The following is a 115,343-nucleotide window of genomic DNA, read 5'->3' on the forward strand; positions in this document are numbered from 1 at the left end:
GCGGCGATCCTGCTGGCCGCTGCCGGGATGCAACAGGGCTGGGGCATCAAGTGGCGTCGCCCAGCCCTGTCGTGACCGGCAAGCGTTGTCAGAAGATGTAGTCGGTGGTCAGGAAGTTCGAATCCCGCTCCCGGATGATGTCGCTGATCAGCGCTTTGTTGTTCTCCTGGAACTTGGTCGCCACCAGCGTGCGGATCGAAAAGGTGCGCAGCGCATCGTGGACCGACAGCGTGCCTTCGGCGGAGTTTTTCCGGCCATTGAAAGGGAAGGTGTCGGGGCCGCGTTGGCATTGGGCATTGATGTTGATGCGTCCGACCTGGTTGGCAAAGGTGTCCACCAGCTTGCCGACCTCGGAAGGGTTGGTGCCGAAGATGCTCAACTGCTGGCCGAAGTCGGATTCCAGCACATAGTCGACCACGGTATTGAGGTCGCGGTACGGCACGATAGGCACCACCGGACCGAATTGTTCTTCATGGTAGACCCGCATGGCGGTATTCACCGGGTAGAGCACCGCCGGATAGAAGAACGACGCGCGGGATTCCCCGCCGTGCTGGTTCATGACACCAGCGCCCTTGGCGATGGCATCGGCCACCAGGGAATGCAAGTAATCGACCTTGCCGGCTTCAGGCAACGGCGTCAGCGCCACGCCGTCTTGCCAAGGCATGCCGGGTTTAAGGGCGGCGAGCTTGGCGTTGAACTTCTCGATGAACGCCGGCGCGACGTCTTCATGGACAAACAGGATCTTCAACGCGGTGCACCGTTGTCCATTGAACGACAGCGAACCGGTCAGTGCTTCGCTGACGGCATTATCCAGATCGACCTCTCGCAGTACCAGGCCGGGGTTCTTGGCATCCAGACCGAGGGCGGCACGCAGGCGATGCGGACGCGGATGGAGTTTCTTCAGGTCGCTGGCGGCCTTGTTGGTGCCAATGAAGGCGAATATGTCGATCTTGCCGCTGGCCATCAGTGCGCTGACCGTTTCCCGGCCGCTGCCGTAGATCACATTGATGACGCCCGCCGGGAAGCTGTCGCGAAAGGCTTCCAGCAACGGCCGTATCAGCAGCACGCCGAGCTTGGCGGGCTTGAAGACCACGGTGTTGCCCATGATCAGCGCGGGGATCAGGGTGGTGAAGGTTTCGTTCAGCGGATAGTTGTAGGGGCCCATGCAGAGGGCGACGCCAAGGGGCACGCGGCGGATCTGGCCCAGGGTGTCCTGTTCCAGCTCGAAGCGGCTGGACCGGCGGTCCAGTTCCTTGAGGGCATTGATGGTGTCGACGATGTAGTCGCAGGTACGGTCGAATTCCTTCTGGGAGTCCTTGAGGTTCTTGCCGATTTCCCACATCAGCAGCTTGACCACTGCTTCGCGCTGTTCGCGCATGCGCGCCAGGAAGGCTTCGACGTGGCGGATGCGTTCGGCGACGCGCATCGTCGGCCAGGTGCCCTGACCGCGATCGTAGGCGCGGACGGCAGCGTCGAGCGCGGTCAGCGCCGTCTCCGCGTCCAGCAGCGGCGTGCTGCCGAGAATCACCTGTTCATCACCATTCGGGCCCGCCAGGTAAACCGGGCTGCGCACGGTGGCCAGTGGGCCTTGCCAGGTTCTCAGGACGCCATCGACCAGGTATTCCCGTTGTTCGACGGGGTCACCGAGACGGTAGGCTTCCGGGATATCAGCGGCGCTGGGGAATAAATCGGAAAACAGGTTGGCTGTGGTCATATCGTTACTCCATCAATGAAATGAGCCATGGGCTGACAGTCTGCAGCGCTCTTAGCGTTATACGCCTTAATGGAGGTGATTTCGAAGTGGCAAGGGCTGTGCGGCTGTCCTGCCTGCGCCCTTGCCACGGCGGTTTGTGATGCCGGCGTTTACCAACGCATCCGTACGCCCAGGCTGGCGATGACGCCGTTGAGGTCGTTATCGTCGACGTCACTGCTGTAGTCGGCGCTGACGTACAGGCTGACCACCGGGGTTACCCGGGCAACCAGGCCCAGGCCCACCTCAACGGTCGACGATTTACGGCTGCTGCTGATCTTGTCGACTTTGTCCAGCGTGAGGGTGTCGGCACTCTGGACCGTGTGCCACAGGTTCGTGCGCACGTAGGGTTCGACGCCCAGGCCATTGACCTGGTAGGTCCCCTTGAGCCGGGCGCCGACTCGACCGCTCCAGGTACTCAGCTCGCTGCTGTCGCCATTTTCCCCGTTCGGCGTATCAAGGGTGATGCGTTGGTTGATCAATTGCGCCTGGGGTTCGACCACCCAGTTTTCGCTGATGCCGATGGGAAAGCCGCCTTCGACCGACAGGGTGACGGCGCTGCCCTCGGTGGCATGGCGCTGGCCCTGTTCGTCCAGGCTGAAACCGTTGACCCGACCGCCGCTCGCACTCAGGTCGACGTGCCAGCCCGCTGGGCCGGTCAGGCTCCAGTAGGCCCCCAGGTTGGGACCCTGCAGATTCAACGCTTCCTGGCCGGGCTCGGCGAGGGCCGGCGTTATCAACATCCCGCTGCCGTTGGCGATGATCTGGTTCTGGCCGCCGACCAATCCGACGCGTTGGGTGTGGCCGCTGGTATTTCGCAGGGTAAACAGCGCGGGGCTTTTGCCAGAAGTGGGGTCGTTGCCCGTTTGGTTATCGGTAGGTGTCCGGTCATACCAGGGCGCGGCGAGGGGATCGTCCAGCTCTGCCAGCGCCGGCATCGATGAACACAGCAACAGGGAAGTGGAGACGGTGCAGAAGGTGGTTCTGAGTTCCTGGGAGCGGGAGGAAGTTTTCATGGGGGTCTGCCTTGCAATCGCATGCATTTCTCGCTTGGGGCGTCTCTCCTACCCCGAATGAGGGGCGACCGAATGGGATGAGGCAAACCTCTGGCGGCCCGCGACGGCGGGTTCCAGAGGCCTGCCCCTGACTGTGTTCCGGGGGGTAGTACGGTGTAGTCAAGAAGACCGGAGCGGTCACGTCAAGAAATTGGCCGACAAATGGCAGAGTGAAATCATCCAGCTCTAACTCGATGATTTAACGTAAATAAAAACGACCCATTTTGGACGTCAAATCCTCGGCGTTTCGCCTCACCACTGAATCCGCACACCCATATTCCCCTTCATGCTGCGTTGCTGGCTGCTGTCCAGGTTATTGCTGTAGTCGACGCCCGCATAGGCACTGACCGTAGACGCCAGGCTCACGATGACGCCCACACCCAGGTCCGCTGTTGAGGCGCGTTGCTCGGTCTCGATCCGTTGGGTGTCGTCGAATGTCACCGCATCGGTGCCGGAAAAGGTGTGCCAGATATTGGCCCGCAGATAGGGCTCCAACGGCAAGCCACTGACCTGGTAGCTGCCCTTGAGCCGCGCGCCGAGGCGGCCGGTCCAGGCGCTGTCGGAATCGAAATCGACCTTGGAAATTCCGTCGTCCTGGCTGTCCAGGCTGATCTTCTGATGGATGATCTGGACCTGGGGCTCGAGGACCCAGTCGCGAGCCACGGCAAACGGATAGCCGGCCTCCGCCGACAGGGTCAAGGCATGCCCGCGGTTGTCGATCTTGACCCCGCGCTCGGAGCGGCTATCGCCATTCAAGCGGGTGCCCATGACCACCGCATCGACGTAGCCACCGGAGGGATCGATCAGGGTCCAGTACAAACCGTAGCTGTCGCCGTCGAGTTCGATCTTGCCGGCGCGTCGGCCTTTGAAGCCGAGGTTGAAGCCGTCGACGTCGCCGTTCAGTTCCGTATGGCCGACAAAAAAACCGACTCGCTGGGTCTGCTCGCCCGACGTCGGCGCGGCATAGAGGTCATGGCCGACCTGAAAGCCCTTGATGGAGCCATCGAACCGTGGCGTCACCGTGCCGGCCCAGGTCTGGTCGAGGTCCTTGCCGTAGGCCCGGCCCCACCCAGCGCCGAAGGCACCGGTTCCCGAGAGCAGGCGCTGGTCGCCCTGGCGGTCGTGAAACGTACCCAAGGCCATCAAGGTCAGTTGTGCGGCGGCCGGGGGCAATACCGACCAGGTAGGCACTTCGGGGCGATACAGAGGAATGGGCGCCGCCCCGGGCACCGCAGTCGGCAAGGGCGGTAGCGTCGGGACGGGCGGTGCACCTGGCACCGGAGGCAGCGTCGGGATGGGCGCCGGTACTGGGCCGGCTACCACGGTGGAGCGCAGGTACCAGTTGTCGGCGTTGCCGGCCACGCCGCCCTTGAACAGGCGATAGTCGAACGCGCCGGCCGAAACCGATTGCGCCAGAGAGAAGGCGCTGCTGTCGCTGATGGCGCCGCCCTGGGCCCGGACCAGCTCGATCCCGTCCTGGGTGGTCAGGCCGCCTGCGCCGCCCAGGTTCGTGACGGTTATCGTGGTATTGCCAGTGAGTGTTCCGCCATCGACCACGAGCTTGTCACTGGCGGAGCCGTCTGCGCCCACTGCGGTTTGCAGGCGCAACTGCCCACCGTTACCGACATAGTTGCCCTGTATGGTGAGCGTGTCATCGGTGCGGGCGTTGCCATCGGAGAGGTCAATCACCCCAGCGTTGTTGAGGGTGGTCATCTGGCCTGCGGTAAACGGTGCGATAACGCCTTGAGTCGCCGTGAGTACGCTGCTGCTGTCGATATCAAGCAACCCCGTGCCGGTAGTGCTGTCGCCTAGAACCAGGGTGTCGCCCAGATCCAGGCGCGAGCCCTGCGCGAGCTTGACCGTTTCCCATAAATTGTAACGGGCGCCGGTGCCCGACATGCTGCCCTGGAATGTCAGAACGTCCTGGCCCAGGCCGCCCTCGACACGGGGCGTGGGGGCAAGCCCCGTTTCGGTGAGATTGCTCAGCACTGCGGTGTCGTTGCCATCGCCCATCAGGATGGCCGAGCGAATGATGCCGCCGCTCCATACAAACCTGTCATTGCCGGTACTCGTACGGACTTCACCGCCAATGGTGCCGCCGCTGACGGTAATGCTGTCGTCGCCACCGCTGACGCTGACATTCCCGCCGATGCTCCCGGCAGACAGGATAATCGTGTCCTGGCCAAATCCGGTGACCAGGTTGCCAACGATTTGCCCTCCCGACATGTCGAAGACATTGTCGTCGAGCTTCATGTCGACCCGGCCGATACTGCCGCCGCTCATCCGGGCGATGTCGCCATCTTCGAACGCGTCGACGATGGTGCCGCCGGTCATCAGGAAGTTATCGAGGCCGTCGCCTTGGGAGATGGACAGGATCCGACCACCGTTCATTTCAAACTCGTCGGCTTCCGAACCTTGCTCGACGTCACCGTCAACCACACCGTCGGAGTTGATCTCGATGCGGTCGTTACCGGCATCGAAGACGACGTCGCCCTGGATGAGGCCGTTGCCGGAGACCGTCAGTCCGTTGTTGCCCGACAGATCGGTCAGCCCGGTTGCGCTGGTTCCGCTGTCGCACACGTAAGTATCGTCGCCTGCCGTGGGTGACAACACGCAGGCCGCCATCGTTGATGGGACAGGAAGCAGGAACGGAGCCGTTACCCACAAGACATTGAACAGCTGATTGAAACGCCGATCGCGCCGAATCACGTGCTATCCCTCTGCATGGGCATCCATGGCATGCCGGTTTCAGCATGGGTTGCACGACAGATGGCACACAGGACCCGGCAACGTTCGCTGTATGGGGAAGCACGCTAACAACGAATGAACGGCGTCGCTACTGTCAGATCTTACAGGTCGGCCCGGCCAGGCCAGGGGTCAGAGATGCACTTCCACCGCCAGCGGCAAGTGATCGCTCAAATGTGTCCAGGGCTTGTTGCCGAGGATCTGCGGGGCATGGCTGGTGGCGTTGCGCAGGTAAATCCGGTCCAGGCGCAGCAGCGGGAAGCGGGCAGGGTAGGTCCGGGCAGGACGCCCGTGATGGTGTTCGAAGGCTTCGTGCAGGTACTGGCGACGGGCAAGCGTGACGTTTCCGCGCAATTGCCAGTCGTTGAAGTCTCCCGCGATGATCACGGGCGCGTCTTCGGGAAGCGAGTCGAGCAACTTGCAGAGCAGCTTGAGTTGCAATTGGCGATGGCTCTCCAACAGGCTCAGGTGGACGCAGATCCCATGGACTTCGGCATGGCCCGGTACGTCCAGCACGCAATGCAGCAGTCCGCGCCGTTCAGGGCCTGTAATCGACACGTCGAGGTTGCGAAACTGGCGGATCGGGTATTTGGAAAGCAGCGCGTTGCCATGATGCCCGTCGGGGTACACGGCATTCCGGCCGTAGGCGAAGTCGCTCCACATGCTGTCGGCGAGGAACTCATATTGTGAGGTCTGGGGCCAGTTGTCGTAGCGCATGGCATGTCGATCATGTTCGCCAAGCACTTCCTGGAGGAAAACCAGGTCGGCACCCGTGGCGCGTACCGCTTCGCGCAGCTCCGGCAAGATGAAACGACGGTTGAGGGCGGTGAAGCCCTTATGAGTATTGACCGTGAGGACACGCAGTCGATGAATCGCCGCGGGTGTGTCCTGCGGCACGGGTTCTTCGGCCTGCCAGTGAGAATCGCGAGTCACGTTCACTCCTGAATCAGACGTCTCTGTTCATGCGACTGACGACGGCCGAGGCAGTTCCGAAATTGTTGGTTCATAAGACGCTTCAAGGCCGCATGAAACGATGTGGGAGCGAGCTCCCACAGGAACTGGCGATCAGATAAACACGATTTCGTACGGCATGCCCATGCGATCAAGGATCACCCGCGGCACCAGCGGTGAGATGCCGGTGGTCGGTTCGCTGCTGAGCTGGCTGGCATAGGCGTGCATGGCGTGGCGCTTACGGGCCGTGGTCCAGACGTCCAGGCGCAATTTACGCGCCCGATGCCAGGGGATCCGGTTTTGTTCACGAACCGGCCAATGCCAGGCCCACACCGGCAATTCATTGAACGCCGCGCCGACGGTTTCGGCGGCCAGGGCCCCGGCCCGGCCGACTGTGTCGTGGTCGCTGTCGCCGTCCAGGCGCCAGGTGCTGAACACCACGTCGCCAGGCTTGAGGTAATGGCCTATGAAGGCGGTCAGTTGGGCTTCATGTTCGGCAAGGCCCTTTTCCGGAAAACCCCCGCGTACCCATTGCAGGCCATGGGAAGGCACGCCCAGGCGATGCAAGGCGTCGACGCTTTCCTGGGGATGCGGGCGGAACGTGCGCAGTCGCTCATCGGACCACAACGGCGAGCCCGGGTGGCTGAGGCTACCGTCGGTAACCGAGATCAATAACATCGGTTGGTCCAGGTTGCTCAAGAGCTGGAGCAACCCGCCACAAGCGCCCACCTCGTCGCCAGGGTGCGGGGCAAGGATGACCGCGCGGGCGCCTGCGGGAATGAGTGTCTGGGTGCTGATGATCGGAATGTCGGCCAGTTGCGGAGCGCTGTTCCAGATTTGCGAATGATGTCGGCCTTGCAAGCGAGAGGCGGGTTTCATGAGCTACGTCCTTGTCTTGTCCAATCGTTCAGTCACGCATCGGGCCAACCGCCCAATGCCGCCCCCTTGGGGCCTGACTGTGATTCGCGATGTTCCGAGTCCTGGAATCGACCGCAGGCGAAGTATTGACCATGCCGGCGGATTCGTCGCGGCAGAATGTGTATCTGAACCGGTTTTTTTTGTTCGAGTTGATGCGGGCAGGGCGCGCGTCCTTGCGCTACCCGGTCCTGGACGTGCCTTATTCCTCTTCTTCGCGTTGAAGCTCGAACAGCAGCAGCGAGCGCCCGGTTACGGAGTATTCGGAATCGAAGTCGAAACGCTCCTGGCCGCGCACAGCCGGCTGGTTGGTGTCGACCATGCACGTCCAGAAGCTGCCTTCGGGCACTTCCGGCAAGCTGAAGTTGACGATGTCGTGGTGGGCGTTGACCACCAACAGCAGCGTTGCGTCGCCACCCTTGCGACGGATGCCGGTCTCCTGGGCGCGGCCGTCCATCAGCATGCCCAGGCAACGACCGTGGCTGTCCTGCCATTGCTCGACGGTCATCTCGCTGCCGTCCGGGGCCAGCCAGGTGACGTCCTTGACGCCGATGTCCTCGTTGTAATTGCCCACCAGGAACCGTCCGCGTCGCAGGATCGGATAGGACATGCGCAGCTTTATCAGGCGCCTGACGAATTTGAGCAACGCCTCGCCATCCGCGCTCAGGTCCCAATTGACCCAGCCGATCTCGCTGTCCTGGCAATAGGCATTGTTGTTGCCGTGCTGGGTACGCGCGAACTCATCGCCAGCGACGATCATGGGTGTGCCTTGGGCCAGCAACAGCGTGGCGAAGAAATTGCGCATCTGCCGGTGGCGCAGCGCGTTGATCTCGGGATCATCCGTCGGGCCTTCGACGCCGTGGTTCCAGGACAGGTTGTTGTTGCTGCCGTCCTGGTTGTTCTCGTCGTTGGCTTCGTTGTGCTTGTCGTTGTAAGACACCAAGTCGTGCAAGGTGAAGCCGTCGTGGGCAGTGACGAAGTTCACCGAGGCGTACGGACGTCGGCCACGTTGGTTGAACATCTCGCCCGACGCGGTCATGCGGCTGGCGAAGTCGGCCAGTTGGCCATCGTCGCCTTTCCAGAAGGCGCGCACGGTGTCGCGAAACTTGTCGTTCCATTCGACCCAGCCAGGTGGAAAGCGTCCGACCTGATAGCCACCAGGACCGCAGTCCCAGGGTTCGGCGATCATTTTTACCTGGCGCAGCACCGGATCCTGGCGACAGGCAACGAGGAAACTGTGGCGCTCATCGAAGCCGTCGTGATAGCGGCCCAGAATGGTCGCCAGGTCGAAACGGAAACCGTCCACGTGCATTTCGGTGGCCCAGTAGCGCAAGGAATCGGTGACCATTTGCAAGACGCAGGGGTGACTCAGGTCCAAGGTGTTGCCGGTGCCCGAATCGTTGATGTAGTAGCGTTTGTCGTCGGGCATCAGCCGGTAATACGAGGCGTTGTCGATGCCACGCATGGACAGGGTCGGGCCTTGTTCGTTGCCCTCGGCGGTGTGGTTGTAGACCACGTCGAGGATGACTTCCAGGTTGGCCTCGTGCATATGCGCGACCATTTCCTTGAATTCGGCGATCTTGCCGCTGGCCAGGTAGCGCGGGTCCGGGGCAAAGAAGGCGATGCTGTTGTAGCCCCAGTAGTTGGTCATGCCTTTGTGCAGCAGGTGCTGGTCGTTGACGAATGCGTGGATGGGCAACAATTCCACCGACGACACGCCCAGCTTGCGGATGTGTTCCAGGACATCATCGACCATCAGGCCGGCGAACGTGCCCCGCAGGTTCTCGGGCACCGAGGGATGACGCATGGAGATGCCGCGCACGTGGGTTTCATACAGAATGGTCTTGTCCCATGGCACGCTGACCCGATGATCACGGCCCCAGGTGTGAGCCGGGTCGATGACCTTGGACTTGGGCACGAACGGCGCGCTGTCGCGCTCATCGAAGCTGAGGTCGCCATCGGGATGGCCAATGGTGTAGCCGAACAAGGCCTCCGACCATTTCAACTCACCCACCAACTGCTTGGCGTAGGGATCGATCAGTAATTTGTTGGGGTTGAAACGGTGGCCGTTTTCCGGGTCGTACGGGCCGTAGACGCGGTAGCCGTAGATCAGCCCTGGATGGGCGTCCGGCAGATAGCCGTGGTAGATCTCATCAGTGTATTCGGGCAGTTCGATGCGCTCGAGTTCGACTTCGCCGGTGTCGTCGAAGATACACAGTTCGACCTTGGTGGCGTTGGCTGAGAACAACGCGAAATTGACCCCCAGGCCATCCCAGGTCGCGCCGAGCGGAAACGGCAGCCCTTCACGAATCCGCGATGCCTCGATAACGGGCGGCGGCGTGGTTTTTTTCGGACGGGTCATAGTTGCTCCTGCAAAAGACAGATACGGTGGTGCGCTGCACGCAAGGCTGCGTGCCTTGCGCTTGTGGCGAGAGGAAAAATCCCCACGCCACAAGCAGGCCTCTTCGCTAAAAGAAGCACTCGCTTGAGAACGATGAGTCCGCGGGGTCAGACGGCCGGAGGCTTGCGCGGCGCGCGTGGCTTTTTGGCGCTGGCCTTGTCGGCGGGCGGGACCACTGCGGCGGTGGCCGCCGAAGGCTTGGCCGCGGGCTTGGCCTTGGGCGTGGTGCTCTTGGTGGCAGGCTTGGCCGCAGTGCTCTTGGCGGTCGCCGGCTTGGTGCCGTCGGTCTTGCTGGCCGCGGACTTGCTTGCCGCTTTAGGCGGTTTGCTCGGCGCCAAGGCTTCGGCCTCGGCCAGTTTGCGCGCCATTTCCCAGTGGCGTTTTTCCTGCCCGGCAGGCTTACCCTCCGATTCCCAGATCTGATAGGCAAATTCGCGTATGCGTTTATCGTCGGTACTCATCGCAGTGCTCCTGACTTGACTCAAGGTTCAATAAAGACATTGACCGGGAAATCCCCCAGCGCGGCGCTGACCATCAGCTCCCTTTGGGGTGTGACTGTTGCGCTTGCAAAAAGTCCCTTCAGTTTTACTCCTTCGGCGGCAAACGGTAGCGAGATGCGCGTGTCGCCCCAGTCCGATGCAGCGACCTGGGGCAGGGCACTGTTTTCCAGCAAGCGCGCCGCGTGAATCGGCACCACGACGATTGCGCGCTGTTGCTGGTGCTCGCGCATGAAAGCCAATACGCGCTCGGCGTGCTGCCCCTGTACCGTCAACGGCTGGTAGCTGCCCTGGCGGAACAATTGCGGGTATTCGGACCGCAAGGCCAGCGTCCGCGCGATCAGTGCCTGCTTGACGCGCCCGTCGCGCCAATCGTTGATCAGCGTTGAGGGCAAGCTCTCGGCGTGCATCGCCTCGCGGCGGGCAGCGAAATCCACCGGGCGGCGGTTGTCCGGATCCACCAGGCTGAAGTCCCAGAACTCGTTGCCTTGGTACAGGTCCGGTACCCCCGGCACGGTCATGCGCAGCAAAGTTTGCGCCAGGCTGTTGAGAGCGCCTGCCGGAGCGATGGCCTGGACCGCTTCGGCGATGGCGCTGCGTAACGGCAAGCCCTCGTCGCACAGCAGCAGCCGCTCCAGGAACATTTGTGTCGCATGTTCATAGGCTTCGTTGACGGCGGCCCAACTGCTTTGCAGCTTGGCTTCGCGCAGGGCCTTGCGTTGCCATTGCCACAGGCGTTCAGCGTAGTCGCTCAGGGCCTTCTGGTCCTGCAAGTCGAGGTCCAGGGGCCAACTGCCGAGCAGGGCCTGGTAGAGGATCAACTCATCACCCGTCGATGGCGACGCGGGGTCGCTGTGCAGCGATGGCGATAGGATCCGCCATTGCTCCACACACGTGGTGTACCAGTCCGGGCGTTCGCTGATCACCGCCAGCCGGGCACGGGTGTCTTCGCCGCGCTTGTGGTCGTGGGTGGCGGTGGTGATCAGGTTGTCGGGAAAATGCTTGAGCCGCTCGCTGCATGCATCGTGGAACTCTTGTGCCGGCGCGCTGAACCGTTCGGTGTTGTAGCCCACGTCGTTGCGTGAAAGCAGCACCGCCGAACGATAGAGCGCGGTGTCCTCGACCGCTTTGGCGGCGGCCGGCGAGGTCAGTTGCTGGAAGCGTACGCAGGCATGCCGCAAGCGTTTACGCTGGCTTCCCCTCGGACGTTGGCGCCAAGGCATGCCGCCCAGCCAGTCCGCCAGGCAATCGAGCACCGGCCAGTCGGCCTCGCTGAGGGTTTGCCGGGCGCCTTCAAGGGCTTTGTGGAAAAACACCTCGTCCTCAGCGGAGCGACCCAAAGGGCTGATGTAGGTGCGATACACCGGGAAGTGCACGATCAATTCCTGCAAGGCCCGCCGAATCGCGCCCAGGGTCAAGTCGCGGGTCATCACGTCGTCCCGGGCGACCTGCAGCAGCGCCTGGGCGACGCTCTCGAAATCCCCGGCCAGGGAACCGTTGAGAATCTGCTGGCGGGCCAGGCGAGCCTCTTCGATGAAATGCGCAGGCCGCTCGCTGTTTCTGCTCCAGAATTCGGCGAGACGCTCGGCACCGGCCGGGTCATGCTGCAGCAGCGAAATCTGGTTCATGAACTCGTAACCGGTGCTGCCATCGACGTTCCAGTCGCGGCGCAAGGTTTCGTCATCGCCAAGAATTTTTTCGACGAAAATCGGCAGGTGCCGCGATGGCGAAAGCGAGTCGACGCGACGGCGCAGTTTGCGACAGTAACCGCGAGGATCGGCCAGGCCATCGATGTGATCGATCCGCAGGCCGTCGACCAAGCCTTCGGTGATCAGCTCGAATATTTTCGCGTGGGTTGCCTCGAACACCGCCGGGCGTTCAACCCGCAGGCCACCCAATTCGTTGACATCGAAAAAGCGCCGCCAATTGATGTCGTCCGCCGCCGTGCGCCAGCTGGCAAGGCGATAGCTCTGGCGTTCCAGTAGCTGATGCAGGCGTTCGAAACCTTCGGGTTCCAGCGAATCGTAGCTGCGCAAATTGCTTTCGATCACGCCAAGCATACCTGGCTGGGAAGCCAGCTCCCGCAACGCCTGTTGCAGTGGCCGGGACAGGGAGTGGGCGTCGGTCTGGTAGTTCAGGGTGGTGAAACGCTCGGCCAGCGCCCTGAGCGCGTCGACCTGTTCCTGCGGCAGGTTGTCCGAGGGTTTGAGCAGCTCACCGTACTGCATCGGGCAAATGGGGAAATGGTGTTCATAGTGCTCGACATAGAAGCTGCCTTGATCGGCGTCGAAGCGCAGTTTCAGCGTGCCTTCCTGCAAGGCCACGCCGTAGTCGCTCCCCAGGAAGGGCAACAGCAATTGGCCTTCCATCAGCGGGTCGGGTGAGTGCCACTGGATGTCGAAGAATTCCCCATAGGGGCTCAGGCGTCCCCATTCCAGCAGGTCGAGCCACCAGGGATTGTCGTTGCCGCCAACGGCCATGTGGTTGGACACGATGTCGAGGATCAGGCCCATCCGGTGCTCGCGCAGAGTCGCTACCAGGCGCCTGAGCGCGGCCTCACCACCCAGTTCCGGGTTGACCTGGGTTGGATCGACCACGTCGTAGCCGTGCATGGACCCGGCCCGGGCCTTGAGCAGCGGGGACGCGTAGAGATGGCTGATACCCAGGGAAGCGAAGTACGGCACCTGTGCGATGGCATCGTCCAGGGTAAAGCCTTTGTGAAATTGCAGGCGCAAGGTCGCCCGCAGCGGTTGAATCAATGTCTGGTTCATCGGTCACGCTCGTTCGCCTGAAGTCTCGCGCAGGCGAGTATTTCCAGACGCCGCGCGGCGTCCGGGTCGTCCAGCAGCGCACGGCTCTCAAGCGCCAGGCGCCGCCGCCAGTTGGGGTGGGTGTCGGTGGTGCCAGGGAGGTTGGCCTGCTCATCGATGCCCAGGGCATCTTCCAGCGGCAGCAACACCAGTGGCGCTCGGGTATGGCCCAGGAAACGCACGCTGGCGTCCAGCACCTGGTCGGTTTCGCGGTGCTCCTCGCGGAAATTCTGCGGGTCCTGGTTCAGCGCGTTGCGCAACCCGTCGCGTTCACGCTGGCGATGTCTGCGCCAATCCATTTCGGTGTGGGAGTCGATCAGTTCCAGCCGGGCGTTCCAATCGATGTCATGGCCGTGCCACCAGCCATTGAGCGTTGGCAGATCATGGGTGCTGGTGGTCGCCAGGGCGTTGTCCGGCCAATCGAGGATGGGCTTGAAGTGGGTGTTGTCCTGTTCGAACAGCAGCACGCGCATGCCCAGGATGGAACGGGCAATGAGCTTGTCCCGCAGGCCATCCGGCACCGTGCCGAGGTCCTCGCCCAGTACGATGGCCTGATGACGATGGGACTCCAGGGCCAATAGCCGCAACAAGTCATCGATCGGGTAATAGAGGTAGGCACCATCGGTAGGCGGGGCGTCGTTGGGGATCACCCACAACCGTTGCAAGCCCATGATGTGATCGATGCGCAAGCCGCCCGCGTGAGCGAAGTTGGCCCGCAACATCTCGATGAACGCACGGAAACCGTTGCGAACCAGCCCCTCCGGGGAAAACGCCGAGATGCCCCAGCCTTGGCCCGAGCGATTGAGGATGTCGGGTGGTGCGCCAACCGTCAGGGACGCGAGCAATTCATCCTGCCGACTCCAGGCCTGGCTGCCGCCGCCATCGGCACCCACCGCAAGATCGGCGATCAGGCCGATGCCCATGCCGCTGGATTTGGCCGCGCTCTGGGCGCGCTCCAGGCAACGGGCGATCAACCATTGGCAGAAAGCGTAGAAGGCGATTTCGTCAGCGTTTTCCTCGGCGAAACGGGCAATGGCCGCACTGCGCGGATCGCGCCATTCTTCAGGCCAATGGCGCCAGTCGAGGCTTTCGCCGCGCGCCGTGCGTTCGGCCTGGAGGGCTTCGAAGCGGCAGTGATTCTCCAAGGCCTCGCCGCTGCTGTGGCGAAAGCTGCTGAAGTCTTCGTGCAACGGATGCTCGCCCTGGCTGAAACCGTCATACAGGGCCCGAAGCACCCGTTGCTTGGCTTCGGCGGCGACCGGCCAGTCAATGAGCGGCTGCTCTTCGAGGCTGCGCAATTGGTTGGTCAAGCCGGTGGCATCGATCGCCGTGCGCAGCGCACGTTCGCCGAGGATGGAGCCCGGCGCCGCGTACAAGCTGTTGAGAAACAACCGGCTGGAGGGCGAGTATGGGCTGTAGCGGCCGGTGTCGCTGCTGAACATCGCGTGCATCGGGCTGATCGCCAAGGCATCGGCGCCCCGTTCGCCGGCGACCCGCGCCAGCTCTTCGAGGGCCTGGGTGTCGCCGAACCCGCCATCGCCCGGGCGGCGCAGCGAATACAATTGTGCGCTCAAGCCCCAGGCTCGAGGCGTTGGGTCGTCCACGGCATCCGCCACGCTGTAGCAGCGGGCCGGTGCCACCGCCAGGGTGAAATGCTGGCCCTGGATGCTCACGTGCTGATACCCCACCGGAACAATCCCTGGCAGGGACGCGTCGGCATCGAGTTTCGAGTTCATCGTGGCGCCGTCCTCGAGCTGGATCTCGCAAGGCGTGCCGGGTTCGAAATAACGGCTCAGGTCGACATTGACTCCGACGTCCGCCGTGATCAGCGGCGGCAGGCGGTGGTTCTGTTGATCTTCTTGCAACTGCAGCAGGCTGGCGTCGATTTCCTGGGCGGTACCGGCCGGATGACCCAGGCCGGTGAGGACCGAACGCAGGACCGCCGGCGATACTTTCTGGGCGCGACCGTTGGCGTCGATCCAGTCCACTGCCAGGCCTGCGCGGCCGGCGAGGATTTCCAATTGCGCATCGCTCATAGGCGCTCTCCAGTAAGGGTGGGCAAGGATGCCGCTTGCGTCAGACTGACCAGCGCGCTGTAGGGCGTGAGAACCCCTTGTTGCAACAGACCCATGGCCTGCGGTGGATGTTCGAAAAGAATCTGCGCGTCTTGCGGGGCGCTGTGTTCGACCGGCTGGTCACTGAGGTTCAGGTCAATGCGCAACACACTGCCATCCCCCATTTGCCAGCGTGCGCTGACGGCCCCATGACCCAGCACCTCGGCGCCCAAGGCATGAGCAGCGGGCAGGCGCGGGACGATTTCCTCCCGGCGGATTTTCAGTAACTGGCGATAAAGCGCTTCGCTGGCCAGTTGCTCCGGCTGGTGTGCCTCCAGGCTTGGCCGTGAGGCTTCGAAAGTGCTGGCCGCATTTGGATCAGGGATCCGCTTGCGCTTTTCGGGATCGGCAAAGGCGCTGAACGCCTTGAATTCGTTGCGTCGACCTTCGCGAACCAGCTCTGCGAGCTCGCCGTGGTGGCTGGTGAAGAACAGGAACGGTTGTTCGGCGAGCACTTCATCGCCCATGAACATCAGCGGAATCATCGGCGACAACAGCAAAAGGGCCGTCGCCGCTTGCAAAGCCTGTGGCGGCGCCAGTTGATGGAGGCGTTCACCGAGGGCGCGGTTGCCGATCTGGTCGTGATTCTGCAGGAACAGCAGCACGAACGCGCTCGGCGGAAGGTGGCCGCTGGGCTCGCCACGGGACTCGCCATGGCGGTTGGTATGGCCCTGGAACACGAAGCCCTGGCTCAGGCAGCGGGCGAGTTTTTCCGTCGTTTGCTCGGCATAGTCGGCGTAGTAGGCGTCGGTTTCGCCGGTCAGCAACACGTGCAGGGCATTGTGTCCATCGTCGTTCCACTGGGCGTCGTAGCCTTGCTCCAGGAGGCTGGCCTGGTTGTGTTCGTTCTCGACGGTCAACCAGACATACCGCGTCGGGTCCACCTGTTGACGCACCCTGGCGGCCAACTCCTGGAGGAAGTCCGGATCCTCGATGGCGTGCACGGCATCCAGGCGCAGGCCGTCGAAACGGTATTCCAACAGCCACATCAGGGCATTATCGATGAAGAAGTCGCGGACCTCGCGGCGACGGAAATCTATCGCCGCGCCCCAGGGCGTGTGCTTGTCCTCGCGAAAGAAGCTTTTGGCGTAGCGGTGCAGGTAATTGCCATCGGGACCGAAATGGTTGTAGACCACGTCCACGATGACCGCGAGGCCGTGGCCGTGGGCGCTGTCGATCAAATGCTTGAGCTGGTCCGGCGTGCCATAGGAAGCCTGGGGAGCGTAGGGCAGTACGCCGTCGTAACCCCAGTTGCGATCTCCCGGAAACTGCGACAGTGGCATCAGTTCAATGGCGGTGACGCCAAGCCCGGCCAGGCGCGCCAGTTGCTGTTCGACACCTTCGAAACCGCCGAGGGCGCCGACGTGCAGTTCATAGATGACCGCATCGTACCAGGGGCGCCCGCACCAACTGGTGTGGCGCCATTGATAAGCGTGGGGGTCGACCACCACGCTGTGGCGGTCAATATCACCGTCCTGGGAGCGGGAGGCCGGATCAGGCACTTCCAGTTCGCCGTCGATGTTGTAGCGGTAGCGAGTGCCGGCGGGGCAACGGGCCTGGATCATGAACCAGCCATTGGCCTGGGGCAGCATCGGTATGGATTCTCCAGTGTCGAGTTCGACACTGACGTAAAAGGCATCAGGGGCCCACAGGGCGAAACGGGTGTGCTCGGGATCAAGCAGGACCGCGCCGTGGGTCCGGTTTTCAGGCGTCCTTGACGGCATCGGTTACCTCATTGTCTGGCCGATTTTCCCAACGATTTAGCTACCAGTTGTTCGTAGAGTTCGGCGTAGGGCTCCACAGCCTTGCTCCAATTGAAGGGCGCCGACATTGCCCGGCAACGCATGGCATTGAGCAGTTCGGGGAATTCGAAGACCTTGAACGCGCGGCTCAGGGCCTCCTTGTAACTTTCGACGGTGGATTCGTTGAACAAGAATCCGGTAATGCCGTCTTCGATCGTGTCCGCAAGCCCGCCGGTGTTGCGGGCAACGGGCAGCGAGCCAAAGCGTTGCGCATACATCTGGCTCAAGCCACACGGCTCGTAGCGCGAAGGCATCAGCAGGAAATCGCTGCCGGCGAACATCCGCCGGGCGTCGGTTTCGTTGAAGCCGATGCGCACACCGATGCGTCCGGGAAAGCGCAGCGCCAGTTCGCGCATGGCTTGCTCTTCTTCCGGCTCGCCACGACCGATGATTGCGATTTGTCCGCCGGACTCGACGATGAACTCGGCAACGGCTTCGGTCAGGTCCAGGCCTTTCTGGTAGACCAGGCGCGACACTACGGCGAATAGCGGGCCGGTTGAATCATCCAGGCCGAACAGGTCGCGTACATGCGCGGCGTTGGCGGCCTTGCCGTCCCAATCGCCTATGGAAAACTGGCGCTGCAGGTGGGTGTCGGTGGCCGAGTCCCAGCTTTCGTCGATGCCGTTGGGGATGCCGCTGAGCAGCCCTTGCTGGGTCTTGGCGGCAAGGAACCCATCGAGGCCGCAACCGAACGCCGGCGTGGTGATTTCCTGGGCGTAGGTGGCGCTCACGGTGGTGATGTGGCTGGAATAGGCCATGCCAGCCTTCAGGAACGACAGCTTGCCGTAGAACTCCATGCCTTCCTGTTGCAGCGCATGCTCTGGAATACCCAGCTCAGGGCAGGACGCCAGGCTGACCACGCCCTGGTACGCCAGGTTGTGGATGGTGAACAGCGTGGGGGTGCGTTGGCCGCGCCAGTGCATATAGGCCGGCGCCAGCCCGGCTGGCCAGTCGTGTGCATGGACCAGGTCGGGGCACCAGTGAATCTGCGCCAGGTTGGCAGCGATGTCCGCAGCGGCGAGGCCCAGGCGGGCAAAGCGGATGTGGTTGTCGGGCCAGTCGCGGCCGTTGTTGGCGCCGTAGGGGGAACCTTCACGAGCGTAGAGTTCGGGACAGATCAGTACGTAGATCACCAAGCCGTCGGCCATGTCCATGCGACCGATCTTGCAAGGAGGAAGCGCCGCATGGCCACCCAGTTCGCCGATGATGTGGATAGGATTGCCGCTGTTCATGACTTGCGGGTAGCCGGGGATCAGTATCCGGACATCATGTAGCCCGGCCATGGCCCGAGGCAGCGCGGAAGAAACGTCGCCCAGGCCGCCGGTCTTCACCAGGTCGGCGATTTCCGATGTCACGAACAGGACTTTCTTGCGATTGGGGTTCTGTCGAACGACAGGGAGCAGTGCCTTGCCTCCGGTGGCCAACACCGGTGCCGTCGGCGATTCGGCCGCCGGCGGTAGTTGAGAACGGACTTGCTGTGGTTCCAAGGCAGCACTGATCATATATAACTCCTATTTCTCGATCTGTTTCCGGCAAGCGCCAGAGCTGTTGTTTCATTGGCCGAATCCTGCGGCCAGGCGCACAAGCGCTACGCAAGGAGAGCAAAGCGCTGCCCAATGCGGCGAAGCGAATCAGGTGAGGGGACCGTTGCAAGGAATGCTCCAGTCGTTGTTGCCCTTCCTCTAACCTGACCTGTCGCCGTTGCGAAAAGTTTCGACTTTTTTTCGTCCTGATGACCGGTCGGTTTCCCCCCCGGATCGGCAGTCTAGGTCAGAAGCTAGAGCGGTGCGGTTCGCTTCGTCGAATTGTCGGACAATCACGCTTTCTGTCGGCAATGTCTTACACGACGTGGGGGAATACGAGCCGACGAACTGCAGCTTGTTTGAAATGTTCAGGGTGTAAGGGAAGGGCGTCGGTTCATTCGCGTGCGCGGTTCAACAGCGGGGCGCACCATTACGGGGCGGGAAAATGGAGGCGTTTTGATGGCTCGTTTCGGAAGCATCCGTTGCCCAATGTGGGAGCAAGCTTGCTCCCACAGGGCACCAGGGGATTTTCAAACGGTCGGGGTCAACAACCGAATCGGCCTGCCAGCCGCCCAGGCGAGCAAGTCTTCGATCATCTGGCCATAGAACTGCTGGTAGTTCTGTCGGCTGACATAACCCACGTGGGGTGTCGCCAGGACGTTATGCAGGGTCCGAAACGGATGGGCGGCTGGCAGCGGCTCCTCGGCGAAGACATCCAGGGCGGCACCGGCCAGGCGCTTGTGCTCCAGGGCATCGATCAGCGCGGCTTCATCGACAATCGGCCCGCGAGCGGTGTTGATCAGCAGCGCGCCCGGTTTCATCCAGTCCAACGCCGGCGCGTCCACCAGGCCGCGGGTGCGGTCGCTGAGCACCAGGTGAACGGACAGAATGTCGGCCTGCTTGAACAACGCTTGTTTGTCGACGTAGGTCACGCCGGCCGCGGCGGCTCGTTCGACGGTCAGGTTCTCGCTCCAGGCGATGACTCGCATACCGAACACCTGGCCGAACTGCGCCACTCGCGTGCCAATGCTGCCGAGACCGAGGATCGCCAGCGTCTTGCCATGCAAGTCACCGCCCAGGCCCTGCTGCCACAGTCCGGCGCGCAACGCGTTGGCTTCCGGGACCAGGTTGCGCGTCAGCGCCATGATCAGCGCCCAAGTCAGTTCTGGCGCGGCGTGCTTGTAACTGTCGGTGCCACAGACCTGAATACCCAGCGCCGCGGCGGCCTTTAGATCGAGCGCAGCATTGCGCATGCCACCGGTCAGCAGAAGCTTGAGGTTGGGCAGGCGACGCAGCAGCGCTTCATCGAAGCGGGTCCGCTCGCGCATCACACAGATGACATCGAAGCCTTGCAGGCGCGAGACGAGGGTGTCTTGATCAGCGGGGTAGTCGTGGAGAAAGGTCACCTGGCCGACGCTGTCCAGCGGCGCCCAATCCACCACATCTTGCGCCACGCCTTGCCAATCATCGATGACTGCTATTTGCACCGCCATGGAACACCTCGTCAGGGAATAGGTTTGTCCAGCCAGCCGAGCAAGGCCTTGTGGAACCGATCCGGCTCTTCCATCTGGGGCGCATGCCCCAAGTTGGGGAACTCCACCAGCGTCGATCGGGGGATCAGTTGCGCGACCTGCTTGCCCAGCACGTCATAGCGGCCAAGTTTGGCTTTCACGGCGGGCGGGGCAATGTCGCTGCCGATGGCCGTGGTATCGGACGTGCCGATCAGCAGCAACGTTGGCGCCTTGAGGTCCTTGAACTCGTAATAGACCGGTTGGGTGAAGATCATGTCGTAGATCAGCGCCGAGTTCCATGCGACCTGTTGGTGACCCGGGCCCTTGTTCAATCCGGCCAGCATGTCCACCCAACGCTCGAACTCCGGTTTCCAGCGCCCGCCATAGTAGGTATTGCGTTCGTAGGTGCGGATGCCGTCGGCGCTGAGTTTCAGCTCGCGTTCATACCATTGGTCCACGCTGCGGTAGGGAACACCGAGGGCCTTCCAGTCTTCAAGGCCAATGGGATTGACCATCGCCAGGCGCTCGACTTGATCGGGAAACTGCAGCGCATAGCGGGTGGCAAGCATGCCGCCGGTGGAATGACCCAGCACGACGGCTTTCTGTACACCGAGGGCTTTGAGCAAGGCATTGGTGTTGTTCGCCAGTTGCTGGAAGCTGTACTGGTAGTGATCCGGCTTGCTTGAGGTGCAAAAACCGATCTGATCCGGGGCGATGACACGGTAGCCGGCCTCGCTGAGGGTCTTTATCGAGTCGCCCCAGGTCGCGGCACAGAAGTTCTTGCCGTGCATCAGCACGACGCTGCGACCGTTGGCCTTGCCTTGGGCGGGCACGTCCATATAGCCCATCTGCAATGCTTTGCCCTGGGACTGCAAGGAGAAGTGCTTGAGGGTGTAGGGATATTTGAAACCTTCGAGCTGAGGGCCATAGGCCGGGCCTTCGGGCGGGTTCTCGGCCTGGGCGAACAGCGGCAGGGCAGCGAGCAAGAACAGGCTGGTCTTCCAGCGGGTAGTCAAACACGGCATTGTCGAACTCCTTGAGGCAACTGGCCGATCCTGGAACGGCTGGATTATGGCGACATTAATCACAGGCAACCGAACCGTCGGAACGTTCAACCCATCCAGCCCAGGGTCGCGAGCACGAGCACGCCATAACGCAGACCCTTGGCGAGGGTGACGATCAGCAGGAAGCGTCGCCACGGTTCACCCATCACGCCCGCCACCAGCGTCAGGGGATCACCGATGATGGGCACCCAGCTCAGCAACAGCGACCAATAGCCATAGCGCTGGTAATGCTGGCGGGCCTTGTCCAGGTGGGACGGGCTGACGGGGAACCAGCGGCGGTCCTTGAACTGTTCCACGCGGGTCCCCAGCCACCAATTCACCAGTGAACCCAGCACGTTGCCAGAGGTGGCGACCCCCAGCAGAGCCCAGACCGCGTTGCGCTCGCTGAGCACCAGGCCGACCAGCAGCGCTTCCGATTGCAGCGGCAACAGGGTCGCTGCGCCAAACGCCGCCAGGAACAACCCGATGTAAGCCTCGGTCATCAGTGGGCTGGATAGTCCGCCACGACGGTTTGCGTGCCGTCCTTCTTCTGGCCGATCACTTGATAAGCGTCACTCATGCCGTCCATTTCCATGCCCGGCGAGCCCATTGGCATGCCTGGCGCCGCGATGCCAAGCAGGTCGTCGCGCTTGCTCAACGCCAGCACCTGGTCGGCCGGAACGTGGCCCTCGACGAACTTGCCGTTGAGCTCGGCGGTGTGGCAGGAACGCAGGTTCGGCGCCACGCCCAGGCGCTGCTTGACCGAACTCATGTCGGCTTCGACATGGTCGTTCACTTTGAAACCGTTGTCTTGCAGATGGGAGATCCATTTCTTGCAGCAGCCGCAGTTGGCATCGCGGTGCACATCAATGGTGACCGGCTCGGCGGCCTGGGCCAGGGCGGAGATGAAAACAGCGCTCAGGGCGAGCAGGTGCAGGGGATTGGCCATGGGAATCGGTCTCTTGGCGAACAGGATTGGAAGGGAGGATACCAGAGTATCTGCGGGGGCCTGACGGGAGGCTGAGGGGCGGATTACAGAATTGTCAGGTTGGCGAAGCAGCATCTGTGGGGGCGAGCTCACTCGCGATGGCGGCGGGTCAATCAATAGCGATACTGACTGACACACTACCGTCGCGAGCAAGGAGGGGGGCCAAGTCCTTCAACGAACCTTGAATCGCCCCATGATCGCGTTCACCCGACTGTTGGCTTCCAACAACTGCCGGGTGTTGTTCTCACTCGCCAAGCCGCTTTCCACCAGTTCTTCCACCATGTGGCGAATCTGCACCATGCTGCGGTTGATTTCCTCGGTCACCGCACTTTGCTGTTCGGCGGCGGTGGCGATCTGCGTGCTGAGGCTGTTGATCTGGCTGACGGAACCGGCCATTTCATCCAGGCCCGAATTCACCCGGGAGGTGGCGTCAGCGGCGGATTGGCAGCTGGCCTGGGTGTTTTCCATGGCCGCCACCGATGAGCTTACCCCTTGGGTCAGGCGGGTCAGCATTTCGTTGATTTCTGAGGTGCTGGCCTGGGTGCGGGCGGCGAGGGCACGGACTTCGTCGGCCACCACTGCAAAGCCACGGCCCTGTTCGCCGGCACGGGCGGCTTCGATGGCGGCGTTGAGGGCCAACAAATTGGTTTGCCCGGCAATGGCGCCAATGACGCCGAGGATCTCGGTGATGCGTTGCGCGTCCTGCTGCATGTTTTCCACTTTGCGCGTCGCGCTGGCGACTTCATCGATCAGCGCTACGACGCTGTTGGAAGCCTCACCGACCACGACTCGGGAACGATCGGCATGCTCGTTGGCTCGCTGGGTGAAGGCTGCCGTCTCCGCCGCGTTTTGCGCGACGCTTTCAGCCGTGGAACTCATCTCGGTGATGGCCGTCACGGTCTGGTCGGTTTCCGAGGCGTGACGCATGAGGATTTCGCTGGTATGGGCCGAAGTGCGCTGCAGGTTGTCCAGGCTCGAAGCCATGGCGCCGGTGGCCTGGGTGACGTCGCCAATCATGTCTTGCAGATAGGCGATGAACCGGTTGACCGAATGTCCGATGGCGCCCAGTTCGTCTTCGGCGCGGATGGTGATGCGTCGGGTCAGGTCGGCGTCGCCGGTGGACAGCGCATCGATGTTGCCCTTTAGAACTTTCATGCGGTGGGTCAGTTGGCGGATCGCATAAAGCTGCATCAGCACCAGCAGGATCACCATGGGAATCTGCAGCAGGCTCAGCGTGTTCAAAACGTCATCACGCTGGGCAGTGATCAGGCGGGTCGGCAGCGCAGTGGCGAGGAACCAGGGCGAGCCTTCGATGGGCCGCATGAAGAAGGTGCTGGCTTCACCGTTGTTGTCGAATTCGACGCGCTGCGGTTGGTCGCGGAGGGCCAGGCCGGCCTTGACCTGGGCGGCGAACGGCGAGCTTGCCGCCAGTTCACTGATGTTCTTGAGCACAATCGGGCCGCTGATCCGCGAGCTGTTGCTGATGATCTTGCCGTCGCCCTCGACGATCAGCATCTCGGCGCTCAGGTCGGCCTCCTTGCGTGCGATCAGGTCATTGAAAAAACCCAGGGTCACGTCAATGGTGGAGACGCCATAAGGCGCGCCGTTTTTCTGGATCGCCATGGCGCAGTTGGTGCGTGGCTCGGCGCTGGCGTCATCTTTGTAGGCTGCGGCCCAGGCGCATTTGCCGGGTGGCGTGGCCATGCCGCCCTTGTGCCAGGGCTGCTCGAAGTAGTTTGGTGCGGCATCGCTGTTCCAGAACGTGTTGACGATCAGCTTGCCAGAGGCATCGCGGTGCCAGAACGTACTGAACTTGCTGCGGCCTTCTGCGCGCTGGTTGGGCAACGGCCAGATCCCGCCGCCAAACACTTTCAGTTCGCCGTATTGATCGACCAGGCCCGGCAATACCTTGTCGATGGCATCGCTGTCGAGCAATGGAATGGTCTGGGTGATGCTGCGTTGCTGGGCCTGGACCTTGTTCAGTTCGCCTTGGATCTGCTCGGCGACCTCGGCAATTCGGTTCAACGCCACTTGTTCTTCGGTGTGGCGCAGCTTGGGCGCGACCAGGTAACTGATTCCGACCACAGTCAGGATGGACAACACCAGGATGAACAGAACCAGAAACAGCGTGTAGCGGGCCTGAATGGTGCGCAATGAGGGCATGGGGGTGTTCCTTGCTCGGAGGCGTCTTTCGGAAACAAATGGAATGAGCGTTCCAATTTGTGTCGGCTTCCTTGCCGGGAGCTTGAGCTCGGTGGGCCCCTTTCGTCAGGCGGCCGAGCTGGCCTGCGTGGCTTTCCAGGCTTGCGCGCTGGCCTGCCATTCATCATGAAGTCGTTGCATTGAGGTTGACTGCAGATCGAGTTCCTGCGGTTGTGAGACCCGGTGGAACAGCGCCTGCCAGCCTTGCGCGGTGTCGATTGGCATTATCCCTGTAAAGAAAAACCCGGCGCTCATCAGCAAACGGTGGTCTGTGGCAGTGTGTCGACCGAGGCCGAGCCGCACGGACAGCGGCCAATGCACCGGCAAGCTTTGCAGCTGCCGGACCAGGCAGGCGTCCATGCGCTCCGCCACGATGTCGATTCGTCCGGGTAGATGACTGATTCGTAGCGGTTGCAGTGCGGCAGGGTTGTCGTTGAGGCAGGTCCCGAACTTCAACGCCAGCGGGGCGATCAGCCATTGGTGGGAAGCAGGCCAATGGAGCTGCGGCAGCGGTCGAAGGTCGCCACCGACCACCTGGCAGCCGATCACAATGGTTTCGGCCTGGTCCGTTGCGAACGGCGAGGGCACGAAGTCGGGCAGCAAGCCGACGTCATGAAAACCCAACCGTTGCGCCAGCCTTTGGCTGTAGGGATGGCTCGTGACCTGCTTGATCGATAGCCGGCCGAGCCCGAGCGCAGCACTGCCGTCCACCAAGTGCTGGCCCAGTCGGGTAGCGATCTGTCTGCCCTGCAGGGCCGGATCCACTGCAACCAACGCCAGCTCAGCGTCTTGATTGGCGTGTCCCTGGCGGCACAGTGCGGCGTGACCGACCACGCGGTCGTCCATGACGGCGACCAACGAATGCCACTGCCCCAGCAAGTTGTGCTGGCAGATCATCTGCGGCATATAGACGTCAGGCGAGACGTAGTGATCGCCGTATACCCGGCGGAACAGCTCGCAGGTGCTGATGCTGTCCGTAGGCCTGAACGGCCTGATGACCAAATTGCTCATTCAGCGGCTCCGGTCGTGATCGGGCCATAGACCCGGCGATCGATCAGTTGCAGGTGCTTGCCGGATCGGGGATGGCGTTCCAGCGCCTGCGCGTGGCAGGCCTGCACGTCGATATGAAGCTGCTCAAGGCCGGGGTATTGCTCGATCAAAGCGGCTTTCAGCGCACGTGATCGTTCCTGGTCTGCGTTCCCCTGGGCATCGGGTACCCACTTGAGTAGCAAACGGTCATCGCCTTGCGCGTGCTCGATGATCAGTTGCCATTGCAGCCCACCGCCCACGCGCCGCGTAATATCACCAATTTCTTCGGGAAACAGCGACAACACGCCAACTCGCACGCGACGACTTTCCGAGCTGCGTCCCTGAAGGGCGAACTTGCGTTGCGGGGTGCCGGCAGGTTCGCACCAGCTGGCGCGGTCTCCCACTGGGTATCTGATGATTGGCATCAGGGTTCGGGTGAAGTTCGTCACCACCAGGTTCCCCGGTTGGCCGCATGCCTCGATCACCTGGCCGCTCAGCTCATCGATGATTTCAACCCGCGTCTGTTCATCGAACACCCGGTGCTCACCCAAGCCGCAGTCCGGCGTGCTGGCGCCCACCAGGCCAGCGTCGACGCTGGCGTATCCGATGGAAGCGAAGCGCGCGTTCGGGAAAACACGCTTGAGTGTCGGTAGCTGGCTTTCGAACAGGTTCTCGCCGCCAAACAGGACGCTGGTGATCTGCGGCAGCGTTCGCCCTCGGCTATCGACATGGCTGGCAAATGCCAACAGATGGGCAGGCACTCCTACCAGTACGTTGATATGGTGTTGGGTGGCGGCGTCGGCCAATACATCGAAGTCCACCGATCCGGTGAAGGGGAATTCGGTAATTGGGACATCTACGCGGCAAAGCGCTCCATGGATAAACAGGAAGCTCGCATACAAGTCCCCGGAAAAAAACAGATTGGCGATTCGATCCCCTGCGTATAGCTGTTCGGACAGGCTGCGACCAAAGCAATCAAGCATCGATTGCCATTCCGCATGCGTGTACACCGACAGTTTGCCTTGGCTGGTCGTCCCTCCGGTTTTCAGGATCAGGGCATCCTTTACTTCAGCGGTCAGTACGTGCCAGTTGTCCAGGTCGTGACTGCCCTTCCAGTATTCATTGACGTCGACGATCGGTAATTGGGCGAAGTCCGACCCCTGGGTGGGTAAGTGGCTGAATCGCTCATTATAGAAAATGGAATACGTGCGGATATGGCCAAGCCATTGCTCGTAAGAGAAAGAAATGCTCATCAGGGATTATCTCAAGGCTTAAAGGTCTGCGTATCGGAAAGCAACCGTGAACGACTAGCTGGTCATTCTGCGGTCAATAACCAGCGGGACTTTGCCGCTGTGTTTATTGCGGTCAAAACGTTCGGCCGGACAGTGCTGGACCTCCAGGACCAGCATCGCCGCATTCACGGACGTGCGTAGGGGGACGATTTCCAGCACGTTGCGTCGTACCGTTTCGGCGTCGCCGCCGGTACGAATCAGCAACCGCTCGCAACCGCCGTCTTCATGGTCGAGCACGATCTGGACGGCCGCTTGTGCCCGCTCGGCCAGCTCGCCGGTATTGATGAACTCCGTGGCAATGCGTATCAGCCGGCCGTGGCGTTCGCGCAGCTCGAACCTGGGCGATTCCAGGCCGCACGCGCAGGGGCCGGAAAGCCAGCGTCCAAGGTCGCCGACTTCATATCGTTGGAGGGGGCGCGCCTGGCGTATGCGGGAGGTGAACAGCAGGCGTCCGGTTTCCCCAGGGCCGACGGGCGCGTCCTGTTCGCCATGGACGATTTCCAAGTGCTGGATGCTCTCCATGAGGTGGAACACGCCGTCGTCGCTGGCGACGCAGGCATGGCCGAGCGGGCCTGCATCTACGGTGCCGTAGATGGCTGAGCGGATGCAGGTGACGCCGCATTCCTGGAACAACGTCCGGCTGTCTTGCCCCAGGTGTTCGCCACCCAGCATGATTTTCCGTACACCAGCGTAGGCTTGCAGTGTTGCGCGCTCGGAGGAAAAAAGTCGCTGCAAGGTACTGGGCATGCCGACCAGCGTGTTGATCCGGTGAGCAACGATCAACTGCGCGATTTCCTCGAAGTCATCGTCTGTCGGCGCGCTCATGGGGTAATGCACGACATTCATCTGTTCCAGGATCTTGCTGAAACTTAAAAAACCGCCGTACAGGCTGCCACCATAGAACAGGTTCATGACCCTATCCTGCGAAGGATCCAGGCCTGCCGCGCGCAGCCCGTCGGCGGCGGCGCGCATATGGCGATCGAAATCGCGATAACTGTAGGGAGACAGCGCCGGCACGCCGCTGCTGCCGCCTGAGCGGAAGAACAATTGCGCTTGAGGGGCCGCAGGCAACGCGAGGAATGCGGCTTTGTCCAGGATCGGCGTGGAGGCAGGGCAGGACAAGGCAGGCGCGGGTGCATCCAGCGTGACACGGTATCTCGCTGCGTCGGCATCAAGGCCGACCGATACCCGGCGACTCAATCGTTGCAATCCATATACTCCGTCATGGGGTTCGCCGTCATAGCCCTGCTGTATTTCGGCGGTGGAGGTGACCCGCGACACGCCGGCACTGATCAGGCGACGTGCTAACGCAGGGGTCCGCTCCGGCTCACAGACGAGGGCGCAGCTCTGCAGCACATTGCGCCATGGCAACAGGGTTTCAGCGAGCATCCCTTCGCGCACCGGCCGGAGCAGCACGGTGCGAAACAGCGGTGAGGGTTGCAGTTCGCGATGGTGTTCCCAGAGGACGCGCCAGCCATTACCGGCCCATACCTGGCCGGTTGCGCCCGCGAAACTGTGCTCCAGGCGGGCCAACGCCGTTCGGGTGGTAATTTCACAGGCTTCGGCTGTGGTGGTTTCCAGGGTGGGCCAGCGCCCGGTCCGGCGCTCGAACGCCGCAGCCAATGCGCTGCCTACTGTTTGCAGATGCGCGGGGTCATCGCTCTCCACCAGCAGCCATTGCGGGCTGGAACAGGCTTGTTGATCGAGCCGGCAAACTTCATCCACCAAGGCATCCAGTGCCTGCGCGGTTGCAGCGCACGGCGTGATATAGGCGAAGCTGATCCGATGGCCCCAATCAATCCAGCGGCAACCGCTTGGAATTTGCTCGCGCAGTGTCTTCAGTGCGGTTTCGCCACCCCAGGCGCTGACGCCCTGGGCCAATGCAAAGAGGCGGCCGGTCTCTTGCGTGGCGACCGGCAGTACCGCTAGATAGTCGCGCAATCGGCCACTCGGATCGCAATTCAAGAATGCCGCCAGCAGGCGCGCCGAAAGGTCGCCGTCGCGGCGGCTGGGACGCAACCAGTTCACGTTACCCGCCAGCAGGCCTTCCAGCACCGCGCAAAAGCCCAGCAGCGGTGAGTTGCCCGGCGTCACGTGCACCACCAGGCCCAGGGGCTGCCAGCTTTCGAAAGGGCCGTTGCAGTAGTCGATTCGCCGAAGCGAGCGCGGGTCGTCGCCGAGTTCCCGCTCCAGCTTGAGGCTCAAAGGTTGGCGTGCGCAAAACGCAATCAGGGCCTGGCGTTGTTCTTCGTCCAGCAGGGGGCACGCGTCAGCCGTGTGCAGCCACTGCACGAACGCCTCTGCGCAGTCCAGCACTTCCTCGCTGCGAGGCGGGGCATCCAGCAGGTCGGGGAGTTGTGCTTGCAGATGCTCGAGCGCGACGTCGAGCTTGAGCTCTGCGTTCAGTTGTCCGTTGATGAGGTACATATCAATTTTCCTTGATCAGTTCGGCGGCGGCCATGGCGCAGCTTCGGCTGGCACTGGTGCCGGCTCGGCCATGAAGCTCGAACCATTGGGTTTTCAAGCCGCAACCACAATTGGCCGGGTGCAGGGTCGCCAGGTCGCTCATCACCACTGCGTGGGCCGGGCTTGACGAGATGTATGGCGAGACGAATGACAGCAAGCCTGGCTCGCCGAACGGCTGCACGCTGAAGTCGCGAGGGTGCCGAATGAAGACTTTCGAATAGACCGGCACGTGGAATCGATGATGGGCGCATTCGATATAAGGCACCGCGTGCTCGACCGCACCGTAGCCGTCGCGGCAGCGATGGGCCCCGATGCCCAATTGCCGGGTAATGCGTTCGTAGACTTGGTGACGGGGGATTTCCTGGGCGGCCTGTTTTTTCCAGCCACCCCCCAGGAAGACCAGCGACCCAGGGGCGAGCGTCAGGTCTGGTACATCGGTTTCGCGCATCCGTTCAAGGACGTGCCACAGCAGCGCGGGGAAGCCGAAGATCCGCACAGGCAACCCTTCTTCGGCGAACGATTGCAAAGTGCTGATGGCGCCAAACACGTCGAACTCGTGGCCTTTTCCGCTGCGTCGCAGGGCATAGGCGACGCGATTGGCAGGCGCGAAGCGACACAAGAACTGATCGGTATAGGCGGTGCCGAGCCGATTGGCCGCTTCGGGTTCATGACTGAACAGAAGGTAGTTGCATGGCGTATCAGGCGTCGACCAGCCGTAGTGCTCGAAAATGTTCGCGACCATGCCTTGGGCCGCCGCCATGCTGCGGTCGTCATAGCGCATGCGACTTTTCTGGCCGCCGGTACCTGATGAGGTGAGTTCCAGCGCGTCCTCGGCACAGGGGCTCAGCAACATTCTCTGTTTGAAATAGCTGGCGTAGATGGGGGGGAGGCGCGACCAGTCGGTCAGGTGCTCCAAGTCATCGATCGAGAGCCCATTGGCATTGAGCCAGTGTTCGTAGCCGGGCGTATGGTGGCTATGGAACAGGCTTAGCTCAGCCATGGCCTTGTCGAAGAGCCCGGTGGGCACTGCGTCGCCGTCATACGGGTGTGGCAGCGCGCACAGGGCATCAGCGTGTGGAAAATGAATCATCAGGTATTCCTTTGGAACGGCGAATTCAAACGTTGGCCGAAGGCCGGGAGGTGAACAGGCGCAAGGCAACAAGACAGCCAAGGCCGGCGATGCCGACCATCAGCGCGAAGGATTCCAGGCTTGCTCCGGCACCCAGCAGCGCCAGCAGCGAGCCCGCAGCGCTCATGACCGCGATGGAAATCATCCCGACCATGGCCGACACCAGGCCTTTGCTGTCATCGCTGGCGAACAGGGCCAGTCGATACAGCGCGGCATTGCCCATGCCGAGCCCGATGGCGTACAGCGACAGGCCACTGACCAGAACCGGGAGGGAAAGCGTGAACCGACTGGCCGCGACCAGGGCGATCAGGCCGGCGCAGAACGGCCACAGGCTGTAATAGACCACCCGGCGCACACCGACCCGTTCCACCAGGGCATTGAGAATCAGATTGCCGAGGATGACCGCCGCGAAAACCGGAACCTGCCAAACCCCGTACGCCAATGGCGACAGGCCCTGCCCTTGGATCAATAGCAAGGGGGACAGCCCGATCCAGGCAATCAGCGGCAGGCTCATCAAGCCCAGCGCGACGCTGGCCGACATGAATCCGCCATGGCCCAGCAACGCGCCGTATCGCCTGATGAGCGAGCGCAGGTCCAACGCCTCGGCCCCAGGCGTTTCAGCAGCTGTGCGTGCCGCAGCGGCGGTTCGCGGCATGAACCCCCACAAGGCCAACCAGCTGAGCATTCCGAGAGCTGCCAGCAACATGAACAGCTCGCGCCACGACAGCCATTGCAGCAGCAGCCCGCCGGCCAAGGGGCCTAGCAGCGGCGAGAGCAGGGCGAGATTGCCCAGCATGGCCATGACCTTTACGGCGGCGGCTTCGGGGAATATTTCCTGGATGGCGGGATAGCTGACCGCGATCACGAAGCCGAGCCCCATCCCTTGGACTAGGCGCAATCCATTGAAGCCTTGCATGCTGCTGACTTGGGTTATTGCCACGCAAGCCAGCACGAATCCGGCGCACCCGACGAGCATGAAGGGGCGTCGGCCATGACGATCCGACAAGGGGCCGATCAGCCACGGCAACAGGACGCCGCCCAGCAGATAGAGATTGAACGCATAGGGGATCTGATCTGCGGACGCCTCGAGGTCCTGGGTCACCGTGAGCATGGCGGGCATGATCAGGTCGCTGGCCATGTAAGTGAGGAATTCGAAAAGGGCGATTGCCAGGCAGAAACCGGCCACGCGGACGGGGGAAAGAAGAGGGAGCTGATTTTGCATGGGTACCCAACGTTGGTTTTCAAAGAAGAAATCACTTCTTTTTCGAGAGTACGTTGGCGCTATCCAGGGTCGAAAGGCGTCTTCCCCTGTAATGGAGTGGGAAAACACGTTTGGGTTTGTAGGATGCTTTCTTCAGAGGAAGATTACGCAGGGAGAGGGTGAAAAATCTTGCAATGGGCAACGCCTTTTTTATTGATGACCTGCGGCCCAGTCGCGCGCGATGTTCGGGCGGTTGTAACATGGGCGCTGTCCACATCGCGCAGTGGCCCTGGCAAGACAGTGTCCGCAAAGCAGGTGAAAGGCAGAACGAATCCCTTCAGGAAGCTGGCAAATGACTCATTCGCAACGTTTGAAATACTCGATTCTGGTGGTTGTCGTGGTCTTGGCGATCATGCTCGGACTGTCTTGGATGCAAGGCAAGGGGATGATCAGCGAGCAGCTGTTTCAATACATCGCCATTGCCGTGGCGGTCATCGTCGTGGTGATCAACGGTGTGATGCGACGCAAGGTCAAGTCTTGAGCGCCGCTCACTCCTCGCTATTGAGCAGGGTCACGGCCTGGTGGTGCAAACTGTAGCTTTTATCCGGATTGAGCGTGACCACGCCTTCGCTGCACAGGCGCTTGAGGACCTCGCGCACGCTCAGGAAGGACAAGGGAATGTCCAGTCCCAGCAATTGGCTATGGACGCCGCGCACGCCCAGTCGACGGTTCTCATCGGCGGCCTTGAGCAAGGCGTCGATGACCTTCAGGCGAATCAGGCTCGTGCGCAGCCCATAACTCTTGAGCAGACGCTTGATCTGGTCATTGCCCCCGCGTTCAGCGGCCCCCTGGAATGCACGGTGGTTGGCTGTCATCGTGACACGGGCCGATCCTGGCTTGCCCTCCATGGGCGTTTGCGCGTTATGCATGTAAAGACTCCTTACCAGCCTGACAGAAAAGATCATCACAGTTCTCCTGTATAGGACGAACGAGAGCGGAAAATCATGAGGGGTTATGTGTGAAAAAAATGCCTGGCCGTCGTCAAACCCCGGTATCAGCGGCTCGCTGGGCGATTAATTTTTTTTCATCCGGTTCGTTCTCAAGGTAGGCACATCCGCGGTGAAGGGCGCCGCATGTGAATTTCCAGGCTGCGCCGGGTAGTCTCCAAGGGCGTACCGGCGACCGTCCTGGTTTTCAAAAGCTATCGATCAGGAGTGAGTGTGAGAATGTCCGGGCAGTTATCGAGGTTTTGCCTCGCCGGTGCCTTGCTGGGGGTGACCCTGGGCTTGAGTACCGTTGTCAGCGCACGAGGCGAGGCCGGGCAGGCCACTGCCGAAATTCGTCGCACCAGTTTTGGCGTGCCGCATATTCGCGCCCAGGATGAGCGGGGGTTGGGGTATGGCATTGGCTATGCGTACGCACAGGACAACCTGTGCCTGCTGGCCAACGAGATCGTGACGGTCAATGGCCAACGCTCGCGCTATTTCGGGCCGCAGCAGGTCACGGTCGAGCAGCGGGAGAACCGTGCCAGCGACCTGTTCTTTGCATGGCTCAATACGCCCCAGGCGGTCTCCGGTTTCTGGCAGGCGCAAACGCCCCAGGTCCAGCAACTGGTGGAAGGTTATGTGGCCGGTTACAACCGTGCGGTGGCTGAGCTCAAGGACAAAGGCCTGCCCGAACAATGCGCGGGTGAGTGGGTACGCCCGATCACCGCGCTGGACCTCGTCAAGCTGACCCGGCGCCTGCTGGTGGAGGGTGGCGTCGGTCAATTCGCCGAGGCCTTGGCCGGCGCGCAACCGCCCAAGGCGACAGCGCGTGCCGCTGGCTCGGAGTCCAGCTTCGCCATCGCGGCGGCCCGGCAGCAGCGCTTTGCCCTGGAGCGCGGAAGCAATGCACTGGCTATTGGCAGCGAGCGGTCTTTCAATGGACGCGGCATGCTGCTGGCGAATCCGCATTTCCCCTGGGTGGGCGGCATGCGTTTTTATCAAATGCACCTGACGATTCCCGGCAAGCTGGACGTGATGGGCGCGGCGTTGCCGGGCTTGCCGATGATCAACATCGGATTCAGCCAACATCTGGCCTGGACCCATACCGTTGATACGTCCAAGCACTTCACGCTGTATCGGATGCAACTGGACCCCAAGGATCCGACCCGCTATTTGGTCGATGGCAAGTCGGTTGCCATGACCCAACAAACGGTCACGGTGGACGTCAAGCAGGCGGATGGGCAGGTCAGGCCGGTTTCCCGGGTGGTCTACGGTTCGCAGTTCGGGCCGATCGTGCAATGGCCGGGAAAGTTGGACTGGGACAGTCGGTTCGCCTATAGCTTGCGCGATGCCAACCTGGAAAACGACCGGGTGCTGGCGCAGTGGTATGCAATGAATCGCGCCGTCACGCTCAAGGATCTGCAGGACGCCGTGCACCGCATCCAAGGAATCCCCTGGGTCAATACCTTGGCGGTGGATGACCAAGGGCAAAGCCTTTACATGAATGTGTCGGTGGTCCCCAACGTCGATGCCGGAAAGCTTGCCCGCTGCAGTGATCCGAAGGCTGGCCAGCGAATGATCGTGCTGGATGGATCGCGCAGTGAGTGTGAATGGAACCTGGACCCCAAGGCGGTGCAAAACGGCATCTATGCGGCGGATAAGCTCCCTCAGTTGTTGCGCCGCGATTATGTGCAGAACTCCAATGATTCGGCGTGGATGGTCAACCCGTCGCAGCCCTTGTCCGGCTATTCGCCAGTGATCAGCCAGCAGGATTTGCCACTGGGCTTGCGCGCGCGTTTTGCCTTGGATCGACTGGGCCAGCTTGCCAAGTCCGGGCCGGTGACCGTGACCGATTTGCAGAGCATGGTGATGGACGACCGGGTCTATCTGGCGGACCAGGTCATGCCGGACCTGCTGGCCTTTTGTTCTGGTCAGAAGGGCTCCGATGCATCGGACCTGATCGAGATATGCAGCCGCCTCAAGCGCTGGGATCGCACCGCAAGCCTGGACAGTGGGGTGGGGTTCGTCCATTTCCAGCACATCATGCAGGCGCTGCAGACCGTGCCCGGTGTCTGGCGCGTCGCGTTCGACCCGAAGGATCCGCAACATACCCCTCGCGGCCTGGCGACTGAAAATCCTCCGGTGGCCGAGGCGCTGCGCCAGGCGATGCGTGTTTCCCTGGAAAAGGTGATGGCTGCCGGATTACCGGCGAGCAGCCAATGGCGGGACGTGCAGGTCGCGAGTAGCGGCGACCATCGGATACCCATCCATGGAGGCCCCGCTGAGTTGGGCATCTATAACGCAATCCAGAGTGTGCCAGCCAAAAACGGCCAGCGCGAAGTGGTCAGCGGCACCAGTTACCTGCAAGTGGTGACGTTTGACGGCAACGGACCCAAGGCACAAGGGCTACTGGCGTTCTCCCTTTCCAGCGATCCCGCATCGCCTTATTCGGTGGATCAGACCCAGGCGTTCTCGAAGCGGCAGTGGAGCGTGCTGCCGTTCACCGAGCAGCAAATCAAGGCGGATCCACATTACCAGGCGATGACGATTCGTGAGGGGCAGCAGGCGGGAAGGGTGGCGACGCAATAATTGCAGGCGTCAAAAAGGCCACGTTCCCTGGGGAGCGTGGCCTCTTCAGTTTCGGGGCGCACGAGCGATGGCGTTCAATACCAGGTTGCCATCGCTGTTCTGCGTCAGATAAACCGGTAGTACCTTGGGCAGCGAAGGCACCAGGTTCTTTACTTCGTTGAGGTTGTAGATACCGCCGATGCGCAGCGTGCCGGTGGTATTGTCGGCCAGCATGACAGGGCGGTCGAGGTAGCGATTGATCAGTGGCAGCGCCTCGGACAGGGCCAGGTTGTCCAACACCAGTTTGCCGCTGCGCCATGCCAATGAACTGTCATCGAACGCGACATCACGAACCTGTGGCTGAAAATCGCCAGGCTTGTAGCTCGCTTGCATGCCGGGTGACAACTGCAAGCCACCTGCGTTGGAGGCCTGATGACTGGTCACCCACACGGAGCCCTCCAGCAACGTAACCCGCACCTGATCCTGGTACATCCAGACGTTGAAACGGGTCCCGGTGACGCGCACCTGGCCCTGGCCCGCCCGAACGACGAATGGGTGACTGCTGTCATGGCTGACGTCAAAAAACGCTTCGCCTTTTTTCAGCGTGACCCTGCGTTCGTTTTTGTAGTTGGCGAATACCAGTTCGCTGCCCAGGTTGAGCTCTACCTGGCTGCCGTCCTTCAAGGTGATGTGACGCACGCTCGTACCAGCCTCGAATCGCTGGTAGTCGTTGGCCAGCCATCCCATGTTCCAGCCGGTGAACGCGGCCAGGGGCAGGCCCAGCGCGAGCACCGTCGCCGCCACGGCCACCCGGCTCCAGCGGGACCGAGGGCGCAGGGCGGGGGCGGCAGGCATGGGCTCGACACGCGGCAAATGTTCGGCAACGCCCCAGATTTCCAGCATGGCTTCGTATTCAAACGCGTGCAGGGGATCGGCGTCGTGCCATTCTTTGAAAGCGAGCCGCTCGGTATCCGTGCAGTCATCGGCGTGCAGACGCATGCACCAATGCGCGGCCGCATCGGTGATGGTGTCGTATTCGGCTTCCGAGAGGGTACGTTCGGTCATTGGCGCTTCCTGATTTGCCACATTCTAACCTTTGGCAGCCATTGCCGAGAACAGCGATGATGGCATTTGTCCGGCAAAGGACCCGGTTTCCTCGACTGGAAAACGTTCGGACCGTGCTGCCGTGCCGTACCGTCGCATAACCGTCGTGAAAAAAAGATCAACGGGACGGTGGTGCTTCCAACTGCCTCCCCATTTCACAAATCAACAACGTAATGGAATCAGCGTTGCGGAGTATGACCTCGATGCGTTTGTCCGGCGAAATCGGATCCAGAAATGCATCTCGTGCTGCGTTCATGCTCTGTGCACCGGTTATCTTCAGGATTTCCCTGCAGGTCGCCTTCTCTACAGGTATGAATTCCAGGCTCTTGGAAGTGTTGTCCGCGCTGTCCCACTGGGTGAAGAGTTTTGCCTTCGGAGTCGTGAGCGACAGCCCGTGGGATTGCAGTTTCTCAAGTCTGTCGTATTCCTGTTTTCCTAAATGAGTCACCGTTGAAATCATGTCCAGGAACGGAAATGCCGCGTCCAGGTAGATGATGTCGAGCGTATTGAAATGTTGATGGGACAGCTCATGGATGAATGTCGCTCCCTGGGCATGAGCATCGACATTGAAGGAATTCGGTACGACGGTTTTAAACCAGTCCAAGCCTGGATCGAAGAAGAATTGCGTGAGATAGATCCTTCCCCGGGCGTTAGGGTCGATTACAAAAGCGGTTGCCCTGTCTTCCATATATCTCAGATCGCCCACGGCGACACGGTCGGCATTCTTCAATATCCACGACGGGTCGGCCAGTTCGGTGCATATCGGTGAAATGGCGGCCTCGATCTTGGCGAGCAGTCGACTGTCGACTTGGTTGACACCAAAAAATAGTCTGAGGAACCTGTCCAGCCGAGACCCTCGTATGACGCTTTGTTTAAGTTGACCGAGATTATGCAGCGCGTTGAACGAATAGAACCTCGCCGTCTCCAGCGCCTGGACGATGATGTTGGCGCGGTGGGGATATTTTCTGCGTATTTCAGTCATGCCCCGTGCTTCGATATTCAGCGACCCTCGCGCCTTGAGGTCGGTATAGGCAATGGCCAGTTTCGACGCTGACTTGCCAAAGCGAATGGTATGGCGCTTGGGATCAATTTCCCAAGCCTGACCATCGGACGAGCGTCGCAGCAGGGGGCCTTGATTGACCCCGTGAATGATGCGCCACGTGTCCGCGTACTTCGCAACCTCATAAACTTTTCCGGCCAGGGGCGCATAGAACCTGTTGCTTCCCAATGCTTGAAAAGTCCCGTCAGGCAGCTTCTTCAGGTTCGAAAGACTGACGTCCATGGTTTCGAAGATTTGCATATCGGTACGGGGCGCGGAGGTGCTGGCGATATTTTTCCATGCGGGCGCTGGCGCGACGCCGGGGGCAGTCGGTTCAATGGGGTCGAGCAGGCCGAATGTATCGTCGCGGTTCAGAAAACCGAGCGACACCATTTCCGCTGCGCCAGCAATGAAGTTGTGCAAACCCGCTTTCCAATCATGCGCCTGCAAGGCTTCGCTGGAGGCCTTGAAATCCTCGTAGCTTTCCCAAAGTGTTTCTACGAAGGTCACTTTCGCCGGCAACTCTTTGCCGATGAACCGGGCGCCGGTCTTGAGCACATGCACAACGGTCGACCAGTCGAAATGAGCACCTGCCTGGGTTCGGCTGTCGAGCATATTCGCCAGTAACGTTGCGTTGTCCTCGTACAGCGTGTCGAACGCGTTGGTGTTGATAGGATTGGATGCCAACCTCACTTCCGACAATTGTCCAAGTGTCGAAGCAAACAGGTTTTTGAAGGTGGCTTGCTGGTTATTCGGAAGTCGACGAATCAACATGTCTTGAAGCGTGCCGGGCGTGTTGAACGCGGCAACAATGCTTGCTTCATCCTTGAACTCGATCAATTGAGGACCGTCATGGTAGGGCGCATACAGGACATGAGTGCTTGCGTAAGTGCCGCTTGAACTGAAGAGGTAAAGTCCCAGCGCTTTGACCGCCGCGGCAGCGTCGGTTTTGATCAGCTCCAACGGGCGGATGATAGCCTTGGCATTCTTGACCAGTTGACGGGCAACGGCGTCTGGCATATCCAGCACTTGGCGGAGCAGGTCGAATGCAGGCGAGGAAAGATGCTGTTGCAGATACCGTGCATGGGCATATTGCAGCAGTTGCCAAGGCAGTTGTTGGCGAAAACGCCGTCTTCGCGCCTGGACAGCCTCGGTCGTCCCCATCAGGGCTTGCGTCAGGTTTTGTTTGTAGAGCGTGGTGATGTCCAGTGACGACAACATCTGCCTGACAGCCGTCTCGTCCAAGCCGTCCGGCAGCGGCTGTGTGGACGTTGAGGAAACCTTGAAGCTTTTGCTGGTGACATCAACGTGACGCAAGACAAAGTCGGTCAGCGAAAGCGTCGGGCCGACGACTGCCAGCGTTGGCGTAATCTGAACGGTCTCCGGATTGACTTTGCTTTGTGCAAAACGCTTATCCAGCAAGGTCTGCAGTTTATTGAGTACATGGGTCCGCAAAGGCTCGATCCCATCAAGATAGTCCTCGCCATTGCCCACGCTGTTTTTATATTGCTCAAGCAATTCGAGATGAAGGCGTTGTTCTTCAAGGGCGGCGGTGCCGAGCCAGGCGGGAAGTTTCTGTCGTAGTCTGTCGGACTGAGCGATTCTCGTGGCGTGACCAAGGTTGGTGGGCGCGCCTTTCTCAAGCAACGCGACAAGACTCTGCATCAATGCCTTTTCAGTCGGTTGCCAAATGCCTGCCTTCAACGTGTTTAGATAGCCATGCTCAGCCTCGTAGAGGTCCACGAATGAATTCATACGGTTCAAAAGCACGTTCTCCTCGATCAGTTCAAAGCCTTGGAGTTGATAACGGCCGTGGGGCTTGCGTTGAACGGAAGGAAGATTGGCGAGAATGCCAAAACGACTCCGGGAGTCGAGCAGGTATCCATTGAGTTGCCGGATGGCTACTTCGACGGACGCAAACGCCTGCAGACCCTGGGCGGGCGTCCAGAGGACAGCCATGCCGGAATAGGGCGTGTCCAGTCCGCCGCGCTCTGTCAGGAGAAAACAGTTGGCAAGGGGCATTTGAATCGTCGCGGTTTCATCGCTGTATTCGAGCCTTAACGCGTAGACGTCTGGCTGAAAACCTCTGACGCCTGGGCGTTGTGACCGGTCTGGGTATTCCACGTCATAGGTGAACACTGTCTTGATCAACTCATTGACGAGCGATGGCAGCGTCCCGTTGAGCTCCTTGAGCTCGGCCTCCGCACGTATGCCCAGCGAAAAGATATTGGTCAGTTCCTTCAGCAGTTGTCTCGGTCTGTTCCGCAGCGATGCTTTACCCGGGGTCGGCAGTTGGGTTAATAGCGTATCGAAGGTCTTCTCGATATCGGTGTAGCTCTTGCCTTTTCTTTCCAGCTGATCAGCCTTCAAGTTTGATGGGCGAAGCAAGCCATAGAAGGCGGGATGCGTCCCCCAATGCCCATCGGTGGGCTGATTCAATAGTTCTTTGCCAATGAAAGCGCGTATATCCAAGGCTTTATCGACGAGTGCATGGATGTCGACATCGCCCTGGCGTGACATATCAAGGGCGAAACGTAGATTGTTTTTTTGTTTCTGGATGATTGCATCAGCCAGGCACTCGGGAACAGGAAAGTCCACCGCTTTTCCGGAGAGCTGCGGATCGTCAAAGCGCAGGAAACGATTGCGCTCATCCAGATCAAGGAGGCTGTAGATCGCTTCTTTTCCAATGACTTGGCTGGATTTGTCCAAGATTGCATATTTGAAATCCCGGAATCCGTCGAGCTTTTGCAAGCCGTGCTCGGGCGTGTACAGATAGTGGCCTTTGCCGCTGATCATCAAGGAACCCGCCAGCTCGACGAAGCTTGGTTCATATTCCCAGAAGCGAATCGTTTCAATGTACAGCGGCGTGTTGTGTTGGCTGGAGGGGCTGAGTACTCGAAAAAGTTCATGACTTTCCGGGACAGTGAGCTGCTCTTTTTCTCTTTTGATCACGATGCTGGCCTGTAGCCCATCGTGAATGATTCGGGAAAGAAGTTCTCGTCGCGTCAGGTATAAGGAAGTTGCCGTTTGCGCCCAGAAATCTTCGATGCAACCCGTGATCGCAGGGACAAGCTTTGCGGCGGTACCGCGGATCAGGTCCTGCCATTGCTGCACTGAATAGGGTGAGTCGGGTGTACCGGGGAACGTAATGTAGCTGTAATGCCCAGCCGGCCAGCCCTGATTGTGAAAATAGATCAGAATCGCCTCTATAAGCGGGATGCTTTCGGTTACGCCGATGTCTTCTGCACCTTGCGAACGTGTCCCTTTGCCCAGTGCGACGCGGGCTTGCCTATAGTCGATGGTTGGATGCGTTTCCTTCAAAATGCGATCAAGCATGATCTTTAAGGAGGGCAATTGAATCAGCTCCTTCACCATGGTCAGGGCATTGAGATCCTGCGCAGATTCGATGGAGGCGTGTTGGGCCTGGATAATATCGCCATCGATTATCTGCCTGGTTTGGGCGATGTCAGCGGTGCTTTTCAGTTCGCTGCGCTGGGAAATCGACAGGAAGCTGTACAGGTCGTTGTGTTCGTTGTCTTGCCACATCCGTTCGATTTCGGCCTCGAGAGAGGCCCGGTTGTCGAACTTCCTGATACCCCCCATCGGTGTATAAATAAACGCCGGCTGGGTGTCCGACTCGCTGTTTTCCACGCGAGCGCTGAGGGCGAAGCAGCCGGCCAGCGCAATGGGCGTTTTTTTACCGGCTTGCAACATAATCGTTTCGGCAAACATCGTTGGTGTTTTCGCCGCGCGTTGCGCGTGGCTGGGGAGGGAGACGTGGCGCAACCAGTCGAGATCCGGCTGTGTCAGTCCATGGCCGGCGGTCAGTTGATCCAGGCGTTTTGCGGCTAATACCTGCGAGAACAGCAGAGGAGCGGGTTTGGTGGTCATGGTCGTTTCTCATTTGAGAGCGCCGCTTGAGGGCGCGAACTTCGAAAAACGGCAGGTTATGGCGCGGTGGGGCAGCGAGGGTGGTACATAGTTACCGCACCCTCAAGGCTCCATAAGTTGCCAGGAACGACCGCGCAACGTTGGCGACAATTGACAGAGCGCGTCTCAAACGGTGTTTAATCACCCTGTGGGTCCCTTACGCTGTTGCTACCTCCAAAATAATCATCCTGGAGCTTCAGATGTCCGCGCTATCCGATCACGCCGCTTCCTGCACCCTGTCCTTCACCGCTCTGACAAATTTGCTGGAACAGGTTTTCCTGCGCCACGGTACGTCACCCGATGTCGCCCGGACCCTGGCTGAAAACTGTGCCTGCGCCGAGCGTGATGGAGCCCACAGTCATGGGGTGTTCCGTATACCCGGCTATGTCTCGACGCTGGACAGCGGTTGGGTGGATGGCCGAGCGGTGCCAGTGGTCGAGGACGTCGCCTCCGGCTTCGTCCGGGTGGACGCCTGCAACGGTTTTGCCCAACCCGCCCTGGAGGCTGCCCGGCCATTGCTGGTGCAAAAGGCTCGCAGCGCCGGGATTGCGGTGCTGGCGATACGCAACTCTCATCACTTCGCGGCGCTTTGGCCGGATGTCGAACCGTTTGCCTATGAGGGCCTCGTAGCGCTGAGCGTGGTCAACAGCATGACGTGCGTGGTGCCCCATGGCGCGGACCGTCCGCTGTTCGGTACCAATCCCATCGCGTTCGCCGCGCCGCGGGCCGGAGGCGAGCCGATCGTTTTCGACCTGGCCACCAGCGCCATTGCCCATGGTGATGTGCAGATTGCCGCGCGCAAAGGCGAGCGCTTGCCACCCGGTATGGGCGTCGATAGCCTCGGCCAGCCGACCTGTGATCCGAAGGCGATCCTGGAAGGAGGCGCGCTTTTGCCGTTTGGCGGGCACAAGGGCTCTGCGCTGTCGATGATGGTCGAGTTGCTGGCGGCGGCGTTGACCGGCGGGAATTTTTCCTTCGAGTTCGATTGGCACGATCACCCAGGCGCCAAGACGCCTTGGACTGGGCAATTGCTGATTGTGATCGACCCGAGTAAAGCTGCCGGGCAAGGTTTTGCCGAGCGCAGCCAGGAACTGGTCAGGCAGATGCATGGGGTGGGATTGCGCCGGTTGCCGGGTGATCGTCGACACCGTGAGCGCAGCAAGTCCAATGAACAGGGGATTACGCTGGACGAGCAGACCCTGGCGCAGTTGCGCGAACTGGCTGGGCTGTAGGTCGAAAAACGACTGTATGCGTGGCGAGAGAGCACGCTCCCTCGCCACGGACCGGCGCTTAGCGTCGCCCGAGCAACAACCCCACCACCAACCCGAAGCCGGCGGAAATGGCTACGGTCTGCCAGGGATGCCCGCCGATGTAAACTTCCGTGGCATCCACCATTGGCCGTGTGCGTTCCCGAGCGCTGGCAACTGCATCCAACGCCTGTTGCAGTTTCTGGGCGATCTGGCCACGAAGATTTTCAGCGTCCTCGCCAACCAGGGTCGCGCTGCTCTTGAGCAGCTTTTCCGATTCTTCGATCAAGGCTTTCAGTTCGCTGAAGGCTTGATCCTTGATTTGCTCTCCGTTCGGTTGCGTGGCGCTTTTACGGGCCATTGAAATGCTCCTTGAGGATGGATGGCAGTGAACAGTGGAGTGTCACCCCTCGGTAAAAGTTGCAGTGCCAAGGGTGCGTCCATAAAGCGCAGCCTAATTCAGTCTTAAGCCGTTTCCCCGCACGGTGTAAGATGGCACCTATTTTACGCAACAGGAAATTCCCGATGAGTTTCAATCTGGCTGACAGGCCCTTGGCCGAGCGCGCCGCGCTGGAAGATGAGAAATCCCGGCTCTTCGAACTTTGGCAAAACAACCTGGGCAAGGCCAAGGGCGACGCCGCCCGGTTGTTCGGCGAGCGTTCCAAGCGCAAGGGCAAATGGGCCGAATGGGTTCGCGCCGAACTGGATGGCATGTCGCCTCCGGAGTACGCGAACATGGTCCGCAGCGAGGTCAATCGCCTGATGGCGGCCAATAAATAAACATTCAAGCGAACGTGACGACGATCGCTTCGCGCACTTTGCTTGTCGCCGGATCCACTGGCGTGTGGGTTCGCCATCCCAGCTCGATGGGGTAGCGGGGCAAGGGGAGCGGGCAGGGCAGCAATGCCAGGCCGCTGAGGGCCGCAATGGCCTTGGCGGCATGGTCTGGGATAGTTGCTACAGCCTGGCTGCCCTTGAGCAGGAACGGAAGCGCCGCGAAGTGAGTGGTCGAGGCACACACTCGCCGACGCAGACCCAGCCCGGCCAGCCCCTCGTCGGTAATGCCAATGAAGCCGCCGGACGACACCAACAGGTGTTCCCGGGCCACGAAGGCTTCCAGGCTCAGGCTCTGCTCACCTTCGGCGAGGCTGGCCCGGTCCACCAGGCAGGCATAGCCGCCTTCACCCAGTACCTGGCGACTCAGCAGCCGTTCGGTGAATCCCCCAGCGGTGATCGCCAGGTCCAGGCTGCGTTCCATCAAGGCGCGGCCGACGATCTGGCTATGGGTCTGCCGAAAAATCAACCGCAAGCCCGGCGCTCGCCGTGCCACTTCCTCAATCAGGCGCCGCCCATGGGCGATCTCGAAATCATCGGATAACCCCACGATGACCGAACGGCCCTCATAGTGGCTGGCGCCCGGGTCGACCATCGCCAGGCTTTGCCGGCATCTGTCCAGTGCTTCACTGATCACAGGTTTCAGCTGATTGGCCCGTAGTGTCGGCGCCAGGCCGCGCCCGGTGCGCACGAACAACTGATCGCCATATAGCCCTCGCAGCCTGCGCAGCGCTGCGCTGATGGCGGACTGGGTCACGCCCAGGCGCAAGGCGGCGCGGCTGGCGCTGGATTCGTCATGCAGGGCTTCGAAGGTTTTCAGCAGGTTCAGGTCAACGTCGGTGATATTCATCTGGTTCATATCTATTAGCAGCGTACTGGGCTTTATTCATGATCGGTCGGCACCGGAGAATCAGCAACACCTGAAATCACGGAGTTCAAGACCATGCCCAAATCCATTGTTGCCGCCTTACAGATCGGCTCGCTTGCGGGTGGCAAAGCCGACACCCTGGCGCAGATCCTGTCTTATGAAGAAGAGATTCGCGAGGCGGGTGCTCGTTTGGTGGTGATGCCCGAAGCGCTGCTGGGGGGTTATCCCAAGGGCGAGGCCTTTGGCACCCAGTTGGGCTATCGGTTACCGGAAGGACGCGAGGTGTTCGCGCGCTATTTCGCCAACGCCATCGATGTGCCGGGCGTGGAGACGCAGGCGTTGGCCGGCCTGTCGGCGCGCACCGGGGCCAGCCTGGTGCTGGGCGTGATCGAGCGTGCCGGCCACACCTTGTATTGCACGGCGCTGTACTTCGAGCCGGACGCCGGCTTGGTGGCCAAGCATCGCAAGCTGATGCCCACCGGTACCGAGCGGCTGATCTGGGGCAAGGGCGACGGTTCGACCCTGCCGGTGATCGACAGTCAGGTCGGTCGCGTGGGCGCGGCGGTGTGCTGGGAAAACATGATGCCGTTGCTGCGTACAGCCATGTACGCCAAAGGCGTGGATGTCTGGTGTGCGCCAACGGTGGATGAGCGGGAGATGTGGCAGGTGACCATGCGACATATCGCTCATGAAGGGCGGTGCTTCGTGGTGAGCGCCTGCCAGGTCCAGGCATCGCCCCAGGCGTTGGGTATCGACGTGGCGAACTGGCCGGCGCAGCGACCGTTGATTTCGGGCGGCAGCGTGATCGTCGGGCCAATGGGCGACGTGCTGGCAGGGCCGTTGAAAGACATCGTCGGGTTGTTGACCGCCGAAATCGATACCGACGAGCTGGTGCGGGCACGCTATGACTATGACGTGGTCGGCCACTACGCCAGGCCGGATGTATTCGAACTGGTTGTGGATGAGCGGGCCAAGCCGGGCGTGCGCTTCACAGCGTGAGTCACCAGGTGCCCGAGGTCCCTGGCAAATCCAGCGTCCCGCGGTCGACGAAGCGCATCGTGCCGAATACACCGCCGGCGAGCTTGCCCTTGAGCACATAGGGCAGGTTGTCCAGGCGCTGGGTCTGGCTCAGGCCCAGGGTCTGGCGCAACACCGAAAATGCCGAGATGCTCACCGGCACGCTCAACACGCCTTCGGAGAAACGCGGTATCGAGCCGCTCTGGTCACTGACGCCCGTCGCCAGGGTGTGGCCATTGACTTCCAGATCCAGCGCCACGCCGTTGTAGTCGATGGTGGTTTCGTTGGGGTTCTGCAAGCGCAGTTTTACGGCAAAGCGCAGTTCCATGCCCTGGCTGGGCAACGGCTCGATGCCGACCACGTTGATGTTCAGCGGGTCTCGCTGCGGAAAGAGGGCGCAGGCGCTCAGGCTCAGCAGCATCAGGATGAAGGGCACGCCGAGGATTCTGCGCATGGATAGGTTCTCCCGTCGGGGCTAATGAGCAGGACAATAACATTCCTGCTGACAGTTTCTGACACCAGCCTCTGCTAATCTGCTGCGAATTTCCCCTGGGCCTTTTCATTGTGTCGCGAACCTCTCGGCTGCTCACTTTGCTGCAAGTCTTGCGGGGCAAGCGATGCCCGGTCACGGCCTCGACATTGGCTGCCGAGTTGCAGGTCTCCGAGCGCACGCTTTATCGTGACATCGCCGAACTCACGGCGCTCGGGGCGCCGATCCAGGGCGAGGCGGGCATTGGTTATGTGTTGCGCAGCGGCTTGTTTCTACCGCCCTTGATGTTCACCGCCGACGAAATCGAAGCGATCGTGCTGGGCTTGCGCTACGTCGATCAGCGCGGCGATGAGGTACTGGGCAAGGCCGCCGCCGACGCCTTGGCCAAGGTCGAGGCGGTGCTGGCGCCTGGTTTGCGCGATGCGCTGCACAACCCCACGGTACTGCCCGGTCCGGCGGGCTATGGCTATCCGCAGAACATCGTCGACCTGAACGTCTATCGCCAGGCCATTCGCACCCAGGCCAAGCTGCATATCGACTACGCCGACGTGAACAAGACCCCGAGCCAGCGCTTGATCTGGCCGCTGGCCCTGGGCTTTTTCAATGAGGCTCGGGTGGTGGTGGCCTGGTGCGAGTTGCGTGGCGCCTATCGAACTTTTCGCACGGACCGGATTGCCTCGGCCGCTGTCCAGGGTGAGCGCTATCCAGGCAGGCGCAGCGATTTGCTGCGCGCCTGGTTTGTGCTGATGAACCTCGACGAGGCAGGGCGTTTCACTCCTGACAAAAACTGACACAACGCTGTTTTAGCATGGCTTCGGATCGATACAACAAGGAGCCCTGACATGTCCAATCCCGTCTCTTCCCTGGCGCCGGCCATTGCCGGCTACATTGCGGCCGCCAACGCCCGCGACAGCTCGGCGGTGACGCGTTTCTTTGCCGAAGATGCCAATGTGTTCGATGAAGGCAATCACCGGGTCGGCACCCAGGCCATCGCCCAATGGATGGAAGACACCGCGCGGCGTTTCCAGCCTCGCGTGGAAGTACTCAACGTGCAGCAGCGCACCGGAAAGGTATTGGTGCATAACCTGATCTCGGGCACCTTTCCCGGCAGCCCGCTGGAGTTGCGCTACACCTTCCGGCTCGATGAGCAGGGGAAGATCAGTCGGTTGGATATCTCTGTCTAGAGGGTGTGGGATTAACGAGGCGAGGTGGAAATCCGATCGCGGTGAAACGCATGCGATTGCGCTGCATGGCATACTCCCCACCTTCGCCTTCCGGACCCGGGCCGTATGACTTTCAAATCCCCCTTGAGCGCTTGGCAGCATGCCATCGAGCACCATGGTTTTGTCCAGGACGAAGCCCAGGAACTGGCAATCATGGCGCTGGAGCAATGCCACAAGGCACTGCAGGAGGGGCGCAAGTCGATCAAGGGTGTCTATCTCTGGGGCCCGGTTGGGCGCGGCAAGACCTGGCTCATGGATCGCTTCTACGAAAGCCTCGAGGTTCCGGCTCGTCGCCAACACTTCCACCACTTCATGGCCTGGGTGCACCAGCGCTCGTTCCAGCTCACCGGTACACCGGACCCGTTGCAGGCGCTGGCCCGGGAATTGAGTCGAGAAGTCCGGGTGCTGTGTTTCGACGAGCTGTTCGTCACCGACATTGGTGATGCGATCATCCTTGGCCGTCTTTTCCAGGTGATGTTCGAGTTGGGCATGGTCGTGGTCAGCACCTCCAACCTGCCGCCGGATGAGCTCTATGCCAACGGCCATAACCGAGAGCGATTCGTGCCGACCATCGCGGCCATCAAGCAGTACATGCAGGTCGTACCCGTCAATGGCTGGCAGGATCACCGCCAGCACCCGGGAGCGGTGGAGCAGCGCTATTGGGTGCGCGACCCGGCCGAGCCGGATCCATTGGCGCAAGTATTCGAGCGACTGAGTGCCGGGCAGACGCCCAACAGTCAACCGATCGGAATCGGCCATCGCCAGGTCGTTCCGCTCAAGGCTTGCGACAAGGTGCTCTGGAGCCGTTACCCGGACCTTTGCGAGCAACCGTTCTCGGCTGTGGATTTCATGGCGTTGTGTGACCGTTTCAACGCCATCCTCCTCAGCGATGTCCCGTGCCTGAGCGCCGAGCAACGGGAAGGGCGCATTGCCCGTGGCACTGAAGACGGGGTTGAGCGGGTCGAGGCCGGTGACCGAGAGTTGCCGCAGCTGTCGATACACGACGACGGCGTTCGCCGGTTCATTGCGCTGGTGGATGAATGTTATGACCGCAAGGTGCCGTTGTACCTGTCGGCCCAAGTGCCAATGGACCAGTTGTACACGGAGGGCTATCTGCAGTTCCCGTTTCGCCGTACTCTCAGTCGTCTCCAGGAAATGCAGTTGCAACGTTTCGGCCAGATCGCCTGACCGGACCCTGCCGGCGGCCAAGCCGCTGGTTTTATTGAAACGAGATGGAAAATCATGGAAGAAGCCAAGGAAATCCTTGTACTGCAAGCCAGCTACAGCAACCCGATCCATGCCGAAGCGATCTGCCATGTGCTCAATGGCTATGCCGAGGATCCAATGGGCGGCGGTCATTCGCTACCGGCCGAGGTGCTTGCGCATCTGCCCGAAGAGCTGGCCAAGCGTGCGCATGCCTTCAGTGTGTTGGCGTTCGTCAATGGCGAACCGGCAGGTTTGATCAATTGCTTCGAGGGTTTTTCGACCTTTGCCTGCCGCCCGTTGGTAAACGTCCATGACGTTGCGGTGATGCCGGCGTTTCGCGGTCTGGGCTTGAGCCAGAAAATGCTGCAGAAGGTCGAAGACATTGCCCGCCAGCGCGGGTGCTGCAAGATCACCCTGGAAGTGCTGGAAGGCAATGCCGTGGCCCAGGCCAGTTATGCCAAGTTCGGTTTTGCCGCCGGCATGTTCGACCCGGCCCACGGCCGTATGTTGTTCTGGATCAAGCCCCTGTAGCAGCGAGCGAGGTCCTTTCGGCTACTTTTGTACGACCTGGCGCGCCGGGCCCTTGGGCTTCATGAGGCTGAAGTCGATCAACGCGTTACGTTGGATTTGATAGGGGTTGCCGATCAACAGTGGTCGCACCGTGAACGAGTCGCTGACCAGGCTTTTGCTCCGGTCCAGTTCGTCGAAGCTCAAGCCCGCCATGTCCGCCCAGGTATGGATCAGGTGGGAACTGCTGTAGGGCCGTGAAAGGTCGCCGGTGAAGTTCCAATCATGGGTTTCGCGCCATTTGGGCGAGGCCCAGGCCATGAACGGGATGGTGTACATCGGTGCGGTCGGTTTGGCCTCGTTGCGGCCCAAGGTTGCATGACCCGGTGAGTCGAATACGTCTTCGCCGTGGTCCGACAGGTACAGCAGGAAACCGTTGGGGTCGGTGCGTGCGTAGTCCTTGATCAGGCTGGACACCACGAAGTCGTTGTACAGCACCGCATTGTCGTAGCTGTTGTAGGTGGGTACCTGATCGTCGCGCACTCCGGCGGGCACGCCCTGACGGTCGGTGAATTTATTGAAGGTCGCCGGATAGCGGTACTGATAACTCATGTGCGTACCGAGCAGGTGCACCACGATCAGCTTGCGCGGTGCGGTATCGGCCAAGGCCTTGTTGAACGGCTCGATCACGTCGCCATCGTACTGCTTGGCATTCTGGTTGCGGTTGTTGTTCAGGTAGACCTGCTCGTCGGCCTGTTGGGAGAAGGTCGTGAGCATGGTGTTGCGCTTGGTCATGGTCTGCTGGTTGGTGATCCAGAACGTCTTGTAGCCGGCCTGTTTCATCATGCTCACGAGCGATGGTGTGCTGAGATAAAGGTCAGGACTTTCCTCGTCCGCGAAGGTCAGCACCTGCTGCAATGCTTCGATGGTATAGGGGCGCGGCGTGATGACGTTGTCAAAAACCGAGAGCTGGCCCTTGAGTTTGTCCAGTTCCGGCGTGGTCTCCCTTGGGTAGCCGTACAGGCTCATGCGCTGGCGGTTGGTGGATTCTCCGATAACCAGCACCAGTGTCGCGGGCTGGTTGGCCGCGCTGTCCTGTAGGTTGCGCAGCGGAGCGATATTGCTGGTGCTGTGGAGCATGCCTTGCATGTTCGCCAGCTGTTCGGTGTAGCGACGATACGCTACGAGCATTTGCCAGGGGACCGCGGGCTCGATGCGACTTTCAAACTTTTCGATGCCTTTGGCCAGGCTGCCGGCGCGCAGGGTATGTTTCGTCAACGGATAGCCGACTACGGCGACTACGATGGCCAACGCTGCCACCCAGGCCTGGCTGCGTGGCAGGGACACCGGTCGCAGGCGCGTCCAGAGGAAATAACCGAACAGGGTATGAGCCAGGAACGCCGGCACCATCCACCAGGCAAAATACTGGGTCATGTATTCGCCGGCTTCGGACACGTTCGATTCGAACATGATGAAGATGACGCTTTGGGAAAATTCCTGCTGATAGATGAAGAAATAGCCCAGGCTGGCCATGGAGCAGGCCCAGAGCACGACCCCGAGTATCGCCGCGATCAGGCGGGTGCGAGCGGGAAACAATAGCACCGGCGCCAGCCATAGGGCGCTCATCACGAAGGCTTGGCGAAACCCGGCGAAACCGGCGGTACCGCTCGACAGGATGAGCAGCTGGGTAATGCCGGAAAAATACCAGAAGAACAGGAACAACCAGCCGAGCCCGGCCCAATCGAAACTTTTCGCAGCCGTTTTGCTGCGTTTGAACACACTCATCAAGCGCTCCAGCATTCCACGACGAAGCCGCTGGCACCGGATTGATGCTCACGGGGCGTCGACGTAACTATTTGTGATTGCAGGATTATTACGGAGGGAGTGTGAAAACTTTGTAAGTTTTTCGGTTGCGAAACGTCTTCGGGAAGAGCGACGTCAAGGGCGGTATCTGAAGTGACACCGGTTTGCCCGGTGTCACTTCAACGGCCTTGCCTTTGGGGCAGGATCAGCGAGCCAAGGCCTGGCTCTGGTAAGGAAGCTGTGCATGTTGCAACTGCAAGCGCAACTGCGTCACTTCATCAAGCAGCAGATCACGCTCTTCCTTCAGAAGGCGTAATTCGTCGCGACGAATGGTCACGTAAAGGGTTTGGGGAGGACGTGCGGTAACGACTGGGCCCATTGCTCACCTCGCAAATGGCTACATCAACTAAGAGATGTCGCCAGTTTTTTTGGTCGACACCTCTTTATCGGCGCCGATTCTGAATACTTTTGCTCGTGAATGGAACTTTTTTATTTTTGATGGTCGCCGTGTCTTCGGCTGGTTTTTGAACGTTATCCTTTGTGATCGGGCGATTTACCCGGAAACTATGCAGCAATGCTCTGGACTAACCTCCACAAGTCACCTGAGCTAAACCTTTGACACACCTTTATTTGTAGTAGGGAGCATCAGCACATGCAACTCGGGATCATTGGACTGGGCCGCATGGGCGGCAACATTGCGCGGCGCCTGATGCTCAATGGGCACACCACCGTCGTTTATGACCGCAATGCCGCTTTTGTCGAAAACCTGAGCCAGGAAGGCGCAACGGGCGTCGCCGACTTGCCGGCGCTGGTCGCAGGGCTGCAGAAGCCTCGGGCGGTCTGGGTCATGCTGCCCGCCGGCGCACCCACGGAAGACACGATCAATGTGCTCGGCGAATTGCTCGAGCCAGGGGACGTCATCATCGATGGCGGCAACACGTACTACAAGGACGACATCCGACGCGCCCAGGCGCTGTCGGAAAAAGGCCTGAGCTACATCGACGTCGGCACCTCCGGCGGCGTCTGGGGGCTCGAGCGCGGCTACTGCATGATGATCGGTGGCGAGGCCGATGTTGTCCGACGCCTGGACCCACTGTTCGAAAGCCTGGCGCCGGGCATGGGCGATATCCCACGCACCCGTGATCGCAAGTCCGACGACGATCGCGCCGAACGTGGCTACATCCATGCGGGCCCGGCCGGCTCCGGCCATTTCGTCAAGATGATCCACAACGGCATCGAATACGGAATGATGCAGGCCTTCGCCGAGGGCTTCGACATCCTGAAGACCAAATCCAGCGAAAGCCTGCCGCCTGAACAGCGATTCGACCTGAACCTGGCCGACATCGCAGAAGTCTGGCGCCGTGGCAGCGTGGTTTCGTCCTGGCTGCTGGATTTGACCGCCGATGCGTTGGCCAGCGATCCGAAGCTGGATGGTTTCTCCGGCGAAGTGGCCGATAGCGGGGAAGGGCGCTGGACCATCGAAGCGGCGATCGAGCAAGCGGTGCCGGTACCGGTGTTGTCCAGTTCGCTGTTCGCCCGCTTCCGCTCCCGGCAGCAGGCCACCTACGGCGACAAGATGCTCTCGGCCATGCGCTTCGGCTTTGGCGGCCACGTGGAGACACCGAAAAAATGACCTCGATCGGCAGGAAATCCAAGGCAGAACCTGCGCCACCGACCACGCTGTTCCTGTTCGGTGCACATGGAGACCTGGTCAAGCGCTTGCTCATGCCGGCGCTTTACCACCTCAGTCGTGACGGGTTGTTGGGGGATGGCCTGCAGATCATCGGAGTCGACCACAACGCCATCAGCGATGTGGATTTTGCCAAGAAGCTCGAGGATTTCATTCGTAACGAAGCGGCGAGCAAGGGCGGCGATCCCGAACGGGCGCTCGACCAGGCGCTATGGGCCAGGCTGGCCCAAGGCATCAGTTACGTCCAGGGTGACTTCCTCGACGACAGCACCTACGAAGCGCTCGCGGCGAAAATCGCCGCCAGCGGCACTGGCAACGCGGTCTTCTACCTGGCGACCGCGCCACGTTTTTTCAGTGAAGTGGTCCGCCGCCTTGGCGCGGCCGGGCTGCTTCACGAACAGGACGATGCTTTCCGGCGCGTGGTGATCGAGAAGCCCTTCGGCTCCGACCTGCAAACCGCCGAGGCACTCAACGCTTGCCTGCTCAAGGTAATGAGCGAGAAACAGATCTATCGGATCGACCATTACCTGGGCAAGGAGACGGTCCAGAACATTCTCGTCAGTCGTTTCTCCAACAGCCTGTTCGAGGCGTTCTGGAACAATCACTACATCGACCACGTGCAGATCACCGCCGCCGAGACCGTAGGCGTCGAAACCCGTGGCAGTTTTTATGAACATACCGGCGCCCTGCGGGACATGGTGCCCAACCACCTTTTCCAATTACTGGCGATGGTTGCCATGGAGCCGCCCGCCGCCTTCGGTGCTGACGCGGTGCGTGGCGAGAAGGCCAAGGTGGTGGGGGCGATCCGCCCCTGGTCGGTTGAGCAGGCCCGCGCCAATTCGGTCCGTGGTCAATACACGGCCGGGGAAGTGGGTGGCAACGCGGTGAAGGGTTACCGCGAAGAGACCAACGTCACGGCCGACAGTAGCACTGAAACCTACGTCGCCCTGAAGGTCATGATCGATAACTGGCGCTGGGTCGGCGTGCCATTCTATCTGCGCACCGGCAAGCGCATGAGCGTGCGCGACACGGAAATCGTCATCTGCTTCAAGCCGGCGCCTTACGCGCAGTTTCGCGACACTGAGGTCGACGAATTGCAACCTACGTACCTGAGAATCCAGATTCAGCCCAACGAAGGCATGTGGTTCGACCTGCTGGCCAAGCGTCCCGGCCCGGCCCTCGACATGGCGAATATCGAACTGGGTTTTGCCTATAAGGACTTCTTCGAAATGCAGCCGTCTACGGGTTACGAGACCCTGATCTACGATTGCCTGACGGGCGACCAGACGTTGTTCCAGCGCGCTGACAATATAGAGAACGGCTGGCGCGCGGTGCAGCCATTTCTTGACGCGTGGCGAGAGGACGCAACGGTGCAGCCGTACGAGGCCGGTGAGGATGGCCCCGCGGCCGCTGACGATTTACTGACTCGCGACGGTCGCGTCTGGCATGGCCTCGGATGAGTAATCAACTGAAACGTCCCATTCGCTTCTTGCTCAGTGACATGGACGGCACTTTGTTGCTGCCTGATCACAGCCTCAACCAGCGCACCGTCGCCGCCGTCCGCTCGTTGCGTGAGGCCGGCGTGTTGTTCAGCCTCGCTACTGGCCGTCCGCCACGGGCGATGTTGCAGCAGATCGAGGCGCTGGGCGTCGACCTGCCGACCGCCGCGTTCAATGGCGGTACGCTGGTGCATCCGGACGGCAGTTTCCTGGCCGTGCACTACCTGCCACCCGAGGCCGCGCTGACGACGCTGGCGTTGTACGCCGATCAGCCCGGCATCGAGGTCTGGGTATTTGCCGACGGCGATTGGCTGGTACGCGACGCCAATGGGCCGATGGTGCCAGTGGAAACCCGCGGCCTGGGTTATCCACCTGTCGAAGTGGACAGTTTTGAACCCTATCTGGAGCGCATCGACAAAATCGTTGCGACCAGCGCCAACACCGATCTGCTGGTCGAGCTGGAGGCGCGTCTGCACCCGCTGCTCAAGGGCCAGGCCCAGGTATCGCGGTCGCAGCCGATCTACCTGGACGTGACGGCAATGAAGGCCAACAAAGGGGAGGCGCTGTCGACTTTGGCTGAATTCCTCGGCGTGCCGCTGGAGCAGACCGCCGCCATTGGGGATGGAGGCAACGATCCTGCGATGTTTCACCGCGCCGGGCTGTCGATTGCGATGGGACAGGCCGAAGAAGCGATCAAGCGCCAGGCCGATGTTGTCACCGCAGCGAGCACCGAGGATGGCGCGGCATTGGCGATCGAGCGGTACATCCTGCCGCGATGAATCTCGTCGGCTCCTCTCGGGGCTGGTATTGCGCAACGGCATTGGATGCGCCCTTGGCAGGGCGCATCAAGGTCCTCTTGCGCTTCAGGTCCGCGACTTTCGAGCGTTGGCTGCCATCAGAACGATGATCCCCAGGATCGCTGCCAGAGTGGAGCCCAAGAGCACTCCAACTTTAACTTCGTCTACCAAGTGGGGGGCGCCTGGGAAAGCAAGGGCACCGATGAACAGGCTCATGGTAAATCCGATCCCGCATAGCAGTGCGACACCATAAAGCTGAAGCCAGTTGGCTCCCTCAGGAAGCCTGGCCAGGCCGCAACGAATGACCAGCGTTGCCAGGCCGAACACTCCCAGTTGTTTGCCGAGCAGCAGCCCCAGTGCAACGCCTAGGGGAACGGGGTCGATCAGGTTGTGCGGCGTGATTCCGGCGAGCGAGACGCCGGCATTGGCGAAACCAAAGATGGGCACAATTGCGAAAGCTACCCAGCGGTGCATTTTCTCTTCGAGATAGAGCAGCGGTGACTTGCGTTCCTCCACGGGGTTACCCAGCGGAATGAAAAAGGCAAGAATGACGCCGGCCAGCGTCGCATGGATGCCGGATTTAAGCATGAAGAACCACAGCAGGGCGCCGACAAGCAAATAGGGGAACAGTCTCCTGACGCCGCACCGATTGAGCACTACCAGCAAGACAGTTGCCCCCAGCGAAGCCAGTAACATAGTGATGGATAAATCGCTGGTATAAAACAGCGCGATTATAAGGACGGCGCCAAGGTCATCGAGGATCGCGAGCGCCGAAAGAAACACCTTCAATGAAACAGGGGCGCGCTTGCCCAGTAGCGATAACACGCCCAAAGCAAACGCGATGTCGGTGGCTGCCGGAATGGCCCATCCACTCGTCGTTTCTGCACTGCCCCAATTAACCATGAGGTAGATCAGGGCAGGAAACAGCATCCCGCCAAGCGCGGCGAATCCGGGAAGTGAACGCTGACCCCAACTTGATAGCTGACCCATCAGCATTTCACGCTTGATTTCTAGGCCAACCAGCAGGAAAAACACCGCCATGAGGCCGTCATTGATCCAGTGCTCGACTGAAAGCCCCAGGAGATGAATTTTCAGCAATGAAAAATAGTCGGCTGACAATGGCGAGTTCGCAACCACGAGGGCGGCCAAAGCAGCGCCCATCAACACCAGGCCTCCTGCTGACTCTGCGGCGAAAAATCTGGACAGAAAAGCCCGGGCGGACGCTGACTCACGATTCTTATCGGTTTTATTCAGGCGCGACGGTTCTGCACTCATAGGCACGACTACTCCGCGCTGGCGGCCCGACCTTCGCTTGATTAAACCTGTCCTGCCGCGTTTTGCGGTGACACCCTCGCCGCCATTCTACACAACCTGTGTATCGCAAGGTCCAGCGCAATCGTGCATTCATTTCCATGCGTGAAGAAACTGTTCGTCGTTTGGGTGACTCAGACGCTACAGGAGGGCAGTCATGTGCACGCCACCGTCGGGGAAATGGATTTTATGGATTATCGTGCCGTGGTAGAGAACTTCGGAGGAGTGGATGGGAAATGGGTTAACGCGTAATGTCAATCTGCGCACACCTGCGCTGCTGATTCGCTTTATCAGTTGGGAGCCTGCGGGTGGCATTGTGCTGATGCTCTCGGCATTAGCAGCATTGATCGTTGCCAATAGTCCGCTCTATTCAAGTTATGAGAGGGGGCTGAGGGCTTCTTTCCTTGGAATGTCACTGGAACACTGGGTAAACGATGCGCTGATGTCCGTTTTCTTTCTGATGGTGGGCCTGGGAATCAAGCGCGAAGCCTTGATAGGGCAGCTTGCTGGATGGAGCCAGAGGGCGCTCCCTGGCCTCGCGGCCCTTGGGGGAATGATCGTACCGGCGATGTTATTCGTCTGCATCAATCGAGGTTCTTCCGAGACGTTGGTAGGGTGGGCGATTCCGACCGCCACGGACATTGCATTTGCGCTGGGTGTGCTGTCCCTGTTGAGCGGCAGAGTGCCGATCTCGCTGAAGGTATTTTTATCTGCCTTGGCCATCATCGATGATCTTGGAGCGGTAGCCATTATTGCGCTCTTCTATACCGCCGGCTTGGATGTTCCGATGCTGCTTGCTGCGGCCGCCGTGATCGTCTTGTTGGTGCTCATGAATAAGGCCGGAGTGACGCGGTTGCTGCCTTATCTGATACTCGGAACATTGTTATGGGGGTTGGTCTTCAAGTCCGGCATCCATGCGACGCTCGCCGCGGTAGTGGTTGCATTCTGCATTCCCTTGAACAAGGACGCAGAGGGGGACGACTCCCCGCTGCAAAGACTTGAACGCAGCTTGTCCCCTTGGGTCGCCTTTATCATCTTGCCGATTTTCGGTTTCGCCAACTCAGGCGTATCCCTGAGCGATGTGACGGTCGATCACCTGTTGGGGCCGGTACCGTTGGGAATCGCCTTGGGATTATTGTTTGGGAAGCAGGCCGGCGTTTTCACTTTCGCACTGATAGCGATCAAGACAGGCCTGACTCAAGCCCCGGCCGGAACTACGTGGCGTCAGATCTATGGAGTGTCGTTATTGTGCGGCGTCGGCTTCACGATGAGTCTGTTCATTGGAAATCTGGCATTCCCCGAATCACAGCGACTCATGGATGAAGTCAAGGTCGGTGTCTTGTCAGGCTCCGTTCTGTCGGCCCTGATGGGCATGGCAGTACTGCGATTTGGCGTGATTCAGCGGCGCAGATAGATCGATACAATCAAAAGGCCAATATTCAACGCTTAGACCGACAATGAATTGTTGTCAGCTTTCAGTACGTTGAAATTGGCCTCTTGCTTCGATCGCAACCGAACAATTCAAATATCGTGTTTGTCGGGTTTTATTCTGGCATCGACCAGGATTGAAGTTTGTAGCCTTCCTCGCTCAGTTCGGCACGGGCCTGTTTCAACAGATTGGCCAGTTGAGCGGGATCGGTGTAGGCACTGCTCGGAATCTGGGTGCGACCGATATGGGTATTGGTGCGGTCGATGACGGTCAGGCTCAGTTCACCGTTACCGTCTTGTGGGGCCCAGGCCACGCATTGGAAAGGACGGAATGCGCGGTCGGCAATCAAAAGAGCTTCGTTGATACGGAGCGGGGCGTTCATGGCGTTATCTCTCAAGGGTGCCCAATCAAATGATGTGCCGTCGGTTGGGCATACCGTGCGGCTGGTTACTTGTACTGATGTCCCGAACCCGGGGCCGGGTCACACAATATTTGAATAAATTTCGATTTTCTTTCAGACCAGCCTTTTCGGCTTTTGTTTGAAAGGGTGGTGAAAGATTCGACAAGCGCCAACTAACGAAACGTCCCTCTTATAACCAGTTCCTGATCGCGCCGATAACTAATCGATACAAGCAGGTGTCAACTTCTTGCTACTGTTACATGCAGGTTCGCCAAACGCCTGTTTCTAATCATATTTCCTTATTTTGGCGCCAAGGATCAGTCATGATCGAAGCCAGTGCGTTGCGTCGCCTTCTCGTGGTTGACCCTTGCGATGATTGCCATCGCCTCATGCCAGGCCTGCGCGCCATTGGCTGGGATGTCGACAGTTGTTCCCTTGAACATGCCGGGGATCGGAGCTGCGATGTCGGTCTCCTGCGCCTGCAGCCGTTCCATCTGGAGCGGCCGGAAGCGGTCAAGGAGCTGATCAGCCGCAGCGGTACTGAATGGATCGCCGTGCTCAGCCCGGAAGTGCTGCGCCTGCAGAACGTCGGCGATTTTGTCTGCGAATGGTTCTTTGATTTTCATACCTTGCCGTTCGATGTTTCCCGGGTCCAGGTGACGCTGGGCCGCGCGTTCGGCATGGCGCGGTTGAGGGGGCAGGGTTCGGTCCATATCAATCAGCCGGAACATGAATTGCTGGGCGACAGCAAGCCGATTCGCGAGCTGCGCAAGTTATTGAGCAAACTGGCGCCTGCCGAGTCACCCGTGCTGATTCGTGGCGAGAGCGGTACGGGCAAGGAGTTGGTGGCGCGCACCCTGCATTGCCAGTCCCATCGGCGCAACAAGCCGTTCATTGCGATCAATTGCGGTGCTATCCCGGAGCATCTGATCCAGTCCGAATTGTTTGGCCATGAGAAGGGTGCGTTTACCGGCGCCCATCAACGCAAGATCGGACGGATCGAAGCCGCCCACGGCGGTACGTTGTTTCTCGATGAAATTGGCGATTTGCCGCTGGAGTTGCAAGCCAACCTGCTGCGTTTCCTCCAGGAAAAGCACATCGAGCGGGTCGGCGGGAGCCAACCGATTGCCGTTGATGTGAGGATTTTGGCGGCGACTCATGTGGATCTGGAAGCGGCTATCGAGCAACGGCGTTTCCGAGAAGATCTCTACTATCGCTTGAACGTCCTGCAGGTCGTGATGGCGCCGTTGCGCGAACGCCACGGCGATTTGTCGATGCTGGCGAGCCATTTTTCCCACTTCTACAGCCACGAAACCGGTCGCCGGCCGCGCAGTTTCAGCGAGGACGCCCTGGTCGCGATGGGCATGCACGACTGGCCCGGCAATGTCCGCGAGCTGGCCAACCGTGTGCGTCGCGGCCTGGTGTTGGCGGAGGGGCGGCAGATCGAGGCCCGGGACCTGGGCCTGGCGAGCCATCAGGGCGTCGCCGCACCGATGGGCACCCTGGAAGAGTACAAAACCCGCGCCGAGCGCCAGGCATTGAGCGATGTGCTCAATCGCCACAGCGACAACCTGAGCGTGGCGGCTCGTGTGCTGGGCGTGTCGCGGCCTACCTTCTATCGGTTGCTGCACAAGCATCAGATTCGCTGAATCAATCCGCCTGAAACCTGTGGGAGCGAGCTTGCTCGCGATAGCGGTTTCCCAGTCGATTCAATGTTGACTGGAAAGGCCCCATCGCGAGCAAGCTCGCTCCCACAGAGGTTCTTCAGGGCCTGGGATCCTTGGCGGACTAGAAGTAGTAAGGGAATTTCAAGCTGAAGGTGAAATCCGGCGCATCGTCGGTCAGTCCGATGGACAGGTTGGGCACGATAGTGAGGTTGTCGCTGGCGGCAACTGTCATGCCGATGTTGAAATAGCCGGCGTTGGCGTCGCTGGACGTCACCGATTCCCAATCCCCGCCGTCCTGCTTGAGCCTGCTTTTCTTCTGGACAAGGTCAGAGACTGAGAACGACATGCTCATTTTCTCGTTCAGGGCAAAGGCGATGCCCGCGCCGATCTGGAAGCTGTCGCCGATCCGCACCTTGCCAGGCACTTCCTGATTGACGGTGGAACTGATGTCGTCGAAGGACTCTTCGAAGTTGTGGGTGTAGGACAGGCTGCCGAACAGCACCGCAGGATCGAACGTCTTGACCAGGGAGATTCCGGGCGTGATCGACCAGACACCGTTGCCGGTTGGCAGGTCCTCAGGCACGAAGAGGTTGGTGTTGGCCTGGGACTGCCGCAGCTTGATGCCGAACGGATCCTTGCCGGTGGGTGCCTTGACGCGCAGGGTCACCACCGCATCCGGGCTGCTGACCGATTCATCCATGAACTTGTAGGCGATGCCGAAGTTGACGTCGCCGATGGTCGGGTCGCGGGTGACGGTTTCTTCGCTGGTCACCCCGGCAGCCCCATCATTGGCGCCGCCGGACTGATAGGTGGACTCGCGGTAGATCACCGGCACGTTGAGGTCGAACTGCCAGCGATTGTCGAAGTTGTAGCGGCCCGTCAGGTCCAGCGTCCAGGTGTCGGCCTTGATCCGGTCCAGGTTGATGTTGCCGAGGAAAATCGAATCCAGGGCCAGGAAACCGTTGAGGATCAATTGCCGCGAGTCGTAGCGCGAGTAGGTCACGCCGGTTTCGAAGCTGAACTTACCGCCGCCGAAAAAGCCGCTGGCTTCGTCGTAAAGGTTTGAGACGCTCTGGGCCGGTTGCGATTCGTCGGCCAGGGATTGCCCGTAGCCGCTGCCACCTGCGGCGCTGCCCGCCGCGCCTTGGTTGCCTTTCATGTCGGCCGGGGATTTGGCCAGGCGCTTGGGCGGTGGGACGGCGGGCTGGTCCTCCACCTGGCGGACACGCTGTTCGAGTACCGCCAGGGCTTTTTGCTGGACCTCGTACCGTTGTTTGAGCTCAAGCAGTTCTTGTTTCAGGGCCTCGATGTCCGAGTCCGGTGCAGCGTGCAGCAGGGTTGCCGGGAACATCGTGCTCAAGCACATCACAGCGCGCAACGATACGGATCGATACATGAAATATGCCGTCCCTAGTTTGCTCAATGATCGGAGATCAGCGTAGATCAATATCCGAGATTCCGGAGGCCGCGTAGTTGCGTCAGGTTGGAGTCCAGCGACCCGGCGCTGGTGCCGTTGTTGTTCAACACGACGTTGAGCTGGGTCATGTTGTTGACCAGGTTGCTGTTGCCCAGCAGGCGGGTGTTCTGCAGCAACCCACCCTGGGCGACTTGTTGCAGGGTGCTGCCTTGGTTGTGGTTGGCCTGGATCGCCATCTGCACGCCGCTGCCCGTTGCGGTGACCGCGACGCTGCCGGCGGCGTTGCTGCCGCTGATGGTTTGGCCCTGGGTCAACAATTGGCCTTGGGACGGGGCCAGGGCAGGGGCCTGGCTGCTTTCCTTCACGTTGATGCTGACATCGTTATACGCAATGTTGCCGTCGCCGGCGGCTCGCACGCTCTGGGTCACGCCTTGGCCTGCGCCGAGGCCGGCGCCGCCAGTGACGGTGCCGCTTCCGTGTTCCGGGGCGTTGCCGTTGCCGGTCTGCTTGATGGTCGAGACATAAAATTGCGGTTTGACCGTCGAGGCCTGGATCTGCATGGAGCTTGACGCGCCGATCAGGTCGCCACTGGCGTTGCGCCAGGTGCTGCTCATGACGATGCCAAAGCTGATGACTCGCCCGGGCATGACGTAACGGCCCCGAAGCTCGGCGAGCTCCTGGTCCTTGACTTCGATGGGTTTGAAACCGGCGTGGGCAAGGCCCGACGTCGTTGCGGCCAGGCAGGCCAGCGTGAGCCAGTATGAGCGTTTCATGTGTTGCTCCCGGAGCGTCCTGCTCCTTGTTTTTTTATTGGCAGTTGTGCGGCGCTTAGAAAAAGTCGCTCTGTATGAAGCCGAAATCCATCAGTTCCGCGTCCTTGACCGGGTTGAAGCCGTCCAGCTGGTTGCGTGCCGTCAGCGGCTGCGGTGGGCTGCGCAAGGCGTTGGTCTTGTCATAGCCGGGGCCGACGATGGCGAAGATGATGCCGTTCCAGCCTTTGGTGAATTCATCGTGGGCGTAGCGTTTATGTCCGAGCACCGGGTCGGCGATGTAGACCCATTGCTTGTCCGACCGCTGCAGCACGACGAAATGCTTGTAGCCGCGTATATCCATCAGGACCACGACGGGGATCGTCACGGCGGCGAGCTTCTCCGGCGGTATGCGGTAGCCACGGGCGCGCATGCCGATGGTTTCGACGTAGCGCTTCATGTCCAGCATGGAAAAACCCTGGGTGCGGACCAAGTCCTGGTCGGCGTTGACCAGCATGCCCTTGATGACCTGCTCTTCATTGACGTCAAGCCAATAGGCCTGGCGTAACACGGTGGCCAGCGCGGCGGCACCGCAACTGAAATCGGTCTTCTGCTCGACGATGTCGCTGAACTTGCGTTCGCGCACGCTCTGCACCGGTTTGTAGACGAGCATGCCGCCAGGCAGGGCGGCAACAGGCATTTGTGCTGCCTCACTTGCGCAGGCAAAGCACAGACACAGGCAAAGCGCTTTCGCACGCATGATCGATACGCCTAGTGAAACCCAGGAAAAAAGGCCCCTGTGGGAGGGACCAGGGTCTGCTCCCACAGGGGCATTTTTTTACATGCTGGCGTTACGGCCCGCAGCAATCGACAGCGAGTTGCTCTGCTGGTTGCCCACGCCCGCCGACACGTTGGCGCCGCCGTTACCGGAGAAGCCATTCATGGAGTTACTCATGGTGGCGTTGTTGTACACAGGGTTCTTCCAACCGTCGCGAGTCAACACTTGCTGGGTGTTGCTGCCGGCCAGTTCGAAAGTGCCCACGGCGGAGAACTTGAACTTGTCATCGTCGTGACCACCACCGTAGCCGCCCTTGTTGCCCCAGCCGCCGTCGTCTTCGACGGTACCGTTGCCTTTGGCCTTGAAGGTGCCGGACGCCTCATAGGAACTGGTGAGGGTAACGACCTCGTTCTTCTTCACGCCTTTGTTGTCGACCACCAGGCCGGTGGACGACTGGTCAGCCGCTGCTGCGGCCTGGGCGACCCGTCCGCCCGACACCGCGATGGCCAGGTTGTTTTTCTGTTGGTTGAAGTTGCCGGCGGTGACGTTGATGCCGATGTTGCCGGAGCCGTTGTTGCCCGCGTTGGTGAGCGAGGCGTTGTTTTGCGTGGAGTTGTTTTTCACATAGTTGTTGTTATTGACTTGGGTGGCGCTGGACATGGAGAGAGCCGAGCCGAAGATGAATTTCATGTCATCGTTAGCGGTGGCCAGTGCGGCGGCATTGTCCTGCTGGTTGCCATCGCCAGCGGCGATGTTGGCGCCCATGTTGCCGTTGCTGCCATTGAGCGAGTCAGCGGCCTCGGCGGTGTTTCGGGTCGCCTGGTTGGTCACTACGTTGCCGTCGCTGTTCTGCACATCCAGCACCGTAGCCCCAGCGCCGGCGCTGATGGAGAGCAGTTGTTCCAGCGTCGGCCCTTTGGGACCCTGGTTGCCATGGCCGTTGCCATGACCGTTACCTCTTCCGTCAGCCTGTGCAGCCATTGCCATGACAGCGGCGAGAGCGAAAACCAATGGTTTGAGCGCCATTGTTGGTTTCATGGTGTTTCTCCTTGCGTGTCGTTGGTTAAGTGTCGGTACTTTCTTATGTACTGCGCTTATCTACTGCGCCGGATCAGTCAGCGACCCGGATGCTCAGGGTGTTAGCCATGCGGTTCCCCACCCCGGCACTCTGGTTCACCTGGATTACCCCACGGCTGCCGGTGAAGGCCTGGTCGCTGGTTGCGACCTGGCGACTGCCGGTTGGGGTGTCAGTTGCTCCGGAGTTCGGTACCAGCGCTACGTTCTGTTGGGAAAGGGCGCTGTCATCCATGCTTTGCGGGAGAGCACTGATGCCCACTCGCATGACATTGGCCATCTGGTTGTTGGCGCCGGCGGACTGGTTGACGCCCAGCACGCCGTTGCCGTTGGTGAAAGAGCTGCCGCCGATGCGCGCGCTTGCGTTCATGGACGGGTTGGCTGGCGTGTCGAGGCGTTGCCGCACGACGGTGGTCGCCTGGGCGTCGGTGCCGATGGCGATGGCGCGGGTGTTGGTCTGCTGGATCTGATCCCCGGCCGCCTGGTTGACGTTGAAATTGCCGCTATAGCGACTGCCGGAGTTCTGCAGATCCGAATGGCTGCTCACTGCCACGCCTGGATCGGCGAGCACGGCGGATGAGCCGAGCAGGGCGATCATGAACCAGGTCGAATTCATCTCACTGTCCTCCCGCCAACCGGCCCAATGGGGCGAGGCCGGAACTCAGCGAGCGATTGATGGTGCCGGAGATGGCGCCGCCGCTACCGCCGCTGTGCCCGGACCGCATGCCCGGCATGCCGTTGGGGTTGGTCACGACGTTGAGGCCTTGCATGCCTGTGGTATTGGGCGTGACGGTGTTGCGGATCGTCGAGCCGCTGGCAACACTGGCGAACTCGCCGTCGCTGAGCTCAGTGCTCGCGGTTGCCTGGTTGATCCGATCGGATGGATTGGCATTGACGGTGGTCGGGTAGGGGTCTTTACCGCCGTTGCGACCGAAGTGTACGGGTTGCACGTCACGGTTGAGTACGATGACACCGTTGCCCTCGGCCTGGGCCGGCAGACTGAGCGTCGCGCTGGCGGCGCAGCCGATCAACAGGCAGGTTACGCTTGCGTGGAAAGTCCCCATGACATTGTTTCCTTCTTCACTGGACGCTGGCCCTAGTCAGCGTTGCGAAGGGGAAGAGCAGGTGTTGTGCCGCATTTGAAAAAGCCATTGGTTTCAGTGCGTTGCAAAATGCAGCGGGTCGACAGTGCACGAACTGTTTCATGAGTGAGACGAGCCTGGCGGCTGGCGACGGGCCACCCGCCGCTGTATGCCTCTGGATCCAGGGTCTGGGGAGGGTGTTTCAATGACTTGACAGTCAGCGGGGCAAATGAGGTGAAGCGTTATTGGATCCGGGTTTGGCGAGGGCGCGATGTTTCAGGTTTGAGACATTACGCCTGGAGCAGCCGGGAGACGGCGGTAAAAACGAGTTCGCGACGCTGCGCCCAATCACCCTCGATTTTCAGCAAGGGTTGCCGGTGGCGAACCAGCCAGTCTTCGATGGCTTCGAAAAAAACCACCCGTTCGGCGAGCGTGGGCTGACAACGCAGGCCATCGCCGACCCATTCGACCTGCTCGGGACTGAGCAGCAGGTGCAAGTCGTAATGGCGCGCCAGCAAGGCTGGTTCGAGCCAGGCCGGGCAGTCGCCGAACAGGGTCTGGCTCCAGAGGATATTGCTCAACAAATGAGTGTCGAGGATCAGCAAGTCCGACTGCTGTGTCCGCGCAGCGTCTTCCCAGGCCAATTGGCCGGCGGCGATATCGGAAATATCGGCCAGGGAGGTATCGCGCTGGGTCTGCTCCATGAAATGGCGCACGTATTCATCGACCCGCACGCCACCGAAGTGCGCCTGCAACTGGGTGGCCAACCAGCTCTTGCCGCTGGATTCCGGACCGGTCAGGACCACCACTCTCATGCGCGAAGGGCCGGGTCGGCGCGCCATTCCCGCCAGCCTTGCACCGCCAGCAGGGTGAACAGGGCATAGAGTGCAGCGGTCAGGTACAGGTCCTTGTAGATGAACAGGCCGACAAAAATCACGTCGAGGACGATCCACAGTGGCCAGCATTGCACCCGTTTTTGCGCCATCCACCACTGGGCAACCAGGCTGAACCCGGTGAGCGCCGCGTCGAGCCAGGGTTGCGCGGCATCGGTCCAGTGCGCCATCGCGCCACCCAGCATCAAGCTGCCCGCCGCACCAATCGCCAGGCCGAGCCACACCGACGGCGCGCCGAGGCGCGTCACCTGCCGTCCCTCATGATCGTGCCCGGCGCGGGTCCACTGCCACCAGCCATACAGTTGCAGGACGGCATAGACCACCTGCAACAGCATGTCGGAATACAACTTCACCTCGAAGAAAATCCAGCTGTACAACAGCACCATGACCAGGCCGATCGGCCAGCACCAGGGGTTCTGCTTGACGGTCAACCAGACAGCGATCACGCCGAGGGCTGCGGCAAACAGTTCAAGCCCGGACATGGCGGTTCCTTGGGGAAGTCAGAGAGGGCGGGGATTGTAAACGCTATGGGGTAGGCAGCTCCAATTTCACTGCGGGATGGGGAGATATAGTGAACACCATGTCAGCACCAATGTGGAGCGGGCTTGCCCGCTCTCACAAAGTTTGTTAGACCCGGAATTGCTTGAGCAAACCGTTCAGCTGTTCGCTCAGGTCTTTCAGGCGCGCGCTCGCCAGGCTTGATTGCTCGGCGGCCACCGCGGTGCTGTGGGACAGGCCGGCGGCCTGGGTGACGTTCTGGTTGATGTCCTCCACCACATGGGCCTGTTGCAGGGTGGCACTGGCGATGGAGGCGTTCAGGCTATTGAGATTGCGCAAGGCCTGGCCGATGGCATTGAGACTGGCGCCCGCGAGACCGGCTTGCTCGATCGTCAGTTGGGAAGCGCGGCTGCTGTCGCTGATGACCTTCACTGCGGCTTCGGAATGGTTTTGCAGGCGTTCGATCATGGCCTGGATTTCGGCGGTGGATTTCTGCGTACGCTGGGCCAACAGGCGCACTTCGTCGGCCACCACGGCAAAGCCACGGCCCTGCTCGCCGGCGCGGGCGGCTTCGATCGCGGCGTTGAGCGCCAGCAGGTTGGTCTGCTCGGCGATGGAGCGAATCACCTCCAGCACGCTGCCGATCTGGGTGCTTTCACTGGCCAGGGTGCGGATCACTTCCACCGCCTGGTCGATGGTCTGGGACAGCCGGTCGATCTGCTGCAAGCTGCCGTCGATGTTGACCTGGCCTTGTTGGGCCTGGGATTCGGCGTCGCGCATTTCACTGGCCGCGTGCTCGGCATTCTTGGCCACGTCCTGCACGCCATAGGTAACTTCGTTGATCGCGGTCGCTACCAGTTCCATTTGTTGGGATTGTTGCTGGCTGCGTTGCTGGGCCTGGGCGGCGTCGTTGCCCAGTTCGCTGGACGATTGCCCCAGGGCGCTGGCGGAGGTCTGCAACTGGCTCACCACCTGCCGCAGCTTGGCGGTGAACGCGTTGAAGTGTCGCGCCAATTGCGTGACTTCGTCCTGGCCGTGGGTATCCAGGGTCCTGGTCAGGTCGCTTTCGCCACTGGCGATATTGGCCATGGCGTTGACGGTCTCCTGAAGCGGGCGAACGATGCTGCGCACGATCAGCGTCAAGAGCAGGCCCATGACCAGGGTAATCGCCAAGCCAATCAGCGAAGCCTTGATCAACTGGGACAGGAACTCTGCCTGGACGTCATCCACGTACACGCCGGAGCCGATGATCCAACCCCAGGGTTCGAACAGCTTGACGTATGAGGTCTTGCCGACCGGGGCTTCGGCGCCCGGCTTGGGCCAGAGATAATTGATCATGCCAGCGCCCTTGGCCTTGGCGATGGCGACCATTTCGTTGAACAGCGCGTAACCGTTGGGGTCGCGAATGGCAGAGAGATTCTGGCCTTCGAGTTTCGGATTGGTCGGGTGCATGACCATGACCGGTGTCAGGTCATTGATCCAGAAGTAGTCGCTCTGGTCATAGCGCAGCCCGCGCACCGCGCTCAGGGCCTGCTTCTGCGCCGCCTCGCGGGTCAGGGTGCCGGCGGTTTCCAGGCCATGGTAGTAGTTCAACACGCCACTGGCGGTCTGGACCACGTGCTGGGTCTTCTGCACCTTGGCCTGGTACAGATCGGTGTGGATCTGCTTGAGCATAAACGCGCCCAACGTGAACAACATCACGATGGCCACGACCAGGATGAGCCACAAGCGTCGGCTGATCGATACACTGCGCAAGCTATTCATACGCTGTCACTCCGGTTCTTATTCTTGTCATTAACGACGGCCGGCACTTTAACGCTCGGCGGATACCCGTGCTTGACCTGGGTCATAACGCGGCAGCGTTATCAGGGCTTGTCTGATAGGATTTCGGCCCCGCAGCGCAAAACCTGAGCCTGTTCCGTTTTTTCATTGGTTTTTTTTGCAAGGTCGCGGTTATCGTGCAGCCGCTGCGTGCACCTGCGTAACGTTTGAATAGAGATAAGGCCTGGATAGACAGGCCTTTTTTGGGGGATGAATGGATTTGTGGACTGCCTTTTCGGCATTGATTCTTGGCGTCGTGGAAGGCTTGACGGAATTCCTGCCGATTTCCAGTACGGGGCATCAGATAGTCGTCGCAGACTTGCTTGGGTTTGGCGGTGAGCGTGCGATGGCGTTCAACATCATCATCCAGCTCGGCGCGATCCTGGCGGTGGTCTGGGAGTTCCGGCGCAAGATTTTTGATGTGGTGCTGGGCCTGCCCACGCAACCCGGCGCCCGTCGTTTCACCGCCAACCTGCTGATTGCCTTCTTTCCCGCGGTGATACTGGGCGTGCTGCTTGCCGACTGGATCCACCATTACCTGTTCAACGCGATCACTGTCGCCACGGCGCTGGTGGTGGGTGGTCTGGTGATGCTTTGGGCCGAGAAGCGCCAACACAGGGTGCACGCCGAGACCGTGGATGACATGACCTGGAAGGATGCCCTGAAAGTCGGCCTGGCCCAGTGCATCGCGATGATTCCGGGCACCTCCCGCTCCGGGGCAACCATCATAGGCGGGCTGCTGTTCGGCCTGTCGCGCAAGACCGCGACCGAGTTCTCGTTTTTCCTGGCGATGCCGACCATGGTCGGCGCGGCGGTCTACTCCGGCTATAAATACCGCGAACTGTTCGTCCCGGCGGATTTCCCGGTGTTTGCCATTGGCTTCATCACCGCGTTCATCTTCGCCATGATCGCGGTCAAGGGCCTGCTGCGCTTTATCGCCAGCCACAGCTATGCGGTCTTCGCCTGGTATCGAATTGCCTTCGGCCTGTTGATCCTGGCGACCTGGCAATTCGGTTGGGTGGACTGGACAGCGGCCCAGCCATGAACGATTCAGGCCGGCGCGCCGCGCGCCATACCGGCGGGGGCGTGCAGAACCTGCGGCTCAAGCTGGGCGTGTTCGCGCTGCTGTGCGCCTTGCCGCTATCCGGTTCGCTGCTGCTCGGGCTGCAAGGCGAGTCCTGGGTGCCGATGACGGCTTACGGCGTCGTCAGTGTCGTGGCGTTCCTGCTCTACTGGAGCGATAAGCGCAAGGCACGTTCCGACGCCTGGCGCACGCCGGAAAATGTCTTGCATGCCGTTGAGCTGGCCGGCGGCTGGCCCGGAGCATTGCTGGCACAACAGGTGTTTCGCCACAAGACCCGCAAGGTGTCGTTCCAGGTGGTGTTCTGGTTTGTCGTGTTGTTGCACCAGGGATTCTGGATTGACCAGTTGTTCCTGGGCGGGCATCTGCTGGCGTTGTTCTAGAAACTACAGCAACAGCCCAACCTGCGTCCGCTTCGGCAATTTGCTGACCACCAGTTGATGCGAACGCTGCAGCAAACCCCGTAATTCGTCGTCACCCAGCGGGTAGGGCACGTTCATGATGACCCACTGTGCACGCGCCAGATAGGGCGCAGGGTGAATGCCCGGTCGGTCGCAATGGCCGAGAAACAGGTCCTTATCGACCTTGAACGCCAATGAGTCGCCGCGCAGACCCTGCAACGCGAACATCTTGTTCCCTGCGATGGAAAACACCCGCACGCCGCCCCACTTGTAGTCTTCCCTGGCACCTGGCAAGCCCAGGCAAAACCGTGCGACGTCCTCTTCGCTCAAGCTCATAGCGTTTTTTCTCCGCATTGTTCGAATGCCGCTACCAAGTGATCGATCCAGGCGCGCACCGCCGGCAGCATACCCCGTCGGTGAGGATAAACCGCCAAGAGCCAGCCATCGGGGGACGACCAACCCGGCAACAGCTCCACTAATCTGGCGTCGCGCAATTCCTCTTCGCAATACATGCTTGGCAGCAGCGTAAAGCCCAGGCCGGCGAGGGCGCAGGCGCGGCGCACGATGAAATCATCGATGCCCAGGCGCGCTTCCAGGGTCAGCTCGGTGCTTTGGCCATCGCTGTCGAGCAGGCGCAGGTGAACCAGTCGATCTGCTTCCAGCGCTCCCAGTACCGGCAGTTGGCGAAGATCCTCCGGGGTTTCGATTCGGCGTCCCTGGGTGAAGGCCGGGCTGGCGACCATGATCAACCGGGCCTGGCGCAAGCGGCGGGTCATCAAGAGTGGGTCTTCGTCTCCCAGGTCCCGCACGCGCAGCGCGACGTCGATGCCTTCGCTGACCAGATCCACCCGGCGGTTGAGCAGCGTCATCTCCAGTTGGACCAGCGGGTACTTCGCCAGGAAGGTTTCGATGATCGATGGCAGGAATTGATGCGCCAGTCCCACCGGGCTCGACACCCGTAATCGTCCACGGGGTTCGCTGGACATGCTTGCCACGGCCTCGTCGGCCATTTCCGCCTCCAGCAGCATCGCCTGGCAGTGGCGCAGGTAGCGTTCGCCCACTGCGGTCAGCTTCAACTGGCGGGTCGTACGTTGCAGCAGGCGAGCATTGAGACGCTCTTCCAACTCGGCAATACGCCGTGACAGCCGCGATTTCGGGATGCCGAGCAAGCGGCCGGCCGCTGCGAAGCCGCCGGCCTCGACCACCTTGGCGAAGTAATAAAGATCGTTGAGGTCTTGCATCTTGAGTTCGATTGTCCTGGCAGTGGGACGAACTATCGCATTTATGCTTACTTATCGGCCATTGCTTTCACCGATAGGATATTCGCAATTGATCGCCTGGTCGCGATCCTCATTTGGAGAGCACTCACATGAAACTGTTGCACATCGATTCGAGCATCCTCGGCGATAACTCCGCTTCACGCCAATTGAGCCGTGAAGTAGTTGAAGCTTGGAAGGCGGCTGAGCCGGCGATCACCGTGACCTACCGCGACCTGGCGGCCGACGCCATCAGCCACTTCTCCGCCCAGACGCTAGTCGCTGCCGGCACCAGCGCCGAATTGCGCGACGCCGCGCTCAAGTACGAAGCTGACCTGAGCGCCGAGGCAATGGCCGAGTTCCAGGCGGCGGATGCGTTGGTCATTGCAGCTCCCATGTATAACTTTACTGTTCCGACCCAGCTCAAGGCGTGGATTGATCGCATCGCCGTCGCCGGCCAGACATTCCGTTACACCGATGCCGGCTTCGAAGGACTGTGCCGTGGCAAGAAGCTGGTGATCGTTTCCACTGCGGGCGGTTTGCACGCGGGCAAACCGTCCGGCGCGGGCCATGAAGACTATCTGAAAGTGATGTTCGGTTTCCTCGGTATCAGCGATATCGAGATCGTTCGCGCCGAAGGGTTGGCAAAAGGCGACGATATGCGCACCAAGGGCATGCTTGAAGCCAAGTCGCAGATCAACCAGCAATTCGCCGCCGCGTAAGGCTTGCGTAAAGGCACCAAGCACGTCGGGCAACCTTCGCAAAACCCTGTATTCTCGTCGTCAATTGGACGGCTGGGATACGGGGTTTTGTGTATCGGGCACCGGGTTTGATGGCGCAGCTTATGCACGGCCGGAACGGCGACGACGGGGACCTTCCCGCGCGCGGGCGAAGGTGGAAGAATCGATGACACGTCTTGGTGCAGCATTGCTGTTTTGTCTGGTTGCCAGCCTCGGCGCGGTGCAGGCTGCGCCGGCGCCGCATCCGCATTGGAGCGCCGGTTTCCACGAGCTGGATTTCCTCGATCCGCTGGACCAACAGCCAATGCATGCCATCGCGTTTTATCCATCCACCGCGATGGATCAAGCCAGCTCCCTGGGCGGTTACCAGATCGACGCGGCGCCGGACGCCCAGATCGCCATCGGCCGCTTTCCATTGCTGATGCTGTCCCACGGCAATACCGGCACCCCCCTGGCCCTGCACGACCTGGCCACCTCGCTGGCACGCAAGGGGTTCGTGGTGGTGGCGGTGATTCATCCGGGTGACAACGCCCAGGATCACAGCCGGCTCGGCACGTTGAGCAACCTGTACGGCCGTCCGATCCAGATATCCGAAGCCATCACCGCAACCCTGAATGACCCGATGCTCTCGCCATTCGTCAATGCCGGGCAGGTCGGCGTGATTGGCTATTCGGCAGGCGGCGAAACTGCCTTGATCCTTTCCGGCGCCACGCCGGACCTCAATCGCCTGCGGCGCTACTGCCAGGAACGGCCTGATGACCGTGACGCCTGCAATACCCGGGGCGAGCTGATTGCCGACCGCGATGATCTCTCGCCGGTGGCTGATCCCAGGGTTCGCGCGTTGTTGCTGATGGCGCCGTTGAGCCTGAAATTCGGTCGTCACACGTTGGCCGACGTCCATGTGCCGGTGCTGCTGTACAGCGGCGACGGCGACAAACTGGTGGCGTTCGACAAGAACGCAGCAGCCCTGGCCCGCAAACTACCCACCGCGCCGGATTTCAAGACGTTGGCGGGGGCCGGCCACTTTGTCTTCATGGCGCCCTGCACGGACGAGCAGATCGCGGCGATGCCGGCGCTGTGCACCGATGCCGATGGGGTTGATCGCAAGGACATCCACCGCACCATGGTCTCCGAGGCCAGCCGCTTCTTCAGCCAGGCATTGGGCAAGCCGACCCGCGCGGGCATCAGGACCGCGGATCAGTGATCGCTGCGTTCGGCCCGCCGGCGCAGCAATAGTGCCAGGCCCAGGCCGATGATCGACAGCAAGGCCGCGAAGAAGAAAATCGACGAATAGCCAAGGTTCAACGCCACCGCGCCCATCAGCGGCCCGGCAATCGCCAACGCCAGGTCGAAGAACACCGCGTAGGCGCTCAATCCGGCGCCCCGGCTGCTGTTGGGCACCTGCTTGATCGCTTCCACGCCCAGCGCCGGATAGACCAACGACAGGCCGAAGCCTGCCAGGCCCGCACCGACCAGGGCAAACGCGGTGGAGGGGGCGAGCCAGAGCATCACCAGCCCCACGGTCTCGATGCTCATGCAGACAATCGCCGAGCTGAAGCCACCGAAACGGGCGATGCTGGAAATGAACAGCAACCGCGACAGGATGAAGCAGATGCCGAAGACCGTCAGGCACCACGCCGCACCGGTCCAGCCGCGGCTGACGTAGAACAGCGTAATGAACGTGGTGAGCGTGCCGTAGCCGATCGAGGCCAGGCACAGGCTTGCGCCAAACGGCGAAATACGCCCGAACACGGCCCAGAAGGGCAGGCGCTCGCCACGCACAACCGGAACCGAGGGTTTGTTGCGGATCAGCAACAGCGCCATGCCGGCCAACAAGGCCAAGGCGATGCCCAGGCTGGCGAAACCGAGGCTGCCGACCATCACAACCCCCAGCGGCGCACCGATGGCGATGGCCCCATAGGAAGCGATGCCGTTCCAGGAAATCGATCGGGCGGTGTGCTCCACGCCGACCTGGCCCATGCACCAACTGATGGTGCCCACGCCAATCAGGCCCTGGGCCACGCCCAAGAGCAACCTGCCGGCTATCAGGATCACCAGGCTTGGCAGCGCAAAGTCCTGCAGCAATATCGAGATCAGCGTCAGCACACCGCTGAGCAAAATCCCCAGCAAGCCATAAACGATGGCCCGCTTGGTCCCGACGCTGTCCGACAACCGCCCGGCCATGGGCCGGCTGAGCAGGGTCGCCAAGTACTGGGAGCCGATGGTCAGCCCGGCGATGACGGCGCTGAAGCCCAACTGATCATGGACATAGCCAGGCAATACGGCGATCGGCAGGCCGATGCAGAGAAACGCGATGAACGTGTAGAAAACGATCGAGACGATCTGCAAGGTGATCGACAAGGAGCTGGGAGCGGGCTGGGCTGTTGACATGGGGCTCGTTCGCGGGCAGCGGCAGGGGTGCTTCATCATGGCGCGAGACGAGGAGAAAAGGAAGCTGGCTAACGGTTTGCTTGTGTCGTGGCCCTCGCCACAGGGGTATCCATGGATTGCGTGCCGTTGGAATGAAAAAGCCCTGTCACATGGACAGGGCTTTTGTTTACCGCTCGCAGGTGCTCTTAGAACATCACACCCTGGCTGCGCAGGTAATCGTCATAGGTGCCGCTGAAGTCGACCACGCCGTCGGCGCTCAGCTCGATGATGCGGGTGGCCAGCGACGATACGAACTCGCGGTCGTGGCTGACGAAGATCAACGTGCCCGGATAGTTTTCCAGCGCCAGGTTCAGCGCTTCGATGGATTCCATGTCCAGGTGGTTGGTCGGTTCGTCCATCACCAGCACGTTCGGTTTTTGCAGGATCAGCTTGCCGAACAGCATGCGGCCCTGTTCACCACCGGAGATGACCTTGACCGACTTGAGGATCTCGTCGTTGGAGAACAGCATGCGGCCCAGGGTGCCCCGGATTATCTGTTCGCCCTGGGTCCACTGGCCCATCCAGTCGAACAGGCTGACGTCATCTTCGAAGTCATGGGCGTGGTCCTGGGCGTAGTAGCCCAGCTCCGCGCTTTCGGTCCATTTGACCGAGCCGGCGTCCGGCGTCAGCTCGCCCATCAAGGTGCGCAGCAAGGTGGTCTTGCCGATGCCGTTCGGGCCGATGATCGCCACGCGCTCGCCGGCTTCGACGGTGAAGCTGAAGTTCTTGAACAGGGTCTTGCCGTCGAAACCCTTGGACATGCGCTCGATGGTCACGGCCTGGCGGTGCAGCTTCTTGGTCTGTTCGAAGCGAATGAACGGGCTGACGCGGCTCGATGGCTTCACCTCGGCCAGCTGGATCTTGTCGATCTGCTTGGCACGGGAGGTGGCCTGCTTGGCCTTCGAGGCGTTGGCCGAGAAGCGGCTGACGAACGTCTGCAATTCGGCGATCTGGGCTTTCTTCTTGGCGTTGTCCGACAGCAACTGCTCGCGGGACTGCGTGGCCGCGATCATGTACTCGTCGTAGTTGCCCGGGAACAGGCGCAGCTCACCGTAGTCCAGGTCGGCCATGTGGGTGCAGACGCTGTTGAGGAAGTGCCGGTCGTGGGAAATGATGATCATGGTGCTGTTACGCGCCGTGAGGATGTTTTCCAGCCAACGGATGGTGTTGATGTCCAGGTGGTTGGTCGGTTCGTCGAGCAACAGCACTTCCGGATCGGAGAACAATGCCTGGGCGAGCAACACGCGCAGCTTCCAGCCTGGCGCGACTTCGGTCATCGGGCCGAAATGCTGCTCCAGGGGAATGCCCAGGCCCAGCAGCAGTTCACCGGCACGGGATTCGGCGGTATAGCCGTCCATTTCGGCGAACTCGGTTTCCAGCTCGGCGACGGCCATGCCGTCCTCTTCGGTCATTTCCGGCAGCGAGTAGATGCGGTCGCGCTCGGCCTTGACCTTCCACAGCTCTTCGTGACCCATGATCACGGTATCGATCACGGTGAATTGCTCGTAGGCGAACTGGTCCTGGCGCAGTTTACCCAGGCGCACGTTCGGCTCCAGCATCACCTGGCCGCCGGACGGTTCGAGGTCGCCGCCGAGGATTTTCATGAAGGTCGACTTGCCGCAACCGTTGGCGCCGATAAGGCCATAGCGGTTGCCCGCGCCAAACTTGACAGAGACGTTTTCGAACAGTGGCTTGGCGCCGAACTGCATCGTGATGTTAGCTGTAGAGATCAAAGGTTTATCCTGCGGAACATTCAGAGTAGCTAAGGGTGCGGCAGTACCTGTTCAGTACCTGTTTGCGCCGATCCGCACCGCGCTGGAGGCTTCGCGGTCGCAAGCGCAAGGGTCCATCCGGCATAAGAGGACAGCTGCATACGGAGCGCCTGGCCCGAGTGGGTATGCGCCGAGGTCGGTTTTCCGGCATCGGCCAAAAGGGGGCGCATGATATTGGGCGGCGATTGTACTGGTCTGGACGCGTTAACGATAGGGTATTGCATGGGCAAGACAGTTTTTCACAACTGAGGATAACTTTCAGTTACAAAGTCTGGCTAAAATGCCATCTCACTCGACGCTATCTACCTCGCCGCTTGGCTGGCCAGGAGACGCGGCCTGTCAACTCCTGCATTGTGACGGACTCCGTGAAGCTCATCATTGTCGCGATCTATCTCTTCTCCATCGGCTATGTGCACCTGCGCGGACGCGTACGGCACAAGATCGGCCGCCAGCTGAGTGATCACTCGTCCTTCCTCGCGCCGATCAATTGCCTGCTCTACTTATGCTCGAAATTGCCTAACAAGCCGTTCCTCAGCCCAAGGGAGTTCCCGGACCTGACCCCGTTGCAGGCCCATTGGGAAGAGATCCGCGCCGAAGGCCAGAACCTGTTGCAGGCAGGCGAGATCAAGCGTTCCAACCAATACGACGACGTGGGTTTCAACTCGTTCTTCAAGACTGGCTGGAAGCGTTTCTATCTCAAATGGTACGGCGACAGCCATCCGTCGGCCATGAAGCTCTGCCCGCGTACCACCGAACTGGTGCAGGGCATCGGCTCGATCAAAGCGGCGATGTTCGCTGAATTGCCGCCGGGCTCGAAACTGGTGCGCCATCGCGATCCGTATGCCGGCTCCTATCGCTATCATCTGGGCCTGCAAACGCCCAATGATGCCGGTTGCTACATCGATGTCGATGGCGAGTCCTATCATTGGCGCGACGGCGAGGCGGTCATCTTCGACGAGACGTTCATCCATTACGCCGAAAACACCACGGCACAGAACCGCATCATCTTGTTCTGCGACGTGGAACGGCCGCTGAAGTACCGTTGGGCGACGGCGTTCAACCGCTGGTTCAGCCGTACCGTGATGGCCGCCGCTGGCGCGCCGAACGATGCCGGTGACAAGACCGGCGGCCTGAACCGGGCGTTTTCCCGACTTTACAAGATCCGTCTGCAAGGCAAAGCGCTGAAGAAACGCAATCGCACGTTGTACTACCTGCAGAAGTGGGCGTTCTTTGGCGCTCTGCTGGCATTTTTCATCTGGATCTGAAGGTTCAGGGCTTCTCTGTCTCCAGTTGTTCCCACATCCTGGCGGTGATCCGCTGACGATGGCTATAACCTTCCCATGGGTCGGCGCCCAAGCCCTTGGCCCGTTCCAACGCAGTCTGGATATCCCACTGCTGGGCGTTGCGCAGGCCGTCAAGTTCGTCCCGGGCAATCGGGACCGAAACCGGCAGGCCCGGTCTCGCACGCACCGAGTAGGCGGCCACGGTGCTGGCACCGCGGGCGTTGCGTAGATAATCGACGAACACCTTGCCCACGCGGTTCTTCGGTCCCATGGTCGCGGTGATCCGCTGCGGCATCTGGCGGGTCAGGAATTGCGAGATGGCCTTGGCGAAGGCCTTGGTGACATCCCATCCCTCGCTGCGCGCCAATGGCACGATGACGTGCATGCCTTTGCCGCCGCTGGTCTTGAGAAATCCCTGCAGGCCCAGCTCGTCGAGTACGGACAAGGTCATGCGTGTCGCTTCGAGCATGGCGCTCCAGGGCAGTGCCGGGTCGGGGTCCAGGTCCAGGACGAACAGATCGGGCGTCTCGATTCGGTCATGGGTGGCCGTCCAGGTGTGCAACTCCACCGCGCCCATCTGCGCCGCGCCGACCAGGGCATGGATACTGTCGATTTCCATCAGCGCCGCATGGCCCGGGTCCAGCTTAGGGTCCAACTGCTTGATATGAGGGATTTCCAGGCGATCGGCATGTTTCTGGAAGAACAGCTCTTCGCCGATTCCCTCCGGCGCCCGCACGAGCGCAACCGGGCGCAATTTCAGGTGCGGCAGGATCCACGGGGCGATGTCCAGGTAGTACTGAGCCAGCTCGGCTTTTTGCACGCCGCTGACACTGTCGACGACGCGGTCGGGGTGGGTGATCATCACGCCGTCGACCTTGGCGGCGTCGTCCTTGGTGCGGCGCTTGGGCTTGGGAGGCGCGGCTTTGATTGGCATGGGCTGCTCGCGCACCACGCGGCTGGCTTGCCCGTCGCCCTGCAGGCCAAGGAATACCGCCTGGCGCACCAGGCCGTCGGCGGTCCATTCGGCGAACTCGACTTCGCAGACGTGCGTCGGCTCGACCCAATGCACACCGCGCCCCTGCGCACCGCGCAGCGGCTTGTCCAGCGGCGAGGTTTCGCGTTCCCGGGCACAGAGTTCTTCATGCAGATGCTTGAGTTGAGCCTGGCTGAATCCCGTGCCGACCCGGCCGGCATACACCAGCCCCGACGGCCCGTTGACCGCCAGCAACAGGCCGCCGAAGCCGTTGCGTTTGCCTCGCGGGCGCGTGAACCCGACGATGACAAAGCACTGGCGCAGCCGACATTTGAGCTTGACCCAATCGGCGTTGCGGCCCGAGACATAAGGGCTGCCCAGGCGTTTGCCGACCACGCTGTCCAGCGACAGCGCGGTGGCGCTTTCGAAAATGTCGTGTTGGCTGGCGGAGAACGCCTCGGAAAACCGCAGGCGCTTGCTGGCGTTGTTCTTCAGGGCGTTCCTGAGCGCGGCGCGGCGTTCTTCCACGGGCTTCTCGCGCAGGTCGACGCCATTGAGGAACGGCGCGTCGAACAGGAAATACACCATGTCGACGCTGCGTCCGATTTCGAAGGCCTGGCGCAGGGCAGGGAAGTCCGAATGGCCGGCGTCGTCGAGCAGGACAAGTTCGCCATCGAGCCAACAATCACCCAGGTTCAACTTCGCCAAGGCGTCGGCATGCAGCTTGAGCCGCTCGGTCCAGTCCGCGTGGTGGCGGTTAAACAACCGGACCTCGCCGTTCTCGATGCGTGCCAGAAGCCGGTAGCCGTGGAACTGGACCTCATAGCGCCATTCCCCGGCAGGCGGTTGTTCCACGGGCGTGGCCAATTGCGGCGACAGACGGTCCGGCAGCCGGCCATCGTCCACCTGATCGCCCCGTCGGGCGCGGCTGCGAGTCGTTGTTGCGTCCGCTTGCACGGCGGACGGACGGGCAGATTCACTCTCGGCCTTGGCCATGACAGATTCCCTTGTGTTACAGGCGCCCGGGATTTAGCCCCGGGAGGCCTTGGTGGCTTTTTTAGCTGGAGCGGATTTACGCGTCTTGGTCGATTTTGCTGCCGTCTTTTCAGCCGGTTTTTCCGGGCTCTTGCCCTTGCCACCAAGGCTACGCTTGAGCAGCTCGGTAAGGTCGATGACGTCGGCGGTCTTGCGTTGTTCTTCGCCTGGGTCGGTTTCCACCGCTTCGAGGCGGCCTTCGGTGGCCTTTCTTTCCACCAGTTCCATGATTTTTTCCTGGAAACTGTCGCGGTACTCCTGAGGTTCCCAGTCGCCGCTCATGTCTTCCACCAGGCGTTTGGCCATGTCCAGTTCGCCCTTTGCCAGCGTCGGCTTGGTCACCTCGTCGCCCAACTCCAGGACGTCGAGTTCGCGGACTTCGGCGGGCCAGCGCAGCATCACCAGCACCAGTGCCTCTTGCAACGGCATGAGCGCCGCAAGGTGTTGGCGTGTATGCAGCACCACATTTGCCAGGGCGACTTTGTTGGTCTTGAGCAATGTCTCGCGCAACAGCGCATAGACCTTGCCGCCGCGTTTGTCCGGCGCCAGGAAATATGGCTTGTCGATGTTCTGGAGCGGGATCTTTTCGCTGTCCACGAAAGAGAAAATATCGATGGTCTGGGTGGACTTGGGGTGGGCTGCGCGAATTTCTTCCTCGCTGATCAGCACATATTGACCCTTCTGGTATTCCACGCCTTTGACGATGTCATCCTTGGTCACTTCCTTGCCGGTGACCTTGTTGACGCGCTTGTAGCCCACCGGATCCATGCTGCGTTTGTCCAACCAGTCGAAATCCACACCTTGGGACGCGGTGGCCGACACCAGTGCCACTGGGATGTGGACCAGCCCGAAACTGATTGCGCCTTTCCAGATTGCCCGTGCCATGGTGCAATTTTCCTTACCGGTGAATGGTCTCTCTGGTGACCCCCGGGGCTTGGGAAAAGTTTCCGCCGGGCGCCGGCTGGCTGCGGTTGGCCTCTTGGAATTGCCTGGCGGCGGAGAAGCCTCGTTACATCTTCGCGGGGATATTTCGCTTAACAACAACGAACCTGCGGCGTAGCGTGCTTTCGATATGCCGGTGTCATCACCGTGTCGCTGGGAGGTTCCATGAACAGGCTGATACTCGTTCTAACCGCGCTATCAATGAGCGCCGCCGCGCAAGCGGTCACGCCGGGCGTGGGGCCAGTGCTGGCCCAGAACCTGCCGGGCAACAACAACCCATACAACAGCCCGATCCGCCGGGCCAATCCCAACAGCATGCAGGGCACCCAGCCCAACGTGCCGACGATTCGCAGCAACCCGACAGTGCCGGTGCCACGGCCTCCGACCCTGGAAAACGGCGGCATCGGCAATGGTTACCCCCGGGCTGGCTCGCCTCCCGGCTCGCCACGCCCCACCATCGAATCCCCGACACCTCCAAGGAACACGAATAACGGCAATCGCTGAGGCGCCGTCCTGATCCACATCACCACAGAAGGAAGTGTGCATGTTGCGTAAAACAATCCGGACCACCCTGTGTGCCAGCGCCATGGTGGTCTTCGCCGCGCCAGTCTTCGCCGCGCAAGTGCAGGCACTGAAGAGCGAGGAAGGCACCCTCGAAGTGACAACCGTTGTCAGGGGGCTCGAGCATCCCTGGTCCGTGGCGTTCCTGCCCGACCAGCAGGGCATGCTGGTGACGGAGCGCGCCGGCAACCTGCGGTGGGTTGGCACCGATGGCAAATTATCCGCACCGTTGAACGGTGTGCCCGAGGTCTGGGCCAAGGGGCAGGGTGGTTTGCTGGATGTGGTGCTGTCGCCGGACTTCAAGCAGGACCGTACGATCTACCTGTCCTACGCCGAGGCCGGTAAGGACGGCAAGGCCGGCACTGCCGTGGGCCGGGGGCAACTGTCCAAGGACTTGAAAAGCCTCGACGGCTTCGACGTGATTTTCCGACAACAGCCCAAGCTCTCCACCGGCAATCACTTCGGTTCCCGGCTGGTGTTCGACCGGGACGGCTACCTGTTCATTACCCTGGGGGAAAACAACGATCGCCCGACCGCCCAGGACCTGGACAAGTTGCAGGGCAAGATGGTGCGGATCTACCCCGACGGCAAGGTGCCTGACGACAACCCCTTTGTCAGTCAGAAAAACGTACGCCCGGAGATTTGGTCGTACGGCCTGCGCAACCCCCAGGGCGCTGCGCTCAACCCATGGAACGGCACGGTGTGGGAAAACGAGCACGGCCCCAAGGGTGGTGACGAGTTGAATATTATCGAGCGAGGCAAAAACTATGGCTGGCCGCTGGCGACCCACGGCGACAACTATTCAGGCGCGCCGATCCCCGAGGCCCAGGGCAAGACCGTCGAAGGCACCGTCGGGCCGCACCATGTCTGGCAGGTGTCGCCAGGGCTCAGCGGCATGGCATTCTACGACAACGGTCGTTTCAAGCCTTGGCAACGCAACGTGTTTATCGGGGCGTTAGTGTCCAAGGACCTGATCCGCCTGGAATTCGAGGGCGACAAGGTCGTTCACGAAGAACGCTTGCTGGGTGAACTCAAGGAACGTATCCGGGACGTTCGCCAGGGCCCGGATGGTTTCCTCTATGTGCTGACAGACGAGGACGACGGCGCACTGTACAAAGTCGGCTTGAAATGATCGCGATGTGCGAAGGCCTGGGATTTTAATTGACTTGGCAACCCCTCGCGGCTAGTTTCCAACCATGACTTCCACACCATTGCGCAGCCAGCCAAGCATTATTACCGCCATTCCTTATTGGCGGGCTAGCTGACGGCTGCACCGAACCCGCCCTAGAGGCGGGTTTTTTCTTTCTGTCTCCGGGGCTCTCTCAGAACCAGGAGACCGCCATGACCCCGACCAGCGCCGAGCAGGATTTGCTGGAACATTACGTGAAGAAAATTCTCGCCGCGCCGGTCTACGAGCTGGCGGTGGCCACGCCGTTGCAGGCGGCTCCTGCGTTGTCCCAGGCCTTGGGCAACCGGATCCTGCTCAAGCGTGAAGATCTTCAGCCGACCTTTTCCTTCAAGATACGCGGTGCCTATAACAAGTTGGTGCAACTGACCCCGGAGCAGCGCAGCCGTGGTGTCATCACGGCCTCGGCGGGCAATCATGCCCAAGGCGTAGCGCTGGCGGCACGGGAGCTGGGCGTCTCGGCCTGCATTGTCATGCCGCTGACCACGCCAGAGCTGAAAGTGACCGGTGTGCGTAGCCGAGGCGCCGAGGCGCTGCTGCACGGGGAAAGCTTCCCGTTTGCCCTGGCCTTCGCTCTGGACTTGGCTCGCCGGACAGGGCGGGAATTCGTTTCGCCGTTTGATGACCCGGATGTCATCGCCGGTCAGGGAACCGTTGCGATGGAAATCCTGCGCCAGCACCCGGGCCGATTGGATGCGATTTTCGTTCCGGTCGGCGGCGGGGGCCTGATCGCCGGGGTGGCGGCGTACGTCAAATACCTGCGTCCGGAAATCCGCATCATCGGTGTCGAGTCAGAACACTCTGCATGCCTGCAAGCCGCGCTGGCAGCCGGCACACGGGTGACGCTCCCTGCAGTGGGCACCTTTGCCGATGGCGTGGCGGTGGCGCAAATCGGTGCCCATGGTTTTGATGTCTGTCGTTTCTGTGTCGATGAAGTGATCACCGTAACCAATGATCAGCTCTGCGCAGCGATCCGGGATATCTATGACGATACCCGCTCGATCACCGAACCCTCCGGCGCGCTGGCGGTGGCGGGTATCAAGCACTACGTGGCGCAAAGGGCAGCGCAAGGCCAAACGCTGATTGCCGTCAATTCCGGCGCCAACATCAACTTTGACAGTTTGCGCCACGTGGCTGAACGCGCAGCTGTTTCAATCGCCTGATTTGGAATGGCACTTCAAAATTTTTAAGAGTCAGCCGACGGATGCCCGCTCATGAAATCGAAATAGTGGCTACTCTGAGCCTGGCAAGCCAAACGGCGCGATTGCAGTTTGCATGAAGGAAAAACCGCTTCCATGCATTCTGCATGACCCATACGTCGGCCTTGCTGGCTAAGTCATTGATTTGTCACAGTCTGGATGTATCAGGAGATGGGCATATTAATTGCGGGTGTTTACAGGAGCCCGATTGACGGGCCCCAACACCAAAAATGCCAAAATGAACGAACGGCACGGCATTCGTAGTCCAGTCCGCAGGGAAGAATCGGACGAAAATACCGCCGTCGTGAATATAAATTGGCTGGCTCAACAGGAGAGAGTTGCCATGTTCTTATCTGCCCTCGAAATGCGAAACATCATTGAAAGCAGCCTGCTGCCCAAGCGGTCGCAATGCACGTTGTCACCGGACCTGTCCATGACCGTCAAGATCTACGACGATCATGAAACCGATCGCGTGGCGCTGATCAAGAGCGACATTGATGCCACCAAGCTCACGGGCTGCCGGGCGATTAATGATCTGATCGCTGAACTGCGGACAGAGCTTGACCACACGCAAAGCCGGAGTCACGCCCATCCAGGCAATCATTTCCAGCAGTTGCATCGGATGGCTGGACGCTAAGTCGCAACCCGTTAAGTAGCAATCATAGCTCGCTGAACTCTCCGTCTGGCCGGTTTTTACTCCGCCAGACGTTGAGGTCTTGATCGATTTTTCTTGTCCGGCTCAGCTCACGAGCCTTAGGCCACCGGAAGTCCTCCCGTCTCTCGGCATTATCCCCATCCCAACATTAAACCTAGGTATCGGCGCGCGACTGTATGCACTTGTATTGCGTATTTCGCGATAAAGGTTAGTTCTAATCCGTCTTTTCCACCTGTTATTTCTAACAGTAGCCGATTTGACGTTACCCGCCGAGAATCGAAGTTGCAGGTGCCAGGTACATCGTGGTGCGATGAGTTGAATGAGGTTCTTGGAAGCACCTGACGCAAATCGCATGTGTGGGCTAACGTAGCTTTCAGGCGGATGACATGAAAATTATCTCTGTAGGGCTTTTATTGATACTAAGTACCTCAGCCTCAGCCGTTTATCTGACGCCCAATCAGAATGGCGGTCGGGGAGCTATTCCAGGTGCTTATGGCGGTGGGGCGGGAGATCCAAATTTCAATTTTCCTTTGGTGTTTCAAACTAATAATGGGGACTGGGTTCACGATCTGTCGCTGCCTGGTATAGCGCCGGATAAGGCTGTGGTTACAATTAACGCGATGGCGGATTATTCAAGTGCTCTAGAGTTGGGTAATACCGACGTTAATGCGAAATCCATAATGTTGAATAAGGGCGATTCTTTAAATTTCCAGTATGATGTGGTCTCGCAAAAATGGAAGTTGCAGACCGTGGAATACACGCCAAATACCGTTGGCAATACGGTGCCTGATAATGCTGCTTTAAGAATTGTACGGTACTTGTTGCGGGATGGTGATTGGGTGGCTGATCTAATTCTGCCAAAAGCCAATAACGGCGATATCGTGGTGGTTCATTCAACTGCTACCTATCCATCGAAAGTTACACCGCCTTCCGGCGTGTCGGGGGAAGCTGTAGAAATTTTCTCAGGAGATATATATAGCTTCGTCTATGACGGCTCCCTGAATCGTTGGAATTCTGCAAAAAAACGTGATCTGTCCAATCCGGTTGCGCAGCGCATTAATAATGACTACAACCAAATAAAGAACGACTGTCTTGAATATGGAAGTCGTGCGCGCCGGGGGCATTATTACTGCAGTGGGAACATCGTTCGGGCCACGGCAGATGGAGACTATAATCCTTGGGAGCGTCCAGCCACCGGATCGACCTCATACACTTGGCTTAGGAAAGATATGGGTACGAATCATCTGTACCGACCGGTTGGGTTCATTTTGCGCACGCCTTTGTATGGGACGATTCGGGGCCTCCCGGTGATTTCCATAGGTTGGACGTGCCTTTATTCTTTCGACGGTTGGACTGCAAGCGGCAAGGAGTGCGATGGGATCACCCCTGAGATGGCCAGTAACGCAGGCTTCACATTTAACGCTAATCCGGAGCCAAGGAGTCCGACCGCTAATAGCCGCTATTCGTTTGGGTCTTGCGACAAGATGGGAATCACTCATAAAGATGAATGGTTGACGTTTTTTCGAGCCGGTAATAATGCTTTCTGGAATCAGTGTTCTTGGAATGTGGAAAGTCAGGAAGGTTGGAATGCGATGATAGATGTCCATAATTCAGATGTTGCCCCCTATTCCCAATTTGATTCGAATTATCCGGAGTTGGATTCGAGTTGGTATAAGGCAGGTCATAATGAAATCCGGCTAAATAATGCTGCGACAAACTCATCGCTGAATGCATCTGCCATTGAGGCGATTTTTTTTGATGTTAACGTTAATGTACAGCCGAGCCCGCTCGAATCTGCCAGAATTTTTCAAAGAAAACTTGGTCAGGCGGGATATTCGGTTCCTATCGTGCGGATTGATTTTGCCGCTCCAGCAATAGAGCGTTTCAATTTTGCTCAAGCCGATCAGTCTGAAGCTTATGACCCTGGTCGATGTGTTCAGTACATTGATTCGGCGGCATGGGTCGAACGTTTTGATCCTGGGACTAATAAAAAAGAATGGAGCTTGTCGGTGGTTCCCACGGAATGCGGCAGAAATATAGAGTCGAATCAAACTGCTCGGGCTTATGATGAGCTTGTTAATAAGTTCTACAATGATGCTCAATGGAAGAATAACGATGGAGGTGGAATGCGCCGGCAGCTAATTTGCCATTTGGTTATTGCGCGAGGGAAGTATCCCTGGAATCTTGAGCCCTTCAGGCCCGATGTGTCGCACGAGATGTCGATAAATAAAGGATGTAATCCTGTATAAGATGGATAACTACATCAGTATCTCAAATCTGGAGCGGGATTCCTTGAAATTCCAGGGGTCAAGGAATCGCCTCAAAGTAAACGCAAAGTCTGGGCCGGTGCCGAGCCTATATAACTCTTCACACTCGCCGGGGCTATAAGTCTTTCCTGAGTGGCAGGTCCGGCCCGGTTTTAGTGCACGTCAACGCAGCAGCGCGCATGGCGAAGTCGAGCATCTTGCCGATTTGCCCAGCGTCCAGTGAATGCAAACCCTCCACATCATCCAGTTGCTGCTCGGTCAGCCAGGCGATCAAGGCCGCCTGGAAGGTATCGCCTGCGCCCACGGTGTCGGCTATTTCGACGGGGCAAGCGGGCAACGACCATACACCATGCTGACGGCTGAACACCGCAGCCCCCTGGCCGCCACGGGTCAAGAATGCCAACTGGCAACGATGTTCCAGCCAGCCACCGATGACTTCCTGCGGGTCCCGGTCGGGATACAGCAGGCTCAGGTCTTCATCGCTGACTTTGATCAGGTCGGCATATTCAACCAGTGCCGCGATCCGTGAGCGCCACAACTCGATATCCGGTTGCGGGTTGAGCCGCACGTTCGGGTCCAGGCTGATCAAGCGTTTGCCGCTCTCGCGTTGAACCAGCGCCAGCAGCGTGTCGCCGACGGGCTGCACCACCAGGGAAAACGAGCCGACATGCAAGCCGCGCACCTCCGGACCCAGCTCCGGCAGATGTGCCAGGTTCAGTTGCCGGTCCGCGCAGCCTTCGCCACGGAAGCTGTAGTGCGGCGAGCCATTGGCCCCGACGGCGACCATCGCCAAGGTCGTTGGCGCGTCGAAGTCGTGGGCAAACCGGGTGCTGACGCCTTCGTCGATCAGCACCTGATGTAGGCGACGGCCCAGATAGTCAGTGGAAAGCCCGGTGAACAGCGCCGATTCAACCCCTAGCCGACGCAGTCCCACCGCGACATTGAAAGGCGAGCCGCCAGCAATTGCCTTGTAATTCACTCGCGAGGCCGGGGCTCCCGCTTCGTTTGCACTGAAGAAATCAAACAGCGCTTCACCACACACCAAATACATAATTGCCCGCTCTCAAAGGGTTGCGACGTGTTGCCGATAAATTTCATAAGCCTGCTGGGACGCTTCGACACGCGCAGCGTTTGGCCGGGTTTCGCTGGCCGGGTCGAGCTTGACGCAGCGCTCGCACAGTTCGGCCAGGCCGTCTTGGGCGCCTGAATTGCACCACGCCGCCTGGATCGCCGCACCCAGCGCAGCCGCCTCGCTCTGCTCGGTACAGATGACGGTGGTGTCCATGATATCGGCGACGATCTGCCGCCAGGCCGCGCTTTTCGAGCCGCCGCCGATCAAGCGGATGCTCTGGGCCTTGAGGCCGTTGGCCCGCAGCAGGTCCAGGCCATAGCGCAGGCCGAACGTCGTGCCTTCGACGACCGCGCGGCACAGATTGGCCCGGGTCAGGTTGGTGGTCGTCAGCCCGAGGAGGCTGCCGGTGGCGTGGGGCAGGGCGGGGACACGTTCGCCGTTGAGGAACGGCAGCATGCAGACACCCTCCGCACCGATCGGCGCCTGGGTTACGAGGGTGTTGAATGTGTCGATGTCCAGGTCCAGCAGCTCGCGAATCGCCCCGGTGGCGTTGGTCAGGTTCATGGTGCAGATCAGCGGCAGCCAGCCACCGCTGGAGGAGCAAAAGGTTGCCACCGACGCCTGCGGGCTGACGGTAGGCTCCGCTCCATAGGCATACACGGTCCCGGACGAGCCGAGGCTCATGGTGATCACGCCGGGCTGGATGTTGCCGGTGCCGATGGCGCCCATCATGTTGTCACCGCCACCGCTGGATACTATCGCTGCGGGATTGAGCCCCAGATGCGCGGCGATTTCCGGCAGGATCCGGCCAACGGGTTGGTGAGCCTCGATCAGTTCGGGCAACGCCGATTGCAGCCGGCCGCTGGGGTCGATATGGCGCAGCAGCTCCACGTCCCATTGGCGGGTGCGCACGTTGAAATAGCCGGTGCCCGAGGCATCGCCGTATTCGCTGCAATGACGGCCGGTGAGCCAGTAATTGAGGAAGTCATGGGGCAGCAGGACGCTGGCGATGCGCTCGAAAACCTGGGGATGCTGTTCCTGGGTCCAGAGCAGTTTGGAAATAGTGTAGCCCGGCGCAATCACCACGCCGAGGCGTTCCAGGCTGCCGTCTTCACCGCCGAGGTGCGCCAGGAGTCGGTCGTTTTCCGGCGTGGTTTCGGTGTCGCACCACAGTTTGGCCGGGCGCAGCACCTGGCCTTGGTCATCGAGCAGCACCAGGCCGTGTTGCTGGCCGGAGACACCTATGCCGAGGATGGCCTGGCCATCGACCTTCGCATCTGCCAACGCCTGTCGAGTAGCCTGGGTGAACGCGTCGAGCCATTGCTGGGTGTCTTGTTCACGGCGACCGTTGGCACCGCTGATCATGCTATGGGCAGCGGCGCCCTGGCCGAGCACCTGGCCACTGACCGAGTCCAGGATCAGGGCCTTGGTGCCTTGGGTGCCGCAGTCGATGCCCAGGAACAATTGTTGGTTTGCCATGGAAATCCTCGGATCAAAAGAACAAAACCTGTGGTGAGCGGCCTTACCTGTGGCAAGGGGATAAATCCCCTCGCCACAAAAAATGCGTCCAGGCATTAGTCCGCTTCAGCCAACACCCGCTCAAGCGTTTTCGTCACCCCATGCTCGCGCAGGCTGTTGCAACACCACTCGAAGGCTGCCACGAATTCGGCCGATCGGGGGATAGCCGTGCCAAAAATTTCTTCCACGTCGAGCATCCGCTGGGTCACCAGCACATCATCGGCCACCAATGCCTGGCAGAACGCCGCGCGAGGGTCGGGGATCGAATAGGTCGTGCCATTTTCGTCCACACCCTTCAGATACACCGCCCAGGCCGCCACCACCAACGCCGCGCGGCGGGTCTCGCCCCCATCGGCAATCAGGCGGTTGATGGTCGGCACGGTGAATTTCGGGAATTTCGACGAGCCATCCGAACACACCCGTTCGAGTTGGTCGGCGATGGCTTGGTTGGAGAAGCGCTCCACCAGGGTGTACTTGTATTGCGTCAGGTCGATGCCTGGCACGGGCGCCAACTGCGGTGTCACGTCCAAGTCCATATATGCGCGGATATAGCGCACGAACAACGGATCGTTCATGGTTTCGTGGACGAAGCGATAACCCTTGAGGAAACCCAGGTAGGTCAGGGCAAGGTGGCTGCCGTTGAGCAGCTTGATCTTCATTTCTTCATAGGGCGTTACGTCGTCGGTGAATTGCACGCCGACGTTTTCCCAGACCGGGCGACCATTGACGAACTTGTCTTCGAGTACCCACTGCACGAACGGCTCGCACACCACTGGCCATGCGTCATCGACGCCATGCTCGTCATGCAGCTGCAAGCGGTGGGCGCCACTGGTCATCGGTGTGATGCGGTCGACCATGGCGTTGGGGAAGCTGACGTTCCGGTCGATCCATTGGCCCAGCGCTGGATCGCGCAGCGCGGCGAAGGCCAGTAGCGCCTTGCGTGTGACGGCGCCGTTGTGAGGCAGGTTGTCGCAAGACATGAGGGTGAACGCCGGCGTGCCCTCGGCGCGGCGCTTGGCCAGGGCGGCGCAGAGGAAGCCGAACACGGTCTTCGGCTCGTCGGGATGGGCCAGGTCGTGCTGGATCTGCGGCAAATGGGCCATGAATTCGCCGTTGCTGTCGTCGATGCAATAGCCACCTTCGGTGATGGTCAGGGAGACGATGCGGATCTGCGGATCGGCCAGTTTGTCGATCAACGCCTGGGCGCTGTCTTCGGCGAGCAGCATGTCGGTGATAGCGCCGATCACGCGAACTTCGGTGTCGTCGGTGTCGCCCAGTTCATAAAGGGTGAACAGGTAATCCTGGCCGGCCAGGTCATCCCGGGCGCGGCGGTCTTCGGGGCGAAGGCCTACGCCGCAAATGGCCCAGTCGAGGCCTTCGCCAGTGTTCATCAATGCATCGGTGTAGTACGCCTGGTGCGCACGGTGGAAGCCACCGACACCGATGTGGGCGATGCCTTGGCGTCGGTCGTCCAGCTTGTACGCGGGCAGGACGACCCCGGCGTTGAGGTTGTGCAGGTTCTGTCGGTTGAGTTTCATCGCAAAATCTCGGCTATCAGGCGGCAGCGCGCAGCGCGCGGGAAACCGCTACGCCCTCGGCATCGAATAAATGGCAGTGTTCGGCGTCCAGGTGCAGGTCCAGTTGCTCGCCGAATCGGCTCGCCAGGTCCCCTCGCACGCGCATGGTCAAGGCTTCGCCGGAAGCGGTGACGACGTGGCAGAAAGTATCGCTGCCCAGGCGCTCGCTGACATCGGCGGTCACCCGCAGCGTGCATTCGCCCGATTGGGCCAGGTTCAGGTGTTCCGGGCGAATCCCCAATGTCACCGCGCCGCCGACGCTCAGGTTGGCGCCACTGCGCGGCAGGCTGATACGCGTGCCGGCGTCCAGCAGCACTTCACAACCTTGGCCGTCCAGAGCGGTGATCTTGCCCTTGAGGAAGCCCATCTTCGGCGTACCGAGAAACCCGGCCACGAACAGGTTGGCCGGTTGGTGGTACAGCTCCAGCGGCGAGCCGACCTGTTCGATGCGCCCACCGTTGAGTACGACGACCTTATCGGCCAGGGTCATGGCTTCGACCTGGTCGTGGGTCACGTAGATCATCGTCGCTTGCAGTTCTTTATGCAGGCGCGCCAGTTCCAGGCGCATCTGCACGCGCAGGGCGGCATCGAGGTTGGACAGCGGTTCGTCGAAGAGGAAGATCTTGGGGTTGCGCACGATGGCCCGGCCGATCGCCACGCGCTGGCGCTGGCCACCGGACAGTTGCTTGGGCTTGCGCTCCAGCATCGGCCCCAGTTCGAGGATGCGCGCCGCTTCGTTGACTTTCTTTTCGACGTCGGCCTTGGGCACGCCAGCCAGGTCCAAGGCGAAGGACATGTTCTTGCGCACGCTCATGTGCGGGTACAGGGCGTAGGTCTGGAACACCATCGCCAGGTCGCGCTTGGCCGGGCTGACTTCGGTGATGTCGCGGCCGTCGAGTTCGATGGTGCCGTCGCTGACCTCTTCCAGGCCAGCGATCAGCCGCAGCAATGTGGACTTGCCGCAGCCCGATGGGCCGACAAAGACTACGAATTCACGGTCGTTCACCTCAAGGTCGATGCCCTTGATGATCGAGAAACCTTCGAAACCTTTTTGCAGATTCTTGATTTTCAGGTTGGCCATGATGATGGGCCTCCACTTCTGAGAACTGTGTAGGGCGCGTTATTTCACCGCGCCGAAGGACAAGCCGCGCACCAGTTGTTTCTGGCTGATCCAGCCAAAGATCAGGATCGGCGCGCAGGCCAGGGTCGAGACGGCGGACAACTTGGCCCAGAACAATCCTTCCGGGCTGGAATAAGAGGCGATCAACGCGGTCAGCGGCGCGGCTTTGGACGAGGTGAGGTTCAGCGACCAGAAGGCCTCGTTCCAGCACAGGATCAGCGACAACAGTACGGTGGACGCCAGGCCGCCCTTGGCGATCGGCAACAACACGCGGACCATTTCCTGCCACAACGTGGCACCGTCCAGGCGCGCGGCTTCGAGGATGTCGCGAGGGATGTCCTTGAAGTAGGTGTAGATCATCCAGACCACGATCGGCAGGTTGATCAGCGTGTAGATGATGATCAGCGCAACACGGGTGTCCAGCAGGCCGAATTGCTTGGCCAGCAAGTAGATCGGCATCAGCACGCCCACCGGCGGCAGCATCTTGGTGGAGAGCATCCACAGCAGCGTGCCTTTGGTGCGCTGGGTTTCGTAGAACGCCATGGAGTACGCCGCCGGCACCGCGATCAGCAGGCAGAGGGCGGTGGCGCTGAAGGAAATCACCACCGAGTTCCAGGCGAAGCTGAAGTAGTTGCTGCGCTCGTTGATGTGCAGGTAGTTCTCCAGCGTCGGCGCGAAGATGAATTGCGGCGGCGTGGCGAAGGCGTCGATTTCGGTCTTGAAGCTGGTCAGCACCATCCAGAAGATCGGGAAAAAGATCAGGATCGCGATGGCCCAGGCCAGCGTGCCCAACAGCAGGCTTTGCAGGCGACGGGATTGTTGGAGAGTCATGGCGACGGCCTCAATGCTTGTCGGTGAGGTTTTTGCCGATCATCCGGACCAGGATGATAGCGGCGATATTGGCGATGACCACGGCAATCAGGCCACCCGCCGACGCCATGCCGACGTCGAACTGCACCAGCGCCTGGTTGTAGATCAGGTACGCAAGGTTGGTGGAGGCGTAGCCGGGGCCACCGTTGGTGGTGGTGAAAATCTCGGCGAACACCGACAGCAGGAAGATGGTTTCGATCATCACCACCACGGCAATCGGGCGTGCCAGGTGCGGCAGGGTCAGGTGCCAGAAAATGGCGATGGGGCCGGCACCGTCCAGGCGCGCGGCTTCTTTCTGTTCCTGGTCGAGCGACTGCATGGCGGTCATCAGGATCAGGATCGCGAACGGCAGCCATTGCCAACTGACGATGATAATGATCGACAACAGCGGGTAATGGGCCAGCCAGTCCACCGGTTGGGCACCGAACAGCTTCCACACCGAGGCGAGGATCCCGGAGACCGGATGGAAAATCAGGTTCTTCCAGATCAGCGCGCCGACGGTGGGCATGATGAAGAACGGCGAGATCAGCAACACGCGGACGATGCCGCGCCCGAAGAACTCACTGGCCTCCAGCAGGGCGCTGATCAATACCCCGAGCACGATGCTGATCAACAGCACGCTGCCCACCAGCAACAATGTATTGGTGGCGCCGGGCATGAAGCCCGAATCAGTCAGGAAATAGGTGAAGTTTTCGAGCCCGACGAAATCGTTTTCGCCGGGGTAGAGCAGGTTGTAGCGGATCGTCGAGAAGTACACGGTCATGCCCAGCGGCACGATCATCCACAGCAGCAACAAGGCGACCGAAGGGCTGACCAGAAACCAGCCGGGGTTGGCCAGGCGGATCTTGCGGGCTGGCGGGGCTATCTCGATGGGGGCTTTGACTGTTGTCGTTGAGCTATTCATGAGCGCTTACTCTTATGCGACACATTCCCTGTGGCGAGGGAGCTTGGTCCCGCTGGACCGCGCAGCGGGCCCATGCCGATAGGCAATCGGTCTGATCGCCAGGGCGGGCTTCGCCCGCCAGCGGGAGCAAGCTCCCTCGCCACAAATGGATATTTACAAGTCTTTACTTGGGGTACCCAGCGCGCTTCATCTCGCGTTCGGTGGTGGACTGCGCGGCGGTCAACGCCTGGTCCACGGTCTGCTGGCCGGTCAGCGCGCCCGAGAAGAACTTGCCCACCTGGGTGCCGATGGCCTGGAACTCGGGAATGGTCACCAACTGGATGCCAATGTAGGGCACTGGCTTGAGGGTAGGGGCTTTCGGGTCGGCGACTTTCAACGACTCCAGCGTCACCTTGGCAAATGGCGCGGCTTTCATGTACTCGTCGCTGTAGGTGGAGGTGCGGGTGCCCGGTGGTACGTTGGCGATGCCGTCGGTCTTGGCGACCAACTGACCGTATTCCTTGGACGTTGCCCATGTAGTAAACACCTTGGCGGCGTCCTTGGCTTTGGAACTGGTCGGGATCGCCAGTGACCAGGAGTACATCCACGAGGTGCCTTTTTCGGTTTTTTCGTGGGGGGCGAAGGTGAATCCGACGTGATCGGCCACTTTGCTCTGGGTCTTGTCGGTGACGAACGAGCCGGCGACGCTGGCATCGACCCAGACCGCGCACTTGCCACTGTTGAACAGGGCCAGGTTTTCGTTGAAACCGTTGCTGGAGGCGCCTGGAGGGCCGGACTTCTTCATGTTGTCGACGTAGAAGTTCAGGGCATCCTTCCACTCGGGTCCATTGAATTGCGGCTGCCACTTCTCATCGAACCAGCGCGCGCCAAAGCCGTTGGCCAGGGTCGTGATCAGCGCCATGTTCTCGCCCCAACCGGCCTTGCCGCGCAAGCATAGGCCATATTGTTCCTTGGTCTTGTCGGTGAGCTTTTCCGCGAACTCACCGATCTGGGTCCAGGTCGGGTGTTCGGGCATGGTCAGCCCGGCGTCCTTGAACAAATCCGTGCGGTAGTAAGTGATCGAGCTTTCGGCATAGAACGGCAGGGCGTACAGCGAGCCCTTGACCGACAAGCCATCGCGCACGGATGGGAAGATGTCTTCCAGGTCATAGGCAGCGGGCAGGTCCTTCATCGGTTCCAGCCAGCCCTTGGCACCCCAGAGTGCGGCTTCGTACATGCCAATGGTCAGCACGTCGAACTGCCCGCCCTGGGTGGCGATGTCGGTAGTCAGGCGTTGGCGCAAGACGTTTTCTTCGAGCACCACCCAGTTCAGCTTGATGTCCGGGTGCTCGGCCTCGAAGGTTTTCGAGAGCTTTTGCATGCGGATCATGTCGCTGTTGTTGACGGTGGCAATGGTCAGGGTTTGCGCGCCGAAACTGACGCTGCTGAGGGTCATGCAGGTGGAAACAAGCAGAGCTTTTACCGAAGGTTTCATCGCGCACTCCTTTTCCGCGCCCACGGGCAGCAGAAGGACAGTTATTGTTTTTGTGTCTTCCGGATGAGAGGAAGAATGTGCGCTGATTACAGCCCTCAATGGACGGCGTGACAAATCATCCGTCGCACTTTGACTGATACTTTTTTGCACTGGCTGTATTTAGGTGAACCCTGGCGAGGCGAATATTCAGCCTTGGTTCTGTTCGGTCAACCGCTGCACCGCCAGTCGCCGGTAGTGGGACGGGGTCATGCCCTTGAGTTGCTGGAAGCGCCGGTTGAAGTTGGAAATATTGTTGAAACCCGACTCAAAGCACACATCGGTCACCGGTTTGTCGCCATCGGCCAGCAGCTCGCAGGATTTGCTGATGCGCAGGCGATTGACGAATTCGATGAAGCAACGGCCGGTGGCTTGCTTGAACACTCGGCTGAAGTAAGTGGGCTTCATGCCCAGGTGCTCGGCAACTTCTTCCAGGGGCAGCTCCCGGGCGTAGTGGGCGAAAATGTAGTCCACCGCGCGGTTGGTGCGGTCGATGCTGTGCTCATCCGCCGCTTGTGGGGTTGTAGCGCCGGACAGCAATTGGTAGTCGTCGCAGCTCGCCAGCAGCTCCATCAGGATGAAAAAGTAGCCCAGCCGGCTCATGCCCTGGGCGTCGGCGATGCGTTGCATCAACGTCATGGCCTGGCGAATGGTGCGCTTGCAGCGAAACTCGATGCCGTGCTGGGCGCGTTCGAGCAGCGGTGCGAGGGTCTTGAGTTCGGCGAACACCTGGTTGCCGCTTTCAAACAGCTCGTCGGTGAAATTCACCAGCATGTCGCGCTTGGGCACCACTTCATCCTCGGCCACCTGGCTGATCCAGTTATGGGGCAGGTTGGGGCCGGTGAGGAATAGTGACTGAGGGGAGAAATTGCCGATGTAATCGCCGATGAAGACTTTGCCCGAGCTGGCGACGATCAGGTGCAGCTCGTATTCCTTGTGGAAATGCCAGCGCACCAGCGGGCAGGGAAAGCCGTGCTGGCGGTAGATGATGGACAGCCCGTTGTGGTCGTCCATCAACTCGTAGGAAGGGTCGGTGACTCTGGCTGTGCGGGTCATGGGCTTGGTGCTTTTGTTGTTATCGCCGCTGGATGATGCCTCCTTCGGCGTCCGCGTTCCAGCTCCGGGAGCAACGAGGGCATCAGCTGTTGCGGTTCTTTTCTTCAATCCACTGTGACATGTACTGGGTGCTCTTGTGCTGGTGGTGGCGCAGCATGCTGCCGGTGAAGTTGTCCCGGCGGCGCCGTGGAAGATCGGCACGGCAGGCATTGAGACTGTCAATCAAGGCCGGGCCGTGGACCTGCCTGCGGAAACGTTCCCCGAGCAAGGCCAATCCGGCCTCCTGGGCATGGGCCCAGCGCGCCTGGTCGGTATACAGCTGCACGGCGGCTGCGGCGATGTCTTCGGCGCTCTGGGCGATCACGCCGGGCCAGGACATGCCGCCGTGCATGGCTTCGGCGCCCACGGGCGTGGTGATACTGGGCGTACCGCAGAGCATGGCTTCGATCAGCTTGCCCTTGATGCCGGCACCGAAACGCAGTGGCGCCAGGCAGATACGGGCCGCGGACATGACCTGCAAGGCATCTTCGGCCCAGTTCATGATATGAAATCCCTGGTTCGGATTGTGCAGCGCCACCGCCTTCGGCGGTGTATAGGCGCCGTAGAGGTGCAGCTGCGCACCGGGCAGTCGATGGCGGATCAGCGGCCATACCGCGTTTTTCATCCAGAGCACGGCGTCCCAGTTCGGTGCGTGACGGAAATTGCCGATGCTGAGGAAGTGCGCCCGGTCCTCGAAGGGTACGAAAGGCTCGTCAGGCAGGTCCAGCATCAACGGGCACCAGAGCAACAGCTCGCGGGGCACCTTGAAGTGTTCCACCAAGAGTTCGATCTCGAACTCCGACACCATCAGGTTCAGGTCGCAACGGAACAAGGCGGCAACTTCGCGCCTGGCCAGGTCAGTGTCGGCCATCAGCTCGAACTCCTCGCGCAGGGCAGGCGCGAACAAGTCGCTGAAATCCTGGGAGGCTTCATCGGTCTTCAGGCGCTCTTTGAGTCGCTGATGCCGTGCATGACGCAGGCTTTGCAAGTCCGAGGTTTCCAGCACGCGCAGGGCATCGGGGCAATGTTTCTCGACCCGCCAGCCAAACTGTTCTTCCATCATGAATTGGTCGAACAGGACGATATCCGGCGCGAGTTCAGTAATGAATGCGTCGAAACTGCTGTTATTCAGTTCGATCGGTACTTCACGGATGCCCACGCCGATCAGGTCAGCGCGGTTTTCGCCGGGCTTGGCGGGGCTGCTGAAGGTAATGTCCCAGCCTTGTCCAAGAAAGGCCTCAAGCAACTGCATGACATGTCCGCCGGCCGCCGATGAACGTGGCTCGGGCCAGACATAGCCGATAACCAGGACTTTGGTGGTGGGATGGGGCATGGCGGGCAATCCTTGGAGCGTTTCAGGCGCAGTCGGCGCGCGGGGCGCCGATAGTGACCAAGAATGCGCCTGGGCTCAAGAAAGAATCTTTTTGACCTTGTCGCGTAATTGATCGATGGAGAATGGTTTGCCGATCACGTTCATGCCTTCCGGCACGTCAATGCTTTCGGCGTAGCCGCTGGCGAACAGGATGGGCAGTCCCGGTCGCAAGAAGCGTGCTTCTTTTGCCAACTCCCGGCCGTCCATGGGCTGCATGCTGACATCCGTCATCATAAGGTGGATGGGGCAGTCCGTAGCCTTCAAAAGCTCCAGGGCCTCTTCGCCACCTTCCGCCTCCAACACCTTGTAGTCCAGTTCCTCCAGCACATCGACAATCAACATGCGCACAATGGAGTCGTCTTCGACTACCAGAATGGTGGGGGAGGTAACAGGAGCGGGGACGGACATAATGGACTTCTCGGAAGATGGAATCGGGAGGGGGCGATAAAAACCGGCCCTAATGCATGAGTAAGTCGAGAGGTGGCACAAGTTCCCGAAGCTGTACAAGAAAGGATCTATAGTACAAGAGCTGACAAGGATAGTCGCATCCTTACCACCGAGGTAAAGCGCCTTGGGATTTTGCGTCCTTGATTCGTCAGAAATGTGGATCCAGCCCGTAATTTTGGGCACACTCCATGATTTTCAACTGCTCACCAAGGCCTTCTTCCATGACTCCTTCGTCTTCGGTTGACGAACAAAGTTTTCGCAAGCTCCTAAGCCGTAACATCAGTCTCCCTCTTGGCATTGGCGCTCTTAGCGCGGTGTTCTTCATCGTGCTGATCACGTACTTGCTATCGGTGATCCAGTGGGTAGGGCACACCGATCGGGTGATCAATAACGCCAATGAAGCGCTGAAGCTGAGCGTCGACCTTGAAACAGGCATGCGTGGTTACCTGTTGAGCGGCGACGAGCACTTCCTCGACCCCTATGAGGTCGCCAAACCGCGGATCGCAGTAGCGCTCGACACATTGTTGGAATTGACAGCCGATAATCCGGTGCAGACCGACCGTTTGCACCGCATCCAGGCGCTTCAGGTGGAATGGGCCAACTATGCTCAGGGGATGATCGATCTGCAACGCAGCAGTGGCGATTATCGCGGGGCGGTCAAGGCCGGACGCGGCAAGCGGCTGACCGACGAGATACGCAAGGCTTTCGAAGATGTCGTCGAGACCGAGCAGCAATTGCGCGCCGAGCGCAACGAGCAGGTGCGCACCACTACGGTCTGGAGCATTGCCCTGTATTTGCTGTTCGTTGCGGCCGTCAGTGGATTGCTGGCCTATGTCGGCCGTCGGGATCTTCTGACGCTGTCCGGCAACTACAGCGCCAGCCTGAAAGTCCAGCAGCAGAGCGCGTTGCACCTGGAGAAGCAGGCCTGGTTGCGCAATGGCCAGACCCAGTTGGCCGAACAGGTCCTGGGCCAGCTGACTCTGAACCTGCTCGGGCGCAACATTCTGCAGTTCTGCGCGCAATACCTGGGCACTGTAGTCGCCGCCCTTTACGCACGGGAAGAAAACGGCACCCTGCGACGCATCGCCACCTATGGCATGTCCAAGGAAGATGACGAACTCCAGCAGGTCATCATCGACGGCGAGGGCATCGTCGGCCAAGCCGTGCGGCAAGGGCGCCTCATCCGGCTGGACGATGTGCCCGGCGATTACCTCAAGGTCAGCTCGGGGCTCGGCCAGGGGCTGCCCAACTGCGTGCTGGTGGTGCCTACCCGTGACGATGATCGCATCAACGGTGTCGTTGAACTGGGCTTCCTGCGGCCGTTGACCGAGCGCGACATCGAGCTGTTGGAGTTGGTAGCCGGCAATATCGGCACCTCCATCGAGGCGGCTCGCTATCGTCAGCGCCTGCAAGAGGTGTTGGCCGAGACCCAGCAATTGAACGAAGAGCTGCAAGTGCAGCAGGAGGAACTCAAGACTGCGAACGAGGAGTTGGAGGAACAGTCGCGCATCCTCAAGGAGTCCCAGGCGCACCTGGAAGCCCAGCAACAGGAACTGGAGCAGACGAACGAGCAGTTGGCCGAGCAGCGCGACGCCATGGACCAGAAGAACAGCGAGCTGAACCTGGCCCAGATCCAACTGCAGGAACGCGCCGAAGAACTGCAGCGCTCAAGCAAGTACAAATCCGAATTCCTCGCCAATATGTCACATGAGCTGCGCACGCCGCTCAACAGCTCCTTGATCCTGTCCAAGTTGCTGGCGGAGAACCCGCACAACAACCTCAGCGACGAGCAGGTCAAGTTCGCCGAGTCGATCTATTCCGCCGGCAATGACCTGCTGAACCTGATCAATGACATCCTGGACATTTCCAAGGTCGAGGCCGGCAAGCTGGAAGTGCGCCCGGAAAACACCAGCGTGGCGCGCCTGGTGGATGGGCTCCAGGATGTGTTCAAGCCGCTGACGGCTGAGAAGGGCCTGGCGTTTGAAGTACAACTGCTGCCTGACGCGCCATCGATGTTGTACACCGATCGCCAGCGTCTGGAACAGATACTCAAGAACCTGCTGTCCAACGCCGTGAAGTTCACCGAACACGGCTCCGTCGAGCTGTCCGTGACCGGCCAGCCGGGTTCGGGCATCGCCTTCATGGTGCGTGATTCGGGAATCGGCATCGCCGCCGATCAACAGCAGAGTATTTTCGAGGCGTTCCGCCAGGCCGATGGCACCACTAACCGCCGTTACGGCGGCACCGGGCTGGGACTGTCGATTTCCCGGGATCTGGCGACGTTGCTGGGCGGTTCGATTTCGGTATCCAGCGAGCCGGGGCAGGGCAGTGTCTTCACGCTGGTCTTGCCGGAGCGCTACGTCGAGCCCGGGGACAACCCCTTGGAACCGCTGACCTTTACCCCGACCGCAAGCGCTCCTGCAACAACCCGTGCGCCGACACCGGTGCCGCTGGTTGCCGAGGTGGAAACGCCGCTCCCGCAGTTTCCTGACGACCGGGACAAGGCGCCGTTCGATTCCCGCTGCATCCTCGTCATCGAGGACGAACCCAGGTTTGCCCGAATCCTGTTCGACCTCGCCCATGAACTGGGCTACCAGTGCCTGGTGGCCCACGGCGCCGACGAAGGCTTCGACCTGGCCTTGCAACTGAGCCCTGACGCTATCCTGCTGGACATGCGTCTGCCGGATCACTCCGGGCTTACCGTCCTGCAACGGCTCAAGGAACAGGCCCAGACCCGCCATATTCCGGTGCACGTCATTTCCGTCGAAGACCGCGTCGAAGCGGCCATGCACATGGGCGCCATTGGTTACGCGGTCAAGCCGACCACCCGGGACGAACTCAAGGACGTGTTCGCGCGACTGGAGGCCAAGCTGACCCAAAAGGTCAAGCGGGTGCTGTTGGTTGAAGACGATGACTTGCAGCGCGACAGCATTACCCGCCTGATCGGCGACGACGACATCGAGATCACCGCCGTCGGCCTGGCACAGCAAGCCTTGGATCTGCTGCGCGACAACGTCTACGACTGCATGATCATCGATCTCAAGCTACCGGACATGCTTGGCAATGACTTGCTCAAGCGCATGTCCAGCGAAGAGATCTGTTCATTCCCGCCAGTGATCGTCTACACCGGGCGTAACCTGACGCGCGACGAAGAAGCCGAGCTGCGCAAGTATTCACGCTCGATCATCATCAAGGGGGCTCGCTCCCCGGAACGTTTGTTGGATGAAGTCACACTCTTTCTGCACAAAGTCGAATCGCGGTTGTCCCATGAACGACAGCGCATGCTCCAGACTGCCCGCAGTCGCGACAAGGTGTTCGAAGGCCGCAAGGTACTGGTGGTGGACGACGATGTGCGCAACATCTTCGCCCTGACCAGCGCCCTGGAGGCCAAAGGAGCGATTGTGGTCATCGGGCGCAATGGTTATGAGGCGATTGAACGCTTGAACGAGGTCGAAGACATTGATCTGGTGCTGATGGACGTGATGATGCCCGAGATGGATGGCTTCGAAGCCACCACGCTGATTCGCAAGGATCCTCGCTGGCGCAAATTGCCGATCATCGCCGTGACCGCCAAGGCCATGAAGGATGATCAGGAGCGTTGCCTGGCCGCGGGCTCCAACGATTACCTGGCCAAGCCGATTGACCTGGATCGCCTGTTTTCACTGATTCGCGTGTGGTTGCCGAATATGGAAAGAATTTAGTGGAACGAAACACAGACATTGAACTTCGTTTGTTGATCGAAGCGATCTACCTGAAGTACAGCTACGACTTTCGCGATTACTCCGGCGCTTCCATCAAGCGCCGGGTGCTGCACGCGTTGAGCCAGTTCGAGTGCAAGACCATATCGGCGCTGCAAGAACGCGTGTTGCATGATCCGGGCGCGTTCATGCAATTGCTGCAGTTGCTGACAATCCCGGTCAGTGAGATGTTTCGCGACCCTGCGCACTTCCTGGCGATTCGCGAGGAAGTGGTGCCGCTGCTCAAGACCTACCCGTCGATCAAGATCTGGATTGCCGGTTGCAGCACTGGGGAAGAGGTCTACTCCATGGCAATCCTTCTGCGGGAAGAAGGACTGCTGGATCGCACGTTCATCTACGCAACGGACATCAACCCGCGCTCCCTGGAAAAAGCCAAGCAGGGCATCTTTTCCCTGGAAAATGTCCGGGCCTACACCCAGAATTACCAGCTTGCCGGAGGTAAGCGTTTGTTTGCCGACTACTATACGGCTGCCTACGATTACGCCATGTTCGACAAGACCCTGTGCAAGAACGTGACCTTCGCCGACCATAGCCTTGCAACCGACAGCGTATTTTCAGAAACTCAATTAATTTCTTGTCGTAACGTATTGATTTATTTCAACAAAAAACTGCAGGATCGCGCTTTCGGATTGTTTCATGAGTCCCTTTGCCACCGTGGGTTCCTGGTGCTGGGGAGCAAGGAGACGCTGGATTTTTCAGCCTTTAGCGCGCAGTTCGAACCCTTGGTCAAACAGGAACGGATCTATCGCAAGTTATGAATCCAATGACGGACAGATCCAGCCAGTTGATCGAGGCAGTCGTCGTCGGTGCATCCGCCGGTGGCGTCGAGGCGTTGCTCAAGATTTTCACGCCGTTGCGCAAAGGCTTCAGACTGCCTGTCCTGGTGGTCTTGCATTTGCCCGACGAGCGCAACAGCCAGTTGGCTCAAGTATTGCGCCACCGTCTTGCAATACCCGTTGAAGAAGCGTGCGACAAGCAAGATATCCGTCCGGGCACCTTGTACGTAGCAGCGCCTGGTTATCACCTCTCGATCGAGGCCGACCGTAGCCTGTCGTTAAGCCTTGAAGAGCCGATTCACCATTCGCGGCCGTCGATTGACGTGCTGTTCGAATCGGCCGCCGATGTCTACGGCCCTCGTTTGCTGGCGGTGGTGCTCACCGGTGCCAACAGTGACGGAGCCAAGGGCTTGGCCAGGGTCAAGGCGCTGGGCGGCATCACGGTCGTCCAGGATCCGAAAGAGGCGCAGGTTTCCACCATGCCTGAAGCGGCGCTTGGTTTGCACGAGCCCGACCATATCCTAACTTTGCAGGGCATCGGCCAGTTGCTGGCCGGGCTGGAATGAACTAAATGCCAAGAGATATTCAAGCCAAACTGCTGATCGTCGACGATCTGCCTGAGAATCTGTTGGCCCTGGAAGCGCTGATCCAGCGCGACGACCGCGAGGTATTCAAGGCCTTGTCGGCGGACCAAGCGCTGTCGCTGCTTTTGCAACATGACTTTGCCCTGGCGATCATCGATGTGCAGATGCCGGGAATGAACGGTTTTGAGTTGGCCGAGTTGATGCGCGGCACGGAAAAGACGCGCAGCATCCCGATCATTTTTGTCAGCGCCGCCGGCCGCGAACGCAATTACGCCTTCACCGGCTACGAAAACGGCGCGGTGGACTTCTTGCACAAGCCGTTGGACACCCATGCGGTCAAAAGCAAGGTCAATGTGTTCGTCGAACTTTATCGCCAGCGCAAGGCGATGAAAGAGCAAGTCAATGCCCTCGAGCAGAGCCGCCGGGAGCAGGAGCAGTTGCTCCAGCAGTTGCAAGCCACTCGCGGGGAGCTGGAGCAGGCCGTGCGCATGCGCGATGACTTCATGTCCATCGTCGCCCATGAGGTCCGCACGCCACTCAACGGCCTGATCCTGGAAACGCAGTTGCGCAAGATGCACTTGGCACGGGACAACGCCGCGGCGTTCACCCTGGACAAGGTGAAGGCGATGGTCGAGCGCGACGAGCGCCAGATCAAAAGCCTGATCCGCTTGATCGAGGACATGCTCGATGTATCGCGGATCCGCACCGGCAAGTTGTCGATCCGTCCGACCCGTTTCAATCTGACGGCACTGGTGCAAAATCTGCTGCACAACTTCCAGCCGCAGATCGCCGCCGCCGAATGCACCGTGACGTGTACCGCCGAGCCTTTGGTGGAAGGGCATTGGGATGAGTTTCGCATCGAGCAGGTGGTATCCAACCTGCTGACCAATGCGTTGCGCTATGGCAGCAAGAGTCCGATCGAGGTGCGCGTCTACCAGACGCCCGAGCATGCCTGTATCGAAGTCCAGGACCACGGTATCGGCATCAGCGAAGAGAACCAGAAGCGCATCTTCCAGCAATTTGAACGGGTGTCGTCCAAGGCCGCCGCTACCGGCCTGGGTCTGGGATTGTTCATCTCCGAGCAGATCGTCACGGCCCATGCCGGTATCATCACGGTCAATAGCCGCCTCAACGAAGGGGCGCTGTTCCGCGTTTGTCTGCCTTTTCAGAAAACTGGCGAACGGACGCAACCTCTGAGCGACCCCAAGGTCGTATCAGCAGCTATTGATCCAACAAAGGCTTCTCATGAGTGAAGATGCGCAAGACGTTGTATTGATCGTCGAGGATGACCCTTCGATCCTGATGGTGCTGTCGGCTTATCTGTCAGGCGAGGGGTATCGGGTCTTGCAGGCCGAAAACGGTGAGCAGGCGTTCGAGATCCTGGCGAGCAAGCCTCATCTGGACATGATGATTACGGACTTTCGCCTGCCCGGTGGCATCTCGGGTGTGCAGATTGCTGAGCCGGCGGTGAGGTTGCGTCCGGACCTGAAGGTTATTTTCATCAGTGGTTATGCTCAGGAAGTGCGTGAGACGGATAGTCCTATTACTCGCAAGGCGCCGATTTTGGATAAGCCGTTTGATTTGGATGTGTTGCAGGGGATTATGCAGGGGATGTTGTCTTAGTTTTGTTTCTGCGGTTGACTGCGGTTGACTGGGTACGTATACGGCTGGTTGGGTACATATCCGTTTCTGCGGTAACGGCTGATTATGGTTCCGCTCTTACAGCGGGTCACTTTTTTCAGACGCCAAAAAAGTAACCAAAAAGGCTTTGCCCCACCACTCGGTGCCTCGCCTGGGCTCGGCATGCCTTCACTCCGGCATTGCTCCGTGGGCCGCCGCGAAGGGCCATCCATGGCCCAGCGCGGCTACCTCGGCATCCATGCCGAGGTGCCCACTGCGCAAGGCCTGCGTTCAGCCATCGTGGTTAACGGGGCATCAAGGTCAAGGTCAAGATCAAGGTCAAGATCAAAAGCAGTGCCAAGCCTCAGACCTTGATCATCTCCCGCACCTTCGCCGTCAGCAAATCAAAGGTAAACGGCTTGGTGATCATCTGCATGCCTGGGTCAAGGAAACCACCGCGCACTGCCGCGTGTTCAGCGTAACCAGTGATGAAGAGCACCTTGAGATCGGGCCGGATCTGCCGGCCGATTTCAGCCAGTTGCCGTCCGTTCATGCCGGGTAGGCCTACGTCGCTGATCAGCAGGTCGATGCGCTGGTTCGATTGCAGGATCGGCATCGCGCCATTGGCGTCGCCAGCTTCGACGAAGGTGTAGCCCAATTCGCTCAGCACCGCGCTGACCAGGACCCGCACCGCCGGATCATCTTCGACGATCAGCACGGTTTCGCCATCTTGCGCATAAGGCGCTTGTGGAACGACGACCTGGGGTTCGTGTATTTCTTCGCCGATGAAGCGCGGCAGGTAAAGGTTCACGGTGGTGCCTTTGCCGACCTCGCTGTCGATGGTCACGTGTCCGCGCGACTGCTTGCTGAACCCGTAGATCATCGAAAGCCCCAGGCCGGTGCCCTGGCCGATGGGTTTGGTGGTGAAGAAGGGATCGAACGCGCGATTAATCACCGCTTCCGGCATGCCGTAACCGGTGTCCTGTACGCTCAATACCACATAGTCGCCGGGTTCGAGATTCGTGTAGGCGTCGGTAAAGCCGGTATCCAGGTACTTGTTGAAGGTCTGTACCACCAGCTTCCCGCCGTCGGGCATGGCATCACGGGCGTTGAGGACCAGGTTGAGCAGGGCGCTTTCCAGTTGGTTGGGGTCGGCTTCGGCGATCCAGAGCTGTTCGTCCAGGCGCATTTCCAGGGCGATGCTTTCGTTGAGGCTACGTTGCAGCAGTTCGCCCATCGACAGCACCAAGGTGTTCATCTGCACGGCCTTGGAGTCCAGGGACTGGCGGCGGGAGAACGCCAGGAGCCGGTGGGTCAGGCCGGCGGCGCGATTGGCGGAGGTCACGCCCAGGTCGATCAGGCTATCGAGGTCTTCGGTGCGGCCCCGCGCCAGGCGTCGACGCAGCAGTTCGAGACTGCCGATGATGCCGGTGAGCATGTTGTTGAAATCATGGGCGATGCCACCGGTGAGCTGCCCGACCGCTTCCATTTTCTGCGATTGGCGCAAGGCTTCCTCATTGTGACGCAACTGGGCGGTACGCTCCTCGACCTGCTGTTCAAGGGTTTCGAGGGTGTTTTGCAGGCGTAGCTCGCTATTGCTGAGGTCGATCAGGCGGTCCCGGGCTTCGTATTGCCTTCGGCGTCCGCGCAGGGCGGTGGTCACCAGGCTGACGAGCGTAACCGGATGGAACGGCCGCTCAAGGAAGGTCACGTTGCCCAGTTGCGCGCCGATGCGCGCGACTGGATTGTGCTCCGGTCCTCCGTGATGCGTCAGCAGGACGATGGGCAGGTCGGACCAGGCCGGCTGCTGTTCGATGTGCTGGAGCAGGTTCTCCAGCTCCGGACCTACCAGGGCTTCCGAAGAAATGACCAGCATGCCCGCCCCATGTTCCAACTCTTCGCACAAATGGCCCAGATGAGTGCACACGAGGCCATGGAAGCCGGCTTCGTTGAGAATCATCAGGGCAATCTGGCTGTCCCGTCCCAGCGGCGCGAGAATAAGAGCCCGCTCGGACAGTGGCTCGGCCGACGTCACTGGGCCTCATCCTCAAGCAACGGGTGACCCGCTCCCAAATACGTTGGCACTCCGCGTAATACGCCTTGGAACGCTTCCAGTGGCTCGCCGATGGTCATGCCCCGCCTGTTGATACGGTATTCGCGGATGGTGGACTCATGGCTGCCGGTGCGCTTCTTGATGATGGAAATCGCGCGGCGAACCTTGCCCAGCGCCTCGAAATAACGCAGCAGGATAACGGTATCGGCCAGGTAGGTGATGTCCACCGGCGCCTGCATATCACCCACGAGGCCGTGCTGGGCGACAGTCATGAACGTCGCTGCGCCTTTGCGGTTGAGGTAGAGCAAAAGCTCATGCATATGCAAGACCAGAGCGTTTTCCTCCGGCATGGCGGCCTGGTAGCCGTTGATGCTGTCGATCACGACCGTCTTGATGTCGCCTTCGTTGACGCAGCGGCGCACCCGGTGGGAGAACTCGCCGGGGGACAGCTCGGCAGCATCGACCTGTTCGATAAGCAGGTTGCCGGTCTTCTGCAGCTCCAGCAGGTCGATGCCGATGTGCTTCATGCGCTCGAACAGCAAACCCAGCTCTTCATCGAAAATGAACAGGGCGGCTTTTTCGCCGCGCTGTACAGCTGCTGCCGCGAAGATAAGGGAGATCAACGACTTGCCGGTGCCGGCCGGACCAAGGATCAGCGTGCTGGAGCCGGTCTCGATACCGCCGCCGAGCAGGGCGTCCATTTCCTTGATGCCGCTGGACAATTGCTGGCGCAGGTACTGTCCACGGTGCTCGGCAGCCACCAGGCGAGGGAAGACATGCACGCCGTCGCCCATGATCGTGAAATCGTGGTAGCCACCACGGTACTTCTGCCCGCGGTACTTGACCACGCGCAAGCGACGCCGCTCGGCACCGTAGGATGGAGTCAATTCTTCGAGGCGGATCACGCCGTGGGCCACACTGTGCACGGTCTTGTCCAGGGACTCGGTGGTCAAGTCGTCCAGGAGCAGCACCGTGGCGTCGTAGCGTACGAAATAGTGCTTGATCGCCAGGATCTGCCGACGATAGCGCAGGGAGCTTTGCGCCAGGAGGCGGATCTCGGAAAGACTGTCCAGCACGACGCGGGTCGGCTTGAATCGCTCGACCACTTCAAAGATCTGCCGGGTCGCTTCGCCCAGCTCCAGGTCCGAGGAATACAGCAGGCTTTGCTGATGCTCGGCGTTGAGCAGGCTCTCGGGCGGGGTCAACTCGAAGATGTGGATGTTTTCATCCATGGTCCACCCGTGGGACGCTGCGCCCTGGCGCAATTCACGCTCGGTCTCCGATAGCGTGATGTACAACGAGCGCTCGCCGGCCTCGGCGCCGGCTAGCAGGAAGTGCAACGCGACCGTGGTTTTGCCAGTGCCCGGTTCTCCCTCCAGGAGGAACACATGGCCTCGGGACAAACCACCGGAAAGGATGTCGTCCAGCCCTTCGATACCGGTGGCGGCTTTTGCGCTGATCAACTCGTTAGATGTAGTCAAAAATAACCCTCTCATGACTAGGGAAGTGGGCAGCTGGCGGGTTCGCGCCTGAAAGGAACTGCCTGAATACTTGACCTTTGGCAGTCATGGCGGTTCCGCTTCCTTCGACAAAACGCGTACTGCTGCACAACTTTTTGCCCTCGCAGATCGGTCTATAAACCTTGTTGTATCGCCGGGTCGTCGGGGTTCAGTTGTTCCAGCTGAGCCAACAATACCTGGACATGTTGCAATTGACCGGTTTCCTTCCAATAGTTGATCAGCAGGACCCGAGCGTTGCGGTCGGCGGGATAGCGCTGGACAATTTCCTGCAGCTGTTTCTGCGCCGCTTCCACCTCCTGCTCGGCATGCAGCGTGGTCGCCAGGTCGTAGCGGTATTGGCGGTTATCAGGTTCCAGCTCCACGGCTTTCGCCAAGCCTAGCACCGCATATTCACTTTGCCCGTGTTGCAACAGCCACATGCCCAATGCATGTTGCAGATAAGCCGATGCCGGCTGCGCTTGCAACTGCCGGGCGAGCAACTGGCGAGCGGCGTCTCCCTGGCCTTGTTTGTCCAGAACATCGATCTGCATCACCAGTGCCGGCAGGTTGTCCGGTTGCAGCTGCAGGGTCTGTTCCAGTGCGTGCTGGGCTTTTTTCAGATCGGCGTCATGCACATACAGGCGGGCGAGCTGATAGAGCGATTCGGGCGTGGGTGGGCCATCGTTCAGCACTTGCTTCCAGGTATCGACGGCAATCTGCATCGCGCCGAAATACAGACCCAGTTCATCTGGCGACAGACCCAGCAGTGCATTCACGGCGGCGAACCGGACGCCCGGCTCGTTGTCATCCAGAAGCGGGCCGAGTAGCAGGCTGCGCTGGGCGTTCGGCACCAGCCCGACGATGCTGCCGATGGCGGCACGACGTACGGCCGGCGATTCGCTGTGCAAATCCGCCTGCGCCAGTTTCAAGGCTTGGGGGCTGGGATAGTTGGGCAGTTCGGCGTGTAGCCATATGCGGCGCTTCGCAGAGAGGTCCGGGCGCCCCAGTTGCTGGTAAAGCATCCGCGCCGCCCCGGGCTGTCCGTTGCGAGCGTTTTCCAATGCTTCGCTGTAACCGCGCTTGATGGCCTCGGGAATCTGCGGTGTGGCGTTGCGTAACCACATCGCGACGATGCCGATTGCCAACACAACGGCAAGACTGAAAAGCAGGTAGCGGCGAGACGATGACATGCAGGTAATCCATAACCAGTAGCGCGAAATGTCGCAAGCTTCGGTCAGGCGGCGGCCTGAGTCAAACCTTGTAACAGTAGTCATGAACCGGTGTGGGAGGGAGCTTGCTCGCGATGGCGTCGGATCAGTGAAGTAGATAGTGACTGACACACTGCTATCGCGAGCAAGCTCGCTCCCACAAAGGGCCTTTCCACAGCGGGTGTCTCGTCCTGAATAAGGTTTACACCTTCTGACCTATCCTCAGGAGGAACCAATGGATTCAGGAAAAAAGCGCAGTCAGCGTGATTACACGCTGAGCTTTAAATTGGCGGTCGTCGATCAGGTTGAAAAGGGCGAACTGAGTTATAAAGAGGCTCAACGGCGTTATGGGATCCAGGGCCGGTCGACTGTGTTGGTGTGGTTACGCAAGCATGGACGGCAGGACTGGAGCCAAGGCGCCTCCATTCGTGCCCAGAGGAACCGACCGATGGCCGAGCCAAATTTGCCGCTGACACCAGAGCAGCGAATCAAGGAGCTGGAAGAAAAGCTGGCCCTTGCCAACCAGAAAGCCCAATTTTTTGAAGCTGTCGTTGACGTGCTGAAGAACGATTACGGTGTTTCTGTCGTAAAAAAGCGATCCGGCAAGTCCTCAGCCAAGGGCAAATAGAAGACCTGAGTGTTACCAGGGCTTGCCAGTTTCTGGGCATCTCACGGCAGGCGTATTACAAGCGCAATCGAGCTTACGACGCGCGAGCTAGCCACGCGCAAAAGGTGCTGGGGTTTGTGCTGGAGACACGCCTTGAAATGCCCCGGTTGGGCACCCGCAAGCTGCATGGCCTTATGAAATCCGAACCTGAACTGACGCAAACGGTAGGCCGAGATCGGTTGTTCGATATTTTGCGGGATCATCGACAACTGGTCCCACGCAAACGCGCTTATCACAAGACGACCGACAGTCATCATCGCTTCCATCGACATCCAAATCGGCTCAAGCCCGGCCCTGACCAGGTCACTGCCACCGGCCCGGAACAGGTCTGGGTGGCGGATATAACCTATTTACCGACCGAGCAAAGCGTCGCTTACGTAAGTCTGATCACTGATGCGTTCTCGCGCAAAATAGTCGGCCATCATGTGCATGAAAGCCTGCATACCGAGTCAGTCATCCTGGCGATGAGAAAAGCTCTTCGACACCGAAGAACCAATCAGCCGCTGGTACATCACTCCGATCGGGGCTCGCAATACTGCTCTGATCTCTATCAAAAGCTGCACGCCAAGCATGGCGTCATGTGTTCGATGACTGATGGCTACGACTGCTACCAAAATGCTCTAGCGGAACGAGTGAATGGGATTCTGAAAACAGAATTTCTTTTACACCGTCCCAAAGACCTTGCCCAAGCCAAGCGCATGGTTGAGGAATCGATAGAAATCTATAACCGTAAGCGACCTCATCTGGCCCTGAAATACAAAACGCCCGATGCGGTGCATCGGGCGTTTTGAGACTGAAACAGGTGTAAACCTATTTCAGGACTAGACAGGGCCTTGGGCGACAAACAAAAAAAGCCCCGCGTCCGAATGAGACGCGGGGCAAACAATTGGCTGGTTGCGGCCAACCAAAGGAGCTCGGTTGGGAAGGGTGTCAGTTGCTGGCGACGGTTTCCGGCTGCCAGCCGCCACCCAGGGCCTTGTAGATCGCGACGATGCCGCGATACAGGTCGACTTCGGCCTGGGCCTGGCTGTCTTCGGCCGCCAGGCGTTCACGCTGGGCGTCGAGCAGCACAAGGAAATCCTCGGTGCCTTCGCGGTAGCGGATCTCGGCGAGGTCGGCGGCCGCGCGGCTCGATTCGCTCTGGCGGATCAGCGAGATCAGGCGTTGCTGACGCTTGCCGTAGTCGCTGAAGGCGTTTTCAGATTCTTCCAAGGCCAGCAGCACTTGTTGCTCATAGTTGGCCAGGGCGCCATCCGCTTCGGCGCTCGCTCCACGCAAGCGAGCCCGCACGCTGCCCAGGTCAAAAGCGGCCCAGGTAATGCTCGGGCCCAGCGCCCAGGCGTTGGCCGCCGAAGAGCCGATCTGCGAGCCGCGCCCGGCAGTGAAGCCGAGGAAGCCGCTCAGGCTGACCCGAGGGAAGAGGTCGGCCTTGGCCACGCCGATGCGCGCCGTGGCAGCGGCCAGTTGACGCTCGGCGCTGAGGATGTCGGGACGGCGTTGCAGCAGTTGGCCCGGATCCCCTATTGGCAGGGCCTTGGCAATGGCTGGCAACTGTTTAGGACTCAAGTCTACGGTCAGCTTGTCCGGACGTTCGCCCAGCAACGTCGCGATGCGGTTGCGTTGGCGGGCCTGTTCGGCCTGCAATTGCGGCACGCTGGCCTCCACCGCGGCCAGTCGGGCATCGGCACGCACCACGTCAAGCTGATCGCCCACGCCGGCGTCGCGCAGGCTTTCGGTGATCTTGCGGGACGCCTGTTGATTCTCGAGGTTCGCCAGCGCAATTTTCTCCCTCAACTGAGCGCCGCGCAGTTGCCCATAGGCGTCCACCAGCTCGGCGATCATCGTCACCTGCAGTTGGTAGAGATCGGCCTCGGCGGCCTGCTGGTCGGCATCGGTCGCTTCCAGGTTGCGCTGGATGCGTCCGAACAGGTCCAGCTCCCAGGCCATGTCCAGCCCCAGGTCGTAACGCTCGGAGTTGATCCGGTCGTCGGTCTGCCCCATCGGATTCTGGCCTTTGCCCAGTTCGCTGCTGGCACGGCTGGTAATGGTCGGCATGGCGTCATTGCTGGCATCGTCGCGAATCGCCCGGGCGGCCCGCAGGCGGGCAAAGGCCACGCGCAACTCGCGGTTGCCTTCCAGGGAGCGGGTCACCAGCGCGTTGAGGGTCGGGTCGTCGAACTGTTGCCACCAGATGCCCTCGAAGCGGGCGCGGTCAAAGTTCTTCTGGCCGGCGGCGCCGTCGGTGGCGGTGGTAATGTTCGCCGCCTCCGTTTGCGGTGCCTTGTAGTCCGGGCCTACCGCGCAGGCGCTCAGCGCCAGGACCAGCAGGCTCGGTACGAACGCTTTCAAACTCATTGTTGCGCCTCCAGTTTCAACGCCCGGGCCGCCTTGCGGGCCTCGCTACGCTCGACGAAGTTGCGGATCAGTACATAGAACACCGGAGTGAGCAGCAGCCCGAAGAAGGTTACGCCAAGCATTCCCGAGAACACCGCCACACCCATGGCATGGCGCATTTCCGCACCGGCGCCGCTGGAGAACACCAGGGGCACCACGCCCATGATGAAAGCGAAGGAGGTCATCAGGATCGGCCGCAGACGCAGGCGGCACGCTTCCAAGACCGCCGCCAGCGGTTTCATGCCCTCGAGCTGTTTGTCCTTGGCGAACTCGACAATCAGGATCGCGTTCTTACAGGCAAGTCCTACAAGTACGATCAAGCCGATCTGGGTAAAGATATTGTTGTCGCCACCGGACAGAATCACTCCGGTGATGGCCGACAGCAGGGTCATCGGTACGATCAGGATCACCGCCAATGGCAGGCTCCAGCTTTCGTATTGCGCCGCGAGCACCAGGAACGCCAGCAATACGCAGAGCGGGAACACGAACAGCGCGGTATTGCCCGAGAGGATCTGCTGGTATGTCAGGTCGGTCCACTCGTAGGTCATGCCGTTGGGCAGTTCGTCCTTGAGCAGTTTCTCGATGGCTTTCTCCGCCTGGCCGGAGCTGTAGCCCGGAGCGGCGGCACCGTTGATTTCAGCGGTGATGAAGCCGTTGTAGTGCATGACGCGGTCCGGTCCCGAAGTGTCGCTGACCTTGATGAAGGTCGCCAGCGGGATCATCTCGCCACGGTTGTTGCGCACCTTGAGCTGGCCGATCTGGTCCGATTCGAGGCGGAATTGCTGCTCGGCCTGGACGTTGACCTGATAGGTGCGGCCAAAGCGGTTGAAGTCGTTGGCATACAGCGAACCCAGGTAGATCTGCAGGGTGTCGAAGATGTCGCTGACGGCCACGCCGTGGGTCTTGGCTTTCTCACGGTCGATAGCGGCATCGACCTGGGGCACGTTCACGGTATAGCTGGTGAACAGCCCGGCCAGTTCCGGCACGTTGTGGCTCTTGGTGATGATGTTCATGGTTTCTTTGTACAGTTCGTCGTAGCCCAGGTTGCCCCGGTCTTCGATTTGCAGGCGGAAACCACCGATCGTGCCCAGGCCCTGTACTGGCGGCGGCGGGAAGATCGCCATGTAGGCTTCCTGGATCTCCGAGTACTGGCCGTTCAGGGCACCGGCGATGGCACCGGCCGACATGCTCGGATCCTTGCGCTCGTCAAAGGGCTTGAGGGTCACGAACACGATGCCGGCGTTCGGGCTGTTGGTGAAACCGTTGATCGACAGGCCCGGGAACGCCACCGCGCTTTCCACGCCTGGCTGCTTGAGGGCCAGGTCGGACATGCGCTTGATCACGTCTTCGGTACGATCCAGGCTCGCGGCATCCGGCAATTGGGCGAAGGCCACCAGGTATTGCTTGTCCTGGCCGGGCACGAAGCCGGTCGGTGTGTTCGAGAAACCGAAGAAGGTCAACACCATCAAGCCTGCGTAGACAACCAGGGCAATACCGCTGCTGCGGATCACCCGAGCGACGGTACCCACATAGCCGTGGCTGGCACGTTCGAAGAAGCGGTTGAACGGACGGAACAACCAGCCGCCGAAAATCTTGTCCAGGAACTTGGAGAAACGGTCCTTGGGCGCGTCATGTCCCTTGAGCAATACGGCGGCCAGGGCCGGCGACAGGGTCAGGGAGTTGATCGCCGAGATCACCGTGGAGATGGCAATGGTCAGGGCGAACTGCTTATAGAACTGACCGGTCAGGCCACTGATGAAAGCCGCCGGAACGAAGACCGCGCAGAGCACCAGGGCGGTGGCGATGATCGGGCCGGTCACTTCGCCCATGGCGCGCTTGGTCGCCTCCACGGGGGTGAGCCCCAATTCGATGTTTCGCTCGACGTTCTCCACCACCACGATGGCGTCGTCCACCACGATACCGATGGCCAGTACCAGGCCAAACAGTGACAGGGCGTTGAGGGAGAATCCGAACAGGTGCATGACCGCGAACGTACCGATCAGCGACACCGGCACCGCCACCAGCGGAATGATCGAGGCGCGCCAGGTCTGCAGGAACAGGATCACTACCAGCACGACGAGGATCAGGGCTTCGAACAGGGTGTGCACCACCGCCTCGATGGAGCCGCGGACGAAGATCGTCGGGTCATAGACGATGCTGTAGTCCATCCCGGCCGGGAAGCCTTTCTTCAACTCCTCCATTTTCTCGCGGACGTCGTTGGAGATCTGGATGGCGTTGGAACCCGGACGCTGGAAGATCGGGATCGCCACCGCCGGCTGGTTGTCCAGCAGCGAACGCAAGGCGTACTGACTGGAACCCAGTTCGACCCGGGCAATATCCTTCAGGCGAGTGATCTCACCGTTGGCGCCGGAACGAATGATGATGTTCTCGAACTCTTCCTCGTTGACGAGGCGACCCTGGGTGTTGATCGAGAGCTGGAAAGCCTGGGCATTCGGTGCCGGCGGCGCACCCAGGGCACCGGCAGCGACCTGGCGGTTCTGTTCGCGGATCGCCGTGACCACGTCGGTGGCGGTCAGGTTGCGCGATGCGGTCTTGTTCGGATCGAGCCAGACGCGCAGGGAATAGTCGCCCATGCCGAACAGTTGTACGTCACCCACGCCACCCAGGCGTGCCAACTCGTCCTTGATGTTGAGCAAGGCGTAGTTGGACAGGTAGAGCATGTCGTAGCGTTTGTCCGGCGAGGTCAAGTGCACGACCATGGTCAGGTCCGGCGATGCCTTGTCCACCGTGATGCCGATGCGAGTCACTTCTTCCGGCAGCTTTGGCTCGGTCCGGGTGACGCGGTTCTGCACTTGCACCTGGGCGTTATCCAGGTCCGTGCCGAGGGCGAAGGTGATGGTCAGGGTGATCTTGCCGTCAGCGGTGGACTGCGAGGACATGTACAGCATGTTCTCGACGCCAGTGATGGCTTGTTCCAGGGGCGCGGCCACGGTTTCGCCGATGACCTTGGGGTTGGCGCCCGGGAAGTTGGCGCGCACGACTACGGTCGGCGGCACGACTTCCGGGTATTCGCTGATCGGCAGCTGGAACAGCGAGATGGCGCCGGCGATCAGGATCAACAGCGAGAGCACCGCTGCGAAGATCGGTCGCGAAATGAAGAACTGGGAAAATTTCATCTTGAGTACAGTCCCTTAGCCGCGTGGGGACGCAGAGGCCAGTTTGCCTGCCGATCCGGACGCGGCCTTGGAGGGCGCGACTTGGGGCAGGTTGCTGGCTTCGAGCGCTTTACGTTGTTGTGCCAGGGCCGCGAGGGTTTGCTCGCTGGCCATCGGCACGGTTTCAGGCGTAACCGGCGAACCCGGGCGGGCCCGTTGCAGCCCCTTGACGATAATGGTGTCGTCCTTGCTAAGGCCGTTGCGCACGATGCGCAGGCCTTCGATCTTCGGCCCCAGCTCGACGGCGCGATAGGCCGGCTTGTTCTCGCCATCCATCACCAGCACGAATTTCTTGCCCAGGTCGGTGCCCACGGCTTCGTCGTTGATCAGTACGGCGGAATAGGTGCCGCTACCCACCAGCTTCAGTCGGGCATAGAGACCTGGCGTGAAGGCGCCGTCCTTGTTGTCGAACACCGCACGACCACGGATGGTGCCGGTCTGCGGGTTGACCTGGTTGTCGACGAAGTTCATCTGGCCCAGGTGCGGGTTGCCGTCTTCGTTGGACAGGCCCATGTACACCGGCGTGGCCTGGCCGCGCTGGCCCTGGCGGGCGAGTTGGGTGTATTTGAGGAAGACGCGCTCGTCGGCATCGAAGTAGGCGTAGACCTTGTCGGTGGAAACCACGCTGGTCAACGGTGTGACGTCGGCAGTCACCAGGTTGCCGGCGGTGATTTCTGCCCGGCTGGCACGACCGTTGATGGGCGAGGTGACCCGGGTAAAGCTCAGGTTCAACTTGGCCAGGTCCAACTGCGCCTGGATGCCCGCCACGGCGGCGCGGGCTTCCTGGGCAGCGGTGGTGCGCGAGTCCGCCAACTCAGCGGAAATCGCGTTGCTCAGGCGCAGGCGTTCGCCACGCTGGGCCTCGTTCTCGCTGCGGGTGGCGGTGGCGCGGGCCTGGGCCAGCTGGGCTTCGAGGCGACGTACTTCGGCCTGGAAGGGGCGGGGGTCGATCTGGAACAGCAGGTCGCCTTTCTTGACCAGTGCGCCTTCG

92 protein-coding genes and 1 pseudogene (2 of these 93 cut by a window edge) are annotated in these 115,343 nt (G+C 60.4%); 31 read left to right on the top strand and 62 right to left on the bottom strand.

All coding sequences use genetic code 11. The annotated features are described in order from the left end of the window. Positions 1-75 carry the end of a DMT family transporter gene (locus tag J3P79_RS11940; RefSeq protein WP_045155859.1) on the top strand. The gene continues 819 nt to the left of window position 1, outside the view, so 75 of the gene's 894 nt are visible here — the last part of the coding sequence; its start codon lies beyond the left edge, outside the window; it ends in the stop codon at positions 73-75. A gap of 13 nt (positions 76-88) precedes the next feature. Here J3P79_RS11940 and J3P79_RS11945 read toward each other — a convergent pair whose 3' ends face one another. The 21 genes from J3P79_RS11945 to J3P79_RS12045 form a co-directional block, all read right to left on the bottom strand. Continuing rightward, positions 89-1,714 (bottom strand): NADP-dependent glyceraldehyde-3-phosphate dehydrogenase, encoded by a 1,626-nt coding sequence (locus J3P79_RS11945; RefSeq protein ID WP_434610762.1) that lies wholly within the window; start codon positions 1,712-1,714, stop codon positions 89-91. 149 nt (positions 1,715-1,863) lie between these two features. Beyond that, positions 1,864-2,766 (bottom strand): autotransporter domain-containing protein, encoded by a 903-nt coding sequence (locus J3P79_RS11950; RefSeq protein WP_434610763.1) that lies wholly within the window; start codon positions 2,764-2,766, stop codon positions 1,864-1,866. 291 nt (positions 2,767-3,057) lie between these two features. Then, positions 3,058-5,514 carry an autotransporter outer membrane beta-barrel domain-containing protein gene (locus tag J3P79_RS11955; RefSeq protein WP_434610765.1) on the bottom strand — a complete coding sequence of 819 codons (2,457 nt, stop codon included), beginning with the start codon at positions 5,512-5,514 and terminating at the stop codon, positions 3,058-3,060. A gap of 168 nt (positions 5,515-5,682) precedes the next feature. After that, positions 5,683-6,483 carry an endonuclease/exonuclease/phosphatase family protein gene (locus J3P79_RS11960; RefSeq protein WP_434610767.1) on the bottom strand — a complete coding sequence of 267 codons (801 nt, stop codon included), beginning with the start codon at positions 6,481-6,483 and terminating at the stop codon, positions 5,683-5,685. Between the two features lie 132 nt (positions 6,484-6,615). Next, on the bottom strand, positions 6,616-7,380 hold the full coding sequence (locus J3P79_RS11965) for a PIG-L deacetylase family protein (RefSeq protein ID WP_434610769.1): 765 nt from the start codon (positions 7,378-7,380) through the stop codon (positions 6,616-6,618). 238 nt (positions 7,381-7,618) lie between these two features. Continuing rightward, on the bottom strand, positions 7,619-9,778 hold the full coding sequence (gene glgX / locus J3P79_RS11970; protein WP_434610771.1) for a glycogen debranching protein GlgX: 2,160 nt from the start codon (positions 9,776-9,778) through the stop codon (positions 7,619-7,621). A gap of 146 nt (positions 9,779-9,924) precedes the next feature. Further along, positions 9,925-10,278: a DUF2934 domain-containing protein gene (locus tag J3P79_RS11975; protein ID WP_434610773.1), complete on the bottom strand. Its 354-nt coding sequence runs from the start codon at positions 10,276-10,278 to the stop codon at positions 9,925-9,927. 20 nt (positions 10,279-10,298) lie between these two features. After that, positions 10,299-13,085: a malto-oligosyltrehalose synthase gene (locus J3P79_RS11980; RefSeq protein ID WP_434610775.1), complete on the bottom strand. Its 2,787-nt coding sequence runs from the start codon at positions 13,083-13,085 to the stop codon at positions 10,299-10,301. Then, the gene (gene malQ / locus J3P79_RS11985; protein ID WP_434610777.1) at positions 13,082-15,160 is read right to left on the bottom strand and encodes a 4-alpha-glucanotransferase; all 2,079 of its coding nucleotides are present in this window, start codon (positions 15,158-15,160) and stop codon (positions 13,082-13,084) included. The genes J3P79_RS11980 and malQ overlap by 4 nt, the downstream gene beginning before the upstream one ends. Further along, positions 15,157-16,962, bottom strand: a complete 1,806-nt coding sequence (gene treZ, locus J3P79_RS11990; RefSeq protein WP_434610778.1) for a malto-oligosyltrehalose trehalohydrolase — start codon at positions 16,960-16,962, stop codon at positions 15,157-15,159. Before treZ ends, malQ begins: the two co-directional genes overlap by 4 nt. 8 nt (positions 16,963-16,970) lie before the next feature. Further along, positions 16,971-18,542 carry a glycogen synthase GlgA gene (gene glgA, locus J3P79_RS11995; protein WP_434610780.1) on the bottom strand — a complete coding sequence of 524 codons (1,572 nt, stop codon included), beginning with the start codon at positions 18,540-18,542 and terminating at the stop codon, positions 16,971-16,973. A gap of 551 nt (positions 18,543-19,093) precedes the next feature. Beyond that, on the bottom strand, positions 19,094-20,056 hold the full coding sequence (locus tag J3P79_RS12000; RefSeq protein WP_434610782.1) for a D-2-hydroxyacid dehydrogenase family protein: 963 nt from the start codon (positions 20,054-20,056) through the stop codon (positions 19,094-19,096). Positions 20,057-20,067: 11 nt separating this feature from the next. Beyond that, positions 20,068-21,099 carry an alpha/beta fold hydrolase gene (locus J3P79_RS12005; protein ID WP_434610784.1) on the bottom strand — a complete coding sequence of 344 codons (1,032 nt, stop codon included), beginning with the start codon at positions 21,097-21,099 and terminating at the stop codon, positions 20,068-20,070. A gap of 86 nt (positions 21,100-21,185) precedes the next feature. Beyond that, complete coding sequence (locus J3P79_RS12010; protein ID WP_434610787.1) at positions 21,186-21,620, bottom strand: YqaA family protein; 435 nt, start codon at positions 21,618-21,620, stop codon at positions 21,186-21,188. After that, positions 21,620-22,066, bottom strand: a complete 447-nt coding sequence (locus J3P79_RS12015) for a DUF411 domain-containing protein (RefSeq protein ID WP_434610789.1) — start codon at positions 22,064-22,066, stop codon at positions 21,620-21,622. The genes J3P79_RS12010 and J3P79_RS12015 overlap by 1 nt, the downstream gene beginning before the upstream one ends. A 210-nt stretch (positions 22,067-22,276) precedes the next feature. Beyond that, entirely contained in the window at positions 22,277-24,268 is a 1,992-nt protein-coding gene (locus J3P79_RS12020) for a methyl-accepting chemotaxis protein (RefSeq protein ID WP_434610791.1), read from the bottom strand. Between the two features lie 105 nt (positions 24,269-24,373). Then, the gene (locus J3P79_RS12025) at positions 24,374-25,318 is read right to left on the bottom strand and encodes a GNAT family N-acetyltransferase (protein WP_434610793.1); all 945 of its coding nucleotides are present in this window, start codon (positions 25,316-25,318) and stop codon (positions 24,374-24,376) included. After that, the gene (locus tag J3P79_RS12030) at positions 25,315-26,589 is read right to left on the bottom strand and encodes a phenylacetate--CoA ligase family protein (protein ID WP_434610794.1); all 1,275 of its coding nucleotides are present in this window, start codon (positions 26,587-26,589) and stop codon (positions 25,315-25,317) included. The genes J3P79_RS12025 and J3P79_RS12030 overlap by 4 nt, the downstream gene beginning before the upstream one ends. 54 nt (positions 26,590-26,643) lie before the next feature. Beyond that, positions 26,644-29,055, bottom strand: a complete 2,412-nt coding sequence (locus tag J3P79_RS12035; RefSeq protein WP_434610796.1) for an acyl-CoA reductase — start codon at positions 29,053-29,055, stop codon at positions 26,644-26,646. Between the two features lies 1 nt (position 29,056). After that, the gene (locus J3P79_RS12040) at positions 29,057-30,184 is read right to left on the bottom strand and encodes an acyl-protein synthase (RefSeq protein ID WP_434610799.1); all 1,128 of its coding nucleotides are present in this window, start codon (positions 30,182-30,184) and stop codon (positions 29,057-29,059) included. A gap of 25 nt (positions 30,185-30,209) precedes the next feature. Beyond that, on the bottom strand, positions 30,210-31,445 hold the full coding sequence (locus J3P79_RS12045) for an MFS transporter (RefSeq protein WP_434610802.1): 1,236 nt from the start codon (positions 31,443-31,445) through the stop codon (positions 30,210-30,212). 331 nt (positions 31,446-31,776) lie between these two features. Between J3P79_RS12045 and J3P79_RS12050 the strand changes: the two genes are divergently transcribed. Beyond that, positions 31,777-31,965 carry a hypothetical protein gene (locus J3P79_RS12050; protein ID WP_030142732.1) on the top strand — a complete coding sequence of 63 codons (189 nt, stop codon included), beginning with the start codon at positions 31,777-31,779 and terminating at the stop codon, positions 31,963-31,965. A 7-nt stretch (positions 31,966-31,972) separates the two neighbouring features. Here the strand turns inward: J3P79_RS12050 and J3P79_RS12055 are convergent, their stop codons facing one another. Further along, positions 31,973-32,299, bottom strand: a complete 327-nt coding sequence (locus J3P79_RS12055) for a fe2+ zn2+ uptake regulation protein (RefSeq protein WP_434611440.1) — start codon at positions 32,297-32,299, stop codon at positions 31,973-31,975. 351 nt (positions 32,300-32,650) lie between these two features. Between J3P79_RS12055 and pvdQ the strand changes: the two genes are divergently transcribed. Next, complete coding sequence (gene pvdQ, locus J3P79_RS12060) at positions 32,651-34,999, top strand: bifunctional acylase PvdQ (protein WP_434610805.1); 2,349 nt, start codon at positions 32,651-32,653, stop codon at positions 34,997-34,999. A gap of 45 nt (positions 35,000-35,044) precedes the next feature. Here the strand turns inward: pvdQ and J3P79_RS12065 are convergent, their stop codons facing one another. Next, positions 35,045-36,043: a FecR family protein gene (locus J3P79_RS12065; RefSeq protein WP_434610808.1), complete on the bottom strand. Its 999-nt coding sequence runs from the start codon at positions 36,041-36,043 to the stop codon at positions 35,045-35,047. A 157-nt stretch (positions 36,044-36,200) separates the two neighbouring features. Further along, on the bottom strand, positions 36,201-41,012 hold the full coding sequence (locus tag J3P79_RS12070; RefSeq protein WP_434610811.1) for a dermonecrotic toxin domain-containing protein: 4,812 nt from the start codon (positions 41,010-41,012) through the stop codon (positions 36,201-36,203). 239 nt (positions 41,013-41,251) lie between these two features. On the opposite strand from J3P79_RS12070, the gene J3P79_RS12075 reads away from it, so the two are divergent. Beyond that, the gene (locus J3P79_RS12075) at positions 41,252-42,283 is read left to right on the top strand and encodes an Ldh family oxidoreductase (protein ID WP_434610813.1); all 1,032 of its coding nucleotides are present in this window, start codon (positions 41,252-41,254) and stop codon (positions 42,281-42,283) included. Positions 42,284-42,341: 58 nt separating this feature from the next. Here J3P79_RS12075 and J3P79_RS12080 read toward each other — a convergent pair whose 3' ends face one another. Continuing rightward, on the bottom strand, positions 42,342-42,659 hold the full coding sequence (locus tag J3P79_RS12080; RefSeq protein WP_434610815.1) for a DUF883 family protein: 318 nt from the start codon (positions 42,657-42,659) through the stop codon (positions 42,342-42,344). Between the two features lie 164 nt (positions 42,660-42,823). Here J3P79_RS12080 and J3P79_RS12085 point away from each other — a divergent pair, with 164 nt between their 5' ends. Next, positions 42,824-43,078: a hypothetical protein gene (locus tag J3P79_RS12085; RefSeq protein ID WP_039591001.1), complete on the top strand. Its 255-nt coding sequence runs from the start codon at positions 42,824-42,826 to the stop codon at positions 43,076-43,078. A gap of 4 nt (positions 43,079-43,082) precedes the next feature. Here J3P79_RS12085 and J3P79_RS12090 read toward each other — a convergent pair whose 3' ends face one another. Further along, complete coding sequence (locus J3P79_RS12090; RefSeq protein ID WP_434610817.1) at positions 43,083-43,991, bottom strand: LysR substrate-binding domain-containing protein; 909 nt, start codon at positions 43,989-43,991, stop codon at positions 43,083-43,085. Between the two features lie 84 nt (positions 43,992-44,075). On the opposite strand from J3P79_RS12090, the gene J3P79_RS12095 reads away from it, so the two are divergent. Further along, entirely contained in the window at positions 44,076-44,999 is a 924-nt protein-coding gene (locus J3P79_RS12095) for a carbon-nitrogen hydrolase family protein (RefSeq protein WP_434610819.1), read from the top strand. A gap of 1 nt (position 45,000) precedes the next feature. Here J3P79_RS12095 and J3P79_RS12100 read toward each other — a convergent pair whose 3' ends face one another. Beyond that, positions 45,001-45,471 carry an LEA type 2 family protein gene (locus J3P79_RS12100; RefSeq protein ID WP_434610822.1) on the bottom strand — a complete coding sequence of 157 codons (471 nt, stop codon included), beginning with the start codon at positions 45,469-45,471 and terminating at the stop codon, positions 45,001-45,003. 110 nt (positions 45,472-45,581) lie between these two features. Between J3P79_RS12100 and J3P79_RS12105 the strand changes: the two genes are divergently transcribed. From J3P79_RS12105 to J3P79_RS12120, 4 genes are all read left to right on the top strand, one after another. After that, complete coding sequence (locus J3P79_RS12105) at positions 45,582-46,298, top strand: helix-turn-helix transcriptional regulator (RefSeq protein ID WP_434610824.1); 717 nt, start codon at positions 45,582-45,584, stop codon at positions 46,296-46,298. Positions 46,299-46,349: 51 nt separating this feature from the next. Next, the gene (locus J3P79_RS12110; RefSeq protein ID WP_434610827.1) at positions 46,350-46,691 is read left to right on the top strand and encodes a nuclear transport factor 2 family protein; all 342 of its coding nucleotides are present in this window, start codon (positions 46,350-46,352) and stop codon (positions 46,689-46,691) included. Between the two features lie 105 nt (positions 46,692-46,796). Beyond that, positions 46,797-47,918: a cell division protein ZapE gene (zapE, locus tag J3P79_RS12115; protein WP_434610829.1), complete on the top strand. Its 1,122-nt coding sequence runs from the start codon at positions 46,797-46,799 to the stop codon at positions 47,916-47,918. A 54-nt stretch (positions 47,919-47,972) separates the two neighbouring features. Next, a complete protein-coding gene (locus J3P79_RS12120; protein ID WP_434610831.1) occupies positions 47,973-48,467 on the top strand; it encodes a GNAT family N-acetyltransferase in 495 nt (164 codons plus the stop codon). A 21-nt stretch (positions 48,468-48,488) separates the two neighbouring features. Here J3P79_RS12120 and J3P79_RS12125 read toward each other — a convergent pair whose 3' ends face one another. Continuing rightward, positions 48,489-50,228, bottom strand: a complete 1,740-nt coding sequence (locus J3P79_RS12125) for a phosphoethanolamine transferase CptA (RefSeq protein ID WP_434610834.1) — start codon at positions 50,226-50,228, stop codon at positions 48,489-48,491. Positions 50,229-50,451: 223 nt separating this feature from the next. Continuing rightward, positions 50,452-50,625, bottom strand: a complete 174-nt coding sequence (locus tag J3P79_RS12130; RefSeq protein ID WP_196304772.1) for a DUF6026 family protein — start codon at positions 50,623-50,625, stop codon at positions 50,452-50,454. A gap of 273 nt (positions 50,626-50,898) precedes the next feature. Here J3P79_RS12130 and gnd point away from each other — a divergent pair, with 273 nt between their 5' ends. The 3 genes from gnd to J3P79_RS12145 are packed head-to-tail and all read left to right on the top strand — an operon-like array spanning position 50,899 to position 54,214. Further along, positions 50,899-51,879, top strand: a complete 981-nt coding sequence (gnd, locus tag J3P79_RS12135) for a phosphogluconate dehydrogenase (NAD(+)-dependent, decarboxylating) (protein WP_045155881.1) — start codon at positions 50,899-50,901, stop codon at positions 51,877-51,879. Beyond that, entirely contained in the window at positions 51,876-53,396 is a 1,521-nt protein-coding gene (zwf, locus tag J3P79_RS12140) for a glucose-6-phosphate dehydrogenase (RefSeq protein ID WP_434610836.1), read from the top strand. Before gnd ends, zwf begins: the two co-directional genes overlap by 4 nt. Further along, positions 53,393-54,214: an HAD family hydrolase gene (locus J3P79_RS12145; protein WP_434610838.1), complete on the top strand. Its 822-nt coding sequence runs from the start codon at positions 53,393-53,395 to the stop codon at positions 54,212-54,214. Before zwf ends, J3P79_RS12145 begins: the two co-directional genes overlap by 4 nt. Positions 54,215-54,298: 84 nt before the next feature. On the opposite strand, the gene nhaA (J3P79_RS12150) is transcribed toward J3P79_RS12145, so the two are convergent. Then, the gene (gene nhaA / locus J3P79_RS12150) at positions 54,299-55,507 is read right to left on the bottom strand and encodes a Na+/H+ antiporter NhaA (RefSeq protein ID WP_434610840.1); all 1,209 of its coding nucleotides are present in this window, start codon (positions 55,505-55,507) and stop codon (positions 54,299-54,301) included. A 265-nt stretch (positions 55,508-55,772) separates the two neighbouring features. Here nhaA (J3P79_RS12150) and nhaA (J3P79_RS12155) point away from each other — a divergent pair, with 265 nt between their 5' ends. Then, positions 55,773-56,957, top strand: coding sequence for a Na+/H+ antiporter NhaA (gene nhaA / locus J3P79_RS12155; RefSeq protein ID WP_434610842.1), 1,185 nt, complete (start codon positions 55,773-55,775; stop codon positions 56,955-56,957). 130 nt (positions 56,958-57,087) lie between these two features. Here nhaA (J3P79_RS12155) and J3P79_RS12160 read toward each other — a convergent pair whose 3' ends face one another. Beyond that, positions 57,088-57,354 carry a hypothetical protein gene (locus J3P79_RS12160; RefSeq protein WP_434610844.1) on the bottom strand — a complete coding sequence of 89 codons (267 nt, stop codon included), beginning with the start codon at positions 57,352-57,354 and terminating at the stop codon, positions 57,088-57,090. A gap of 341 nt (positions 57,355-57,695) precedes the next feature. Between J3P79_RS12160 and J3P79_RS12165 the strand changes: the two genes are divergently transcribed. After that, positions 57,696-59,021 carry a sigma 54-interacting transcriptional regulator gene (locus tag J3P79_RS12165; protein ID WP_434610846.1) on the top strand — a complete coding sequence of 442 codons (1,326 nt, stop codon included), beginning with the start codon at positions 57,696-57,698 and terminating at the stop codon, positions 59,019-59,021. 139 nt (positions 59,022-59,160) lie between these two features. Here the strand turns inward: J3P79_RS12165 and J3P79_RS12170 are convergent, their stop codons facing one another. From J3P79_RS12170 to J3P79_RS12210, 9 genes are all read right to left on the bottom strand, one after another. Beyond that, a complete protein-coding gene (locus J3P79_RS12170; RefSeq protein WP_434610849.1) occupies positions 59,161-60,435 on the bottom strand; it encodes a hypothetical protein in 1,275 nt (424 codons plus the stop codon). Positions 60,436-60,482: 47 nt separating this feature from the next. Beyond that, entirely contained in the window at positions 60,483-61,229 is a 747-nt protein-coding gene (locus J3P79_RS12175) for a hypothetical protein (protein ID WP_434610851.1), read from the bottom strand. A gap of 55 nt (positions 61,230-61,284) precedes the next feature. After that, positions 61,285-61,965: a C39 family peptidase gene (locus J3P79_RS12180; protein WP_434610853.1), complete on the bottom strand. Its 681-nt coding sequence runs from the start codon at positions 61,963-61,965 to the stop codon at positions 61,285-61,287. A 78-nt stretch (positions 61,966-62,043) separates the two neighbouring features. Continuing rightward, positions 62,044-63,021, bottom strand: a complete 978-nt coding sequence (locus J3P79_RS12185) for a heme utilization protein (protein ID WP_434610855.1) — start codon at positions 63,019-63,021, stop codon at positions 62,044-62,046. 73 nt (positions 63,022-63,094) lie between these two features. After that, positions 63,095-63,673 carry an adhesin gene (locus J3P79_RS12190; RefSeq protein ID WP_434610857.1) on the bottom strand — a complete coding sequence of 193 codons (579 nt, stop codon included), beginning with the start codon at positions 63,671-63,673 and terminating at the stop codon, positions 63,095-63,097. 1 nt (position 63,674) lies between these two features. Next, a complete protein-coding gene (locus J3P79_RS12195; protein ID WP_434610859.1) occupies positions 63,675-64,121 on the bottom strand; it encodes a hypothetical protein in 447 nt (148 codons plus the stop codon). Between the two features lie 308 nt (positions 64,122-64,429). Beyond that, positions 64,430-64,954, bottom strand: a complete 525-nt coding sequence (locus J3P79_RS12200; protein WP_434611442.1) for an AAA family ATPase — start codon at positions 64,952-64,954, stop codon at positions 64,430-64,432. Continuing rightward, positions 64,951-65,514, bottom strand: coding sequence for a nicotinamide riboside transporter PnuC (pnuC, locus tag J3P79_RS12205; protein WP_434610861.1), 564 nt, complete (start codon positions 65,512-65,514; stop codon positions 64,951-64,953). The genes J3P79_RS12200 and pnuC overlap by 4 nt, the downstream gene beginning before the upstream one ends. Positions 65,515-65,659: 145 nt before the next feature. Then, entirely contained in the window at positions 65,660-67,294 is a 1,635-nt protein-coding gene (locus J3P79_RS12210; RefSeq protein WP_434610863.1) for a methyl-accepting chemotaxis protein, read from the bottom strand. 271 nt (positions 67,295-67,565) lie between these two features. Between J3P79_RS12210 and J3P79_RS12215 the strand changes: the two genes are divergently transcribed. Both J3P79_RS12215 and J3P79_RS12220 read left to right on the top strand, forming a co-directional pair. Further along, positions 67,566-68,396, top strand: coding sequence for an undecaprenyl-diphosphate phosphatase (locus tag J3P79_RS12215; protein ID WP_434610865.1), 831 nt, complete (start codon positions 67,566-67,568; stop codon positions 68,394-68,396). Beyond that, the gene (locus J3P79_RS12220) at positions 68,393-68,815 is read left to right on the top strand and encodes a DUF1294 domain-containing protein (RefSeq protein WP_434610867.1); all 423 of its coding nucleotides are present in this window, start codon (positions 68,393-68,395) and stop codon (positions 68,813-68,815) included. Before J3P79_RS12215 ends, J3P79_RS12220 begins: the two co-directional genes overlap by 4 nt. A 3-nt stretch (positions 68,816-68,818) precedes the next feature. On the opposite strand, the gene J3P79_RS12225 is transcribed toward J3P79_RS12220, so the two are convergent. Further along, the gene (locus J3P79_RS12225) at positions 68,819-69,169 is read right to left on the bottom strand and encodes an MmcQ/YjbR family DNA-binding protein (protein ID WP_434610869.1); all 351 of its coding nucleotides are present in this window, start codon (positions 69,167-69,169) and stop codon (positions 68,819-68,821) included. Continuing rightward, positions 69,166-70,074 carry a LysR substrate-binding domain-containing protein gene (locus tag J3P79_RS12230; RefSeq protein ID WP_434610872.1) on the bottom strand — a complete coding sequence of 303 codons (909 nt, stop codon included), beginning with the start codon at positions 70,072-70,074 and terminating at the stop codon, positions 69,166-69,168. The genes J3P79_RS12225 and J3P79_RS12230 overlap by 4 nt, the downstream gene beginning before the upstream one ends. A 128-nt stretch (positions 70,075-70,202) precedes the next feature. On the opposite strand from J3P79_RS12230, the gene J3P79_RS12235 reads away from it, so the two are divergent. Beyond that, positions 70,203-70,811: an FMN-dependent NADH-azoreductase gene (locus tag J3P79_RS12235; RefSeq protein WP_434610874.1), complete on the top strand. Its 609-nt coding sequence runs from the start codon at positions 70,203-70,205 to the stop codon at positions 70,809-70,811. Positions 70,812-70,995: 184 nt separating this feature from the next. Continuing rightward, a complete protein-coding gene (locus tag J3P79_RS12240; protein ID WP_434610876.1) occupies positions 70,996-72,033 on the top strand; it encodes an alpha/beta hydrolase family protein in 1,038 nt (345 codons plus the stop codon). Here J3P79_RS12240 and J3P79_RS12245 read toward each other — a convergent pair. Further along, positions 72,027-73,220 (bottom strand): MFS transporter, encoded by a 1,194-nt coding sequence (locus J3P79_RS12245; RefSeq protein WP_434610879.1) that lies wholly within the window; start codon positions 73,218-73,220, stop codon positions 72,027-72,029. The two genes, J3P79_RS12240 and J3P79_RS12245, sit on opposite strands and share 7 nt — an antisense overlap. Positions 73,221-73,405: 185 nt before the next feature. Continuing rightward, positions 73,406-74,992 carry an ABC-F family ATPase gene (locus J3P79_RS12250; protein WP_249875015.1) on the bottom strand — a complete coding sequence of 529 codons (1,587 nt, stop codon included), beginning with the start codon at positions 74,990-74,992 and terminating at the stop codon, positions 73,406-73,408. 404 nt (positions 74,993-75,396) lie between these two features. On the opposite strand from J3P79_RS12250, the gene lpxO reads away from it, so the two are divergent. Then, entirely contained in the window at positions 75,397-76,296 is a 900-nt protein-coding gene (gene lpxO, locus J3P79_RS12255; protein ID WP_434610881.1) for a lipid A hydroxylase LpxO, read from the top strand. A gap of 4 nt (positions 76,297-76,300) precedes the next feature. Here the strand turns inward: lpxO and ligD are convergent, their stop codons facing one another. Then, positions 76,301-78,283: a DNA ligase D gene (ligD, locus tag J3P79_RS12260; protein WP_434610883.1), complete on the bottom strand. Its 1,983-nt coding sequence runs from the start codon at positions 78,281-78,283 to the stop codon at positions 76,301-76,303. Positions 78,284-78,316: 33 nt separating this feature from the next. Next, positions 78,317-79,207, bottom strand: a complete 891-nt coding sequence (locus tag J3P79_RS12265) for a Ku protein (RefSeq protein WP_434610885.1) — start codon at positions 79,205-79,207, stop codon at positions 78,317-78,319. Positions 79,208-79,429: 222 nt separating this feature from the next. On the opposite strand from J3P79_RS12265, the gene J3P79_RS12270 reads away from it, so the two are divergent. From J3P79_RS12270 to J3P79_RS12290, 5 genes and pseudogenes are all read left to right on the top strand, one after another. Then, positions 79,430-79,768, top strand: a complete 339-nt coding sequence (locus J3P79_RS12270; RefSeq protein ID WP_434610887.1) for a hypothetical protein — start codon at positions 79,430-79,432, stop codon at positions 79,766-79,768. Between the two features lie 40 nt (positions 79,769-79,808). Then, complete coding sequence (locus J3P79_RS12275; RefSeq protein WP_434610889.1) at positions 79,809-80,957, top strand: PQQ-dependent sugar dehydrogenase; 1,149 nt, start codon at positions 79,809-79,811, stop codon at positions 80,955-80,957. Between the two features lie 209 nt (positions 80,958-81,166). Further along, positions 81,167-82,156, top strand: a pseudogene (gene ilvA / locus J3P79_RS12280) (threonine ammonia-lyase, biosynthetic); the annotation flags it as partial. Positions 82,157-82,553: 397 nt separating this feature from the next. Then, entirely contained in the window at positions 82,554-82,847 is a 294-nt protein-coding gene (locus J3P79_RS12285) for a DUF1652 domain-containing protein (protein ID WP_434611444.1), read from the top strand. A gap of 404 nt (positions 82,848-83,251) precedes the next feature. After that, complete coding sequence (locus tag J3P79_RS12290) at positions 83,252-85,114, top strand: DUF2599 domain-containing protein (protein WP_434610891.1); 1,863 nt, start codon at positions 83,252-83,254, stop codon at positions 85,112-85,114. Between the two features lie 133 nt (positions 85,115-85,247). Here the strand turns inward: J3P79_RS12290 and J3P79_RS12295 are convergent, their stop codons facing one another. The 10 genes from J3P79_RS12295 to J3P79_RS12340 form a co-directional block, all read right to left on the bottom strand. After that, a complete protein-coding gene (locus J3P79_RS12295) occupies positions 85,248-86,183 on the bottom strand; it encodes a carbohydrate kinase family protein (RefSeq protein WP_434610893.1) in 936 nt (311 codons plus the stop codon). A 12-nt stretch (positions 86,184-86,195) separates the two neighbouring features. Further along, entirely contained in the window at positions 86,196-87,683 is a 1,488-nt protein-coding gene (gene xylB / locus J3P79_RS12300) for a xylulokinase (protein ID WP_434610895.1), read from the bottom strand. Between the two features lie 95 nt (positions 87,684-87,778). Then, positions 87,779-89,260, bottom strand: a complete 1,482-nt coding sequence (locus J3P79_RS12305; RefSeq protein WP_434610896.1) for a mannitol dehydrogenase family protein — start codon at positions 89,258-89,260, stop codon at positions 87,779-87,781. A 16-nt stretch (positions 89,261-89,276) separates the two neighbouring features. Continuing rightward, positions 89,277-90,380 (bottom strand): ABC transporter ATP-binding protein, encoded by a 1,104-nt coding sequence (locus tag J3P79_RS12310; protein ID WP_434610898.1) that lies wholly within the window; start codon positions 90,378-90,380, stop codon positions 89,277-89,279. A 39-nt stretch (positions 90,381-90,419) separates the two neighbouring features. Next, complete coding sequence (locus J3P79_RS12315; protein WP_018601515.1) at positions 90,420-91,250, bottom strand: carbohydrate ABC transporter permease; 831 nt, start codon at positions 91,248-91,250, stop codon at positions 90,420-90,422. A gap of 10 nt (positions 91,251-91,260) precedes the next feature. Further along, on the bottom strand, positions 91,261-92,193 hold the full coding sequence (locus J3P79_RS12320) for a carbohydrate ABC transporter permease (protein ID WP_434610901.1): 933 nt from the start codon (positions 92,191-92,193) through the stop codon (positions 91,261-91,263). Between the two features lie 163 nt (positions 92,194-92,356). Next, a complete protein-coding gene (locus J3P79_RS12325) occupies positions 92,357-93,667 on the bottom strand; it encodes an ABC transporter substrate-binding protein (protein WP_039590926.1) in 1,311 nt (436 codons plus the stop codon). A gap of 186 nt (positions 93,668-93,853) precedes the next feature. Then, positions 93,854-94,759: an AraC family transcriptional regulator gene (locus tag J3P79_RS12330; protein ID WP_039590924.1), complete on the bottom strand. Its 906-nt coding sequence runs from the start codon at positions 94,757-94,759 to the stop codon at positions 93,854-93,856. Between the two features lie 82 nt (positions 94,760-94,841). Then, positions 94,842-96,131 (bottom strand): glycosyltransferase family 4 protein, encoded by a 1,290-nt coding sequence (locus J3P79_RS12335; RefSeq protein ID WP_434610905.1) that lies wholly within the window; start codon positions 96,129-96,131, stop codon positions 94,842-94,844. Between the two features lie 75 nt (positions 96,132-96,206). Next, a complete protein-coding gene (locus J3P79_RS12340) occupies positions 96,207-96,578 on the bottom strand; it encodes a response regulator (protein ID WP_434610907.1) in 372 nt (123 codons plus the stop codon). A gap of 260 nt (positions 96,579-96,838) precedes the next feature. On the opposite strand from J3P79_RS12340, the gene J3P79_RS12345 reads away from it, so the two are divergent. The 5 genes from J3P79_RS12345 to J3P79_RS12365 are packed head-to-tail and all read left to right on the top strand — an operon-like array spanning position 96,839 to position 103,358. Then, positions 96,839-100,318, top strand: coding sequence for a response regulator (locus tag J3P79_RS12345; protein WP_434610908.1), 3,480 nt, complete (start codon positions 96,839-96,841; stop codon positions 100,316-100,318). Continuing rightward, positions 100,318-101,133, top strand: coding sequence for a CheR family methyltransferase (locus J3P79_RS12350; protein ID WP_434610910.1), 816 nt, complete (start codon positions 100,318-100,320; stop codon positions 101,131-101,133). Before J3P79_RS12345 ends, J3P79_RS12350 begins: the two co-directional genes overlap by 1 nt. After that, positions 101,130-101,717: a chemotaxis protein CheB gene (locus J3P79_RS12355; protein ID WP_434610912.1), complete on the top strand. Its 588-nt coding sequence runs from the start codon at positions 101,130-101,132 to the stop codon at positions 101,715-101,717. Before J3P79_RS12350 ends, J3P79_RS12355 begins: the two co-directional genes overlap by 4 nt. A gap of 5 nt (positions 101,718-101,722) precedes the next feature. Next, a complete protein-coding gene (locus tag J3P79_RS12360; protein ID WP_434610914.1) occupies positions 101,723-102,988 on the top strand; it encodes a hybrid sensor histidine kinase/response regulator in 1,266 nt (421 codons plus the stop codon). Continuing rightward, positions 102,981-103,358, top strand: coding sequence for a response regulator (locus J3P79_RS12365; protein WP_030142671.1), 378 nt, complete (start codon positions 102,981-102,983; stop codon positions 103,356-103,358). Before J3P79_RS12360 ends, J3P79_RS12365 begins: the two co-directional genes overlap by 8 nt. A 361-nt stretch (positions 103,359-103,719) precedes the next feature. Here the strand turns inward: J3P79_RS12365 and J3P79_RS12370 are convergent, their stop codons facing one another. The 3 genes from J3P79_RS12370 to J3P79_RS12380 form a co-directional block, all read right to left on the bottom strand. Beyond that, complete coding sequence (locus J3P79_RS12370; protein ID WP_434610916.1) at positions 103,720-105,390, bottom strand: response regulator; 1,671 nt, start codon at positions 105,388-105,390, stop codon at positions 103,720-103,722. Next, positions 105,387-106,889: an ATPase domain-containing protein gene (locus tag J3P79_RS12375; RefSeq protein WP_434610918.1), complete on the bottom strand. Its 1,503-nt coding sequence runs from the start codon at positions 106,887-106,889 to the stop codon at positions 105,387-105,389. Before J3P79_RS12375 ends, J3P79_RS12370 begins: the two co-directional genes overlap by 4 nt. 152 nt (positions 106,890-107,041) lie before the next feature. Then, positions 107,042-108,097 (bottom strand): tetratricopeptide repeat protein, encoded by a 1,056-nt coding sequence (locus J3P79_RS12380; RefSeq protein WP_434610920.1) that lies wholly within the window; start codon positions 108,095-108,097, stop codon positions 107,042-107,044. A 253-nt stretch (positions 108,098-108,350) separates the two neighbouring features. Here J3P79_RS12380 and J3P79_RS12385 point away from each other — a divergent pair. Further along, positions 108,351-109,573, top strand: a protein-coding gene (locus tag J3P79_RS12385) for an IS3 family transposase (RefSeq protein ID WP_434604220.1) whose coding sequence is annotated in 2 segments (ribosomal slippage) — positions 108,351-108,702 and positions 108,702-109,573 — 1,224 coding nt in all. Because the reading frame shifts where the segments join, the coding sequence is not laid out codon by codon here. 139 nt (positions 109,574-109,712) lie between these two features. Here the strand turns inward: J3P79_RS12385 and J3P79_RS12390 are convergent. The 3 genes in view from J3P79_RS12390 to mexE are tightly spaced (at most 15 nt apart) and all read right to left on the bottom strand, a layout consistent with a single transcriptional unit that may run on beyond the window. After that, the gene (locus tag J3P79_RS12390) at positions 109,713-111,137 is read right to left on the bottom strand and encodes an efflux transporter outer membrane subunit (RefSeq protein ID WP_434610922.1); all 1,425 of its coding nucleotides are present in this window, start codon (positions 111,135-111,137) and stop codon (positions 109,713-109,715) included. Then, on the bottom strand, positions 111,134-114,313 hold the full coding sequence (locus J3P79_RS12395) for an efflux RND transporter permease subunit (protein WP_434610924.1): 3,180 nt from the start codon (positions 114,311-114,313) through the stop codon (positions 111,134-111,136). Before J3P79_RS12395 ends, J3P79_RS12390 begins: the two co-directional genes overlap by 4 nt. A 15-nt stretch (positions 114,314-114,328) precedes the next feature. Continuing rightward, positions 114,329-115,343, bottom strand: partial view of a multidrug efflux RND transporter periplasmic adaptor subunit MexE gene (gene mexE, locus J3P79_RS12400; RefSeq protein ID WP_434610926.1) — the 3' portion only. 239 nt of this gene lie beyond the right edge of the window; only the last 1,015 of its 1,254 coding nucleotides appear in the window; the start codon falls outside the window, past its right edge; its stop codon occupies positions 114,329-114,331.

The sequence above is a fragment of the Pseudomonas sp. R1-7 genome, from assembly GCF_051132105.1.
GTDB lineage: Bacteria > Pseudomonadota > Gammaproteobacteria > Pseudomonadales > Pseudomonadaceae > Aquipseudomonas.

Coding starts and splice junctions, on each gene's coding strand:
- J3P79_RS12170 (WP_434610849.1), bottom strand. CDS start 60,435: ATGTATCGATCCGTATCGTTGCGCGCTGTGATGTGCTTGAGCACGATG.
- J3P79_RS12235 (WP_434610874.1), top strand. CDS start 70,203: ATGAAACTGTTGCACATCGATTCGAGCATCCTCGGCGATAACTCCGCT.
- J3P79_RS12230 (WP_434610872.1), bottom strand. CDS start 70,074: ATGCAAGACCTCAACGATCTTTATTACTTCGCCAAGGTGGTCGAGGCC.
- J3P79_RS12005 (WP_434610784.1), bottom strand. CDS start 21,099: ATGCCGTGTTTGACTACCCGCTGGAAGACCAGCCTGTTCTTGCTCGCT.
- J3P79_RS12110 (WP_434610827.1), top strand. CDS start 46,350: ATGTCCAATCCCGTCTCTTCCCTGGCGCCGGCCATTGCCGGCTACATT.
- glgA (WP_434610780.1), bottom strand. CDS start 18,542: ATGATCAGTGCTGCCTTGGAACCACAGCAAGTCCGTTCTCAACTACCG.
- J3P79_RS12320 (WP_434610901.1), bottom strand. CDS start 92,193: ATGAATAGCTCAACGACAACAGTCAAAGCCCCCATCGAGATAGCCCCG.
- J3P79_RS12100 (WP_434610822.1), bottom strand. CDS start 45,471: ATGCGCAGAATCCTCGGCGTGCCCTTCATCCTGATGCTGCTGAGCCTG.
- J3P79_RS12120 (WP_434610831.1), top strand. CDS start 47,973: ATGGAAGAAGCCAAGGAAATCCTTGTACTGCAAGCCAGCTACAGCAAC.
- J3P79_RS12185 (WP_434610855.1), bottom strand. CDS start 63,021: ATGAAACCAACAATGGCGCTCAAACCATTGGTTTTCGCTCTCGCCGCT.
- pnuC (WP_434610861.1), bottom strand. CDS start 65,514: ATGTCCGGGCTTGAACTGTTTGCCGCAGCCCTCGGCGTGATCGCTGTC.
- J3P79_RS12240 (WP_434610876.1), top strand. CDS start 70,996: ATGACACGTCTTGGTGCAGCATTGCTGTTTTGTCTGGTTGCCAGCCTC.
- J3P79_RS12045 (WP_434610802.1), bottom strand. CDS start 31,445: ATGCAAAATCAGCTCCCTCTTCTTTCCCCCGTCCGCGTGGCCGGTTTC.
- J3P79_RS12265 (WP_434610885.1), bottom strand. CDS start 79,207: ATGGCACGGGCAATCTGGAAAGGCGCAATCAGTTTCGGGCTGGTCCAC.
- J3P79_RS12200 (WP_434611442.1), bottom strand. CDS start 64,954: ATGAGAGTGGTGGTCCTGACCGGTCCGGAATCCAGCGGCAAGAGCTGG.
- J3P79_RS11945 (WP_434610762.1), bottom strand. CDS start 1,714: ATGACCACAGCCAACCTGTTTTCCGATTTATTCCCCAGCGCCGCTGAT.
- J3P79_RS11950 (WP_434610763.1), bottom strand. CDS start 2,766: ATGAAAACTTCCTCCCGCTCCCAGGAACTCAGAACCACCTTCTGCACC.
- J3P79_RS12215 (WP_434610865.1), top strand. CDS start 67,566: ATGGATTTGTGGACTGCCTTTTCGGCATTGATTCTTGGCGTCGTGGAA.
- gnd (WP_045155881.1), top strand. CDS start 50,899: ATGCAACTCGGGATCATTGGACTGGGCCGCATGGGCGGCAACATTGCG.
- pvdQ (WP_434610805.1), top strand. CDS start 32,651: ATGTCCGGGCAGTTATCGAGGTTTTGCCTCGCCGGTGCCTTGCTGGGG.
- J3P79_RS12310 (WP_434610898.1), bottom strand. CDS start 90,380: ATGGCCAACCTGAAAATCAAGAATCTGCAAAAAGGTTTCGAAGGTTTC.
- J3P79_RS12050 (WP_030142732.1), top strand. CDS start 31,777: ATGACTCATTCGCAACGTTTGAAATACTCGATTCTGGTGGTTGTCGTG.
- J3P79_RS12070 (WP_434610811.1), bottom strand. CDS start 41,012: ATGACCACCAAACCCGCTCCTCTGCTGTTCTCGCAGGTATTAGCCGCA.
- J3P79_RS11975 (WP_434610773.1), bottom strand. CDS start 10,278: ATGAGTACCGACGATAAACGCATACGCGAATTTGCCTATCAGATCTGG.
- zwf (WP_434610836.1), top strand. CDS start 51,876: ATGACCTCGATCGGCAGGAAATCCAAGGCAGAACCTGCGCCACCGACC.
- J3P79_RS12055 (WP_434611440.1), bottom strand. CDS start 32,299: ATGACAGCCAACCACCGTGCATTCCAGGGGGCCGCTGAACGCGGGGGC.
- J3P79_RS12190 (WP_434610857.1), bottom strand. CDS start 63,673: ATGAATTCGACCTGGTTCATGATCGCCCTGCTCGGCTCATCCGCCGTG.
- J3P79_RS12220 (WP_434610867.1), top strand. CDS start 68,393: ATGAACGATTCAGGCCGGCGCGCCGCGCGCCATACCGGCGGGGGCGTG.
- ligD (WP_434610883.1), bottom strand. CDS start 78,283: ATGGCCAAGGCCGAGAGTGAATCTGCCCGTCCGTCCGCCGTGCAAGCG.
- J3P79_RS11980 (WP_434610775.1), bottom strand. CDS start 13,085: ATGAACCAGACATTGATTCAACCGCTGCGGGCGACCTTGCGCCTGCAA.
- J3P79_RS12380 (WP_434610920.1), bottom strand. CDS start 108,097: ATGTCATCGTCTCGCCGCTACCTGCTTTTCAGTCTTGCCGTTGTGTTG.
- J3P79_RS12010 (WP_434610787.1), bottom strand. CDS start 21,620: ATGACCGAGGCTTACATCGGGTTGTTCCTGGCGGCGTTTGGCGCAGCG.
- nhaA (WP_434610840.1), bottom strand. CDS start 55,507: ATGAGTGCAGAACCGTCGCGCCTGAATAAAACCGATAAGAATCGTGAG.
- J3P79_RS12030 (WP_434610794.1), bottom strand. CDS start 26,589: ATGAGCATTTCTTTCTCTTACGAGCAATGGCTTGGCCATATCCGCACG.
- J3P79_RS12330 (WP_039590924.1), bottom strand. CDS start 94,759: ATGACCCGCACAGCCAGAGTCACCGACCCTTCCTACGAGTTGATGGAC.
- J3P79_RS12095 (WP_434610819.1), top strand. CDS start 44,076: ATGCCCAAATCCATTGTTGCCGCCTTACAGATCGGCTCGCTTGCGGGT.
- J3P79_RS12245 (WP_434610879.1), bottom strand. CDS start 73,220: ATGTCAACAGCCCAGCCCGCTCCCAGCTCCTTGTCGATCACCTTGCAG.
- J3P79_RS12160 (WP_434610844.1), bottom strand. CDS start 57,354: ATGAACGCCCCGCTCCGTATCAACGAAGCTCTTTTGATTGCCGACCGC.
- J3P79_RS12210 (WP_434610863.1), bottom strand. CDS start 67,294: ATGAATAGCTTGCGCAGTGTATCGATCAGCCGACGCTTGTGGCTCATC.
- malQ (WP_434610777.1), bottom strand. CDS start 15,160: ATGAGCGATGCGCAATTGGAAATCCTCGCCGGCCGCGCAGGCCTGGCA.
- J3P79_RS12035 (WP_434610796.1), bottom strand. CDS start 29,055: ATGTACCTCATCAACGGACAACTGAACGCAGAGCTCAAGCTCGACGTC.
- glgX (WP_434610771.1), bottom strand. CDS start 9,778: ATGACCCGTCCGAAAAAAACCACGCCGCCGCCCGTTATCGAGGCATCG.
- zapE (WP_434610829.1), top strand. CDS start 46,797: ATGACTTTCAAATCCCCCTTGAGCGCTTGGCAGCATGCCATCGAGCAC.
- J3P79_RS11965 (WP_434610769.1), bottom strand. CDS start 7,380: ATGAAACCCGCCTCTCGCTTGCAAGGCCGACATCATTCGCAAATCTGG.
- J3P79_RS12085 (WP_039591001.1), top strand. CDS start 42,824: ATGAGTTTCAATCTGGCTGACAGGCCCTTGGCCGAGCGCGCCGCGCTG.
- J3P79_RS12090 (WP_434610817.1), bottom strand. CDS start 43,991: ATGAACCAGATGAATATCACCGACGTTGACCTGAACCTGCTGAAAACC.
- J3P79_RS12355 (WP_434610912.1), top strand. CDS start 101,130: ATGAATCCAATGACGGACAGATCCAGCCAGTTGATCGAGGCAGTCGTC.
- J3P79_RS12175 (WP_434610851.1), bottom strand. CDS start 61,229: ATGAAACGCTCATACTGGCTCACGCTGGCCTGCCTGGCCGCAACGACG.
- J3P79_RS12295 (WP_434610893.1), bottom strand. CDS start 86,183: ATGTATTTGGTGTGTGGTGAAGCGCTGTTTGATTTCTTCAGTGCAAAC.
- treZ (WP_434610778.1), bottom strand. CDS start 16,962: ATGCCGTCAAGGACGCCTGAAAACCGGACCCACGGCGCGGTCCTGCTT.
- J3P79_RS12075 (WP_434610813.1), top strand. CDS start 41,252: ATGTCCGCGCTATCCGATCACGCCGCTTCCTGCACCCTGTCCTTCACC.
- J3P79_RS12340 (WP_434610907.1), bottom strand. CDS start 96,578: ATGTCCGTCCCCGCTCCTGTTACCTCCCCCACCATTCTGGTAGTCGAA.
- J3P79_RS12290 (WP_434610891.1), top strand. CDS start 83,252: ATGAAAATTATCTCTGTAGGGCTTTTATTGATACTAAGTACCTCAGCC.
- nhaA (WP_434610842.1), top strand. CDS start 55,773: ATGGGAAATGGGTTAACGCGTAATGTCAATCTGCGCACACCTGCGCTG.
- J3P79_RS12315 (WP_018601515.1), bottom strand. CDS start 91,250: ATGACTCTCCAACAATCCCGTCGCCTGCAAAGCCTGCTGTTGGGCACG.
- J3P79_RS12130 (WP_196304772.1), bottom strand. CDS start 50,625: ATGGGCCCAGTCGTTACCGCACGTCCTCCCCAAACCCTTTACGTGACC.
- J3P79_RS12195 (WP_434610859.1), bottom strand. CDS start 64,121: ATGGGGACTTTCCACGCAAGCGTAACCTGCCTGTTGATCGGCTGCGCC.
- J3P79_RS12305 (WP_434610896.1), bottom strand. CDS start 89,260: ATGAAACTCAACCGACAGAACCTGCACAACCTCAACGCCGGGGTCGTC.
- J3P79_RS12360 (WP_434610914.1), top strand. CDS start 101,723: ATGCCAAGAGATATTCAAGCCAAACTGCTGATCGTCGACGATCTGCCT.
- J3P79_RS12395 (WP_434610924.1), bottom strand. CDS start 114,313: ATGAAATTTTCCCAGTTCTTCATTTCGCGACCGATCTTCGCAGCGGTG.
- J3P79_RS12015 (WP_434610789.1), bottom strand. CDS start 22,066: ATGGCCAATCCCCTGCACCTGCTCGCCCTGAGCGCTGTTTTCATCTCC.
- J3P79_RS12040 (WP_434610799.1), bottom strand. CDS start 30,184: ATGATTCATTTTCCACACGCTGATGCCCTGTGCGCGCTGCCACACCCG.
- xylB (WP_434610895.1), bottom strand. CDS start 87,683: ATGGCAAACCAACAATTGTTCCTGGGCATCGACTGCGGCACCCAAGGC.
- J3P79_RS12275 (WP_434610889.1), top strand. CDS start 79,809: ATGTTGCGTAAAACAATCCGGACCACCCTGTGTGCCAGCGCCATGGTG.
- J3P79_RS12165 (WP_434610846.1), top strand. CDS start 57,696: ATGATCGAAGCCAGTGCGTTGCGTCGCCTTCTCGTGGTTGACCCTTGC.
- J3P79_RS12335 (WP_434610905.1), bottom strand. CDS start 96,131: ATGCCCCATCCCACCACCAAAGTCCTGGTTATCGGCTATGTCTGGCCC.
- J3P79_RS12065 (WP_434610808.1), bottom strand. CDS start 36,043: ATGACCGAACGTACCCTCTCGGAAGCCGAATACGACACCATCACCGAT.
- J3P79_RS12270 (WP_434610887.1), top strand. CDS start 79,430: ATGAACAGGCTGATACTCGTTCTAACCGCGCTATCAATGAGCGCCGCC.
- J3P79_RS12025 (WP_434610793.1), bottom strand. CDS start 25,318: ATGAGCAATTTGGTCATCAGGCCGTTCAGGCCTACGGACAGCATCAGC.
- J3P79_RS12000 (WP_434610782.1), bottom strand. CDS start 20,056: ATGGCGGTGCAAATAGCAGTCATCGATGATTGGCAAGGCGTGGCGCAA.
- J3P79_RS12325 (WP_039590926.1), bottom strand. CDS start 93,667: ATGAAACCTTCGGTAAAAGCTCTGCTTGTTTCCACCTGCATGACCCTC.
- J3P79_RS12180 (WP_434610853.1), bottom strand. CDS start 61,965: ATGCGTGCGAAAGCGCTTTGCCTGTGTCTGTGCTTTGCCTGCGCAAGT.
- J3P79_RS12390 (WP_434610922.1), bottom strand. CDS start 111,137: ATGAGTTTGAAAGCGTTCGTACCGAGCCTGCTGGTCCTGGCGCTGAGC.
- J3P79_RS12365 (WP_030142671.1), top strand. CDS start 102,981: ATGAGTGAAGATGCGCAAGACGTTGTATTGATCGTCGAGGATGACCCT.
- J3P79_RS12225 (WP_434610869.1), bottom strand. CDS start 69,169: ATGAGCTTGAGCGAAGAGGACGTCGCACGGTTTTGCCTGGGCTTGCCA.
- J3P79_RS12080 (WP_434610815.1), bottom strand. CDS start 42,659: ATGGCCCGTAAAAGCGCCACGCAACCGAACGGAGAGCAAATCAAGGAT.
- J3P79_RS12125 (WP_434610834.1), bottom strand. CDS start 50,228: ATGAGTGTGTTCAAACGCAGCAAAACGGCTGCGAAAAGTTTCGATTGG.
- J3P79_RS12145 (WP_434610838.1), top strand. CDS start 53,393: ATGAGTAATCAACTGAAACGTCCCATTCGCTTCTTGCTCAGTGACATG.
- J3P79_RS12285 (WP_434611444.1), top strand. CDS start 82,554: ATGTTCTTATCTGCCCTCGAAATGCGAAACATCATTGAAAGCAGCCTG.
- J3P79_RS12345 (WP_434610908.1), top strand. CDS start 96,839: ATGACTCCTTCGTCTTCGGTTGACGAACAAAGTTTTCGCAAGCTCCTA.
- J3P79_RS12020 (WP_434610791.1), bottom strand. CDS start 24,268: ATGCCCTCATTGCGCACCATTCAGGCCCGCTACACGCTGTTTCTGGTT.